Below are 115,343 nucleotides of genomic sequence, written 5' to 3'. Positions count from 1 at the left end.
TCGGTTGAACTTTTTGCTAGGACCCCATTGACTTTGATTCGCCCCTTATCGGCTACTTCTTTAGCTACAGGGCGTCTTTTGATAATGCGGGAAACTTTTAAATATTTATCTAATCTCATCGTATCACCTCTAATGTATTATTGTACCATTTTTTTAGAAAGAGCCTAGTAAAATCTTTCTTCCTAGTCTTGATTTTCCAATTTTTCCTGCTTGATGGCCAGTAATTTCTCCCCAAATTGTCGCAAGCCTTCTAAAATTTCGAAGTCTTTTTTATTTCGCACATCAAAGATTAATTCAATCAATCCTTGGCTTTCTGCAATACGAGCTTTTAAATTAGTTACTGATAAGGCAGCAAAATAATCTTGAGTCAAGAAAAGTTGCTTGGTAATTGGCTCAAATTTCACCGTTAGTTGATTATCTTTTCGATCAACCACTTTAACAAAGACCTGATCCAGATAAGATTTGATAAACCCTATTTCTAGGAGATAGGCTACCACATCAGGATATTCTCCGAAACGATCAATCAATTCATCTTGCAGCAGTTCATAATCTTCTTGGACTTGAATTTCTCGAATACGTTTGTAAATTTCAATTTTTTGACGTTCATCGGAGATATAATCACTTGGAATGTAGGCATCAATTTGGAGATTGAGCTCCGCATTTCCTTTTTGGCGTTTTTTCTCTTTTCCTTGTTTCTTCTCAATAGCAGCTTCGAGTAACTGTGAATACATTTCAAATCCGACGGAATCGATAAAACCAGATTGAGAAGCCCCTAAAATATTCCCGGCACCTCGAATAGACAAATCTCGCATAGCAATCTTAAAACCAGATCCCAATTCAGTGAATCCTTTAATAGCTTCAAGACGCTTTTCAGAAACTTCTGTCAAGGTTTTGTCCGGCCGGTACATCAAATAAGCATAGGCAATGCGATTGCTTCGTCCGACCCGGCCTCGCAATTGGTAAAGGGTAGACAAGCCCATATGGTCGGCATTTTCAATAAAGAGGGTATTGGCATTGGGAATATCCACTCCTGTTTCAATAATGGTGGTTGTGACTAAAATATCATACTCACCTTCAATGAAGTCCATCAAGGTGTTTTCCAACCGTACTTCACTCATCTGTCCATGAACAAACCCAATAGAGGCTTCCGGTACCAATTCTTGTAACTCTGAAACCTTTTGCTCAATGGTATCTACCTTGTTGTAGAGATAATAAACCTGACCTCCCCGATCCATCTCCCGACGAATAGCATCTCGGATAATGGTTGGATTGGTTTCTAAGACATAGGTTTGAACAGGATAACGATTGGTCGGCGGGGTTTCAATAACAGACAAATCCCGAATCCCCAACATAGACATATGAAGGGTCCGAGGAATGGGCGTTGCCGTTAAGGTTAAGACATCGACCTTTTTCTTTAACTCCTTGAGGGTTTCCTTGTGTTTTACACCGAACCGTTGCTCCTCATCAATCACGATGAGGCCAAGATCCGCAAATTCCACATCTTTAGATAAGAGACGGTGGGTTCCAATCAAAATATCGACTTGGCCTTTTTTAAGTTTTTCCAAAGTTTCTTTTTGCTCAGCACGACTCCGGAAACGACTCAAGACATCAACTTCTACTGGAAAGGCCTCGAAGCGTTCTTTGAAATTGGCATAATGCTGTTGAGCTAGGACCGTTGTCGGAACTAAGACAGCCACTTGTTTATGGTCTTTGATAGCTTTAAAGGCCGCTCGCATAGCAACTTCTGTCTTCCCAAAGCCCACGTCTCCGACCAAGAGGCGATCCATAGGGCTTGAAGATTCCATATCCTTCTTGATTTCTTGGATAGAGCGAATCTGATCATCTGTTTCAACATAGGGAAAAGCCTGATCAAAAGCTTCTTGGTTCTCATCGTCTGGAGTAAAGGCAAAGCCTTTCAATTGGCTTCGCTCTGCATAAAGTTGAATCAGATCATCTGCAATATCCTCTACTTCCTGACGGACCTTTTGTTTGGCCTTTTGGAAGCGACCATCATTGAGTTTGTTGATTTTAGGAGGTTTGCCATCACTCGCAACATACTTGGACAGCATCTGGATTTGATCCACAGGGATGGAAATCCGATCTCCATTTTGATATTGGATGGAGACATAGTCTCGGTGGACACCAGAAATTTCGATGGTTTCTAGTCCCAAATACTGACCAATTCCATGAACCTGGTGAACAACGTAGTCTCCCTTTTCCAACTCATTGTAGTTTTTTAACCGCTCCGCGTTAGAAATAGTTTGCCGACGGATCTTTCGTTTAACCTTTTTCTGGAAGATTTCTGTCTCTGTAATCAAGACAATCTTCTCATCCACAAAGTGGAAGCCACGCGCCAACCCACCGATGATCAACTGGCTCTGCCCTGGATGAAGCTGATCAGGTGCAAGATAATCCAGGTCAATCCCATAATCTCTCAAGTGCTCTTGTAACTGGTGGAGTCCTTGTTTACTCGTCACCTGAAGAATGACTGTGTAGTCTTGTTTACGGAAACGGTCAATTTCATCTTTTAAAAGAGAGAACTGACTGAAGAATTCCTGCATGGGGTATTGGTTAAAAGAATAGAGGGCATCAAATCGCAGATTTCCCAAGCCTTTTTGAAAATTTGAAAAATAAGAAGCTGGTTTATAAGTGCGTAAGAGTGCGCTATTGTCCGCAAAATACTGGGCTTCAGCGAAAGAGCGACTCTTTTGTAGGTCCTCTGTCAAAAGGTTAGCAACTTCTACATCAAACCGCGCCTCCTGATCCATGATTTTATGGTAATCATCCAAAAAAAGAGGAGCATGTTTGGGGAGGTAATCAAAGAGAGTATAGGTTTGCTGATAAAAAAGAGAGAGAAATTTTCGACTATCTGCATGGAGACGCTGGTGATGCGCTTCTGTGAGTATCTCAGTCAAATAGGATTTGAACTCTGGATGAGGACTTTTTTGAATCAGATTTTCTAGATTCTTCTGTCCTCTTAGAAAATCATCTTTAGTTAGTAACATATCACTAACTGGATGAACTATTACCGCATCTAGATTTTCTAGTGAACGTTGAGTCTCTGGAGAAAAGGTCCGAATGCCATCAATCTCATCTCCAAAAAATTCCAGGCGATAAGGGAAATCTTGACTGGCTTCAAAAAGATCTACAATATCCCCTCGAAGACTAAACTCTCCCTGTTGGCTTACCTGTGAAACCTTTTGATAGCCCATAGCCAGTAGGGTATCTTTCAATTCTGTCAGATTTCTTTCTTCTCCAACAGAGAAAGACTGAATCATAGAGCTGACAGTCTTTGGATTAGGTAAGAGCAAACGACTACCACTTACATTGGCAATGACGATTCCTTCTTTTTCTGGAGCTAAAAGAAAGTCCAGAGCTTCCAGACGAGAAAAGATCCGTTCCTGGGAAGCAAAGACAAACTCTGCCAAAGGATTGTCATCTCCGAGGAAAAGATAGACCTTTTCTTCGCCTAATAAACCCAATAAATCACTGGCGAGCCGTTCTGCTTCATTTTGGGAAGAGGTCAAGACCAAGACCTTGTGTCCGTCTTCGACAGCTGTCGCCATGGTAATAGCTTTTGTAGACGAAGACAGTCCTAGTAGAAGAGAGCGACTTCTTTTTTGTTGGTCTTGTTGCCATTTTCTGATATTTTTATTTTGTTGAAATAGATCAACCAGTGTCTTATATTTATCCATTGTATTGTTGCATTTTTTTTTCAAACTGCCCTTCTTTTAAATAAACACGAAGGGCTTCTTCTGACTTGTCGATAGCAAGGAGGATGGTAGCATAATCATCCTGATCGAATTTCCCTAAGACATGGTGGACTACTGACATGCCATGCTTGGGTCTTCCGATTCCAATCTTGATGCGATTAAAGGTCTGAGTTCCAATATGGTTGATAATTGATTTGATTCCGTTGTGGCCTCCAGCTGATCCTTTGGCACGAAGACGAATCTTGCCGACTTCCATATCCAAGTCGTCATAAATAACGACCAAATCTTCCACCTCTAAACCATAATAGGTCAAAAGCGCGTGTACGGCCTTGCCACTCTCATTCATAAAAGTGGTTGGCTTGACTAAAAGTACCTTTTCTCCATCTATAAAGGTGGAGGTCACATCTGCTTGAAAAATCTTATCATGTAAAAAAGTGAGGTTGAGAGACTTCGCCAGCTGATCCACTAACATAAAGCCAACATTGTGTTTGGTTTCCACATATTTATCTCCCGGATTTCCCAATCCGACGATTAATTTTGTCATTTACTTTCCCTTTCAAAAGCCAAAAGGGCTGGAATTTTTTTCCAACCTTTTGGTTATTTACTTATTTTCTTTATACATTGAAGCGGAATTCCATGATGTCGCCATCTTGAACGACATATTCTTTTCCTTCTTCTCGCAAGCGTCCTGCTTCTTTTACAGCCTTTTCAGATCCATATTTGACCAAATCATCATAAGACATGGTTACAGCACGGATAAATCCTTTTTCAAAGTCTGAGTGGATAATTCCAGCTGCTTGAGGAGCTTTCATACCACGTTTGAAAGTCCAAGCGCGAACTTCTTTTTCACCAGCTGTGAAGTAAGTTCCAAGTCCAAGTAAATGGTAAGCTGCACGCGTCAACTTATCCACACCTGATTCTGTCAAACCAATGGCTTCAAGAAACTCTTTTTTATCTTCATCGTCTAATTCAGAAATTTCTTCTTCAGCACGCGCAGAAATCACTACTACTTCTGCATTTTCTGTTTCTGCGAATTCACGAATTTGCTTCACATAATCGATCGAATCTGGGTCTCCAACGACATCCTCATCCACATTCGCTACATACAGAACTGGTTTAGTGGTCAAGAGGAAGAGACCTTTGACAACTTTTTGTTCTTCGTCTGTGAATTCAATGGTACGAGCTGACTTCCCATCCTCAAGAACAGGTTTAATCTTTTGAAGAACGTTAAATTCTGCAACGGAATCCTTGTCTTTTTGCGTACGAGCCATCTTTTCCACACGCGCATAGCGTTTATTCACAGATTCTAAGTCAGCCAAAATCAACTCTAGGTTAATAGTATCAATGTCTGCTAGTGGATCAACAAAAGCATCTTCACGACCTTGCTCCCGCATGACATTTTCATCATCAAAAGCACGTACCACATGGACAATGGCATCCACTTCACGAATGTTGGCCAAGAATTTATTACCAAGTCCTTCCCCTTTAGAAGCACCTTTTACAATCCCTGCTATATCTGTAAATTCAAAGGTTGTCGGAACTGTCTTCTTAGGAGTGATCATTTCCGTTAATTTTTGGAGGCGTTCATCTGGAACTTCTACCATTCCAACGTTTGGATCAATGGTCGCAAAGGGATAGTTTGCAGCCTCTGCTCCTGCTTTGGTAATTGCGTTGAATAGGGTTGATTTACCAACGTTTGGCAAACCAACGATACCTGCTGTTAAAGCCATTTATCTTCTTCTCCGTTCACATTTCAATCCCTTTTATTATAACATAATTCAAAGCACAAGATAATGAAAAAATACTCTCTCTTAAAACTAAAAGTCACCTATCCAATCCTGTAAGAATATGGTATAATCAAACCAACAATAATAAAGGAGTTTTCGTCATGAAAAAACTATCAATTAAATCGATCCTTCTGCCTCTTTTAGCAGTCTTTACCCTATTTCTTCTGGGAGCTTGTGGACAAAGTACAAAAAAAGGGTACCTTCAATTAATTAACCAAGATAAGAAAACTGATATTCGTTTGATTGTTGAATATCAGGGGGATAAAATTCTAAGTACAGATTCTACAAGTGTTATTTACTACGAAGGAGCAGGATTGCCAAAAGAACAATTAAAAAAAGTTATTGATGAATACGATAAAAAATTCAAAGATGTCAAAGGATTCTCACACTCTGCAGAATACAAAGATGACTATGTTGTTGAGAAAACAAAGATCGATTATACCAAGGCAGATTTAAAAGAATTACAAGAAAATCAGTTAATTGCTACACAAGAAAATCAAAATGTTGATTACATTGGCTACAAGACAACACTTAAAACATTTAAATCTAATGGCTTCAAAGAAGTAAAAGATGGAAAATTTGAAGAATTAAAATAATACAAAAGGTTCAGTCACATAGATGACTGAACCTTTTACAATACTTTTTTCATTTTTCGATCAAAATCATGACGGCTCATCATGACTATATGATCACAATTGCTACAACGAATTTTAATATCTGCCCCTACTCGCCGAATTTCCCAACGATTGGCTTTTTTCCCTGTTGCTTTAATAATACAAGCATGGGGTTTTTTCATTTCTACAAAATCACCGACCTGATACATGGATTTTCCTTTCATCAACATAGAAGACGAAAAGCTAGCCTGTTCAATGCTAGCTTTTGACCCTTAATTGGTCCGAACTGGTGTAATTAATTGAATGAAGCGTTCAGACTCCTCTGCTGGTACCAAAGTAAAGGGACGAACTGCAGAGATGAAGCGAATGACGACTTTTTCACTTTCAATGGCTTTCAAAGCGTCAATCAAATAAGTTGGGTTAAAGCTGATGTTTAAATCATCTCCCGAAACTGCTTCTGTATCAATTTCTTCATTCACGCGCCCTACTTCAGGAGAATTTACGTGGGCAGAAACGACCCCACTAGTGATTTCTAATTTAACAGTACCGTTTTGAGTAGCATTAGACAACAGGCGGGCCCGTTCCATGGCTTGGCGAAGATGAGCAACTTTAAAGGTTACTTCCGAACTAAACTCTGTTGGAATCAAGCGATCCGTATCTGGATAGTTTCCTTCCAACAGGCGTGTATAGAAACTGATATTGTCACTTCTAAATAAAATCTGGTTATTGGCAAAGAAGACTTCAACCTGTTCAATCTCATCTGAAAAGACAGACGTTAATTCGCGTAAAGAACGGCTTGGAATCACAACATCAAAGTTATCCCCATTTTTTTCAAGGGTAATATTTTTTTGACTCATTCGATGAGAATCCGTTGCCACCGTTTTTAATTCCTTGTGATCAGAAAGAACAAAATGAACTCCTGTCAAAATCGGACGACTTTCTTGGGTACTTGCTGCAAAAGCTGTCTCAGAAATGATTTTCTTCAAAGTTTGAATTGGGAGCGTTAGAGGGTTGCTGGCTGAAATTTCTTGAATGCGAGGATATTGTTCTGCATCTTTTCCTTTAAGGGTAATTTCTGATTTTCCACTAACTAATACAATTTGTTTTTGTTCGATTTCTTTCACATCTAAAACGACATCTGGTAGACTGGACACAACATTGATAAAGAAAGTTGCTTCTAAAAGAATAGCACCTGGTGTCGTTACAAGAAGGCCTGCATTTTCATCTTTAACAGAAATAAAGTACTCGATTGAAATTTGTCCATTTGATCCAATGAGAGTAATCCCTTCAGAAGTGACATCAATCTTAATAGTGGATAAGATAGGAATGGCATTTTTTGAACTAATGGCTCTTTTTGTCGTATTTAAAGCTTGCAGGAAATAAGCCTTGTTAATAGAAAAATTGATCATGAGATCTCCTTTTATTATTTTAGTATTAGTAAGTTAATAGTAATAGTAGAGTGTGTGGAACATGTGGAAAACTCTTCTAAAGCCAGACAGGAATTGAAAAGTGCCTTGTTCACAACATGTGGAAAAAGAAGCAAGTTTTTCTAGGATTGTCCACATGGGATTACTTTAATTTTTTCTTGATGGTTTGAATCTCAAGTCTGAGATTGTCATCAATTTCGATCATCCCTTTGATTTTTTCATAAGCATGCATGACCGTTGTGTGGTCTTTTCCTCCAAATTCACGACCGATACGAGGAAGACTATTGTCGGTCATCTCGCGGGCGAGGTACATAGCTACTTGTCGAGCTAGGACAATATTTTGAACTCGTCGAGAGCCTTTCATTTCATTGACACTGACATTGTAAAATTTTCCAACTTCCGTTTGAATCTTTTCAATAGGAATCACCGTAATTTGTAAGGCTTCATTCTTACGAGCTCGAATGGCTTCAGCTGCGACATCTATTGTAATATCTTTGATTTTTTTAACTCTTGCTACAAGAGAGATATCATTCAACGCACCCTCTAAGTCTCGGACGTTAGAATCAAATTGACCTGCTAGGTATTCGAGTGTATCATCCGGGAAAGTAAAGTCCAGGTCTTCGATTTTATTTCTCAAAATAGCGATTCGAGTTTCAAAATCTGGCGGTGTAATATTTTGCGTCAAGCCCCACTTAAAGCGCGTGACTAAACGTTCTTCTAAGCTATCTAAATGATCAGGACTACGATCGCTAGTTAGGACAATCTGCTTATTATCCCCATAAAGAGCATTAAAGGTATTAAAGAACTCTTCTTGAGTTGTAACCTTTTTTCCTCCAAGCGATTGAATATCATCAATTAAGAGCAGATCCAAGTTTCGATAGGTTTTTTTAAAGGTATCCATATCATTGAGGCGAAGACGCTCTAAAAATTCATTGATAAAGGATTCTGCTGGGATGTATTTTACTCGAGCATTTGGGTAGTTTTCCATAATCTGATTCCCAATTGCGTTGAGCAAATGCGTTTTACCTAAACCAGGTCCTCCATAGATAAATAAAGGATTATAAGTGGTAGCTAGGTTTTCAGAAACTGCTAAAGCGGCAGCCAAAGCCCATTGATTTCCATCTCCACTTACAAAATTATCAAAGGTGTATTTCTTTCTTAATCCTGTTTGGATAGGAGGCAAATCTACTATTGGAGCATGGCTCACTGCATAGTCTCTGGTTGTTTCTGAAAGGGGAATAAACTCCTTTTCTTCTTCCTCTTCTTCAAGATTGAATTGATAGGAAATGGTTAATTCTACTGCATAAATTTCAAATCCAGCAGTCAGAATCACCTTTGTCATATTCTCTTCCCAGAATAATTTCTTTACTTCTGCATCTAAATAAATAACGGCTTCTTGTTGATCGACTTTGATGAGTCTTGAAGTAAGGACAAAATAGTCAAAGATTTCTTTTTTAAATGTCTTTTTACTTAATTCAATCACACGATTCCAGAATGTTTCTTCTCTTGACACTTATCGCCCTCCTATTCATTTTTACTTGCTATGTTTTTCTTATTTTATCATAAAAGGAGGGAGTTTTCCACAACTTGTTCTAAGGGAATAAAAAAGAGTTTTTTCCACAATATGTGAATAGTTATCCCCAATGTGTGTAGAAGTTTTCCACAAGTTGGGGATAAGAGAGGAAAAAATAGGAATATCAAGTAAGGAGGAGTTTTAAAGAAGTGGATAAATCTGTTAATTGTGTTATAAAAAATAACAGCCTCATTTGAGACTGTTAATAATTCGTTGGTATTCATCAAGGTTGTTAAATGAAATATGAATACTACCTTTTTCTTGTTTTGTCAGACGGATTTCTACTTCGGTCCCTAGAATCTTTTTTAATCTGTTTTCTTCCTGTGCTAAAAAGAGTTCTTTCTCTTTTTTACTAGGTGTTTTCTTTTTTTGACAAACCTTTTCTTCCAAACTACGAACGCTTAGCCCTTCTTTCAGAGTTCGTTCCAACCAATAGATTTGTAGATCTTCTTTTAAAGGAACTAAAATGCGGGCATGTCCTTGTGAAATTTGATCATTTTTGATGGCTTCTTTGACAGCTGGTGAGAGATGAAGTAAACGGACCATGTTGCTGATGTAAGGACGAGATTTTCCCATAAATTGTGCAATTTCTTCATGGGTAGCTCCTTTATCAATAAGATGTTGGTAGGATTCGGCCTCTTCAATTGGATTCAAATCTTCTCTTTGTAAATTTTCGATAATGGCTTGTTTGATCATGTCATCATCTGATAAGTCTCTTATAATCGCAGGGATTTCTTTGAAACCAGCCATTTGAGCTGCTCGGTAGCGTCTTTCTCCAGCAAGTAGTTCATAACCAACAATAGGAGATTTTCGAACAATAATGGGCTGGATTAATCCATTTTCTTTGATTGAAGCTGCGAGTTCTTCTAATTTCTCTTGTACAAAGGTTTGACGAGGTTGAAAAGGATTGGTTCGTATTTGCTTTACGTCAATAATATCAATTTTTTCCATGATGTATATAGCATAACACACCTTTACAATTTCGTAAAGGTGTGTTGACACTGTTGTAAATTTACTTAATTTCCAAGATTTTCTGTAGATTTTGTCAGCTCAATGGTCGCTGTTTTTTGCTTACCATCTCTATAGAAAATGACTTTAATTTTATCACCAATTTGATGAGAATAGAGGGCAGATTGTAAATCTGCAGTTGATTCAATGGTTGTGTCATCGATTTTTGTAATGATATCTAATCGACGCAAATATTTGGATGCCGGCATATCATTTTCAACTGAGCGGACAAGAACCCCACCTTTGAGTTTGCTTGGAATGTCTAATTGGCTAAGATCAGAAGAGGATAGGTTAGCCAGGTCCATCATGGTAATTCCAAGAGCTGGACGAATGACTTTACCATCTTTTTCTAAATGTTCAATAATATTTTGTACATCATTTACAGGAATTGCAAACCCCATTCCTTCAACCGCAGTTTGGCCATTTGAAGAGATTTTACTTGAGGTGATTCCGATGACTTGTCCCTGAATATTGATAAGAGGACCGCCAGAATTCCCTGGGTTGATTGCAGCATCCGTTTGCAACGCTTTTGTAGATACATTTTGGCCGTCTTCTGATTTGAGCTTCACAGTACGTCCGAGACTAGAGACAATCCCTTGGGTAACGGAATTGGCAAATTTTGTTCCTAAAGGACTACCAATAGCGATTGCGGTCTCTCCAACAGTCAACTTAGATGAATCCCCAAATTCAGCCACGGTCGTAACATTATCTGAACTGATTTTAACAACCGCAATATCTGAGAAAGTATCAGAACCAACAACTTCTCCAGAAACTTTATTTCCATCTGCAAAGAGAATATCGGCTTTTGTTGCTCCCATTAATACGTGGGCATTGGTTACTACATAAGCGTCTTTACCATCTTTTTTATAGATAACACCTGAACCTTCACTAGCTACTTCTGGATCAGAATCTGTTTCTCCATTGATGAAACCTTTTTCAGAGGTTTCAGCGTAGGTAATAACAGAAACAACAGCATTTTTAACCTTATCAACGGCTTCACTAGTTGATGTTGTATTCTTATAAGCACGATTGACTTTGGTAGATTTTATTTCTTGACTAGAATTTGTAGAATTCCCCTTGGTAAACTGGAAAGAGGTTAAGGTTCCTAAGATTCCTCCAGTAAAACCAATGATAAGAACAAGTAAAAGTTGCAAAGCTTTTTTTAGAAAATTTGATGATTGTTTCATAGTTTTCTCCTATTGTTCCAATTATGGAAAAGTATAGACCTAGTTTCTTAATTATAACTTAAAATGGAATTTTTTTCCACAAGTTGTGGAAAACTGTGTATAAGTGTGAAAAACGTGAGTATAGAGCCATTTTTTGAAAGATAGATGCTGGTCTATTTGTTGAAGACTTGTGTATAAGTTCATTTGTGTTAGAATATGAATATGAAAATTAAGATTGTAACAGTTGGAAAATTAAAAGAAAAGTATTTAAAAGATGGGATTGCCGAATATACTAAACGCTTGAGTCGATTTACGAAGGTAGAAATGGTAGAATTGCTGGATGAGAAAACTCCAGATCGGGCCAGTGATTTAGAAAACCAGCAAATCCTGGAAAAAGAAGGAAATCGCATATTAGCTAAAATTGGAGATCGTGAGTATGTGATTGCCTTAGCGATTGAAGGGCAACAATTTCCATCTGAGAAGTTTAGTCAAGCCTTAGAAGAGGTGACTGTACGAGGGTATTCTGAAATTACCTTCGTGATTGGAGGAAGTCTAGGTTTGTCTTCAGCAGTTAAAAAACGAGCGAATTTACTTATGAGTTTTGGAAAGTTAACCCTTCCCCATCAATTGATGAAGCTTGTTTTAATCGAACAAATCTACCGGGCATTTATGATTCAACAAGGAAGTCCTTACCATAAATGAATCTTGACGCTCCTCCTATTTTCTGATAGAATAAAAAGAAATCTGGTCTCATAGCTCAGCTGGATAGAGCATTCGCCTTCTAAGCGAACGGTCGCAGGTTCGAATCCTGCTGGGATCAAAATAAAAAAACGTGATTTTTATACAAATCACGTTTTTTTTTATTACTTAGTTTTTAAAAAACTAGAATTTTTCTAAACATATGGGATAAAAAAATTGCAAAAACTAGATTTTTCGTTCCAAATAGCTGTAAAAATGAACCAAATAGCGGAAATATTAAAAAAGTCTTTGATTTTTTACTAAAATTTATGTATATTAAATTTAATAATTTAATAATCAAATAAATTATAAGGAGATTTTTTTATGAAAAACAATCCATCAACAGTTTCTAAAGAATTTAAGGTTCTTACAGAAAAAGAATTGCAGCAAATCTGTGGAGGGGATAAACATACAAAAATTTTAATTAGAGATTTGTTTAAAAAAGGTAAAAAATAATGTCGATGAATTATGTGTATTTTATTCTCATTGGATTACCCTTGATTTTATCTTATCCATTAATTGATAGACAGTTAAAACATAAGCATTCAAAATTCTATTTAATTTTAATTATTTCTACTTTACTTCATGTGATATCTTTTATTTTAGGATATTTTGACTTAGATTTCTTATATGCTTTCTTTATTTTAGCTTATCCTCTATTTTTTTACGCGTACTATAGATTCTTCTGTAGATATGACCATTTTTTTGCAATTTTATATTCTCTGTTTATTTATCTAGCTTTTGAGACAACAGATACTTTTTTATCAGTAATTTTATCGTCTATAACTGGAGATTACATAGTAACTTATTATTCTATATTTTTTGTTACTCTTATTTCAGTTTTATCGATTGTTATTATTACGAGAATTATTGCCATTCTCGAAGTGAATCTTCTCTATTTTAAAGAGCGGGTTTTTAAGAAATTTGTCAAACAATTGATCGTTAGTTATCTTATTTTAACCTTAGTATTGAATGCTTCTCATTGGATAAGTGATATTGCTCATTTCAATAGTTTTGGTAGCATGGTAGCAACGATTTGTTTCTTGATGTTTATCGGAACCATGGTTCAAATGAAGACGGTTCGAGATCGTTATGAAAAGAAAATGGAGTTGAAGCAAAAGAGGTTTGAACAGCGCCAAATGGAACAGTATATGAATAAAATTCAAGGCCTCTATTTAGAATTAAAAGGTTTTCGTCATGATTTTGGAAATATTATCACTTCCTTAAATTTAGCGATTGAGGAAGAAAATATTGAGGATATTAAACGAATTCAAAGAGATGTTCTTGAGGAATGCTATGGCCAACTCCAAAAAGAAGAATATACAGGATTTGACCTAGGTAATATTCGAGATTCTGCTTTGAGAAGTATCCTAAGTAGGGGATGGATCTATGCGGAGGAAATGGGTGTCAAACTAACCTTTGAAACAGAAGATATTATTGAAAAGGTTCCAATGAGATTGTTGGATCTCGTACGAACTGTTGGAATTTTAGTCAATAATGCTATTGAAGCTGCTAAAATGAGTCAAGAAAAAGAAGTTCAAATAGCTGTTTTTAATATGCCGAATGGAGTGCATCTGATCATAAAGAACTCTATTTCTGATGAGCCGATTAATTGGAATAAACTCTATGAAAAGGGATTTTCAACTAAAGGGGATCGTAGAGGAATGGGGCTTGCGATTGTAAAAGATCTTATTGGAGAATATGCTGCTATTTTTCTAGAGACAGAGTTGATCAATGGAAGATTTACGCAGAGCTTAGTTATTGGAGAGAAAGGAAGATAGATGAATATTGTATTGCTAGAGGACGAAATTTCTCAACAAGTTCGAGTAGAGAAACATGTAAAAGCTATCGCTGAGGAGGAAGGCCTACGATTAAATATTGTTTCCACCAGTAAAATAGCTGAACTAAAGGAATATCTAACCAATGGTGATTTTCATCAGCTTTTCTTCCTGGACATTGATATCAAAGGGGATGAAAAAGCTGGTATCAAGGCAGCTCAAATGATTCGTGAGGTCAATCCTTTTGCCATTATTGCCTTTATCACTACGAAATCGGAATTTGCAACCATTACCTATCGTTACAAGGTATCAGCTCTCGAATTTATTGAAAAAACCTTGAATGAAAACTTATTTAAGGAAAAAATTCGAGAATGCATTCTCTACTTGAAGAAGAATGTGATTGAAAATAAAAATATCATTGATTTCTTTGAGTATAGTTTCAAAAATATGGAAATTCGAGTTCCATATCGAGATATATTGTACATTGAAACAACTGGAGTTTCCCACAAATTGCGACTTGTTGGAAAGAATTTTCAAAAGGAATTTTTAGGGACTATCAAGGATATACTTGAAAAAGATGTGGACAATCATTTCTTCAGTCCTAATCAGTCTTATCTAGTCAATAAAAGAATGATTGTCAATTTTGATCGTCGCAAGAGACTTTTGATGTTAGAAGAGGAGACAACTTGCCCTGTTTCTCGTACACAGGTGAAAAGGGTCGAAGAATTATTAAATAAAATACAGAAAAAGGCTTGACAATTTTTGAATCGATGGTATAATGGGATATGTTCTGTTAATGACATGGTCCGTTGGTCAAGGGGTTAAGACACCGCCTTTTCACGGCGGTAACACGGGTTCGAATCCCGTACGGACTATATCTCATTCCGCCATAGCTCAGTTGGTAGTAGCGCATGACTGTTAATCATGATGTCGTAGGTTCGAGTCCTACTGGCGGAGCTAAACTAGCATCCTAAGGGATGCTTTTTTTTGTATAAAATAAGAGCCCCTTCCAACTTAAGGGGCTCTTTATGATGCAAATTTACTGATTTTTTGAGGATTGAGATTTATTTCGAATAGCATTGTAGCAAGCGAAGGAAATAATTCCGAGTAGGAAAGCGATGGTTCCTTCTTTTAACCCATGTGGAACGAAATGTAGAACAACTTGTCCTTTTCCTTTAGGGACATCAACAGCCATAAATCCTTTTTGAGCCCTTCGAATAGGGACAGGTTGATTATTGATCGTCGCTGTCCACCCTTTATCATAAGGAAGGGTGAAAAAGAGACTTGTATGGTGGTCTGCTGAAAAATCTGCAGTAACGGTATTTCCTTTGGTTTGCACATGAACTTCTTGTTGGTGCAACCTTTCAAAGGCTTCCTGGTAGGCTTGAAGGTTCAAAGCAAAAAATTCTGGAGTTTGGAAGGTTACTGTAGAATTTTCAGGGAAGGCAATTCGAACCTTAACAGTTTCTCCTGCTGTAAAGTGACCAATGGTGAAGAATGGAAATACATTGTCTGTTGTATAGCGGTTGACTTGGCCATTCGTAATGATCTCCACATCGGTATAATCTTCATTCTCAAATTCTAAAGAAGGAAGGTTTACATAAAGTTGACTATCGTTTTGAACATAGAGCTCATATTCGATACTGGCATAAGTCAGAAAACTATCTGCTTCAACTTTGGCCTTTTGAGGTCCTTGAGAAGGATCGTCTGCACCAGTTTTCAGTGGATGTAATCGCTGATAGTAAGTCAACGATTGACCCGTTAGATGATTGAGAAAGTTCTTTTGGTTATCTAAGGTTAGATTAGAAAATGGGATATCCTTGTAGGGACTTGCGGTTAGAAATGCTAGTGAAAGAGCTTTTTCATTTTGATACAAGGTCTGATTTCCTTGCGTTTCCAATTTATGAAAAGCAAACTTTTGGGGATTCCTATCTGAAATATTGTATTTGATCCCGAACAGACTATCCATTAGTAATGTATTGTTTTGATAGCGCAAGTTCAAGTTGGTTCCATCTGATTTAAAACCGAGTTTGTCTAGGGTCGAACTGGTATCTGTATTTCTGACAGATGAAAACTGGGAGATCCCTCTAAAATTATATTTCATACTATCATTACCTGTTTGAGATTGGAGAATCTCTGTTCGGTAAAAATTTTGATCATCCTGTAAACTTGATGTCAATTTATCAATTGCTGGAATCTTTCCTTGGTAAGAAGAACGAGCTGCAAATACCCATTCATTTGCAATCCCATCGATCTGATAATAGCTGTTTATACTAATTTCAAACAAACAGAAGAAGAGAATAACAGCAGAAAAAATTGGATAAGAAAGTTTACGAACTGTAAAGGCAAGTGTCACAGTAAAGAATACAAGAAGGAATTCTAGTGTCAAGACAAAATGACTGCTTGTTAAGAAAGAATAATGCTTGCGATAGAGAAAGGTGAGGATAAATCCAATGCTAACTAAACTGAAAGTTAGGCAGAGTCGTTGCCAATTGATTTCTTTTAACCGATTTAGTGCTTCTGCCGCCATGAACAAAATAGTCAATGAAAAAAGCCAGGCATAACGGTGAAGAAACATATTAGGAGCATGCATACCTTGCCAGAATAAATCCAGAGCTTGTAAATAGAAACTTGCAATAAGAATGACTAATAAAGTCAAATAAGCTAGTTTCACGTGAAACCGAATCGATTTGACAAAGAAAAATAGAAAGGCAAGTAAGAATGGAAATAGACCAACATAGATCATAGGGATAGCCCCATATTTTGTTGTATCAAAACTACCAATTAAATTCTTTGCAAAAACGTCTAAGTACCAACTATTTTCTGTAAAGGTTCTTGTAATCTTTGTAAAGTTTTCCCCATGAGTTCGTAAATCCAATATGGTGGGGTAAATCATGATCAAGCTAGTGACCCCTGCTAAAATTGACACAATTGTAAAGTCAAAGAAAGAAGATCTTCTTTCTTTAAAGTCCCAGGAAAGCTGAGTAAAAAACCATAAAGTCAAGAAGAGAGCCATCATAAATCCAAAATAATAATTTTGGATAAAGAGGATGGTCAGACTTGTAAAGTAGAGAACGCGCTTCTTTTGAGTCATTAAACGGTGTAAACCTAAGAGAATGAGCGGAGCCAAAATGAAGACATCGAGCCAGGTTTTGATTTCAATCTGACTGATGGAGAAGCTCATTAACGCAAACAAAGTTGACAGTGAAAGAATCAATAATTGTTGCAGTTTAGGATAGATTTCCTTAATGGAATAATAAGTTGACAACCCAATCAAGCCTATTTTTATTAGTGTAAAGAGATAGACGGAATCAACCATGGATAAACTGTCAAAGAAGAAGACAAAGGGAGATAGAAAACTTCCTAAGTAATAGCTGGAAAGAGCGTAGAAATTTAAGCCGAGCCCACTTGTAAAGCTGTAAAGGAGGCTGTCGGTCCCGTGCAAAATATTTCGTAAAGTAACGTCGAAAATAACGTATTGATGAAAGCCATCACCTAATAAAGGAGAAGTTTCACTCCCCCAATAAATACCCTGACTGAGGTAGACGAAAAATAAGATTGTAAAGGGAAGTAAAAAAGCTGTAAAGTAAACAATGATGGGGTGTGATAGATATTTTTTAAATTTCATATAGTCTATTGAAATACCCTGAAACAAAGGTTCCAGGGTTTTTGATTTTTTGGAGCGATTTCTTAGTCTTTCCAAAGTTCTTTAACTTTTGCTTGAACTTCTTGGTTTTCTAAGAATTCATCATAGGTTTCATCAATCCGGTCAATGACACCATTTTTTGAAAGAACAATGATATGGTTGGCAAGAGTTTGAATAAACTCATGGTCGTGACTGGCAAAGATGATTGATTCTTTGAAGTTTTTCAATCCATCGTTCAAGCTTGAAATAGATTCCAAATCCAAGTGATTTGTAGGATCGTCAAGTACAAGAACATTTGATTTCAAAAGCATGAGTTTTGAAAGCATCACGCGCACTTTTTCTCCCCCTGACAAGACGTTGACAGGCTTGTTAACCTCGTCTCCAGAAAAGAGCATGCGTCCGAGGAAACCACGAAGGAAGGTATTATCATCTTCTTCTTTACTTGCGAATTGACGGAGCCAGTCAAGAATTGACTCGCCACCTGCAAAGTCAGCTGAATTGTCTTTTGGTAAGTAAGAGCGACTCGTTGTGACGCCCCACTTGACAGTTCCTTCATATTCGATTTCACCCATAATAGCGCGGATCAAGGCAGTTGTTTGGATGTCGTTTTGTCCGATAAGAGCTGTCTTGTCACCTGGACGTAAGATGAAGCTGATGTTGTCAAGAATAGTTTCACCGTCAATCTTTACAGATAAGTTCTCTACTGTCAACAGATCATTCCCAATTTCTCGCTCCGCTTTAAAGCTGATAAATGGGTATTTTCGGCTAGATGGGACAATTTCTTCTAACTGAATCTTGTCAAGCATCTTTTTACGTGAAGTTGCCTGTTTTGATTTTGACGCATTGGCAGAGAAACGAGCCACAAATTCTTGTAGTTGTTTGATTTTTTCTTCTGCTTTGGCATTCCGGTCTGCTAACAATTTGGCAGCCAGTTCAGATGATTCTTTCCAGAAATCATAGTTACCAACATAGAGTTTGATTTTTCCAAAGTCTAGGTCGGCCATGTGGGTACATACTTTATTCAAGAAGTGACGGTCGTGGGATACAACGATAACGGTATTCTCGAAATCAATCAAGAAATCTTCTAACCAGGTAATAGATTGAATATCAAGACCGTTGGTCGGCTCGTCCAAAAGAAGGACGTCTGGTTTACCAAAGAGAGCTTTGGCTAGGAGGACTTTCACTTTATCTCCATTTGCTAGTTCACTCATATTTTGGTAGTGGAGCTCTTCTGGAATATTCAGATTTTGGAGGAGTTGTGAAGCTTCACTTTCCGCTTCCCAACCACCTAGTTCAGCAAATTCTCCTTCGAGTTCTGCTGCACGGACACCGTCTTCATCTGAAAAATCTTCCTTCATATAGATAGCATCTTTTTCCTTCATGATGCTATAAAGTTTTTCATTTCCCATGATAACGACATCAATGGCACGCTCATCTTCGTAGTCAAAGTGATTTTGACGAAGAACAGAAAGACGTTCGTCTGGTCCAAGAGAAATATGACCAGTTGTCGGTTCAATATCCCCAGCTAAGATTTTTAAAAAGGTTGATTTTCCAGCACCATTGGCTCCAATCAAACCATAGGTATTTCCTTCTGTAAATTTGATGTTGACATCATCAAAAAGTTTACGATCACTAAAACGTAGTGAGACGTCTGTAACTGTTAGCACGTATAGTTCTCCTCTTTTTCTGTCTATATAAGCCTATTTTACTAGAAAACGCTTGATTTTTCAATGAATACCCTTATGCGTTGGAGGAAGTCATTTAGTCTGTAGAAAAGGGTGAAGAACTTGACTTTCCTTTGATGTCATTATATAATGAAAAGCAATCAGAAGAGTAATCTGTATTCGTTTTTTAGAGAGCTTATGGTTGCTGAAAATAAGCAACGAAACAGAATGAAATGGACTGATGTTCAAATAGAATCTTAACCAATAGAGATTCGGCTAGCAGGCCTTATGTGCAACTCATTTGTGATGAGTCAGAGAGAACAGCATATGCTGTTCTAAGTGAGGTGGCACCGTGTCTCAGACGCCCTCGCATAGTTTTTGCTATGCGTGGGCTTTTATTTTGTACTTCAGGGAGGAAGAAAAATGACCAAGCCGATTATTTTAACTGGAGATCGCCCAACTGGGAAACTCCATATTGGACACTATGTCGGTTCGTTGAAGAATCGAGTTCTTATGCAAAATGAAGACAAGTACCAGATGTTTGTCTTTTTAGCCGATCAGCAAGCCCTAACGGATCATGCTAAAGATCCACAAACCATTGTTGAGTCTATTGGAAATGTTGCTCTAGATTATTTAGCAGCTGGTTTAGATCCAAAGAAATCAACTATTTTTATTCAAAGTCAAATCCCTGAGCTAGCGGAATTGACCATGTATTACATGAATTTGGTCTCTGTTTCACGTTTGGAACGAAACCCAACCGTTAAGACAGAAATTGCCCAAAAAGGATTCGGAGAGTCTATTCCATCTGGTTTCTTGGTTTATCCTGTTTCCCAAGCTGCAGATATTACCGCTTTTAAAGCCAATCTCGTGCCTGTTGGAACTGATCAAAAGCCCATGATTGAGCAAACTCGTGAAATTGTTCGTTCTTTTAATCATGCGTATCATTGCGATGTTTTGGTTGAACCGGAAGGAATTTTCCCAGAAAATGAGGCCGCGGGTCGTTTGCCTGGCTTGGATGGGAATGCTAAGATGTCTAAATCTCTTGGAAATGGTATTTATTTAGCCGATGATATGGACACCTTGAAGAAAAAGGTCATGAGTATGTATACAGATCCTGAGCATATTCGTGTCGAAGATCCAGGAAAAATTGAAGGAAATATGGTTTTCCATTATTTAGATGTGTTTGGAAAAGAAGAAGATCAAGCGACCATTCAAGAAATGAAAGACCATTACCAACGGGGTGGTTTAGGAGATGTTAAAACCAAACGCTATTTGTTAGAGATTCTTGAAAGAGAGTTGGGCCCTATTCGCGAACGTCGGATTGAATTTGCTAAAGATATGGGTCAAGTTTATGATATGCTTCAAAAAGGTAGTGAAGTAGCCCGTTCGGTTGCAGCAGAAACGCTTGATCAAGTCAAATCTGCTATGGGATTAAACTATTTCAAGTAAGCTCTTGATATTGAGATGATTCAATAAAAAAATGATTCAAAAGAGGTTTTAATACCTCTTTTTGAAATATTGTACAAATGATTGACAAATTATCGTAGAATGGTATGATATTATCAATCAAAAAAGACGAGCTTGGCTCAAAAAGAAAGAAAAGAGGAAAATGGGAATGTCAAATTGGGACACTAAATTTTTGAAAAAAGGTTATACCTTCGATGATGTATTGCTCATTCCAGCTGAAAGTCATGTATTACCAAACGATGCAGATCTTCGTACAAAATTGGCGGATAACCTTGTGTTGAATATCCCAATCATCACAGCTGCGATGGATACAGTCACTGAAAGCCAAATGGCTATTGCCATTGCCCGTGCTGGAGGACTTGGGGTTATTCACAAAAATATGTCCATTGCCCAACAAGCAGATGAAGTTCGTAAAGTAAAACGCTCTGAAAACGGCGTTATCATTGACCCATTTTTCTTAACACCTGAACATACCATTGCTGAGGCAGACGAACTTATGGGACGGTACCGTATCAGTGGTGTTCCTGTGGTTGAAACCTTGGAAAATCGTAAACTAGTTGGGATTTTGACCAACCGTGATTTACGTTTTATTTCTGATTATGATCAACCAATTTCAAATCATATGACTAGTGAAAATCTAGTAACTGCACCAGTCGGTACTGATTTAGAGACCGCTGAACGGATTCTCCAAGAACACCGTATTGAAAAATTACCATTGGTGGATGAAAATGGTCGTTTGTCAGGTTTGATTACCATTAAGGATATTGAAAAAGTTATTGAGTTTCCAAATGCAGCGAAAGACGAATTTGGTCGTCTTTTAGTAGCAGGTGCTGTCGGAGTTACATCTGACACTTTTGAGCGTGCGGAAGCATTGTTTGAAGCTGGTGCGGATGCTATTGTCATCGATACAGCCCATGGTCATTCTGCAGGTGTTCTTCGTAAAATCGCTGAAATTCGCGCTCATTTCCCAGATCGCACCTTGATTGCAGGTAATATTGCTACAGCTGAGGGAGCGCGTGCTCTCTATGATGCAGGTGTTGACGTGGTTAAGGTAGGGATTGGGCCTGGTTCAATCTGTACAACTCGTGTGATTGCTGGTGTCGGAGTTCCTCAAGTTACAGCGATTTATGATGCAGCTGCTGTTGCGCGTGAATATGGAAAAACAATCATTGCTGACGGTGGGATCAAGTATTCTGGAGATATTGTAAAAGCCCTTGCAGCTGGTGGTCACGCAGTCATGCTTGGATCAATGTTTGCAGGAACAGATGAAGCACCAGGTGAAACTGAAATCTTCCAAGGACGTAAGTTCAAGACTTATCGTGGTATGGGATCTATTGCAGCAATGAAGAAAGGTTCAAGCGACCGCTACTTCCAAGGTTCTGTTAATGAAGCCAACAAATTGGTTCCAGAAGGAATCGAAGGTCGGGTTGCTTATAAGGGTTCAGCAGCCGATATCGTCTTCCAAATGATTGGTGGTATCCGTTCTGGTATGGGCTATGTTGGAGCTGCCAACCTTCAAGAATTGCATGAAAATGCACAATTTGTTGAAATGTCTGGGGCAGGGTTGAAAGAAAGCCACCCACACGATGTCCAAATTACCAATGAAGCACCAAACTACTCTGTTCAATAAAAAAATAAAAGTGTGAAATCATAAGATTTCACACTTTTATTATGTCAAAAAGTTGTCAATCAAAATTGACAACCTCGTTAATTATTCGTCAACGTGACCTGAGTGAATATTAAAGATTTTTAAGTCTTCAGGCAAGTCTTTTAGGTGATCTAAGGTAGTAGTTGTGATAAATGTTTGGATGTCACGAGAGATAACTTCTAGTAAATGTAGTTGACGATTGTTGTCAAGTTCACTCATAACATCGTCTAAGAGTAAAATCGGCTTTTCATTCGTCAGTGATTCAATTAATGAAATCTCTGCCAATTTTAAGGAAAGAACAACACTGCGGTGCTGCCCTTGGCTACCAAAAGTCGCATTCATATCATTGATGTAAAAGCTAATGTCATCTCGGTGAGGACCAACACTGGTTGTTTTTTTGATGAGATCTTTTGTCCGATTTTCTCGAAGCAAGGTGATAAAGGTTTGGCGAAGTGTCTCCTCATCTTGAAAAGGAATGGAGGAATCATACCGAATAGATAGTTTTTCAGTTTGATTGGAAATTTCAAAATGTTTCTCTTGCCCAAAGTCTTCTAATTTTTTAAGAAAATCTTTCCGATGGATGCAGACTCGGCTACCATAATCTGCTAATTGCTCATCCAAAACATCTAAAAAGGTTGGGTCTACTGTGTTGGCTGTTTTTAAGTAACTGTTTCGCTGCTTTAAAACATGATGGTAAGCTGTTAAATCCGATAGATAGACAGGTTTCATCTGGCCTAAATCAATATCAATAAACTTGCGGCGAAGAGCGGGTGAGCCTTTAACAAGTTGTAAATCCTCTGGAGCAAAGAGAACCACATTCATGTTACCGATATAGGTTGATAACTTGCTTTGTTTTAAGTGGTTTACTTTAGTGACTCGTCCTTTTGAGGATAAGGAAATTTCTAAAGGGATTGAGCCGGTCTTTTTTTCTAGGACCCCTGAAACAGTAAATTGTTCCTCTTGAAAATGAATTAGATCTTTATCGGAACGGGTCCGATGGCTGCGGGTCAAGGCTAAAAAGTAGATGGATTCGAGGAGATTGGTTTTTCCTTGAGCATTTTGGCCTAAGAAAATATTCAAACCAGAGTGGAATTGAAGATCTACTTCTTTATAATTTCGAAATTTCTGAATGTGTATGGATTTAAGCCACATATTATGTTCCTGGGAAACGAACAGGCTTCCGCTTATTCTCTTCTTTTTTAGGTTTAGAATCTTTTTTTTGTTTTTGTTCTTTGTTTAATTTCTTCACTAATTGAGCAACGCGTTCTTTTTCCAGCTTGTCCGCTTGATAGTCTTCAATCTCTTCTGGACTAGGTTCTGTCAGTGTTATGACTTCCTTCTCACCAATTACTTCGATTGTATCTCCGACTCGTAACTTACGTCCTCTTCTGGTTTCCACTTCTCCATTGACCTCTACTTGATTTTCGTGTAAAAAGGCTTTGATAGCTCCACCGCTTTGAATGATTCCCAGTTCTTTAAATAGGGCTTGTAGTGTGATAAATTCATCAAAAAGTTTATAGTTCATAGTTCACCTCAATGATAGTTATTATACCACAAAAGGATGAAAAACCTAAAATAGGGCGAGTCAGTGTAAACGTTTTTTAATCTGTCTGGGAAAGATTTTACTGGGATTTCATGATATAATGAAGAGTAATATTTGTTAGAACGAGGATGACGATGGAATTAGTTACTGGTGTTCGAATCCATTTTATGAAATCAGAAAAATTTAAGACCAATGAGATAAAAGTGCGGTTCTCGGCCCCTCTTTCTGAAGAAACAATAGCAGGACGAGTTCTAGCCTCACGCATGATCGAAACAGCCAATCAACTTTACCCAACTTCACAGCAATTTAGAGAGCAGTTGGCGAACTTGTATGGAGCAAATTTTTCTACTTCTGTTTCAAAACGCGGTCAAATGCACTACATTGATATTAATTTATCTTATGTCCGTGATGCTTTTTTGAGCAAGAAAAATGTCTTGACAGATCAGATGTTGGATTTATTAAAGGTATCTCTGAATGCTCCTCTTGCAGAAGATGGCTCTTTTCATTCAGAAACTTTTTCAGTAGAGAAAAAAAATCTCATTACAGAGCTAGAAGCAGAAATTGAAAATCATTATTATTATGCCCACCAACAATTGAATCGGTTGTTTTATGATCAAGCTGATATGAAACTAAGTAAGTATGGAAGTGTCCAGCAGATTCAGAATGAGGATGAAGGGTCAGCTTATCAAGCATTTCAAGAAATGCTTCAAACAAATCTGATTGACTTTTTCTTTATGGGTGATTTCAATGAACTAGCGGTCATTGAAAAGATTAGTGAATTTGGTTTACAACCTCGTAAATCTTATGTCAATCTTTTTTATGCCCAATCTTTTTCAAATGTTGTCAGAGAAGGACTCGAGCAAAGAGATACTCATCAATCTATTTTAGAGTTAGGTTATCATTTTCCTGTTCAGTATGGAGAGAAAGAGCATTTTGCTTTGATTGTTTTAAATGGTTTACTGGGGGCTTTCTCTCATTCAAAATTGTTTACAGTCATTCGAGAAAAAGAAGGGTTGGCTTATACCATCTCTAGCCATTTTGATATTTTTTCTCATTTTATGCGGATCTATGCAGGGATTGATCGAAAAAATAGAACCCGGACCATGACCCTGATGAGCCGTCAAGTGAGTGACTTGAAGAGAGGGAAGTTTACAAGTGAAGAGCTGCGCTTGACAAAAGAAATGATTATAAATGCTGCAAAATTAACGCAGGATCGACCTGGCACCTTGATTGAAAGAGCTTATTTACACTCTATTTTAGGAAAACAGTTCTTGTCAATTGATGATTGGATCCAAGCTATTCAACTGGTGACGAAAGAAGAAATTATGGCTGTTGCCAAATCACTCAAATTACAAGCGGTCTATTTTATGGAAGGAAGAGAATGATAAAGAAAGATTTGGAGAAAATAGATTATCCAGCTGTTGGAGAATGTGTTTATCAGACAAGTCTCCAAAATGGATTGAAGTTATATTTAATTCCAAAAGCGGATTTTAATGAAAGCTATGCAATCATTTCTACTAAATTCGGTTCTGTTGACACAAGATTTACAGTAGAAGGAGTAGAGGGAATAAAAGAATTTCCAGCAGGGATTGCACATTTTCTTGAACATAAATTATTTGAAGATCAAGACGGTCAAGATTATTTACAGCATTTTGTAAAGCTGGGAGCTGAAAGTAATGCCTTTACTAGCTTTACACAAACTAGCTATCTCTTTTCGACCACCTCGAATGTCAATGAAAATCTGAGATTGTTACTGGAGATGACACAATCTCTTCATCTCTCAAAGGATTCTCTAAAGAAGGAACAATTGATTATTCAACAAGAGATCGAAATGTACCAAGATAGTCCTGACTACCAATTATTCTTTAGGGCGTTGGCAAATCTTTATCCAGATACACCCTTGGCCCAAGATATTGCAGGTACTGTATCTTCTCTCTCTCAAATTGATGAAAAAAGTTTACAGGATAATTTCGATTATTTCTACCAACCATCCAATATGCAGCTAGTGGTTGTCGGAAACTTTGATCTTGACAGTCTGGTTAATCTTGTTTCTGAATTTGAGATGAAGACCTCTTCAAGTCCTCTTCCTCATATTTCACCCGTGGACTTGAATCCAGTTGTCCAAAATGAGACCAGTCGGATGGAAGTTGCTTCACCGAAACTAGCAATTGGAATTCGTGGAAGAAATCAGATTCCTCCTCTTTACCAGTATCGCTATAAGATTATCCTTAAATTATTATTTGCAATGATGTTTGGGTGGACATCCAAACGATTTCAGTCGCTTTATGAAGTTGGTAAACTTGACAACTCCTTGACACTAGAAATTGAAGTAGAGTCTTCGTTTCACTTTGTGATGTTAACGATGGACACCTCGGAACCTGTTAGTATATCCCATCAGTTCAGAACGGCCATTAAGAATTTTGAGAAAGATCCTGATGTGACTCAAGAGCATTTGGATACGATTAAAAGTGAAATGTTTGGAGATTTTCTACACGGTTTGAATTCCTTGGATTATATAGCGACTCAATTTAATCCAATTGAGACAGGTGAAAATCTATTTGATCTTCCAAAAATTTTACAGAGTATTTCTTTACAAGATGTTGTAAAGGTTGGGCGAGATTTTGTCAACGCTTGTGATATGACGGACTTTATCATTTTCCCTAAATAGCGGGATAATAGTGGAATGATGTTTTTGTCGAATTAAATCGACGTTTATTTTGTCAATTAGATGTAAATGATCATGTAAACTAGTAAGGAGACTAGAATGAAAAAAGAAAATATCCCAAATGCCTTAACACTGATTCGAATTGTGTTTATTCCTATTTTTATTTTGATGCTAATATTTGGTAAAGGTTATGGTTGGCATGTAGCAGCAGCTATTGTCTTTGCTGTTGCTAGTATCACCGATTATTTGGACGGTTATTTAGCTCGTAAATGGAAAGTTGTTAGTAACTTTGGAAAATTTGCTGATCCTATGGCTGACAAGCTTCTTGTCATGTCTGCCTTTATCATGATGATTGAATTAAAGATGGTTCCGGCTTGGATTACTGCAGTTATAATTTGCCGTGAATTAGCCGTAACTGGCCTCCGTCTGTTATTGGTTGAAACAGGAGGAGTTGTTTTGCCAGCAGCTATGCCTGGAAAAATTAAAACCTTCTCACAAATGTTTGCCATTATTTTCCTTCTCTTCCATTGGGACTTATTGGGTCAAATTACGCTTTATGTTGCGCTAATCTTTACAGTCTACTCTGGATACGAATACTTTAAAGGCAGTGCCTACCTCTTTAAAGATACCTTTAGATAAATGAATAATATTATAGAAGTTCGAAATCTTACATTTAAATACCAAAAAACAGATGAGAACCATCAGTTAAATGATATTTCGTTTCACGTGAAACATGGTGAATGGTTATCCATTATTGGACATAACGGAAGTGGTAAATCAACAGTGGTCCGCTTGATTGATGGCTTGTTGGAACCGGAATCTGGTCAAATCTATATTTCCGGAGATTTGTTAACTCCTGAAAATGTTTGGGATAAACGTAGTGAGATTGGGATGGTTTTCCAGAATCCAGATAACCAGTTTGTTGGGGCTACAGTTGAAGATGATGTGGCGTTTGGGTTGGAGAACCAAGGAATTCCAAGAGATGAAATGGTGCAACGAGTAGACGAAGCTTTGAAGATGGTCCGCATGGATGAGTTCAAAGATCGAGAACCCGCTAGGTTATCCGGTGGACAAAAGCAACGAGTGGCCATTGCCGGGATTATCGCTTTACGACCTAAAATCATCATTTTAGATGAAGCAACCAGTATGTTGGATCCTGAAGGGCGTCTAGAACTAATTCGGACAGTTCGAGAAGTCAAAGAACGATATGGGTTAACCGTTATTTCTATTACCCATGATTTAGAGGAAGTTTCCCTAAGTGATCGGGTTATTCTTTTTGAAAAAGGAAAAGCGACCTTGGATCTGACTCCAAGAGAACTCTTTTCTCGAGATGATCTGGATGAAATAGGACTAGAAGAACCTTTCGCCAATCGATTGCGGAGCATGTTACATCAAAAAGGTTTTCCAGTTGGAGAAACCTATCAGACTGAAGGAGAGCTAGAGAAACTATTATGGGAATTGCTTTAAAACAGCTTAGTTACACCTATCAAGAAGGTACTCCTTTTGAAGGAGCGGCTCTTTTTGATGTAAATATAGAAATCCCAAGCGGTTCTTATACAGCTCTAATTGGGCATACTGGAAGTGGAAAATCAACCATCCTTCAATTATTAAATGGTTTGCTTTTGCCCAGTCGAGGGGAAGTGCAAATGAATGATATGCGCATTAGTTCTGAGTCTTCTCAAAAAGAGCTAAAGAATCTTCGAAAAAAAGTGGGTCTCGTCTTTCAATTTCCAGAAAGTCAACTCTTTGCTGAGACTGTTGTAAAAGATGTCGCATTTGGGCCTCAAAATTTTGGAGTAGACCAAGAGTCAGCTGAGAGCATTGCTAAGGAAAAATTACGCTTAGTCGGTCTTTCTGAAGAGTTGTTTGAACGGAGTCCCTTTGAATTGTCTGGAGGGCAAATGAGACGGGTCGCTATTGCAGGCATTTTAGCGATGGAACCTGAAATTTTGGTCTTGGACGAGCCGACAGCTGGTTTGGATCCGTCAGGTAGACGGGAATTAATGAAGCTATTTGCGTCACTTCATCAAGCTGGGATGACCATCGTTCTTGTTAGTCATTCTATGGAAGATGTGGCAGAATACGCAAATCTTGTTTATGTTTTGGAAAAAGGACGAATTGTGAGGTCTGGGCATCCAAGGGATGTATTTCAGGATGTAGAAGGATTAGAAAACATACAATTAGGTGTACCGAAAGTGACGAAATTTGCTTGGCGCTTACGTCAAAAAGGACTATCTTTGCCAACTTTACCAATCACTTTACAAGAGTTTAAGGAGTTAATTGGACATGAATAGTATGATTTTAGGACGATATGTACCAGGTAATTCCATTCTCCATCGTATGGATCCAAGGGCAAAGTTACTAGGACTTTTCTTGTTAATTGTTATTTTGTTTTGGGCCAATAATGTGTTGACGAATGCCCTGTTGTTTTTATTGGCCTTTGCGTTGATTTTGAGTGCCAAGATCCCCTTCCGTTTTTTTATTAATGGCCTGAAATCGATGGTCTTTATCATTGCTTTCACCACACTCTTTCAGTTGTTTGCGACGACTGGCGGTAAGACCTTATTTCAATTTTATTTTTTGACTGTAACGGATAAAGGACTTGCTCAAGCGGGTGTGATCTTTTGTCGTTTTATTCTCATTGTTGTATTTTCAACGATTTTAACACTGACAACAACGCCCTTAAGCTTAGCAGATGCCGTAGAAAAGTTGTTAACTCCATTTAAAATCATCAAAGTTCCTGCTCATGAAATTGGACTCATGTTGTCTATGAGCCTTCGTTTCGTTCCCACTCTAATGGATGATACGATTCGCATTATGAATGCACAGAGAGCCCGAGGGGTTGATTTTGGAGAAGGGAATCTCCTTCAGAAGATTCGCTCATTTATACCGATTTTAATTCCCTTGTTTGCATCAAGTTTTAAACGTGCAGATGCTCTTGCAATTGCCATGGAGGCAAGAGGTTATAAAAGTGGAGAGGGAAGAAGCCGATATAGGCAGTTAAAATGGCAAGTTTTAGATAGTGTAGCTATTCTGTCTATAGCGGCAGTTGGTGCTATCATTTTTTGGTTGAAATATTAGAATACCACCACTACATATAGGGGATTTTTTCTAAAAAAATGAAGAAAAACGCTATTTATAGCGTTTTTTGCATGAAAAATACATGATTTTGTAACCTTTGTAACATAAATTATAACTAACTGTAACATTTAATGTGTAAGATAGTATTATGTTCGAAAGGAGAATGTATTGATGAACACAAAAAAAGTCCAATGGACATTAACTTCTATTATCTCAGCTCTTTCACTTTTTGTTTCTGGTGTGGTAGTGAATGCTGAAACATATGAAGTAAAATATGGTGATACTCTATCAGAAATTGCGATTAAGAATAACACTACTATCGAAAAGCTTGTTGAATTGAATCAAATCAGCAACCAAGATTTGATCCATGCAGGTCAAATTATTGAGTTGGGTGAACGTTCAAAATCATTGATCAACAAAGTAAATACTGCCACAGTAAGTCAAGAACCAGCAGCCGAAGCTTCTACAAATCAAGTAGTGGCAGAAACAACAACTACTGCCACTTATAATGCAGCACCTGTTGTTACGAATTCTGGAAATGGTATTGTACTTGCAAATGGGAATACTGCTGGAGAAGTTGGATCCTATGCAGCGGCTCGTATGGCTGAAATGACAGGAGTTCCTGCATCAACTTGGGAAGCCATTATTGCACGTGAATCAAATGGTCAAGTGAACGCAGCAAATCCATCTGGAGCTAGTGGTCTTTTCCAAACAATGCCAGGTTGGGGTTCAACTGCTACAGTTGATGATCAAATCCAAGCAGCTTATAATGCCTATTCAAACCAAGGGCTTTCAGCTTGGGGATACTAAAAAAGAGGTTAAACCCTCTTTTTATTTTGTTTCTTATCTTGACAAGTATTGGAAAGAGCTGTAAAGAAAATGACTTTGTTAGTCAACCTTAGTGAACCATGGATGCTCTTACCCAAACGTGATTTTATACATAAAAGAGGTTTACAAATTTGTAAACCTCTTTTATTAACTTAAATGAGTGAGTAAAGCTAGGGGGGAATCTACGATGGTATCGGGAGTTTCCTCTTTTAATTGCTCTAGAGGTGCAAATCCCCAACTGACTGCAATTGTGTGAATACCAATGGTTTTTCCCCCAATGATATCAAATTTAGTATCCCCAACGATGCAAGCTTCCTCTTTTGGAATCTGATGGTCCACCAGTACACGCTGAATGATATCAGCTTTGTGCATAGATCCTGGGATAGAACCATAAATCCCTTCAAAGCAATCACTAATTCCTAGTGAATGGGCTATTTCGAGACTCACTTCCTGATTCTTAGAGGTGGTGATGAATAAGTGATAACCCAATTCCTTCAATTGTTGAAGGAGTTCTTTGATACCTGGGTAGAGATAGGTTTGTTGTTGGCCAGTTTCTTTGTAATAGGTACGATAGATTTCTACAGCTTTTGCGACCAGTTCTTTTGGGACATGTTTAGTAAACGTAACCTCGAGTGGAGGACCCATAAAGGTTCGAATAGTTTCTTTATCAGGTGCAGGAACTCCCAGCATCTTAAAAGTGTGTAGAAAGGTGGTTTCAATTCCTTCGGAACTATCGACTAAAGTCCCATCCAAGTCGAAAAATATGTACTTCATAGGTTAGTCTCCAAATATTTCTTGCTGTAGGCGTTTCCCAGTTGGAGTTGTTGCTAGACCACCTTCAGCCGTTTCTCTAAAGGCAGTTGGTAGGCTAGATCCAACTTGATACATGGCGTCAATGACCTCATCGACAGGGATTTTGGATTCAATTCCTGCTAGAGCCATATCCGCTGCAATATAGGCATAGCTTGCACCCATAGCATTTCGTTTGACACAAGGAACCTCTACCAGTCCTGCAACGGGATCACAAATTAAGCCTAGCATATTTTTGATGACGAAACAAATGGCTTGGCTAGCTTGGTAAGGACTTCCCCCAGCAGCCAACGTCAAGGCAGCTGCACTCATGGCTGCCGCGGAACCCACTTCGGCTTGACAGCCTCCCTCGGCTCCTGAAATCGATGCATTGTTGGCAATAACCAGGCCAAAGGCTCCTGCTGCTAATAAGAACTCCAATTGTTGGTGCTCATCTAAATGGAGTTTCTCGATAGCTGAAGTAAGAACAGCAGGTAAGCAACCGGCTGATCCAGCAGTGGGAGTAGCACAGACTAAGCCCATTTTTGCATTGTGTTCGTTGACAGCGATAGCATTTTTGGCTGCGGTTAGGACAGTATAGTCGGAGAGGGCTTTTCCAGATCGAATATAGCGATCCAATTTTGCAGCATCTCCTCCGGTCAAGCCACTTCTAGAAAGTTGGTCATTGAGTCCAAGATGAACGGATTCTTTCATGACCTCAAGGTTTCGTGTCATAAGAGTCAGAACTTCTTCGCGCTCGCGACCAGTTAGTTCAAACTCAGTTGCAATCATTAATTCTGCGACATTTCCTTCATAGTGGAGGGTCGCTTGCTCAACTAATTCGGTAATGGAATAAAACATGGGGTCTCCTTATTGAAAGAAATTCACATTGTGTAAATGGGGAATTTGACGGATTAACTCAATAGCTTCATCACAATTACGAGAATCCACTTCAATAATCATAATAGCCTTTTCACCGGCTTTTTCGCGGGTTACGTTCATTTGGGCGATATTGATATCATAGCGGGAAAGGGCTTCTGTCACATGGGCAATCATCCCAGGAACGTCTTGGTGAACGATAATAATTGTTGGGGTGTTCATGTTTAGAGAAATTGCAAAGCCATTTAACTCGGTAACTTGTATGTTTCCCCCACCAATGGAAATTCCTGTGACGGAGATGGTTTTGTGCTCATTTTTCACCGTGATGGTCGTCGTATTTGGATGAGGTGCATTGCTCTCCTTTTGAATAGACCAGACGATTCGAATTCCTCTTTCATGAGCAATTTCAAGACTATTGGGGATTCTTGGATCATCTGTGTCCATACCCAAAATACCAGCAACAAGGGCCAAGTCTGTCCCGTGACCGCGATAGGTTTTGGCAAAGGAATTAAACAACTGAAATTCAACTTCTGTAGGATCCTCTCCAAAAATAGAAGAGACAATTTTTCCAATACGAACAGCTCCAGCAGTGTGGCTACTAGAAGGTCCAATCATAACCGGTCCAATAATATCAAATACGGATTGGAATTTAAGCGAATTCATCAGTCAGCTCCTTAGGGTTTCTTTTCTTTCATTATAACAAATCTAGGGCATGTTTTCTTCTATTTAAGAGGGAAATTTTGTTTTAACCTTAAAAGATACTTAAAACTAGTTCATTTGAGGTGTTTTTTATTCTTGCTAACATATTGTTGAAACATTTGACGTGATTTCATAAAGTTTCTGAAACATTTCTTCTGTAAGATAAAGAACATACAGAAAAGGAGTGTAAAACCATGAATAAAAAAATCTTTGTAAAACGTGTAATCGGACTGAGCTTATTATCAGGAATGTTTATTCCCGTCCTTGCCAGTGCAGAATCTTACACTGTAAAGTCAGGTGATACCTTATCAGCTATTGCTAGAGAGAAGAATACAACGGTTGATGCGATTGCTCAGAAAAATAAGATTAGCAATGTCAACCTCATTACAGTTGGTCAAGTTCTAGAGATTGAAGATGACAAGGCAACAACTAATACTACAGAGCAAGCTACCACTAGTAAAGCAACAACTACGGTATCTGCCTCAGATGGCTTGAGTGCCGAAGATGCAGCGGCTAAAGAATGGATTGCCCAGAAGGAATCAAGTGGCAGTTACAAAGCACAAAATGGCCAATACTATGGTCGTTACCAGTTATCCCTTTCTTATTTAAACGGCGACTTGTCACCAGAAAACCAGGAAAAAGTAGCCAATCAATATGTTGTCAACCGATATGGATCATGGTCGGCGGCTAAAAACTTCTGGTTGGCCAATGGCTGGTATTAAAGTAGATGAAAGAGTTCAGCAATTGGACTCTTTTTTGATTTACAGACTTGTAAACATATAGATACAATAGCCAATAAGAAGAATGGCAAGATGCTTGTTTTCTACTATAAAGCGTGTTACAATTGATAATGCTCAAAACGACCTTCAATCGTTGAAGCAAACCACGACCTTCAATCGTGAGAAACGAAAAGATGGGAGAAATCTATGAGTGATAACTCGAAAACACGTGTTGTTGTTGGTATGAGTGGCGGTGTCGATTCATCTGTAACGGCGTTGTTGTTAAAACAACAGGGTTACGATGTCATCGGCATCTTCATGAAAAACTGGGACGACACAGACGAAAATGGCGTCTGTACAGCTACAGAAGATTACAAAGATGTAGCAGCGGTTGCAGATCAAATTGGCATACCTTACTATTCTGTCAACTTTGAGAAAGAATACTGGGATCGTGTCTTTGAATATTTCCTTGCAGAATATCGTGCAGGCCGGACACCAAATCCGGATGTCATGTGTAATAAGGAAATCAAATTTAAGGCCTTCTTAGATTATGCCATGACACTTGGTGCCGATTATGTAGCCACAGGTCACTATGCACGCGTGGCGCGTGATGAAGATGGCATTGTCCATATGCTACGCGGTGTTGACAATGGGAAGGATCAAACTTATTTCCTAAGCCAGTTGTCACAAGAACAGCTTCAAAAAACCATGTTCCCATTGGGACATTTAGAAAAACCTGAGGTTCGCCGGTTGGCAGAAGAGGCTGGATTGGCAACAGCTAAAAAGAAAGACTCCACTGGGATATGCTTTATCGGAGAAAAGAACTTCAAAGAGTTTCTAGGGAACTACCTTCCTGCCCAACCAGGCCGAATGATGACCGTAGATGGACGGGATATGGGCGAACATGCTGGTTTGATGTATTATACAATCGGTCAGCGGGGTGGACTTGGAATCGGTGGCCAACAAGGTGGGGACAATGCTCCTTGGTTTGTCGTTGGTAAAGATCTGAGTCAAAATATTCTGTATGTCGGTCAAGGATTCTATCATGAAGCACTGATGTCAACAAGTTTACAAGCTAGTCAAGTTCACTTTACACGAGAGATGCCAGAAGAGTTTACATTGGAGTGTACAGCCAAGTTCCGTTATCGCCAGCCAGATTCCAAAGTGACTGTGCATGTCAAGGGTGACAAGGCAGAGGTAATTTTTGCAGAACCTCAACGGGCCATTACACCAGGTCAGGCTGTTGTCTTTTACGATGGTGAAGAGTGTCTCGGTGGTGGACTAATTGACAATGCTTATCGAGATGGTAAAGTTTGTCAGTATATTTAGGATTTTCTGGGAGGAACGAGGATGTTTCAGTTCTTTAAGAAAAGAACAGATAAAAAAGAGAGTGAAATGCCTCTCTCTGACTATAAGAAACAGTATTTGAGCGAGAAAACGACAGAGTCGATTGAAGCCTTATTCAAGCAATTGAAGCGATCTAAAGTTTGGGTTCCCTTTAATACTTCTTTAATGGATGAGAGTGATGGACAAGGAGGTGCTCGCCTAACACCAGATGTTCTGCGAAAGGGAGACGAATTCTTTTATCCTTGTTTCTTGACTGTACAGGATATTCCTAAAGATTATTACGATCGTTTTTCTTGGCTGCAAATACCTTTTACGGATTGTTTATTTACTGCAGAAAGTATAGGAAAGTTTCCAGTGAGAGGGATTGTTTTAGATGCATTCTCTGATCCAGTTGAGATTGACAAAGGAGCTTTTGAAGCAATCCGTCAATCTTAGGAAATTTAAATTGACAAATTTTCTCAATTTGCTACAATAATAAAAGCAATAGAAGTGATGGTCAAAGCTCATGGATGTTGCAGGCTTTTTTGTCCTGCACTTCTCAGAGTTTTGACTATTTTTGTGTCGTTTCGAAAGGAAGTTACATGCAAGAACAGGATTTTCGGACCAAGTTAAACCAGATGGTTTTTGGTGTGAGAGCGACTGCTTTGATTGTAAAAGACAATCGCTTGTTAGTCGTAGAAGATGAGGACAGTTTTTATACAATCGGAGGTGCCATTCAAGTGGATGAAGCTACTGAAGATGCTGTGGTTCGAGAAATAAAAGAGGAACTTGGGGTCGCATCTAGAGCTGTTCAGTTAGCTTTCATTGTTGAAAATCGCTTTGAACAAACTGGGGTCCACTATCATAATATCGAGTTCCATTATATAGTGGACTTGTTGGAAGATGCACCGTTAACCATGCAAGAAGATGCGAAGCCATTACCTTGCCGGTGGCTTGCTTTAGAAGACTTATCTACTGTTGATCTGAAACCGGCATTTTTAAAAACCGCTTTATCAGATTGGGACGGACAATTACGACACATCCATCTTAAAGAATAGGAGAAAAAATGACTTATAATTTTATAGAAGAATACGATATTGTTGTAATCGGAGCAGGGCATGCAGGTGTAGAAGCCTCCCTTGCTGCGAGCCGAATGGGCTGTAAAGTTTTACTTGCAACCATCAATATCGAAATGTTGGCGTTTTTGCCATGTAATCCTTCGATTGGTGGTTCTGCAAAAGGGATTGTGGTCCGTGAGGTAGATGCTCTCGGTGGAGAGATGGCCAAGAATATTGACAAATCCTATATTCAGATGAAGATGTTGAATACAGGAAAGGGACCAGCTGTTCGTGCGCTTCGTGCTCAAGCAGATAAAGAGCTCTATTCTAAGGAAATGCGTAAGACAGTTGAGAACCAAGAAAGCTTGACCCTTCGCCAAACCATGATTGATGAAATTTTGGTAGAAGATGGGAAGGTTATTGGTGTTCGAACTGCGACCCACCAAGAATATGGGGCCAAGGCTGTCATTGTCACGACTGGAACAGCTTTACGTGGAGAAATCATCATTGGGGATCTCAAGTATTCATCAGGACCTAACCATAGCCTTGCTTCTATTAATTTAGCTGACAATCTCAAAAATCTTGGACTAGAAATTGGACGGTTCAAAACAGGTACGCCACCACGTGTAAAGGCATCGTCAATCAATTATGAAGAAACGGAAATTCAACCAGGTGATGAGAATCCAAATCACTTTTCTTACAATTCGCGTGACGAGGATTATTTAAAGGATCAAATCCCTTGTTGGTTAACCTATACCAATAGTCACAGCCACGAGATTATCAACAGCAATTTACACCGGGCTCCAATGTTTACAGGTGTTGTAAAGGGAGTTGGACCTCGCTATTGTCCATCTATTGAAGATAAAATTGTTCGCTTTGCGGATAAGGAACGCCACCAGCTATTCCTGGAACCAGAAGGACGCAATACAGAAGAAGTCTATGTCCAAGGCTTGTCAACCAGTTTACCAGAGGATGTGCAAAGAGATCTTGTCCATTCTATTAAGGGATTGGAAAATGCTGAAATGATGAGAACGGGTTATGCGATTGAGTATGATATGGTCCTTCCACATCAATTGCGAGCAACACTAGAAACTAAGAAAATCTCAGGTCTCTTTACCGCAGGCCAAACCAATGGAACGTCTGGCTATGAAGAGGCCGCTGGCCAAGGAATTGTGGCAGGGATTAATGCTGCGCTGAAAATCCAAGGAAAACCCGAACTCATTTTGAAACGGAGTGACGGTTATATTGGGGTCATGATCGATGACTTGGTAACCAAAGGAACAGTTGAGCCCTATCGACTGTTAACCAGTCGTGCTGAGTATCGTTTGATTCTTCGTCATGATAATGCAGATATGCGCTTAACAGAAATCGGTCGCGAGGTTGGTTTGGTTGACGATGAACGTTGGGCACGTTTTGAAACCAAGAAGTATCAGTTTGAAAATGAAATGAAGCGCCTTGACAGTATCAAGTTAAAACCTGTAAAGGAAACGAACGAGAAGGTTGCAGCGCTAGGTTTTAAACCATTGACAGATGCTGTCACAGCCAAAGAATTCTTGAGAAGACCAGAAGTATCGTATCAAGATGTTGTCAACTTTATCGGACCAGCAGCTGAAGAACTAGATGATAAGATTATCGAGCTGATTGAAACTGAAATTAAGTACGAGGGTTATATCTCAAAAGCTTTAGATCAGGTTGAAAAAATGAAGCGGATGGAAGAAAAACGAATTCCTGCCAATATTGACTGGGACGATATTGACTCCATCGCAACAGAAGCTCGTCAAAAATTCAAGTTGATTAATCCAGAAACGATTGGTCAAGCTAGCCGGATTTCAGGTGTCAACCCAGCTGATATTTCTATCTTGATGGTGTATCTTGAAGGCAAGAGTCGAAGCATTTCTAAGAATCAAGAAAAAGAATCCTAACTTATTATGATGTAAATATGTGGAAGAAGTAGCCAAATAGCTACTTCTTTTCTCGTTTTACTGTATATTTACAACAGTGTAAATATACTTTACACTGTTTAACAAATGAGCGACCGGGCCTTGATCCCTGTCAGCTTTTTCTTTGGTGGAAAGGCTTGACTGGCCTCGCTTTTTCTTATGTTTTATGGTATAATGGCCCAACAGAGGTTTATGATGAAAAAATTTCGTATGACGCCTATCCATTATTGTATGGTAGGTTTGTTAGCATTTATTATATTAGCCATCAGTTCCAGATTATTGGGTGGCACAATTGCAAATTTATTCGTGATTCTGTTGATTCTTTCCGGTGTCATCTATCTCTTTCTTCATCAATTAAAGCAAGTAGAATTGGATGAGCTAGAACAAATTCAATATGTCAATCATCAGGCTGAAAATGGATTGGCCTCGCTACTGGATAAAATGCCAGTTGGTGTAATCAAGGTAAACGGTGAAACCAATGAAGTTGAGTGGTTCAATCCTTATGCGGAGTTGATTTTCTCTACTGAGGATGGGCAATTCGATGTGGAATACCTGCAACAAGTGTTGGCGATCCCTTTTGAAGGGAAAGGCCATTATGCAACCATTGGAGATAAGAAATATTCTGTTTATCTAGATTCCCAGGCCAGTGTCGTTTATTTTTTTGATGCGTCTAGTGAGTATGAGGCCAACGTTGGTCTTGTAACGACTAGGCCGGTCATCGGGATTATGTCCGTAGATAACTATGATGATTTAGAAGATGTTGTGTCTGATTCGGATATCAGTAGCATCAATGGCTTTATTGCAAACTTTGTTGAAGAATTCTCGGAAAAATACCATATGTTTTACCGAAGAGTCGGGATGGATCGCTTTTATCTTTTTACAGACTATACCGTTCTCGAACAATTAATCGAATCCAAATTTTCTATTATTGACCAATTCCGTGAGGAAGCGAAAAATCGTGAATTACCCATTACGGTAAGTATGGGATTCTCATACGGAGATGGCAATCATGATGAAATTGGTAGAGTTGCTTTATCGAATCTAAACTTAGCTGAAGTCCGAGGGGGCGACCAAGCGGTTGTGAAAGAAAAAGAAGAAGGTAAGGATCCTATTTTCTTTGGAGGTGGGACAGCCTCTGCTATCAAGCGCACCCGTACACGAACTCGTGCGATGATGACAGCTATTTCCGAAAAAATTAAATCGGTTGATCAGGTATTTGTTGTTGGCCACAAAAAATTAGACATGGATGCTTTGGGGGCATCGATTGGGATGCAATTATTTGCAAACAATATCAACGAACGCTCTTATGCAGTTTATGATGATACGTCTATGGCTCAGGATATCGAACGAGCGGTTGGAAAAATTCAATCAGATGGAGCGACTAAACTCGTAACGGTTTCAGATGCTCTACGGATGGTAACCGATCAATCCCTTTTGATTATGGTAGACCATTCGAAGACAGCTCTCACGCTTTCAAATGATTTGTATGAGAAGTTTCACCAAGTCATTGTCATTGATCACCATAGACGGGATGAAGACTTCCCTGAAAATGCCATGATCACTTATATTGAAAGTGGCGCAAGTAGTGCCAGTGAGTTGGTTACGGAATTGCTTCAGTTCCAGAATTCTAAGAAGAACCGCTTGAATAAGATACAAGCCAGTGTTTTGATGGCTGGAATTATGTTGGATACCAAGAATTTCTCTGTTCGCGTAACGAGCCGTACCTTTGATGTAGCTAGTTATTTACGAAGCCGAGGCAGTGATAGTGTCCTCATTCAGGAAATTTCAGCTATTAACTTCGATGAGTACCGCGAAGTTAATGAGTTGATCCTAAATGGTCAAATGGTATTCCCACATATTATTGTGGCAACAGGAGCAGCAGATGTTCCTTATGGAACGGTTACCATTAGTAAAGCAGCCGATAGTATGTTGGCCATGTCTAAAATTGAGGCGACCTTTGTCATTGCTCTGAATGAACAAGGAAGCATTTCCATTTCAGCTCGAAGCAGAAGCAAAGTCAACGTTCAAAAAATTATGGAGCAAATGGGAGGCGGAGGCCACTTTAATTCGGCGGCTTCTCAATTGGCAGATGTAACCATCGATCAGGTTCGTGCCCAGTTGATTGACTGTATTCAAGAAGAGGTCCAAAAGGATAAGGAGGAAGAAGAATGAAAGTTATCTTTTTAGCAGATGTAAAAGGAAAAGGAAAAAAAGGGGAAATTAAAGAAGTCCCAACAGGTTATGCTCAAAACTTTTTGATTAAAAAGAATTTAGCCAAAGAAGCTAACGCCCAAGCGATTGGGGAACTTCGCGGTAAGCAAAAATCTGAAGAAAAAGCCCATGCGGAACTAGTTGCAGAAGCGAAAGATATTCAAGCGAAATTAGCAGAAGAAACGACCGTTGTCCAATTTACAGAAAAAATTGGTCCTGATGGACGTACATTTGGTTCGATTACCAATAAAAAAATTGCAGAAGAACTACAAAAACAATTTGGGATCAAAATCGACAAGCGTCACATTCAAGTGGCTTCTCCAATTCGCTCTGTCGGCTTGATTGATGTGCCTGTTAAAATTTATCAGGATATTACAGGTATTATCCAAATTCGAGTAAACGAAGGTTAAGTAAATCGTTAGAAAGGAATGACTATGGCTGAGATAGAAGAATTAAGAACCCAGCCTCAAGATATCCAAGCAGAGCAATCTGTCTTAGGAGCCATCTTTATTGATGAGGGAAAACTGGTTTTTGTTCGTGAGTTTATTGAGCCAGCAGATTTCTTTAAATATGCCCATCGGTTAATTTTTAAGGCGATGATTGACCTTGCAGATAAGGGAGATGCTATCGATGCGACGACCGTTCGCAATATTTTAGATAGCCAAGGGGACTTGCAAAATATCGGTGGTCTCTCTTATCTAGCTGAAGTTATCAACTCTGTTCCGACCTCAGCTAATGCGGAATATTACGCAAAGATTGTTTCCGAAAAAGCGGTTCTAAGACGCTTGATTGCTCGTTTAACGGAGAGCATTAATCAAGCATACGATGGAGCGAGTCCGTCGGATGAGATTATTGCAGGCGCAGAAAAAGCCCTGATTGATGTTAGTGAAAATGCCAATCGAAGTGGTTTTAAGAATATCAAGGATATCCTAAATATCAACTTTGGAAGTCTTGAAACTCGCTCATTGCAGACAACGGATATTACGGGGATTGCAACAGGTTATCGAGATCTTGATCATATGACAACAGGTCTTCATGAAGAAGAGTTGATTATTCTTGCGGCTCGTCCAGCGGTTGGTAAGACTGCCTTCGCTCTAAACATTGCCCAAAATATCGGAACCAAGTTGGATAAAACAGTTGCTATTTTCTCACTGGAAATGGGGGCTGAAAGTTTGGTGGACCGGATGTTGGCAGCAGAGGGCTTGATTGAGTCTCATTCTATTCGTACCGGTCAGTTGACAGATGATGAGTGGCGGAAATATGCCATTGCCCAAGGAAATCTAGCCAATGCCAGCATTTATATAGATGATACTCCTGGTATTCGGATTACAGAAATTCGATCTCGTTCTAGAAAGTTAGCACAAGAAACTGGTAATCTTGGCTTGATCCTTATCGACTACTTGCAGTTGATTACAGGGACTGGACGAGAAAACCGGCAACAGGAAGTTTCAGAAATCTCTCGTCAATTAAAAATTTTGGCGAAAGAATTGAAGGTTCCTGTGATTGCCCTTAGTCAGCTATCTCGGGGAGTCGAACAACGACAAGATAAGCGGCCGGTTCTATCTGATATCCGTGAATCAGGATCCATCGAGCAGGATGCAGATATTGTTGCCTTCCTATACCGTGATGACTATTATGAACGTGCAGGTGAGGAAGAAGAAGGCTTGCCGAATAACAAGGTTGAAGTCATCATTGAAAAAAACCGTTCAGGAGCGCGTGGAACAGTGGAGTTAATCTTCCAGAAAGAATATAATAAGTTCTCCAGCATATCAAAGAGAATAGAGGAATAATGGATGAGTGATGCATTTACAGATGTAGCAAAAATGAAAAAAATCAAAGAAGAAATCAAGGCTCATGAAGGCCAAATTGTGGAAATGACCTTGGAAAATGGTCGTAAACGTCAAAAAAATAAGTTTGGTCGATTAATTGAAGTCTATCCTTCTTTGTTTATTATTGAATACACTAATGAAAACAGTTTACCTGGTGAACCAGCAACAACCTATGTTGAATCGTATACTTACTCAGATATTTTGACTGAGAAAAATCTGATTCATTACTTAGACTAATCTGGCTAGGGTGAGCTACAACTTCCAACCGTCTCTTCTTGGAGATGGTTTTTTTGATGTCCTTAACATATCATAAAGATTTGTTGTGTAAATTTATTGACAAAGATGTCAATTTCACAATCATATCTGTCAATATTAGACAGGGGGATCTTTTGAAGAGAAATCTCATCTATATTCTTCATATCACTAAAATAGAGGGACTTAGGAGGTTATTAGAACAATCATGATTGACAGGTTGTAAATAAGGGTGTAAAGATTCCTGTAAACAGATAGGATAGGGAAGTGGATACATGTATATCCAAGTCAAAATATGGGATTTAGAAAGCCCCTAGCTAGAAAACCTCATTTTGCTTTTCATTTATAGAAAGAAACCAAAAAAATGAGAAAGCAACTTTACAAGGGCTGGTATTAGTGGTATAATAGAATTTGTGCGAAATGACAGCAGGACAAAATGAAGCTCGTCAACAGGAAGCCAGCTAGAAAAGTAACCTTTGCTGTTTGGGCGAAGGCTTTCTGAACGAATCAGGTTTGTCTAAAACGTTATTTCCTACAAAAAATTATTTTTATAGGAGGACATTTCAAATGTCACGTTATACAGGACCATCTTGGAAACAATCTCGCCGTCTTGGCTTGTCACTTACAGGTACAGGTAAAGAATTGGCACGTCGTAACTACGTACCAGGTCAACACGGACCAAACAACCGTTCAAAATTGTCAGAATACGGTTTGCAATTAGCTGAAAAACAAAAACTTCGTTTCTCTTACGGACTTGGTGAAAAACAATTCCGTAACTTGTTCGTACAAGCTACTAAGATCAAAGAAGGAACTGTCGGTTTTAACTTCATGCTTCTTTTGGAACGTCGTTTGGATAACGTTGTTTACCGTCTTGGACTTGCGACTACTCGTCGTCAAGCTCGTCAATTCGTTAACCACGGTCACATCCTTGTTGACGGAAAACGCGTTGATATCCCTTCATACCGCGTAACTCCAGGTCAAGTGATCTCAGTTCGTGAGAAATCAGCTAAAGTTCCAGCTATCCTTGAAGCTGTTGAAGCAACTCTTGGACGTCCAGCATTCGTATCATTCGATGCTGAAAAATTGGAAGGTTCATTGACTCGTTTGCCAGAACGCGATGAAATCAACCCAGAAATCAACGAAGCACTTGTCGTTGAATTCTACAACAAAATGCTTTAATTTTAAGAAAAAACTTGCAGAAAGCCTACAACAGTGGGCTTTTTGTTTTGTCTTCAATCCTCGATTTCTGGGTTTGTTCAGTTATTTGCTCCCTAAGTTTACTTCATAGAAAGAAATGTCCGCCTGTAAAAATAGGCGGTTTTTCTTTTACAAAATAAATAACAACTCTCCTGATTTGGAGATTTTTGTGACCAAATACCTAAAATAATAAACAAAATAGCGATTTTTTCTTCTCAGATTGTCCATTTTGTTAAGATGAAACAAACGATTGGAAAGGGTTCTTATGGGATTTAAGAAAAAACATTATCGCCAACAAGTTGATATGAGAGACTGCGGTGTTGCTGCTTTGGCCATGGTCTTTGGCTACTATGGCTCATACTATTCTTTGGCCAGTCTGCGGGAGAAGGCAAAAACGACTGCAGATGGAACGACCGCCTTAGGTCTGGTCAAGGTGGCTGAGGAGTTGGGATTTGAGACACGCGCCTTCCGAGCAGATCGCACACTTTTTGACTTGGAAGGAGTGACCTATCCATTGATTGTCCACGTGATCAAGGATGGGCGTCTCCCTCATTATTACGTAGTCTATAAGAAAGATAAAAAGCATCTTTACATAGCCGATCCAGATCCAAAGGTAAAGATGACCAAATTGACGATCGAGGAGTTTGAAAAGGAATGGACAGGGATTGTCATTGCCTTGGCCCCGACTCCAGCCTATCAACCAAGTAAAGAAAAGAAAAATGGGCTTTTAGATTTTGTCCCTCTTTTGTTTAAACAGCGGCAATTGGTTCTGCATATTGTTCTTGCAACGTTATTGGTGACCCTCATCAATATTGTGGGTTCTTACTACCTACAATCGATTATTGATACCTATGTGCCTGATCAGATGAAGCAGACGCTGAGTGTGATTTCACTAGGGTTGATCGTGGTTTACATCTTACAGCAAGTCCTGACCTATGCGCAAGATTACTTGCTTCTTGTTTTAGGCCAACGCTTGTCTATTGATGTCATTCTATCCTATATTAAGCATGTTTTTCAGTTGCCTATGAGTTTCTTTGCGACTCGACGGACAGGAGAAGTGGTGTCACGTTTTACAGATGCCAACCGCATTATCGATGCTCTGGCTAGTACGCTGCTCTCAATCTTTTTGGATCTGTCTATTGTTTTGATTTTATCAGTAGTCCTGTTTAGCCAAAATGCTCACCTCTTTTTCTTGACTATTCTCTTGCTACCGATTTATGCGGTCATTATTTTTGCCTTTATGAAGCCTTTTGAGCGCTTAAATAATGAAACCATGGAAGCTAATAGTGTTTTGTCTTCTTCCATCATCGAAGATATCAATGGGATCGAAACCATCAAGTCTCTTACCAGTGAGCGGAGCCGCTATCAAAAGATTGACTCAGAATTTGTGGACTATCTCAAGAAGTCCTTTGCCATGAGCAAGGCGGAGAGTCTACAAAAGGGGCTCAAGCACTTGGCCCAGTTGATTTTGAATGTCTTGGTCTTGTGGTTGGGAGCTCATTTGGTCATGAAGCAAGAATTGAGCTTGGGGCAGTTGATCACCTACAACACTCTCCTTGTTTATTTCACAGGCCCTTTAGAGAACTTGATCAACCTCCAAACCAAACTTCAAGCAGCCCGAGTGGCCAATACCCGTCTGAATGAAGTCTATTTGATAGACTCTGAGTTCGCAGAGAAGAAGCCTCTTCAAGATCGTGAGGCTCTCGATGGTGATCTGGTTTTTGAGGGAGTGGACTACAAGTACGGTTTTGGAGCTAACGTTCTTACCGATATCAGTCTCACGATCAAAAAAGGGAGCAAGGTAAGTTTTGTTGGTATTTCAGGTTCTGGAAAAACCACGCTAGCTAAGATGATGGTGAATTTCTACCAACCCAATAAAGGGACGATTCGTCTGGGAGGAACGGATATCCAGCAAGTGGATAAGACCTTGCTTCGCCAGCAAATCAATTATTTACCCCAGCAGCCCTATGTCTTTAATGGTACGATTTTAGAGAACTTGTTACTGGGAGCGCGGGAAGGAACTAGTCAGGAAGATATCTTGCGCGCTGTTGAAATCGCAGGAATTCGAGAAGACATTGAGCGTATGCCTCTCAATTACCAAACGGAATTGACTACGGATGGCATGGGAATCTCTGGTGGTCAACGGCAACGGATTGCCTTGGCGCGTGCCTTATTAACGGACGCTCCGATTTTGATTTTGGATGAAGCGACCAGCAGCCTGGATATCTTGACGGAGAAGAAAATTGTGGACCGCTTGATGGCCTTAGACAAAACGATTATCTTTATCGCCCATCGGTTAACGATTGCAGAACGGTCTGAAAAAGTCTTCCTCATGGACCAAGGTCGTCTGAAAGAAGAAGGGAGCCATGAAGAACTGCTGAAAAAGAATGGCTATTACAGCCATTTGGTTACTTGTTAAGAGAGGACTAGGAGAAAAAAGAAAGTATGATGAACGAAAAATATTTTGAAAGTGCAGAATTCTATCAGAAACGTTTCCATAATTTTGCTAGTTTATGGGTAGTCCCTTGTTTTCTTTTACTATTGTTTGTTGTAGGCTTCTCTGTCTTTGCCAAGAAGGAAGTGACCTTGTCTAGTCGTGGGACGATTGAAGCTACGCGCGTGGTGGACCAAATCCAGTCAACGAGTAATTCTCCCATTCAAGTCAACCATTTGAAGGAAAATAAAGAGATTAAGAAGGGAGAAATCTTGGTAGAATACCAAGGGGATCAGGAAAAGCAACAAGGGATGAGCTTAACGCAACAGCTCGACCTCTTAAAGAAACAGGAGGAACAATTAAAATTGTTGAAAACGAGCATTGAGACCGGGGAGAGCCAATTTACAGGAAATGAGCATTTTGGGTATGACCAGCTGTTTAAGGATTACCAGCAACAAATAGCGATTCTCCAAGCGCAAGCCCATCAACAAAATGCAACCATTGCTTCTCAAAATGCCAGTGCAAGTTCCAGTCAAGCAGAAATTGGCCAAGCTATCCAAGACCAAGAGAAGCGATTAACTGATTACCATAGTCTAAAATCAGCTCTACTAGAGGGAAGAAGTCTGGATGCGACTCATCCACTTTACTCTCTCTACCAGAGTTACGCTCAGCAACCACATGGAGAAGAAAACGCTCAAGCACAAGCTTCTTTTATCAGTCAGCTAGATAGTCAAATCCAGCAGTTAGAGGCGAGTATTTCTAATTATCGCATCCAATATGCGGGATCTGGAAGCCAACAAGCTTTTTCGACCAGCTTAGATAGTCAAATAGCCTCTCTGAAAGCTCAACAGCTGAGTAAAGTTGGACAAGATTTACTGCTTCTTTCTCAGCAAATTGCAGATTTAGACAGTAAGTTAAAAACACAAGAAAATCTTCTTCAGAAGACTCGGATTCTAGCCAAGAATGAAGGGGTGATTCATTTGAATGATGAAACAAAAGGAGCAAGTATTGTAGCGGAAGGTACTCCTTTGGCTCAAGTTTATCCTCTCATTCAGAAAGAAAAAGAAGTCAAGATTGTCACCTATATTCCTTCAAAAGATATAGCAACGATTCATGTAGGTGATCGGATTCGCTTTAGCACACAGGGAAGTAAACAAAAACCAATTACGCTAGAGGCCCGTATTAGCTCAATTGCTTCGAGTGCCACTCGAACAGAACAGGGGAACTTTTTCAAAATAGAGGGAGTTCTTCGTCTCAAGGATCAGGAGGCCAAACTCCTACGATACGGTTTGGAAGGGAAGTGTGTCCTGATCACAGGAGAAAAATCTTACTTCAGTTTCTTTGTGGATCAATTTTTAGGAGCAGGGAACTAAAGAAACATAACATAAAAGAGGCTGGGACAAAAGTCCTAGCCTCTCAATTGTCTTTGGATTATCGAGCAAGACGCAGTGGTTGACTGGGCTCTACCACGCTGATTTCATCAGCTTTTACAGCCCTACTCAACTGTGCGGAGGTGGGACGACGAAATCGAATTCTAACGAATTACCGATTTCTGTCCCACTCTCTTTTATTCCAGCATTTTTAATAGAAAGTCCGCCATTTGTTGGGGGCTTTCTTTTTGCCCACGCGCCACCCACATTTGACAGACTCCAAAGAAGGCATTGGTGAGGTAGACAGAACTATAGTCTCTTTCGATTTCGGTCAAAGATCGATGGCCATAACGTTCTTGCAAGCTATCGACTAGTAGAACTTGTAGCTTGTGTCGCAAGAAGGATTGAATTTCTTTTGTCCCATTCTCAGTTAAAAGGACAGCAAAGAGGGGCTCCTTGGTGAGAAATTCGAAAACTTCGGTAACAGCTTGGTGTTTATCATCTTGTTGTTTGTCGAAGATGTATTCCACTTTGTGGAAAAATTCCTGTTGGTAGCGCTCGATCATATCGTACTTATCGCGGTAGTGGGTATAGAAGCTACTCCGGCTGATACCAGCTTCTTTTGCCAACTGTACGGTTGAGATCTCATCAAAGGACTCCCTATGAAGCAGGTCAACCATGGCTTCCTGGATGATCCGTTTTGTTTTTATTCGCTTGTTGCTTTCGGTAACCATTCTAGTCTCCCTCTTTTATACACAAAATTATACACAGTGTCCAAAAATGATTTTTTTAACTTGCGGTTTTTAAAAAGAACTGTATAATCAATTATATCAAAAAAATAGACAATGTGTATAAAAAGGAGACAAAAAATGTTTAAGGAATGGAAAGCGATTTTTAGGAAACCGACCTTTATCGTTGTGATGATCGGGGTTGCCTTGATACCAGCTCTCTACAATGTGATCTTTCTATCCTCTATGTGGGATCCTTATGGCAAGGTTTCTGACCTGCCAGTAGCAGTTGTCAATCAAGACCAGCCGGCTCGTTATCAGGAAGAAGAATTGACAATCGGAAAAGACATGGTGTCCAATTTTGAGAAAAGTGACGCCCTGGATTTTCATATTGTCGATGAAAGAGCAGCTAAAGAGGGGCTGGAAAAGGGTGATTACTATATGGTGGTGACCTTGCCCAAAGATCTATCTGCTAAAGCTGCTTCTATCTTAACCAATCATCCGGAACAGATGACCATTGCCTACCAAACATCTAGTGGGCATAGCTTTATTGCTGGTAAGATGAGTGATTCAGCCATGATAAAAATCCAGCAAACCGTTGCTAGTAATGTCACTCAAACCTATACCAGCGCTCTTTTCGAAAAGATGGGAAGCTTGAAGACAGGGATGGGAACAGCAGCGGAAGGAAGCCAGAAATTAGCGACCGGTGCTGGTCAGCTAAAAGAGGGTGGACAGACCCTGACAGACCATTTGACCACCTTGTCCAATTCGAGTCTGTCTTTTTCAAATGGGGCACAGACTCTTAGCACTGGTCTCTTGGCCTACACCAATGGAGTTGGCCAATTAGGAACGGGTCTTCATCAAATGCAGGAGAAAGTTCCCACCCTCGTATCGGGAGTTGGACAACTTCATGATGGTTTTACTACCTTTAGTAGTGGACTGACGACCTATACATCTGGTGTTGGACAGCTGGGAGATGGTTTAAACCAAATGGCTAGTCAAACGCCACAGTTAGCCTCTGGGATTGGCCAATTGCATACAGGGATGACGACTCTCTCAACGGGACTGGATACCTACACAAAGGGAGTTAGTCAGTTGAATGTTGGTGCTAGTAACTTGACGGCTGGCCTCACCAGCTATAGCTCAGGGCTTGCTACTCTCAGTGGTGGAGCTAGTCAATTAAGCGGCCAATCGGAAGCATTAAGAAATGGAGTGTCTCAGTTAGAGACAGGCATTCAAACCTTATCCACCCAACTCACTCCGCAACCAAATCAACAAGAGCAACTTGCCCAATTAACAGCAGGCCTCACCCAATTAAATGAAGCTATTCAGAACACGAGCGGGGATACCAGTCAACTCAGCACAGCTTTGGCAAGCATCGCCACCTCTGCTCAAGGGATTTCAGCAGCGGCACAGGCTGACCGTAATTCAGTACTAGCAAATCTTCAAGCTACTGCTGCCTATCAATCGATGACAGCTGAGCAACAGGCAGAAATGACGGCTGCTGTCTCTGCTACTTCAAGTACCACAGAGACTGCTGCTCAAGCGATTTTAACCACTGTTCAAGGCTTGCAAGAAAGCTTAACAACCGAGAGTTCCTTGGCCACAGTAAAAGAAAGTGCCAACCAGATCTTGCCAACAGCTTCGTCTACCTTGAATACTCTTTCAACTAGCTTGAGCTCCCTACAGACCGCAGTAACAGAGCAACTTCTACCAGCAAGCCAAACCCTTAGCCAGGGCATTCAACTCTATACGACAGGGGTGGATCAGTTAGCCAGTGGAGCTAGTCAGCTTACGGATAATAGCAGTAGCTTGATTGCAGGAGCTACTCAATTGAGTGCGGGGACAAGTCAGCTGGATCAGAAATCTGGTGACTTGGTAATGGGAAGTAATCAACTAGCAGCAGGATTGGGAGACCTAAATGGGAAAATGCCAACTCTGACTGCTGGAATGAATCAATTAGCTTCAGGAGCCAACCAATTGACTAGTAAGTCTAGCGAATTAACAACAGGCGCTGGATTGCTAGCTAGTGGGATCGGTCAACTAAATGGTCAAACACCGGTTTTGGCTAGCGGTGTTGATCAACTGGTATCAGGAGTTGATCAGTTATCGGATAAATCAGGTCAGTTACTATCAGGTTCTCAGCAATTGGCGGATGGTGCAACTAAGATAGCTGATGGCTCTGGTCAATTAGCGGCAGGGGGTCAGGTTCTTGTCGGAGGTTTGGCTGATCTCCAAACAGGTAGTCAAAATCTTAGTCAAGGCTTGAGTTCAGCTAAGGACCAACTAAATAGCGCTAGCACTGAAAAAGAAAATGCAAGCGTATTGTCAGATCCAATCACTCTTTCGAAGACAGACCATGACAATGTTTCAGTGAACGGAGTAGGAATGGCGCCTTATATGATATCTGTTGCCCTTTTCGTCGCGGCTCTCTCTACCAATATGATTTTTGCCAAATTGCCATCTGGGCGTCATCCAGAAAGTCGTTGGGCTTGGCTTAAATCGAGATTGGAAGTGAACGGGATGATTGCGGTCTTGGCTGGTGTCCTGGTCTACGGAGCTGTCCACCTGCTCGGAATGGCGGCAAACCATGAAAGCTTGACTCTCTTCCTCTGTGTGTTAGGAAGTGTGACCTTCATGTCCGTGGTAACCGCCTTAACGACATGGAACAACAAGGTCGGAGCATTTATCTCTTTGATTCTCTTGCTCCTTCAACTGGCTTCTAGTGCAGGGACTTATCCGCTTGCCCTCACCAATCGTTTCTTCCAAACTATTCATCCACTGTTGCCAATGAGTTATACCGTATCGGGATTAAGGGAAACCATTTCCTTATCTGGTCAGATAGGTGGGCAAGTCACCTTCCTTACCCTAGTTTTGGGCTTGTGTATTGGTCTAGGAATGATGGCCTATCAACCTCAAAAGATGGAAGAAGACTAAGCTTCCTCTATCTAAAGTTTCATGTGAAACAAAGCCCTCTTCTCAATAGAGAAGAGGGCTTTTTCTTAGTTAAAATAAAGCACTTCTGGATTTGGAGTGATGTAGATAAGGTTATCTTCTTTGAAGACCAGCTGTACTTGGCCCTGTTTGTAGATATAAACCGTGTACGTTTGACCGAACCTAGTGGCTTGAGCGATATCGATCGCACCAGCCCAAAAAGCACGAAGCTGTTCATCTGTTAAGTGTCCCTCTTGATAGAGTTTCACGAGGTTTTCCCGTTCCTTTTCTGAGAAGGTTTCGACCAGATACTTTGGGTCGTTAAGGACATTTTCAGGTTCCCCAAGAATTTTTTGAACAAATTTTTTAGTATAGCCTTCGTAATCCGGTGTTGCGGCTTCTAATGTATCGCCATCTTTTCTATAGTAAACGACAGAATCGCCTGTTGCATAGATCTTGTCTGTTGGAGCTTCGCTAGCATTGGCAGGGAGCTCCTCCATTTTTTTGCTAGAGCTAGTTTCCGTCTTAGACTCTTTCTTTTCTTTGTTCGAAGAGCTAGTTTTAGATGATTTTTTAGACGATGAGGCTTCTTTTTCACTTTTCTCTTGTTTTTTAGAAGAGGCACGAGAGCTCGTTTCTTCCGGTTTGAAATATGATTGAAAATCAGACATACAGGCTGTCAAGAAGAAAAGACTCAAAAAGAGCGTTGCAAGGAGAGTGATTTTTTTAGACATCATATAAAACCCTTTCTAATCATAGAGCGCTACTTCTTCTATTGTACACTATAAAAGCTTGGAAAGCACGAAAAAACAGAAGAGAGCTTGTACGAAGTAGGTATTCATACAAACTTTCTCTCCTGTAAGGGTCAGCTCCTTGTGATCTCATTTGAAGCGAGGGAGTCATCTTTTAATAACTCTCGTGTGCTTCAGTTAGTGGCCTTGGAAGAAGGGTTTAGCGTCCACCAGGCCCACCAGGTCCACCGCCTTGAGGTCCGCCACCTCCGGGAGCCCCACCACCTCCAGGCATGGAGTTGACAATTTCCGTTTGTTTTTCACCGTTGATATAGATGTCTCCGCCTGTGTAGGTAGCTGTTCCATCAAAGTCAAAGCCGGATTGCCCCGTCAAATTGATGGTTCCTCCAGTAACAGTGATATTTCCATTCGAATCAATTGGATCGGTATCGCCTTGGCCAACTTCAACGTTGAGTGTTCCACCATTCATGGTGAAGAAAATTTCATCTTGGTTGGCATTAGTATTGGCAGCATTGACACCGTCATCGGTTGCATAGATGGTGATATCTCCACCGTTGATGGTGATCGATTTTCCTTCGAGACCTTCGACAGACTCTGTTACCTCATAGGTTCCGCTATCGATGATCAGATCACCAGAAGCATGGATGCCATCGTCTCCTGCAGTGATGGTCATTTTGTTATCTGAAAGATACATGGTTCCGACCGAAGTATCTTCATCATTATCCACCTTGACTGCATCTTCATCTGCATCGATGGTCATGGTCGTACCAGTGATATTGAGTTCGTCATTGACGTTGAAGGCATCTCCTACAGCCGTGATCTTATAGGTTCCACCTGTGATGTGGAGGGTATCATTGGCCTTAATCCCGTTGTTCTTCTTGGCATCAATGTTGAGCGTACCTGAACCATTGATGGTGAGGTCGCCTTTAGAGAAGATGACCGCATCGGCATCTTCATCATTATTTGAACTGGAATCAGATAGGGTATTGGTAGTGCCATCTGCTAGAGTCAAGTAGACATGTCCTGCTTTCGTAGCAGAGATTGGCGCGTTGGTGTTAGTCATGGTAACCCCTTTTAAGACGATATGAACATCATCTGAATCATCTGCTTCGACCTTGATTTGAACCCCATTAGATTCACCAGAGATGACATAGGTTCCGGCCTTAGAGATGGTCACAGTGGATCCAGAAACAGCTACGCCGTCACCCGATACACTTGCAGAAGATCCAGATAGTTTTACAGTAGAGGCTTTACTTTCATCATAAGAGGTGTCCTTGTCCTTATCTGTAAAATAGTTGGAATTGTTTGTTTTATTTTTTGAAGTAGAAGTAGCGGTTGTTTGTGCAGTATTGCTTTTTGTAGCTGATTGTGATGACGCCTGGGTACAAGCTGTCAGTAAGGTGAGGGTTGCGGCCCCCGTTAATAAGAATTTCCATTTGTTTGATTTCATGAGCTTTTCCTCTCGTTCCCTTGATATGCTCCTAGTCTAAAGTTGCTAGCTGAAAGTTTCCTGAAGTTTTTCTGAAAGGAACCTTAACTTTAGTTTTCTTTAAGTTTGGCTTAATGAAAGCTTAAGAAAAGGCAACTAAACTAAGGAACAAGTAAAGCGACTTGTGGCTTTGCAACAAAAACGATAAAGAAAATGATAACTTTTTATTGAACAAAAGGAGAAAAACATGAAAAAAACGGTAGAGACAAGCTTCAAGCGGATTGAAACCAAATATGTGGTGAATAAAGAAGACTTGGATGATTTATTGAAAGATTTGAAGAAATATGTTGTTGAAGACGATTATCCCATCTCCACGATTTCGAATATCTATTTTGATACCGAAGACTTTGATGTGATCCAAGATGCTCTTGCTAAACAGAACCGTCGTGAAAAGATCCGGATGCGGACCTATGTGGAGCATCCAACAGTGGAGAGTCCGGCTTTTCTAGAAGTAAAATCAAAGGATGCAGAAGGAATTGGTCATAAGTTCCGCCTGGTCTCGAACCCTTCCTCCATCACCCGCCTCATGACGGATGGACTAGTGGATCAGACCATTCAGGATCTGGATTTGGTGCAAGAAATCCAAGCTCTGTGCCAGCGCTATGATAACCGACTACAGCCCCAGATGTACATCTATTATGATCGTTTGTCCTTAAAAGAAAAGAAGAGCATCCAAGGCTATCCTTACAATAAGATTCGGGTCACTCTGGATCAAAACTTGGTCTATCGTGATCAGCAAGTCAGTCTCCTTTGTGGGAAAGCTGGTGAGCCTTTATTAGAAGAAAATACCATCGTTATGGAAATCAAGGCCCCAGGTGAAGAACCTCAGTGGCTGAAGGACATTCTGGATAAGTACGGACTGGTCAAACAGAAATTTTCGAAATACAGTTGTGCCTACCATAAGTCACAAGGCTTAGACTATGCACCAACGCCAATTCAAGAAAGGACAGGTGCTGCCTATGTCTAATCTATTTGATTCTATTTTTAATAACGCTACGGCAACCGTAGATCCGGTGCGCCTGATGCTAGCCTTGCTGGTCAGCCTGGTGCTCGGGATGGCCTTGTCTTGGACCTACAAATACCGTACTCTCTATACGCGTGAATTTATCGTCAGTCTCACCTTGCTTCCCTGCATGATGACCCTGGTGATTTTCCTGGTGAATGGGAGTCTGGGGACCTCGATTGCAGTAGCAGGGACCTTTAGCTTGATTCGATTTCGTTCCGCTACCAGCGGCTCGAGAGAATTGATCGCGATTTTCCTAGCCATGATTATTGGTTTAGCAGCGGGGTCGGGCTACCTCTTATTGGCAGTTTTGTTTACGGCCTTTCTGTTAGCTATCTGGCTCTTGCTCGAAACCAAGCAAAGTAAGACCGACCACCAACGGCGCCGCCATCTGACGATTGAGCTAGGAAATCAGGCTAGGATTGCGGAGAAAATCAGCCGTCTGCTGGATCGCAATTGTACAGAAGTCGACTTGATTTCGGTCAATACAAGCCAAAATGGGGAACAGCTTACCTTGGATTATGAAGTAGATCTGAGACCAGAAGTTGACGATTTTGCAATAACGACCTTCCTAACAGAAGAAATTTATCATTGCGATGTCTCCTTGACCAAGAAGGCTAAGAAAAGAAAGAATTTATAGAAGAGAGTGGGACAGAAATCGGTAATTCGTTAGAATTCGATTTCGTCGTCCCACCTCCGCACAGTTGAGTAGGGCTGTAATAGCTGATGAAATCAGCGTAGTAGAGCCCACTCAACCACTGCGTCTTGCTCGACAATTCAAAGACAATTGAAAGGCTAGAACTTTTGTCCCAGCCTCTTTTTAGGCTTTTAAGAACTTTTTAAGGAAAAGTGGTATACTGTTTCTAAAAAATTGAAGGAGTCCTGCATGAGAAAAAGAGCTATTTTTGAAGATGTCGTCTCCATTATGACTCACGATTCATCTACCATCAAAGACCGAAAAGGATGCGATCCAGAGCCTTTTCGAGAAAAAATTACAGATGAAATGACGGATGATGCCTTTCTTTATCAAGTCAGGTCCTACCTAGCTAGTTTTGGGGTGATCGGGCATGTTTCTTTTGGAAAGAAAAAGTCCCCCAACAAAGGTTTTTTATTGCGCTCGACAGACGACGGTCTCTTTGTAGAAGGGGCAAATGAAGATACAGGACTTCAAGTAGGAGATCAGATCTTAGCTTTGGATGGAAGTGACTTGGAGCAGGTAGCCTCTCTCCATAAGGACTATTTTATCAGTAAGACCCCTGAAAGACACTACCGAGAATGGGCAGATTTGATCTCTCAGTCCACAAGGGTCACCCTGCTTCGGGAGGGGGTAGAAAAGACCATTGAAGTAGTGCCCAGTCGAGAACCAATCCAAGATCAGATTTTTTGGAAACGATTAGACGATGAGATTCTTTATCTTCGTCTGGATAATTTTATGGATGAAGGAGCTATTAGTCGGGTATATCAAGAGTGTTTACCCATGATGACGGAGGTCAAGTTTCTTCTCATTGATGTCCGACAGAACGGCGGAGGGACAGATTCTCTATATCTTACTCTGTTACATCTAGGCTTAGAGAAGGATCAGGGCTATGATTCGCTTGACTGGGACGATGATGGCATGGAAATTCTATACACGGAACGCAATGTCGACTTACGCTTGAAAGACTTTGAGGACTGGATGCAACAGGAAGAAATTAGTCCTGAAACAACTAAACTACTTGAAGATATGAAAGAGGAGTTGATCCACCATCGGGGGAAAGGCTATGTACCGTATCAGCAAGAAAGCGAGGAATTCTTCCCAGAGGTTAGAGGTGGCCAATATCCCGAACAGATCTTTATCTTATCAGATATTTATTGTGGATCATCTGGTGATAATTTTGTCCAGATGATGAAGCAGTTTAAGAAGGTAACAGTGGTAGGTAGACCAACTCTAGGAATTTTAGACTATTCCAATTGTTGTACTGTTGATTATGGGGATTATCGATTGATGTTTCCTACTTCTCGCTGTCTAAGCTTGGATCAAGGAAAAGGAATGACGGATCAAGGTGTGGAGCCGGATATAGAGGTTCCCTGGAGTCCCGACCATTTTGAAAGAGATGTAGATCTAGACAAGTGTTTGGAGTTGATTCGTCAGAGTTGCGAAACGGCAAGATAAGGCTTAGATAGCGGTTGGCTTAAATTAGGATAGTAATCGTCTCGTATGGTAACGTTTTCTAGTATTATTTCTTTGTGTTTGGATTGCTATGACTGAACAAAAAATGGTAAAATAGTCAGTGAAAATCAAAATGAAGAGTGAAAAAGATGAAACATAAAACACTTTATAAATTTATAGGGCAAACAATTTTGTATTTCGCTATTTTCTTAGCCTTACTCTATTTCTTTAGTTACCTTGGTCAAGGTCAGGGTGGCTTTATCTATAATGAATTTTAAAGGAGATCCCTACCGTGTCAAACCAACCAATTACTGATATGATCGAGGCGATTGAGCGCTTCGCCCAACTGCAACCAGACTATCCTGTCTACAATGTCCTTGGAGAAGAGCATACCTATGGCCAATTGAAGGCAGACTCAGATAGCTTAGCAGCCCACATTGACCAAATGGGACTTCCTGAAAAGTCACCTGTTGTGGTCTTTGGTGGTCAAGAATATGAAATGTTGGCAACCTTTGTGGCCTTGACCAAATCTGGCCATGCTTATATCCCAATTGATAGCCATTCTGCCTTGGAGCGCGTGTCTGCCATTCTTGAAGTGGCTGAGCCAAGCCTGATCATTGCCATCAATGAGTTTCCAATCGAAAACCCAGCTGCTCCGATCATGTCCTTGGAGCAAGTGCGTGAAGCTTATGCGGCTCAGAATGCTTATGATTTGCAACATCCTGTCAAAGGGGATGATAACTACTACATCATCTTTACCTCTGGAACAACTGGAAAACCAAAAGGGGTGCAAATTTCGCATGATAACTTGCTCAGCTTTACTAACTGGATGATCACAGACAAGGAATTTGCGACGCCAGAGCGTCCGCAAATGTTGGCGCAACCGCCCTATTCTTTTGACTTGTCTGTCATGTATTGGGCACCAACCTTGGCTCTTGGTGGAACCCTTTTTGCTCTTCCATCAGCCATCACTCAAGACTTCAAACAACTCTTTGCGACCATTTTTTCTCTTCCGATTGCGATCTGGACTTCGACGCCATCTTTTGCAGATATGGCCATGCTGTCTGAAGATTTCAATGCTGAAAAGATGCCAGGTATTACCCATTTCTACTTTGATGGGGAGGAGTTGACCGTGAAAACGGCTCAGAAATTGCGCGAGCGTTTCCCAAATGCACGCATCATCAATGCTTATGGGCCAACGGAAGCAACCGTTGCTTTGTCGGCAGTGGCTATCACAGATGAGATGCTAGCGACTCTTAAACGCTTGCCAATCGGCTATACCAAAGAAGATTCTCCAACCTTTATCATTGATGAGGAAGGGAACAAATTGCCAAATGGAGAGCAAGGGGAAATCATCGTATCTGGACCAGCTGTTTCAAAAGGTTATATGAATAATCCAGAGAAAACAGCAGAAGCCTTCTTCGAATTCGAAGGTCTTCCAGCCTACCATACGGGAGATGTCGGAACCATGACAGATGAAGGCCTCCTTCTCTATGGTGGACGGATGGATTTCCAAATCAAGTTTAACGGCTACCGTATTGAGCTAGAAGATGTTTCTCAAAACTTGAACAAGTCTCAGTACATCGACTCGGCTGTTGCAGTACCGCGCTACAACAAAGATCACAAGGTGCAAAATCTCTTGGCCTATGTCATCTTAAAAGATGGGGTCAAAGAACAATTTGAGCGCGAAATTGATATCACGAAAGCCATTAAGGAAGATTTGGAACACATCATGATGTCTTATATGATGCCTTCAAAATTCCTCTACCGTGACAGCTTGCCGCTAACTCCAAATGGGAAAATCGACATCAAAGGGTTGATTAGCGAGGTTAACAACCGATGATCGAGTTTTTGAAACAGCTCCCTCATTTAGAACCCTATGGCACCCCGGTCTACTTTATTTATTTGATTGGGGCCTTATTGCCCATCTTTGTTGGCCTCTTCTTTAAGAAGCGTTTCCCAGTCTATGAGGCCTTGGTTAGTCTAGCCTTTATTGTTTTGATGTTGACAGGGACGGATTTGAAACAAATCTATGCGGTTCTTTTCTACCTCTTTTGGCAAATCCTTTGGGTCTACTCCTATAAATTCTATCGAAGCCAGCGTGATAACAAGTGGGTCTTTTATGTTCACTCTTTCTTGGTCGTTTTGCCCTTGGTTTTTGTGAAGGTGCAACCAGCCATTGATGGGACCCAGTCTTGGATGGGCTTCCTTGGGATTTCCTATCTGACCTTCCGAGCGGTAGGGATGATTATCGAGATGCGAGATGGGACCCTCAAAGAATTTAGTCTCTGGGAATTCTTGCGTTTCTTGCTCTTTATGCCGACTTTTTCAAGTGGGCCGATCGACCGCTTCAAACGCTTCAATGAAGATTACCTAACGATTCCAGATCGGGATGAGCTCCTCGATATGCTGGAGCAGAGCGTCAAGTATATCATGCTTGGCTTCCTCTATAAGTTCATTCTAGCTCATATCTTTGGTCATCTCTTGTTAGGTTATGTCAAGACTTATGCCCTTCTTCAAGGGGGCGTCTTTAACCTAGGAACCTTAGGGGTGATGTATGTCTTTGGTTTGGACCTCTTCTTTGACTTTGCAGGCTATTCCATGTTTGCCCTTGCGGCATCCAACCTGATGGGGATTAAGAGTCCAATCAACTTTAACCTCCCTTTCAAATCACATGATTTAAAGGAATTTTGGAATCGTTGGCACATGAGCCTATCTTTCTGGTTCCGTGACTTTGTCTTTATGCGTCTGGTTATGGTCTTGATGCGCAACAAGGTCTTTCAGAGTCGGATTACAACGTCAAACGTTGCCTATATCATCAATATGTTGGTCATGGGCTTCTGGCATGGAGTGACCTGGTATTATGTTGCTTATGGCCTCTTCCACGGTCTAGGTCTCGTGATCAATGATGCCTGGCTTCGGAAGAAGAAGACACTGAATAAAGAGCGCAAAGCAAAAGGACTTGAGCCCCTGCCAGATAATCGCTGGACTCAGGCTCTTGGAATCTTTATTACCTTCAACACCGTTATGCTGTCCTTCCTGATCTTCTCAGGTTTCTTGGATCAGCAATGGTTTCCAAAAATGAAATAAGAAAAGGAAAAATGAAAAATGGATGTAAAATCACAAGTAATTGAAATTATTGACGAATTGTTTATGGAAGATGTCTCAGATATGATGGATGAGGATCTCTTTGATGCCGGTGTTCTTGATAGCATGGGAACTGTTGAGTTGATTGTTGAATTGGAAAACCGCTTCGATATTCGGGTTCCAGTATCTGAATTTGGTCGTGATGACTGGAATACTGCCAACAAAATCGTAGAAGGTGTCATGGAGCTTCAGAATGCTTAAACGATTGTGGCTGATTCTGGGTCCAGTCTTTTGCGCCATGGCTCTTGTCGCTGCTCTTCTCTTTTTCTATCCGATTAACCACAAACATAATCTGACAGAGGAGAAAAAGGCCGCAGTGAGCTTGACGGCAGAAGGCTTTAAAAGTCGTGCCCGTAAGGAAGAAGCGCTCGGGGATCCCAACTATCGTTTTGTACCCTTCTTTGGTTCCAGCGAATGGTTGCGATTTGACATCGTCCACCCAGCAGTACTAGCTGAGAAGTATGATCGCTCTTATCGTCCATATTTTCTAGGACAACGAGGGGCAGCATCCTTGAACCAATATTTTGGGATGCAGCAAATTCTTCCTCAACTAGAAGGGAAAACGGCTGTCTATGTGGTATCGCCTCAGTGGTTTACGAAGGATGGTTATGATTCATCGGCCTTTCAGCAATACTTTAACAGTGATCAATTAACGAGCTTTTTGGCCAACCAAGAAGCTGGACCAGCAAGCCAGTATGCGGCATCTCGTCTCTTGCAGCAGTACCCTAATGTTGCTATGCAGGGAGAAGTTCAGAAGCTAGCCAAAGGTCAAAATCTATCTAGTTTTGAAAAAGGTCTCAATCAGACCCTCATGCGCTTTGTTCGTCGGGAGGATGCCTTCTTTAGCACCTTTACGGCAATGAACAATAGCAACTATGAGAAGAAAGTTCTCTCTCGCTTAAATGATTTGCCAGACACATTTTCTTACGAAGCCTTGGAAGAGGTGGCGACGGCGGAAGCTAAAAAGAAAACCAATAATAATAAACTAGGCATTAGTAATAGTTTTTATACTCATCGTCTTGCGAGTAAGCTCAAGAAACTCAAAGGATTCCAAAAGAATGAATCCTATGAACAATCCCCAGAATACAATGATTTACAACTGGTCTTGGATCAGTTTGCTCAATCTAAAACCAATGTCATCTTTGTCATCCCTCCAGTGAACTCGAAATGGATGGCTTATACAGGCTTGAGTAAAGAAATGTATCAACGGACAGTTGAAAAAATCCGTTACCAACTAGAAAGTCAAGGCTTTACCCATATTGCTGATTTTTCTAAAGATGGTGATAAACCCTACTTTATGCAGGACACCATTCATATGGGCTGGAATGGATGGTTGGCATTTGACAAGGCAGTTGATCCTTTTGTCTCCAACCCTCAACCGGCTCCTGAATACAAGATTAACAATCGTTTCTTAAGTCAGGACTGGGCTAACTATAAAGGTCAGCCGGATCAATTTAAGTAAGATGCGAAGAGGTTGAGAATACCCAGTCTCAACCTTTTTTCCTATAGTTTTGAAGAAACTTATCCCCATATTCACAGACTTATCCACAGACTTGTGGATAAGTCTATCTACTAGAAAGAGAGAAACTGGTAAACCATGAAAACAATGAAGAAAATAGCTGTTTATGCGATTCTTCAAGGAATCGTGATCTTTCTCATTACGGGCCTCATCACCCAATTCATCAGAGGAGACTTCTTTTTCCGTAACTTGGCTCCAATATTTGGAGTCTTGGCAGCTATCATGCGTTTTGGAACAGCTAGTCTGATGAAAATCTTGGCCCCAACCCTATACGATGAAGAGGCCAAACAAGAGAAAACTCCTACCGGGAAAGAAGCTGAATAAAAGAACTGTTTTTTCTGGAAAAATCTCTGGAAAAGCACTTATCTGACAGGCTTTATGGTAAAATAGAAGGAAGAATATTAGTTTGGAGAGTAAAAATACAATGAAACGTTCCATGTATGCTGGACGTGTTCGCGAGGAACACATTGGACAAGAACTAACCCTCAAAGGATGGGTGAGTCGACGCCGTGATTTGGGTGGCTTGATCTTTATTGATTTGCGAGATCGTGAAGGGATTATGCAATTGGTCATCAATCCAGAGACGGTCAATTCGGAAGTAATGGCAACGGCTGAGAGTCTTCGTAGCGAGTATGTGATCGAAGTGACAGGTCAAGTTGCTGCCAGACAGCAAGCGAATGATAAAATTGCAACAGGTCAGGTTGAAATGCATGTTTCTTCATTGACTGTCCTTAATACGGCAAAAACCACACCATTTGAGATCAAGGATGGCATTGAAGCTAACGACGATACCCGTCTACGCTATCGATATTTGGACTTGCGTCGCCCAGAGATGTTGGAAAACTTGAAATTGCGTGCTAAAGTAACCCACTCTATTCGGAATTACTTGGATGAGTTGGAATTTATTGATGTGGAAACACCTTTCCTTTCTAAGTCAACTCCAGAAGGGGCGCGTGACTATCTCGTTCCATCTCGTGTCAACAAGGGGCACTTCTATGCCTTGCCTCAAAGCCCTCAAATCACGAAACAATTGTTGATGAATGCAGGCTTTGACCGCTATTATCAAATCGTCAAATGTTTCCGTGACGAAGATTTACGTGGAGACCGTCAACCTGAGTTTACACAGGTCGATTTAGAAACCTCCTTCTTGACAGAGCAAGAAATTCAAGACATTACCGAAGGTTTAATCGCGCGTGTCATGAAAGAAACCAAGGGAATTGAAGTCACCCTTCCTTTCCCGCGGATGAAGTACGATGATGCGATGGCTCTTTACGGTTCGGACAAACCAGATACTCGTTTTGAGATGCTCTTGACAGACTTGACAGAAGTTGTAAAGGGTGTAGACTTCAAGGTCTTCTCAGAAGCTCCAGCAGTGAAAGCCATTGTGGTCAAAGGAGCAGCAGACAACTACTCACGTAAAGATATCGATAAGATGACCGAAGTAGCCAAACAATATGGGGCCAAAGGTCTTGCATGGGTCAAGGTAGCTGATGGTGCTTTAAACGGCCCAGTTGCTAAGTTCTTGACAGACGTGACAACAGAGTTGACAAGTGCTTTACAGTTGGAAGAAAAAGATTTGGTCCTCTTTGTAGCGGATACACTAGAAGTAGCCAATGCAACCCTAGGTGCCCTTCGTTGCAGAATTGCCAAGGAATTAGACCTCATCGACAACAATCAATTCAACTTCCTTTGGGTGGTAGATTGGCCAATGTTTGAGTGGTCTGAAGAAGAAGGCCGTTACATGAGTGCCCACCATCCCTTTACACTTCCACAAGCAGATACAGCTCATGAATTAGAGGGCGATCTCGCTAAGGTACGTGCTATTGCCTATGACATTGTGCTCAATGGTTACGAACTTGGAGGAGGAAGTCTCCGGATCAACCAAAAAGAATTGCAAGAACGGATGTTTACGGCTCTCGGTTTCTCAAAAGAAGATGCGACAGAGCAATTTGGTTTCTTGCTAGAAGCTATGGATTATGGTTTCCCTCCACATGGTGGATTGGCTCTTGGTTTGGACCGTTTTGTCATGTTGTTAGCTGGTGAGGAGAATATCCGTGAAGTGATTGCCTTCCCTAAGAACAACAAGGCAACAGATCCAATGACCCAAGCCCCTTCTGCAGTATCTACCAAACAACTGGAAGAGTTGAGTCTACAAGTAGAAGTCAAAACTGAGGAGTAAGAATAAAAGCGGAAAATCCGCAGAAGTAGCTTCTGAGATTTTCCCTTTATTTATAAATTAAGAGATAGTCATGAAAAAAACTCGCTTAGGTAAAATCTTACGTTATTATGTGAGAAGAATTGCTTATAATTTTAAATTATTACGGGTCTTGAAAAGCATTTCCCGCGAAAAATATGATGAAAAGATTTCAGCCTCATTGGTCTATGGATTTTTATCTGCGATTGCTGTGAACTTCTTTTTCCAGCCGGGACGTGTCTATTCGAGTGGCGCGACAGGGTTAGCACAGATTGTTTCTGCTCTTAGTGATCGATTTTTGGGCTTTACCATTCCTGTTTCCTTGTCATTTTATGCCATCAATCTACCCTTAATGATCATCGCCTGGTATCAAATTGGCCATAAGTTTACCATTTTCACCTTTATAACGGTGTCCATGAGTTCCTTTTTTATCCAATTTGTTCCAGTAGTTACGCTCACCAATGACCCTATCATGAACGCCTTGTTTGGGGGTGTGGTTATGGGGACAGGGATTGGTTTTGCCCTTCGGAATAATATCTCCAGTGGGGGAACCGATATTGTCAGTTTGACCATTCGAAAGCGAACGGGCAAGAACGTCGGCAAAATTTCTCTCATCGTTAATGGGACCATCATGTTGATAGCAGGGATGACCTTTGGTTGGAAGTATGCCCTCTATTCGATGATTACCATTTTTGTTTCCAGTCGAGTGACAGATGCTGTCTTTACCAAGCAGAAGCGGATGCAAGCCATGATTGTCACTAGCCAACCGGATAAGATTATTGAAAAAATCCATAAGCGATTGCACCGTGGGGCAACCATTATTCACAATGCCGAAGGGACCTATAATCATCAGGAAAAAGCCGTCTTACTCACGGTTATTACCCGAGCAGAGTTTAATGAGTTTAAATTTTTAATGAAAAAAGCAGACCCTCAAGCTTTTATAACAATTTCAGACAATGTTCATATTATTGGACGCTTTGTCGAAGTAGAAGACTAAAAAATTCCTGCAAGAACTTCTTGCAGGAATTTTTTATGCTTGTTCTACCAAGATCCAACCATGGGCTGGAACGGTAAATTCTTCTTGAGAAAGTCCTTGCTCTCTTCCAAACACATGAGGGTAGGCAATCGCTAATCTTGCAGATTTTTTGAGTCGATAAGTCCATTCTTGATCTCCCAGGTTGACCAAGATAAGCAACTTACGACCGTCTTTCTCAATGCTGTAAGAGAAGGTCCTCTCTGAGATCCAAGTGACTTGGCAGTAATCCCGTATATCTTGAGCCTTATCAAAGCGAAGGAGCTCTTCCTTTTTACGATAGGCAATCAATTCGCGTAGGAACTGGATATCTGTTTCATAAGCTGTAGAAGAAAACCAGTCCAGTTGATTTAGAGCATCTGGAAGATTGTAAGTATTCTCTTCTAACCCTTTGCTGCGATAGAATTCTTGACCAGCATGTAGGAAGGGAACTCCTTGAGCCAAGAGGACGAGGTGCAAGCCAAGACGGGCTTTAGCCTGACGCACCTCCTCTGAAATGTTTGGGTCTTCAACCTTGAGATAGTCAAAGAAGGTTGCATTATCATGGCATTCCACATAGTTAATTGCCTGTTGAGGACGCACAAAGTGTGGGGCTCCTTTAAGTCCGACGTTACCAGTCAAAATATTGGCCAGATCATTGGCCTGATAGCGGCTGTCTATACGTCCTTCGTTGAGGATGCTTCGTTTAATGGTATCACGGAAGTTGTCACTGAAGAAGCCATACGGACGAAGTTGACTGGCATTGTATTGATGGGCCAGGAGTTCAGGATCCAGTCCAGTATCCATCTTCCAGCCTTCTCCATAAAGGTAAATGTTGGGGTAAATGGCTGCTAATTCTTCTTGAATTTCCATCATGGTTTGGCGGTCAAGAATGCCCATCAAGTCAAAGCGAAAACCATCAAAGCCGTAGAGTTGAACCCACTGCTTGACTGACTGCTTGATGTAGTTGCGCACCATGGCTCTCTCGCTGGCTACATCGTTGCCGCAGAAGGTTCCGTTGGTTCGTTGGCGGTCTTGGTCATAGCGATAGAAATAGCCTGGGACAATCCGCTCAAAGGCAAACTCGTCAGAGAGGTAAACATGGTTATAAACCACATCCATAATAAGACTGAGATCGGCCTTATGATAGGCATCAATCACTTGTTGCAACTCAAGGATCCGTTGGTAAGGATCATTTGGCTGGCTACTAAAACTTCCTTCCGGAACATTGTATTGCACAGGGTCATAGCCCCAATTGTAGGAAGCAGTAGGATTTGTTTCGTCTACGCTTCCGAAATCATAGAGGGGCATGAGCTGAACATGAGTAATACCCAGGGATTTCAAATAGTTAAAGCCAAAGGTCTGGTCTCCATGCTTAGGAGATTCTAAGAGGGCTGGGAAGGTGCCAGGATGTTGGAAACCAGCTTCTTTTTGCATGGAGAAGTCCCGGACGCTCAATTCATAAATAATGGCCTGAGTCGGCTCTAGTTGGGTTGCGGCTCTCTGGATAGGGCGCTCAATCTTATGCCGGTCGATGACATAGCTAGCTCCGGAATTGGCTTCAGAAGAAAGAGCATAAGGATCATGGACGATATGGGTTACACCGTTGACTTGATGCTGGTAGTAATAAGAGGCTTTTTCCCAGTCTCCTTCGAGTTCTAAACGCCATACACCTTTTTCTGTCCGCTCCATCGGGTAGGCAGTTTGGTTGATCAAGAGCTGAACCTCTTGAGAAATGGGAGCCCAGAAGGCAAAGGTCGTTTTTTCTTTTGAGTAGCGAGCCCCTAAATCCTCTCCATCATAAGCATATAGCTGATCAAAGATGGGTTGGCGGACAATCTCCCGGTAGTGGAGGAGGCAAGATTCTCCTTTAGCGTTGGAGAGAGTATAGCTTTGACTTATGTCGATGGGAAGGGGGCTTCGAAGAGTCTTTTCTTCCTCTGTCGGCAAGAGTTCAATCGTTTTCGAACCAGACGTCAATGTAAAAGGAAGAAAGGCCGTTACGCTCTCTCCTCCTTCCATGCGAATCAAGTCTTGATCATCTAAATAAGCAGAAAAGTGTGTGGTCATGGGTTCTCCTAAAGTTCAATAATCGAGTGTTCAATGAGTTGTCTGTAGCAAACAGTTTTGTTTTCCTTGTTGTCCTTAATAATTTGGAGTAAGGTTCTGACAGATTCACGTCCTAATTCAACCGTATTGATGTCAATATAGGCGTCAATTGGAATTCGTGGTTTGATGGAGTCGAAGGAAATAATCGGGAGGTCGACTTGTTTATCGCTCAGGTATCTCCGGACCCCTTCGGCAACTAGAATATCCGTTGTCATGAGTGCTTCGAGTTCTTCAAAAGGCAGGGTATCCATGATTTGGTAAGAATTTTCTTCGAGCAAGAAACCAAAGGAGAATTTGACCAATTCCTTACGAAGAGGGATCTGGTGACTGGCAAGAGCTTCTTGGTAGCCCTTGTATCGGTCTTGAGAAACGGCCAATTCCTTATTTCCTCCAACAAAGGCGATGTGTTGGTATCCCTTATTGATAAAATATTCGGTCGCGTCAAAGGCTGCCTTAACATTGTCGTTATCGACTAAGGATACAAAAGGTGAAGTTGCTTTCCCTAAAATCAAGAAAGGAAATTTATCTTGAATACAGAAGTCAACCAGAGGATCATTCAATTTGGAATAGAGGAAGATGAGTCCATCTACCCGCTTACCATAAATCATTTGTTTGAGTTGCTCGAGACGGTGGGTCTCATTGGCTCCTGTACAAATCTGAATGGCATAGCCATGGTCAGAAGCTACCTGACTAATCCCACGGAGGACCGTAGGGAAGAAGGGGTTTTGGAAGAACACATCACTCTCATCAGGCAAGACAAGGGCAATCACCTGACTGGACTGGCTCACTAAGCTACGAGCATTGAGGTTTGGATGGTAATCCAGTTCTTTCATGGCAGAACGAACCCGTTTTTTAGTGGCTTCACTGATGGTAGATTTATTTTGAATCACTCGTGTAACGGTAGATGGTGCAACGCCGGCAAGTTTGGCGACATCTTTGATGGTGACACGCATAAAGGACCTCCCTAAGGTTTGTAATCTGGATCCCGGAAATGAGTCTTATAGAAGGCAAGCGCGAGGAACAAGACAAATAGGATATTTTGGATCAAGATGGTTGTCGTAAAGACTTGGTGGAATACTAAACTGATCAGGACGCTTGCAAGAATAGGCAATCCAAGACAGTTGAGGGTGAAATTGAAGCATTCTTTGAAGGTCTTGAGAGAGAAGAGACGTGACTTCCGTGTCAAGAAGAGGAAGAAGGAAGCTCCAAATACTAAAATGGCAAAATTCACAGCAGATAAGAAACCTGAGAAGAGGACGAGAAAGAGGCTAACAGCCAATCGATTGGCCTGAAACCAATCTTTGGAAATGGCCTTAGTGAGTTCCTTTTTGTCCTGGATGCTCTCTTGATTGATGGCTTGGTAAGGAATCGTAGCTAGTTCTTTCTTTTCTTTACTTACAATCAATTGGTTTTTATCGAAATAAAGAGTTAATTTTTCTCCTAATTGAGTTCCTTCGTGATGGCCTAAGATAACATGACCAGCTTCATTTTTATGAACTCCAAAATGACTGTTATAGATTAGTTCTTGCTGATTTATCTGTATGTTTTCTTTAAAATCCTTCATAACATCGTCTGTTAAGGGATCAAAGATATCACTAACGAAGGTGGTTAAAGGGTAGGTCTGTAGTTCTGCATTTTGAATGGCAACAGGAATGAGGGTCAAGGATAGAAGAAAGAGTGAGGTAAAGATCATTTGGAACCAGTTGAGTTGTTTGCGGTTGGCAAATGCTTTTCTTACCTGAAAAAGGCTGGAAAAATAATTAAATGGATAGGGCATGAAGAGACCTTTCTAATCTCCGGGATGGATTTCCCTTGTATGGAGAGCCTAACAAGATTTTATCCTTAACCAAAGATGGGAGAGAGACCAGTAGCAAATCAATCAACTTGCTATCCTTGTCCCACTCCCATCCTTTCCTTAAAGATAAAATTTATGTGACTGGGAGAAAAGCACGAGAGGAAATCTCGTCCTTTTCATCATTGCTGGAAGGTTATAGAAAAGTTTATTTTATCCTTTATCCCCACCAGCTGTCAAGCCTGAAACAAAGTTCTTTTGAAGGAAGAAGAACAGCACACAGATTGGGACTGCAATCAGAATCGCACCTGCCGCAAAGAAGGCAATCTTTTGATTTTTTTGGTCGCTGATAAAGGTCTGAAGACCAACAGCTACCGTGTAATTGATTTCATCGCGAAGCAAGAATTTAGATAAGATGTAGTCTCCAAAAGGTCCCATGAAGGCCCAAAGAGCTTGGACCGCAATCATTGGGCGAACCAATGGAAGGACGATTTGCCAGAAGCGACGGAAGTGTCCAGCACCATCCAATTTTGCAGATTCATCAAGTGAAATTGGGACTGTATCGAAGTAACCCTTCATCAACCATGCGTTCATTGGGATTCCCCCACCGACATAGAGGAAGATGAGGAACCAACTGTGGTTCAAGGCATTCAACATAAGAGCCATAACGAAGAAGGCAGTCAAAGCAGCCATGGTAGGGACCATTTGGATAATCAAGAAGAAGACCAAACTTTGCTTACGAGCCAAGAAGTTATAGCGGCTGTAAGCATACCCTGCCAAGGTAATGATGGATGTTTGAGCAACCATGGTAATAATGGCGATAATCAAGGTGTTGAGGTACCAAGTACCATATAGGGTATCCGTAAAGAGTTTTTGGAAGTTATCAAAGCTGAGACTGCCACTGAAATCAAGCGTAAAGGCACTGACGTTACCAGTTTTGAAGGCTGAAAGAACCGTGATCAACAAGGGATAGATGATGATGATGGAAAGGACAACCAAGTAGAGGTAAGTCAAGAAATGATTCAGGCGGCGTTTAAATTGAACTGAATTTTTCATTTTACACATCCTCCATATCAAATGCGTGCAGTTTCTTGAAGGCAATCATCGAGATCGAGATCACAATCAGAGAGATAATCAACGTAACCGCAGCAGCCATTGAGTATTGAGGTGATGAGTTCGTTGTCAATTTATAGATCCAAGAAATCAAGATATCTGTCGAACCAGCATTTCCTCCAACAGATCCAGGTCCACCATCGTTAAAGAGATAGATGATAGAGAAGTTGTTAAAGTTGAAGGTGTATTGGCTGATGAGCGTTGGTGCCGCAACCGCCAAAATCATTGGGAAGGTAATGTTGCGGAATTTTTGCCAAGCGTTCGCTCCATCAATATAGGCTGCTTCATAAAGATCGTTTGGAATAGATTGCAAGATTCCGAGTGTCAAGACGTAAATGTAAGGGAAGCCGAGCCAACCTTGCATCATAATCAAAGCAATTTTCGTCCAAGTAGGATCTGTTTTCCAAGGAATAAGAACCCCATCCAAGAATGGGAAAATCTTCGCAAAGAGCGGAAGGACTTGCGCATTAATGGCCCCGATACTATCATTGAACATGTTTGAGAAGGTCAAGATCGTGATGAAGGCAGGAACCGCCCAAGGAAGAAGGAAGATAACACCGAAGATGCGTTTTCCTTTAATGAATGGTTGGTTGGAAATAATGGCTGTCAAGATACCAAGGACGATTTGAAGTGTTGAAGCTGCCAAGGCCCAGATCAAGGTCCAGCCCAATACAGATGTAAAGGCAGAACGGAAGGTACTCAAAGTCCACATGTTGGTGAAGTTTTGAAGTCCAATCCAATCGAGGAGCGTAAAGCGAGCTGTATGCTTAAAGTCGTAGTTGGTAAAGGCAATCATCAAGGTAACCAAAACAGGGAAGATGATTGCAAAGGTCATGGCAATATAAGAAGGGATGATCAAGAGATAGGGGAAGCCATTTTCATAGATAGCATTCACCATCTCTTTTAGGGTCATCGGCACTCGAATACCGTTATTAATCCGCTTAGCTACAGTACCCGCATCTTTGATATTTAGGGCGTAGAACATCAAATAAACGACAGTGATAATTAAGTGGAAGGCACCACGAATCAAGATAAAAAGAGAATTATCTTTTCCACGGACAGTACCGAGGGTGATGAGTTTGGACAATTCCTCCAAACCAATACCGAAAAAGTAAGCTAGAAAGACAAGTGTTACACCGAGGAAGATGTATCCTTTTGCTTTCTGTTTGTTATAGATTTGTCCCAAACCAGGAATGAGGGATAACCACATTGCCTTTTTTGGGTTTTGTTGTGTTTCCATATCGACTCCTTATAAGTGAGCGACCAGAGGCCACATCACAATGAAAGGCTGGGAAACTTTCCCAGCCCCTTGGGAACTGTATTACTTGCCACCGAATTTTTGTTCGATAGTTTCTTTGATTAATTTAACAGCATCGTCAGCAGCATCTTTAGCAGATTTCTTACCACTTACAGCGTCGAAGAGCATAGTTGCAGCTGGGTCCCAAACAGTACTCATTTCAGAGATGTTTGGCATTGGTTGTGCATTTTCAAACTGTTTAACAACGGCAGCAGTCAACTCATCGTTTTTACCAACAGCGTATTCACGAGCTTCTGTGTTAGCTGGCACTTCGTTAGTCTTATCGTATAAGGCTTTTTGTTGATCAGTTGTAGTCAAGAAGTCAACGAATTTTTGGGCTGCTTCAGGGTGGTTAGCACCTGCAGGGATAACCCAAGCTTTACCACCACCGAAGGCAGAGTAAGCTTTTCCGTTTGGAAGAGTAGGGATAGTTGCTACACCGTAGTTTACTTTTGCTTCTTTCAATGAAGCTGCTTTCCATGGACCATCGATGATGGCAGCTGTCTTACCTTCTTGGAATTGAGTTTGGATGAAGTTTGCAGCACCTTTAGTGTCTTGCAATCCTTTAGGCCATTTAGCATACCAAGTTTTCGCGTATTCGATACCATCGATAGCACCTTGGTTGTTCAAACCAATGTCTTTTGGATCTGTACCACCTTTACCGAAGACATATCCACCGTTACCTGAAAGGAGTCCGTATGCATAGTAGAAGTTAGTCCAGTCGGCAAGGAAGGCAGTATTTTTACCAGCTTCACCAGAGAAGTCATACTTGCTGTCTTTTGCTAATTCTTCAAGTTCACCAAATGTTTTTGGAGCTTCTTGGATGAGGTCTTTGTTGTAGTAAAGAACCAATGTTTCGATAACTGCTGGTGCACCATATACTTTACCACCGTTTGTTACAAGTGATTCAGTTGTTTTGTCAGTCTTGCTGTCTTTGTTCAATGTCACTTCAGCCAATTGACCGTCGTTACCAAGGCCACCTACGCGGTCGTATGGTGCCATCATAACGTCTGGAGCTTTACCTGATTGGTTGTCAAGAGACAACTTGTCCAATCCACCAAGAGCGTCACCTGTCTTGATAGTTACTTTTGTTCCACTTTCTTTTTCAAAAGCTTTCGCAGCTTCTTCCATGTAAGCTTTGTAACCATTGTCAACGTATACTGTCAACTCGTTTTCAGAAGCAGAAGTGTCGTCTTTTTTGCCTCCACAAGCTACCAAAAGAAGTGATGCGAATCCAACTGTACCAAGTACAGCAGCGCTTCGAAGAATTGTGCGTTTCATGATTTATTCCTCCTAAAGAATAAAAATAAGATTATTAGTTGAAAACGTTTTAGACAAACGTTTTCCTTAATACGAATAGTATATCACAGGGAGAAAACGTTTGCAAGCTCTTTGTGCAAAAATTTTTAAAATTTTTTTATCTTCTATATATATACACACAAATAGTTGACAAGAGAATAAGAAAGGGTTAAACTAGGCATGGGATGAACCTGCAGAAAAAATCATAAAAGTTTAGGAAATCTCTTGCATAAACTGCAGGAATACTTTATAATGGACACGTAACGCAAACGTTTTCCTTGGACGTTGCATAAAGATGACCTAGGGTCATTTATAAATAGGTTAAATTCCGTTCTATGTCTGATGGCTGGGCTTCTTCTATTCTTTCTGAGAGTCGGAGTTGGATCAGAAACAGTGTAGAAGTCTAGTCTATTTTTTCTTTGAAACAAAAAATATTAAACTAAAGGTGGTACCCTCAATGAAAAAACGCCAAAGTGGTGTCTTGATGCACATTTCATCCTTGCCTGGGAAGTATGGAATCGGTTCGTTTGGTCAAGTAGCTTACGATTTTGTGGATTTCCTGGTTCGGACTAAGCAACGGTATTGGCAAATTTTGCCTCTCGGAACAACCAGTTATGGAGATTCTCCATATCAATCTTTCTCAGCTTTTGCAGGGAATACCCACTTTATTGACTTCGATCTCTTGATCGAGCAAGGGCTCTTGGATGCATCTGATGTTGAAGGTGTTGATTTTGGTCAAGACCCAACAGAAGTAGACTATGAGAAGATCTTCGAACAACGTCGTCCTCTTCTAGAAAAAGCGGTTAAAGCTTTTATTGAAAACGGTGATTGGGATGACTTCAGCCGTTTTGCTGAAGAAAATGCAGCTTGGTTGGAATTATTTGCTGAATACATGGCTATTAAAGAGCACTTTGAATTAAAAGCATGGACAGAATGGCCAGACGCTGCGATTCGTGCACGCCAACCAGAAGCCCTTACTTCATATCGCGCTCAATTGGAAGACAAATTGACTTACCATCGAGTAACACAGTATTTCTTCTTCAAACAATGGTTGAAATTGAAAGCATACGCTAACGACAACCATATTGAGATCGTAGGTGATATGCCAATCTACGTAGCGGAAGATTCAAGCGATATGTGGGCAAATCCTCATCTCTTTAAAACAGATGAAAATGGAAAAGCAACCTGCATCGCAGGATGCCCACCAGATGAGTTCTCAGCAACTGGTCAGCTTTGGGGCAACCCAATCTATGACTGGGAAGCAATGGACAAAGATGGTTACAAATGGTGGATTGAACGCTTGCGTGAGAGCTTCAAGATCTACGACATCGTGCGGATTGACCACTTCCGTGGCTTCGAGTCTTACTGGGAAATCCCAGCTGGTTCTGATACAGCAGCACCAGGTAAATGGGTTAAAGGTCCTGGCTACAAACTCTTTGCCGCAGTGAAAGAAGAACTTGGTGATTTGAACATCATCGCAGAAGACCTTGGCTTCATGACTGACGAAGTCATTGAGCTTCGTGAGCGCACAGGCTTCCCAGGCATGAAGATCCTTCAATTTGCCTTCAATCCTGACGATGAAAGTATCGACAGCCCTCACTTGGCACCAAACAACTCAGTTATGTATACAGGAACACACGATAATAACACTGTTCTTGGGTGGTATCGCAATGAAATTGACGATCCAACTCGTGAGTACCTTGCTCGTTACACCAACCGTAAAGAATACGAATCTGTTCCACATGCGATGCTTCGTACCGTCTTTGCTTCAGTCAGCTTTATGGCCATCGCTACCATGCAAGATTTGTTAGAGTTGGATGGCTCAGCTCGTATGAACTTCCCATCTACCCTTGGTGGCAACTGGGCATGGCGGATGACAGCGGATCAATTGACTCCTGCTGTCGAGCAAGAATTGCTTGATTTCACAACCATCTATCGTCGTGAAAATACTGACTTGGTGAAAGAAGAAGCGAAAAAAGCAGAAAAATAATCTTTCCCCCTATCTAATCAAAACACAAGGAGACACTTAACCATGGAATCATTACAAAAATATGTGATTGATCATTATCAAAAAACAATTGCAGAATGTTCAAACGAAGAATTGTACATTGCTTTGCTTAATTACACCAAGCAAGCAAGTGCCCAAAAGAAATTAAATACTGGTAAGAAAAAAGTTTACTATATCTCAGCTGAGTTCTTGATTGGTAAACTCTTGTCAAACAACTTGATCAACTTGGGTCTGTACGATGATGTCAAAAAAGAATTGGCTGATGCTGGCAAAGACTTGATCGAAGTTGAAGAAGTGGAATTGGAACCATCACTTGGTAACGGTGGTTTGGGACGCTTGGCAGCCTGCTTTATCGACTCTATCTCAAGCCTTGGTTTGACAGGGGATGGGGTTGGTTTGAACTACCACTTTGGTTTGTTCCAACAAGTTCTTAAAAACAACCAACAAGAAACGATTCCAAATGCGTGGTTGACTGACCAAAGCTGGCTCGTTCGTTCAAGCCGTAGCTACCAAGTGCCATTTGCACACTTTACATTGACTTCTACGCTTTATGATATCGATGTACCTGGTTACAAGATCGAAACCAAGAACCGCTTGCGCTTGTTTGACTTGGATTCAGTTGATTCATCCATCATTGAAGATGGTATCAACTTTGACAAGACAGATATCGCTCGCAACTTGACTCTTTTCCTTTACCCAGATGATAGTAACCGTCAAGGGGAATTGCTCCGTATTTTCCAACAATACTTCATGGTTTCAAACGGTGCACAATTGATCCTCGACGAAGCGATCGAAAAAGGAAGCAACTTGCATGACCTTGCTGACTACGCAGTTGTACAAATCAATGATACTCACCCATCTATGGTCATTCCTGAGTTGATCCGTCTCTTGACTGAACGCGGTATCGAAATGGATGAAGCTATCTCTATCGTTCGTAGCATGACCGCTTACACTAACCACACAATCCTTGCAGAAGCCCTTGAAAAATGGCCACTTGAATTCTTGCAAGAAGTGGTTCCTCACTTGGTACCAATCATTGAAGAATTGGACCGTCGTGTTCGTGCTGAACACAAAGATCCAGCTGTTCAAATCATTGATGAACACGATCGTGTCCACATGGCCCACATGGATATCCACTATGGATACAGTGTAAACGGGGTTGCAGCTCTTCACACTGAAATCTTGAAGAACTCAGAGTTGAAGGCCTTCTACGACCTTTACCCAGAAAAATTCAACAACAAAACAAACGGAATTACCTTCCGTCGTTGGCTTATGCATGCCAACCCAAGCTTGTCTCACTACTTGGATGAGATCCTTGGACGTGACTGGCACCATGATGCTTCTAAGTTGGAAGACCTTCTCTCATACGAAGATAAAGCTGCTGTCAAAGAAAAATTGGAAAACATCAAAGCCCACAACAAACGTAAATTGGCTCGTCACTTGAAAGATCACCAAGGTGTGGAAATCAATCCAAATTCTATCTTTGATATCCAAATCAAACGTCTTCACGAGTACAAACGTCAACAAATGAACGCTTTGTATGTCATCCACAAATACTTGGACATCAAGGCTGGTAATATCCCTGCTCGTCCAATCACAGTCTTCTTTGGTGGTAAAGCAGCTCCTGCCTACACCATCGCTCAAGATATCATCCACTTGATCCTTTGCTTGTCAGAAGTCATTGCAAACGACCCAGCAGTAGCTCCACACTTGCAAGTAGTGATGGTTGAAAACTACAACGTGACTGCAGCAAGCTTCTTGATCCCAGCATGTGATATCTCAGAACAAATCTCATTGGCTTCTAAAGAAGCTTCAGGTACTGGTAACATGAAATTCATGTTGAACGGCGCTTTGACGCTTGGTACTATGGACGGAGCTAACGTGGAAATCGCTGAGTTGGTTGGAGACGAAAACATCTATATCTTCGGTGAAGATTCAGAAACTGTTATCGACCTTTACGCAAAATCAGCATACAAATCAAGCGAATTCTACGCTCGTGAAGCGATCAAACCATTGGTTGACTTTATCATCAGCGACGCTGTTCTTGCAGTTGGTAACCAAGAACGTTTGTCTCGTCTTCACAATGAGTTGATCAACAAAGACTGGTTCATGACCCTTCTTGACTTGGAAGACTACATCAAAGTCAAAGAGCAAATGTTGGCTGACTACGAAGACCGTGACGCATGGTTGGATAAAGTCATCGTCAACATTGCCAAAGCAGGATTCTTCTCATCTGACCGTACCATCGCTCAGTACAACGAAGATATCTGGCACTTGAACTAATTTGTTTTCGACATTCTAGAAGCAATATACTTAGAAAGAAGAGCTCCTTTTGAATCATATCCTGATTTAGAGGGAGCTTTTTTAGAACAGGATCGCTGGGAAAATCTAAACTTGCGCTTCCCTAAGGTTCACGTTATAATAAATACTATGGATATTAGAAACGAGGAAATACAATGAAGAAAAATCCAATTTATATGTATGTCTTGCTAGCTCTATCAGCGATGGGAACTCTATTAACTGCTCAGTCCTTCTTTGGATTGGCTAAAGTGGAGCTCACAGATGAAATGGCAGCTTCTTTGAACTTAACCACTGCTCTTGAACGGGAAGAATACAAAGCCTTCCTTGAGAAATTAATCGTAGCCTTACGCGGACCGATTGCTTGGTTGTTGCTATCTCTTTTGATTGGGGGCTTGATTGCAGTTGCCTATTTCTTCCTGTCTAAAAAGGATATTGTTAAGGCGACCTATGCCTATATGGGACAGATTGGTGCCTTTGTCTTAATGAGCTTGCATAATTTCTTGTCTTATCGTTCTTCTATGTCTGTGATCACGTCAGACAAATTGCGGACCTTGTTGCAGGCTTCTAGCTTATATGCACTTGTCTTGAGTGTGGTTGTAGCCCTTGTTTACTTGGGAATCCTCCTCTACAAATTGAAAAATAGACCAGCTAGCGACCTTCAAGCTTAGATCATAGCATTAAAAAACTCCTCAAGTCTGGAACAAAGAAGAGGAGCTGGTCTGATTGGAGAAGAAAATGAAAGTATGTTTTGTCTATATCAGTTTAAGTGGCAATACTGAAAGTTTTGTTCGTCGTCTCAGTGATTATCTATGGGAGCAGTACCCTGACTTGGTCATTGAAAAAATCCATGTCAAAGACCTAGTCAAAGAAGGGAAGCCCTTCTTTGAAGTTGATACACCTTTTATCGCCTTTTTGCCGACCTACCTAGAAGGAGGAAATGGTGTTGATAATGGAGATGTGGAAATTTTAACGACCGATGTAGCAGACTTTATCGCCTATGGAGACAATGCCACTAAATGCTTGGGAGTTGTAGGATCAGGAAATCGCAACTTCAACAATCAATATTGCCTAACGGCCAAGCAGTACAGCCAACGCTTTGGTTTCCCTATGCTAGCAGACTTTGAGATGAGAGGAATGCTAGGGGATATCAAAAAAGTAGCGGCCATTGTAGAAGATTTGTATCGTCTTTAAAACAAAAGAGGCTGGGACAAAAGTCCTAGCCTCTCAATTGTCTTTGGATTATCGAGCAAGACGCAGTGGTTGAGTGGGCTCTACCACGCTGATTTCATCAGCTTTTACAGCCCTACTCAACTGTGCGGAGGTGGGACGACGAAATCGAATTCTAACGAATTACCGATTTCTGTCCCACTCTCTTATTTGTTGCGGTTGAAGAGAGTGGGGTCATATTTTGTATGACTCCTCTTTTAGGGCTTATTTTAATTGATCTGTGATTTCTTTTGAGAGCAAGAGGCCGAGGCGATAGTCCTTATTGATGGCGTGGATGACATCGTTGATGTTTTCCGTCGTTTGGATTTGTTCCTTGATGCTTGCTTTGAAGGCTTCATCTTTTAAGAGTTGCTCTTGTAAAATCTTTTGCAGTTTTTCTCTCTCGTATTTATTGATTAAAAAGAGAATAAGCAGACTAACTAAAATAAGAATATAAACAGTTTGATTCATGGGGTTCTCCAGAGGGTAAGATAATGGATAAAGGGAAGCGATAATCCCTAAAAATATAGGTGTGTTTAACATAAGAAAAGGAGTGAGATGGAACTAAATAAGATTTATTTAGCGATTCCTCTCACTCCTAAAAGAGATGGTTTCCTATCAAAAAGTAAGGAAGATATTACATTTTCTCAGGTGCTTCGACACCCAATAGACGAAGCGCTTCTTTCAAGACTACTGCTGTTGAGTAGCTAAGAGCAAGGCGGCTATCGCGTTCTGGGCTTTCATCCAAGATACGAGTGTGAGCATAGTACTTGTTGAAGGCTTGAGCCAAGTTGATGGCATATTTTGCAATCAAGGATGGATCATAGTTTTCAGCAGCACGTTTCACGACACGAGCAAAGTCTTGGAGAAGTTTGATGATTTCCCAGCTTTCAGGATCGCTCAAGCTGTATGTTGCATCTGCAGATGGTGTGAAGTTGGCTTTGCGAAGGATGGATTGGATACGTGCGTATGCGTATTGAACGTACGGTCCAGTTTCTCCTTCGAAGGATACCATGGCTTCAAGGTCAAAGTCATACCCGTTGCGACGGTCTGTCTTCAAGTCGTAGAACTTAACGGCACCAACACCGACTGCATGTGCCACTTCTTCCTTGTTTTCAAGTTCAGGGTTCTTTTCTTCGATCTGCGCTTTGGCACGAGAGATCGCTTCTTGAAGGGTTGGTTCGAGCAGGATGATATTTCCTTTACGAGTTGACAATTTTTGGCGATTCTTTGTGACCAAACCAAAGTCAACGTGGATCATATCGTCGCTCCAGTCAAATCCCATTTTCTTCAAAACAGCTTTCAACTGACGGAAGTGGTTGGATTGTTCTTGACCGACAGCATAGATGTTTTTCACAAAGTTGTAAGTCCGTGCACGGTAGATAGCGGTTGCGATATCACGCGTGATGTAAAGAGTGGCACCGTCTGATTTCTTAATCATAGCTGGTGGAAGGTTGACATCATCCAACTCAACGATGCTAGCTCCCTTAGACTCTTTCAATAAGCCTTTTTCTTCAAGGATTTGGACAGCTTCATCCATCTTGTCATTGTAGAAAGCTTCTCCGTTTAAGCTGTCAAATTCAACACCGAGGAGTTTGTAGATACGGTTGAATTCTACCAAGCTCTCGTCACGGAACCATTGCCACAATTCAGTTGCTTCTGGATCTCCATCTTCCAATTTCTTGAACCAGAGACGTCCTTCCTCATCCAAAGCAGGATCGTTTTCAATTTCGGCATTGATGCGGACATAGAGTTTCAACAATTCATCGATTGGATTGGCTTCGACAGCTTCCTTGCTACCCCATTTTTTATAAGCGACCATCAAGAGACCAAATTGTTTACCCCAGTCTCCCAAGTGGTTGATTTTAATGGTGTTGTAGCCCATTTTGCGGAAGATATTTGAAAGAGCATCTCCGATAACGGTTGAGCGCAAATGACCAACTGAGAAAGGTTTTGCAATATTTGGACTAGAAAGGTCGATGGTAATATTTCCTCCATGTCCTTCATCTTGCTGACCGTAGTCTGCACCTGCTTGGATAACCGCTTTGATGACTTGATCAGAGATTTGTGATTTATCTAAGAAGAAGTTTACGTAAGGACCAGTAGCAACGACTTTTTCAAAGTGAGAAGCATCGATTTTTTCCGCAATATCAGCAGCAATCGCTTGAGGAGCTTTGCGTTCGATTTTAGCCAAAGAAAAGGCAGGAAAGGCGATGTCTCCAAGGTCTGAAGATTTTGGTTGTTCTAGTAAATTTAAGATAGTTTCTTGGTCTAAGCCTTCAATGACTTTTGCCAATTCACTTGCAATAAGTTCTTTATGATTCATAGTAGCTCCTTTGGTCTTTTGTTACTATTCTATCACAAAATTCGGCCTTTCTTCAAACTTTTTGGTATAATCAAAGTATAATTATTCAAAAGTGGAGCAAAAATGAAAAAAGATGAACGTCAGCTTTTGATTCGAGAAATTATCCAAAATGAGAAGTTATCGACGCAAAAAGAAATTCAAGACCGTTTAGATCAGAGAGGGGCGGGAGTAACCCAGACAACCTTATCTAGAGATCTGCGAGAAATTGGTCTGATCAAGGTAAAAGAAAAGGGTGGCCTCTATTATAAATTAGCAGACGAACCAGATCGAACAGATATTTTTAGACTGATTGCTCAATATGCACAAGTGGTCTCGAGAGCAGAGTTCACACTGGTTGTTCGGACGGAGCTTGGAGAGGCAGCCATTTTAGCCAACGCAGTCGATGAGATTTTGGATGATCATATCCTTGGAACCGTCGCAGGGGCCAATACCCTCTTAATTGTTTGCAAGGACCAAGAAGTAGCACAAACGGTCCAGCAGACTATTCTCCAACATTCTAGTCACTAGTCAAGGGCGAGGGACCAGTCCAGAAAGGGATCGGCCCTCCTTTTATGTCAGTTTAGAGTTGGAGCAAGCTCTCAGAATGAATGCAATGATATAGAAAAGGAGCAATATGGCAGCAGAAAAACTATCACCTGGCATGCAGCAATACCTAGATATCAAAAAAGACTATCCGGATGCTTTTTTGCTCTTTCGGATGGGGGATTTTTACGAGCTCTTTTATGAAGATGCCGTCAATGCCGCTCAGATTTTAGAGATTTCTTTGACCTCTCGGAATAAAAATGCAGAAAATCCGATTCCCATGGCTGGAGTTCCCTATCATTCAGCCCAACAGTACATCGATGTTTTGATCGAAAAAGGTTATAAAGTGGCTATTGCAGAGCAGATGGAAGATCCCAAGCAAGCCGTCGGTGTGGTCAAACGGGAAGTGGTCCAAGTCATTACTCCGGGGACCGTTGTCGATTCGACCAAGCCAGACAGCGCCAACAACTTCCTAGTAGCCTTGTCTCATGATGAGACGGACTATGGCCTTGCCTATATGGACCTAGTGACTGGGGAGTTTCAGGTCACCAGTCTGAATGATTTTGCCATGGTATGTGGGGAGATCCGCAACCTACGGGCGCGGGAGATTGTCCTGACCTACTCCTTGTCAGAAGGTGAAGAAAGAGTCCTTCTTGGCCAAATGAACCTCTTGCTCTCCCCTATCTCAGAAGTGGCGGAGGATGTCCACCTTTTAGGGGCTGACTTGACTCATTTGGAGAGAATAGCGGCAGGAGGCCTGCTCCAATACGTCCAGGAAACCCAGAAGCGGGAACTCCACCATATCAAGCCTGCCCATCACTATGAAGTTCGTGATTTCTTGCAGATGGATTATGCGACCAAGGCGAGTTTGGACTTGACAGAAAATGCTCGGACTGGCAAAAAACATGGCAGCCTCTACTGGCTCCTAGATGAAAGCAAGACAGCCATGGGAGGCCGTCTCTTGCGGACTTGGATCCAGAAGCCTTTGATGGACCGCCATCGGATTGAAGAGCGCCAAGAGATTATCCAGGTCTTCTTGGATCACTTCTTTGAGCGAAGCGATTTAGCAGATCGTCTTAAGGGTGTCTATGACATCGAGCGTTTGGCCAGTCGGGTTTCCTTTGGTAAGACCACTCCCAAGGACCTCTTGCAGTTGGGTGAAACCCTGCGCCATGTTCCCTTGATCAAATCGCTTCTGGTCGAGATGGGAGAGCCCGTGCTAGACCTCCTCATCGCCCAGTTAGATGAGCTACCAGAGCTTTGCCGTCTCATCGAAGCTGCGATTGATCCGGATGCCCCGATTGTTCTGACAGAAGGCAATATCATCCGTACCGGCTTTGACCCAACTCTGGATCAGTACCGTGTTGTCCTCAGAGAAGGGACCGGCTGGATTGCAGAGATTGAAGCTAAAGAACGGGAGGCCAGTGGCATCACCGGACTTAAAATTGACTACAACAAAAAAGATGGCTATTATTTCCATGTGACCAATTCCCAATTATCCCGTGTACCAGCTCATTTCTTCCGCAAGGCGACCTTGAAAAATTCTGAGCGCTTTGGGACAGAGGAACTGGCTCGGATTGAAGGGGAGATGCTAGAAGCTCGAGAACAGTCGACTAGCCTAGAGTATGCGATTTTCCTACGGATCAGAGAGGAAGTCGGCAAGTACATTCAGCGCTTGCAGTCCCTAGCCCAAGCCCTAGCAACGGTGGACGTCTTGCAAGGGTTGGCCTGTGTAGCTGAAAGACAACAACTGACCCGGCCAGTCTTTCAAGAGGCGCGCGATATCCGGATTGAAAAGGGGCGTCACCCAGTTGTTGAGAAGGTGATGGGGGCTCAAAGCTACATCCCCAACAGCATTTCCATGGATGAGACCTGTGATATCCAGTTGATTACGGGGCCCAATATGAGCGGGAAGTCCACCTATATGCGCCAGTTAGCCATCATTGTCATTATGGCTCAGATTGGTTCTTTTGTACCGGCTCAGGCGGCGACCCTCCCTCTCTTTGATGCCATTTATACCCGGATTGGGGCTGCAGATGACTTGGTATCCGGCCAATCGACCTTTATGGTTGAGATGATGGAGGCCAACAATGCCATTCGCCAAGCGACTCCGGCTTCTCTCATCTTGTTTGATGAGTTGGGACGGGGGACGGCGACCTATGATGGGATGGCCTTGGCTCAAGCCATTATCGAATACATCCATGATCGGACAGGGGCCAAGACGCTCTTTGCCACCCACTACCATGAGTTGACCGACCTGGAGCAGACCCTATCTCGCTTGCGCAATGTCCACGTCGCAACCTTGGAGAAGGATGGCCAAGTGACCTTCTTGCACCGGATTGAAGAGGGACCGGCTGACAAATCCTATGGGATCCATGTGGCCAAGATTGCAGGCCTGCCAAGCGATCTCTTGAAGCGGGCAGATACTATCTTGAGTCAACTAGAAGGCCAAAGCCACGAAGTGTCGATGGCGACTCCAACACAGCAATCCTCTCCAGAGCTTGGAGAACAGTTATCTCTGTTTGCAGCAGATGCCACTCATCCAGTACTAGAAGAATTAAAAACTCTCGATATCTACAACATGACCCCGATGGAAGTCATGATGGCAGTTGCCGAGATGAAAAAGAGAATTTAAAAAACAGTTCATTCGAACTGTTTCAGATTGAAGACAAAGTAATTTTAAAAACTTTCCTTAGGTGAGTACGGACGTCAGCGAACTTCGTAGAAGTTCCATGACTAATCATTGAGCCTAAGGTCTCAATGATTCCGAGTGCCTGAAACACAGTTGTTTCAGGCACTTTTCTCACAGCGGAAAGTTTTTCATCTTCTTGAATGACTAAAAAATAAAAGTCATTTTTTTGAATTCCTCAGGCTTTTCCTTGCAACTGTTGGTTGATCTCTTCTACTTTTTTCTTGTAAATGCGATAAGAAACCGCCCAGATAACCAAGTACACAAGGCTAAATTCTATAATGACGGAGATGTAGAAGCTGATTTGGATTGGGAACCAGCCTCCCAAGGTTGCCAAAGGTAGAAAACCAAAGAGCATCAAAAGGTAGTGGCTGAGGGTCGCACGGAGGAGGCTCCAGTCTTTGTTGAACAGGTTTTTTCCTAAGCTGAAGAGCAAGCCGATGCCAGCCCATATAAGGATACAATAGAGCATGACAAGGGATCCATGCACGTCGTGGGCTTGCATCCATTGTCCAACGCCTGAACTTGGACTGAGAGGCATGTAAGTGGAAGGTGAGTTTAGGAAAGAAAAGACGATAGAGAGGGTAAGGCCAATAAAGATGCCTTTAGATGCATTCGATAGATGAGTCTTTAACATGATAATTTCTCCTTAATAGCTTTTAAATAGCGACGGGACGAATAGGTGATGGTCCCGTTTTTCAGATTGATTTGGACCGATCCGCTGCTGGTAAAATACAGCTGATCGATTTCTTTGGTATTGATAATTTCAGATTGGGAAATTTTTAAAAAGTAGATGGGTAAGTCTTCAGAGAGTTGGTAGAGGGGGCCGGTGAGGATGAAGTGGTCATCCTTTGTTTCCCCAACGACTTGACGGTTTTCAATATAGAACCGATGAAACAAGTGAGTCTCTACAAGATAGGTTTCCCCCTCCTTCTTCGCTCTCAAGCGTTCCTTCTGGTCCAATTCCTCAATGAATTGTTGGACTTTCTGGATGCGTTCGCTAGGTTGTGGCGCTGTGATGGCTACGCCTTCTTCTTGAAAATGGGGGTCAATGGTAACTGTTACTTTCATACAAATCCCTTCTAACATATTGACGTCAAGTAAGCGATCCGCTAGCAGGACTTCTTGCTTACAAGTCTATTAAACACTTTTTCAGGCATCAAGACAAGGCTTTTCGCATATTCGGTCAGTTTGTCTGTTTATCTGGTAGAAGACGGTATCTTTAATGGAGCTGGAGCACAAGGTTTTATAAAGGGAGGGCTTCCTTGTAGATATGGTATAATAGTTCTACCTATGCGCGTATAAAACATAAGAGGGGAAGCTATGTCACAGATTATCGAATTACCAGAAATTCTAGCCAATCAGATTGCTGCCGGTGAGGTCATTGAGCGCCCTGCTAGTGTGGTCAAGGAACTGGTTGAAAACTCCATCGATGCGGGAGCTAGTCAGATTGTCGTAGAGATCGAAGAAGCTGGCTTAAAGAGCATTCAAATCACGGATAATGGACAAGGGATTGCCCATGAGGAAGTGGAATTAGCCCTTCGTCGCCATGCGACTAGTAAGATCAAGAGTCAAGCCGACCTCTTTCGCATCCGGACCCTAGGCTTCCGTGGTGAGGCCTTGCCATCTATTGCCTCTGTCAGTGCTATGACCATCCTGACAGCTCAGGAAGGAGCTAATCATGGGACCAAGCTAGAGGCTAAAGGGGGCGAAATCACTTCTCTTGAGCCGGCGACTAGCCCTGTAGGGACTAAAATCACAGTTGAGGACCTCTTTTTCAATACACCAGCCCGCCTCAAATATATGAAGAGCCAACAGGCAGAGTTGTCCCATATCGTCGACATTCTCAACCGCTTGAGTCTAGCCCATCCAGAAATCGCCTTTACCTTGATCAATGACGGCCATGAAATGACACGGACGGCAGGGACGGGAAATCTCCGCCAATCCATTGCAGGAGTCTACGGGCTCGCTACCGCTAAGAAAATGGTTGCCATCGAGACAGGTAATTTGGACTTTGAAGTGTCGGGCTTCGTCTCTTTGCCAGAACTGACCAGGGCCAATCGCAACTACATCAGCCTCTTTATCAATGGTCGTTACATCAAGAATTTCTTGCTCAATCGGGCCATCTTAGACGGCTACGGCAGTAAACTTATGGTCGGACGCTTCCCGATAGCAGTGATTAATATCCAGATTGACCCCTATTTAGCCGATGTCAATGTCCACCCGACCAAGCAAGAGGTGCGTATTTCTAAAGAACGAGAACTAATGGCCTTGATCTCCCAGGCTATTGTCTCCGCATTGAAAGAGCAGGATTTGATTCCAGATGCTCTAGAAAATCTAGCTAAGTCAACGCTTCGTCGAACAGAAAAGCCAGCCCAGACCAGCCTCCCTCTAAAAGAAAATAGCCTCTATTACGACCGAGACAAAGGAGACTTCTTTGTCCGTCCAGAGGTCGGGGAATCCCAGCCAAGTGGTGAATTGACCCCAGAGCAAACGGTTCTCTTTGCCCCAGAAGAGGGAAATCAGGAGGCTAAATCACCAGCCATCAAATTCGCGGAGCGAAAGGCGCCTCAGTATGATCAACTGGACCACCCAGAGTTGGATCTAGCTAGTCTAGACAAGGCTTATGACAAGTTGGAAGGAGAAGAACATTCGACCTTCCCAGAGTTGGAATATTTCGGTCAGATGCATGGAACCTATCTCTTTGCCCAAGGAAATGGGGGCCTCTACATCATTGACCAGCACGCGGCCCAAGAGCGGGTCAAATACGAAGAATACCGGGAGAGCATCGGGGACGTAGACGGCAGTCAGCAACAACTGCTGGTTCCTTATATCTTTGAGTTCCCTGCAGACGATCTGATCCGCTTGCAACAGCGCAAACACCTCCTAGAAGAAGTGGGAGTTTATCTTGAAGAGTACGGAGCCAACCAGTTGATCTTACGGGAGCATCCGATCTGGATGAAGGAAGAAGAGATCGAGTCGGGCATCTATGAGATGTGTGACATGCTCCTTTTGACTAAGGAAGTGTCCATCAAGAAATACCGGGCTGAGTTGGCCATCATGATGTCTTGTAAACGCTCCATCAAGGCCAATCACACACTGGACGATTACTCCGCTCGCGATCTGATCTACCAACTGTCCCAATGTGACAATCCTTATAACTGCCCCCACGGCCGTCCCGTCTTGGTTAACTTTACCAAGTCGGATATGGAAAAGATGTTCCGACGCATTCAGGAAAATCACACCAGTTTGCGGGAATTGGGCAAGTATTAAATAAAGAATAAAGGAAGATTATGTACGAATACATTAAAGGAATTTTAACGAAAATCACTGCCAAATACATCGTGGTAGAAACAGCTGGGATCGGCTATCTCTTGCATGTGGCCAATCCCTATGCCTACTCTGGCAAAATGAACCAAGAGGTGCAAGTCTACCTGCACCAAGTGGTTCGGGAAGACGCCCATCTTCTCTATGGTTTTGCGACCGAAGAAGAGAAACAGCTCTTTTTAAACTTGATCTCAGTCTCTGGGATTGGACCTGTCTCAGCTCTGGCTATTATCGCTGCAGATGACAATGCAGGCCTTGTCCAAGCCATCGAAAGCAAGAATATTACCTACTTGACCAAGTTTCCGAAGATCGGCAAGAAAACAGCCCAACAGATGGTCTTGGATCTGGAAGGTAAGATCAATCTTGATCTAGAAGATGCACCGGCTCAGTCCAAAGCCAAAGTTGCAGAAGAAAACCAAGCCCTTGAAGAAGCTATGGAAGCCATGTTGGCATTGGGCTACAAGGCAACGGAGCTTAAGAAAATCAAGAAATTCTTTGAAGGCACGACCGATACAGCAGAGAACTATATCAAGTCTGCCCTGAAGATGTTGGTCAAATAGGAGGTTCCTATGCCAAAACGTTGTGGCTGGGTTAAAATGAACAATCCTCTCTATGTGGCCTATCATGATGAAGAATGGGGACGACCCCTCCACGATGACCAGGCGCTTTTTGAGTTGCTTTGCTTAGAAACTTATCAGGCTGGTCTATCTTGGGAGACGGTGCTCAATAAACGACAGGCTTTCCGAGAATCTTTTCATGGTTACCATCTTCAACGCGTCGCAGAGATGACAGATGAAGAACTGGAAGCTTTGTTAGACAATCCAGCCATCATCCGCAATCGTGCCAAGATCTTTGCGACACGTGCTAATGCCCAGGCCTTTTTGCAAGTCCAGGCAGAGTTCGGCTCCTTTGATGCCTATCTCTGGTCTTTTGTTGAGGGGAAGACCATCAACAATGATGTTCCGGATTACCGGCTGGCTCCTGCGAAGACAGCCCTTTCCGAACAGTTGGCCAAAGACCTCAAAAAGCGTGGTTTTAAGTTTACAGGTCCCGTCGCGGTTTTATCCTTTCTACAAGCTGCAGGTCTGGTCAATGATCATGAGAATGATTGTGAATGGAAGGGAAAATCCATAAAAGAAAAATGATTTTTCGTGTAATTCCAAATTTAATTAGAAATTGAATTATACTGTATTACAGAGAAAAATATTTATTGCAAAACTATAACAAATAATTTATAATATGATATGTAAAGCTACTGGATTAATCAAAGTATCTATAGCTACTATCAAAACAACTAACCAGGGGAAAATTATGAAGACCTTATTAATGTTAATCAAATGGACTATACTGTATGTTTTTTTCGGAATTATCACCATTCCTGTTATGATTATTCGTGAACTTAAAAAATGAAAGAAGAGCTGAGAGGCTCTCTTTTTTCTACGATTTTTCTGTTTTTGTGTTACAATGAAGAAAAATTACGAATAGTATAAGTGGAGGCGTTATGAAAGCAGAGATCATTGCAGTGGGAACCGAAATTCTCACAGGACAGATTGTCAATACCAATGCGCAATTCTTATCAGAAAAGTTGGCCGGCCTAGGGATCGACGTTTATTTCCAAACTGCAGTTGGAGATAATGCTGATCGCCTCTTGTCTGTTCTTGGGATTGCGCGTGATCGAAGTGATCTCGTCATCCTCACAGGAGGTCTCGGACCGACCGAAGACGATCTGACCAAGCAGACCCTAGCCCAGTTCTTGGATAGAGACTTGACCTTTGATCCCGAAGCCATGGCCAAGTTGGATCGCTTCTTTGCCAGTCGGCCAGACCATGTCCGAACGCCCAATAATCTAAGACAAGCGCAAATAGTAACGGGTTCTAAGCCCCTCCAAAACCTAACCGGTTTGGCAGTGGGAGGTCTGGTCGAAGTAGAGGGCATTAGCTATGTGGTCTTGCCTGGCCCTCCGAGTGAATTGAAACCCATGGTTACGGATGAGTTGGTGCCCCTGTTAGCGACAGGAGAGAAGCTCTACTCACGCGTCTTGCGCTTCTTTGGAATCGGGGAAAGCCAGCTGGTAACCGTCCTAGCGGATGTGATTGATAGCCAAACAGACCCGACGGTGGCTCCTTATGCCAAGACCGGAGAAGTGACCTTGCGCTTGTCGACCAAGGCTTCGTCACAAGAGCTGGCAGATCAGAAATTGGATCAGTTGGAGCAAGTGATTCTCCGTCATGAGACCTTAGATGGCCAACCCTTGAGCCAGCTCTTCTATGGCTATGGAGATGACAATTCCCTAGCTAAGATGGCTTTTGAACTCTTGCGTGAGCGAGGCTTGACCCTGACCGCAGCGGAGAGCTTGACGGCAGGGATGTTCCAGTCGACTCTGGCTAATTTCTCAGGAGCTTCAGCGGTCTTGCCAGGAGGTTTCGTCACTTACAGCATAGAGGAAAAGAGCAAAATGCTCCAAATCCCCCTAGCTGAGTTACGAGAACATGGAGTGGTCTCTGCCCATACAGCTGAGCGGATGGCGTCACAGGCCCGCCTCTTAACAGGGGCTGACTATGGAGTCAGTCTGACGGGTGTTGCCGGTCCAGACAGTCTAGAAGGCCACCCGGCAGGGACTGTCTTTATTGGAGTGGCAGGTCCAAAAGGAGTCCAATCAATCAAGGTCAATATCGCTGGCCGGAGTCGTATGGATGTTCGTAAAGTTGCAGTCCTACATGCCTTTAATCTGGTACGCAAGACTGTATTATTAGATGAAAATTTGCTATAATAAAAAGAAGGTGTAAAACATTACGCTTTGAACATAGGAGAAAAGAATGGCGAAAAAACAGAAAAAATTAGATGATATCTCGAAGAAATTTGGAGACGAGCGTGAAAAAGCTCTCAATGATGCCCTAAAGTTGATCGAAAAAGACTTTGGTAAAGGATCGATCATGCGTCTGGGCGAACGCGCAGAGCAAAAAGTTCAAGTTATGAGCTCTGGTTCCTTGGCTCTTGACATTGCCTTGGGTGCTGGTGGTTATCCAAAAGGTCGGATCATCGAAATCTATGGTCCAGAATCATCTGGTAAAACAACCGTTGCCCTCCATGCAGTAGCGCAAGCACAGAAAGAAGGAGGCATTGCTGCCTTTATCGATGCCGAGCACGCTTTGGATCCATCTTATGCAGCAGCTCTTGGGGTTAATATTGATGAACTCCTCTTGTCTCAACCAGACTCAGGGGAACAAGGACTTGAAATTGCTGGTAAATTGATCGACTCTGGTGCCGTTGACTTGGTCGTTATCGACTCTGTTGCTGCCTTGGTTCCACGCGCAGAAATCGATGGAGATATCGGTGACAGCCACGTTGGTTTACAAGCGCGGATGATGAGCCAGGCTATGCGTAAGCTTGGAGCTTCAATCAACAAGACCAAGACCATTGCTATCTTTATCAACCAATTGCGTGAAAAAGTTGGGGTCATGTTTGGGAATCCAGAAACCACACCTGGTGGTCGTGCCCTGAAATTCTACGCTTCTGTTCGTCTAGATGTTCGTGGAAATACTCAAATCAAAGGTACTGGGGACCAAAAAGATACCAACGTTGGTAAAGAAACCAAGATCAAGGTTGTGAAGAACAAGGTGGCTCCACCGTTCAAAGAAGCCATGGTTGAAATCATGTATGGAGAAGGAATTTCACGTACAGGCGAATTGCTAAAAATTGCAACAGACCTTGATTTGATCCAAAAAGCAGGGGCTTGGTATTCTTATAACGGTGAGAAGATTGGCCAAGGTTCTGAAAATGCTAAGAAATACTTGGCAGACCATCCAGAAATTTTTGATGAGATTGATCACCAAGTGCGAGTGCGCTTCGGTTTGATCGATGATGGCACTGCTGTAGTTTCACAAGATGAAGTAGCTGAAAGCCCACTTCTTGAAGAAGTAACACTAGATCTTGATGATGCCATTGAGATTGAAGAGTAATTTTTTTCAAAATAGGTCGAAAGACTGATGGTTTTTATGGTATAATATACTACAATGTTATTATCGTGTGGCGAAAGGAGTGCATACATGATTAAAATTTACACAGTTTCAAGTTGCACGAGTTGTAAAAAAGCCAAAACTTGGCTAAATGCTCATCAGTTGATCTATAAAGAACAAAACCTTGGTAAAGAAGGAATTACAAAAGAAGAATTACTCGATATTTTGACCAAAACAGAAAATGGCATTGCAAGTATCGTTTCTTCAAAAAATCGATACGCTAAAAATCTAGGTGTCGATATTGAAGACCTCAGCATGAATGAAGTCATCGATATCATCTTAGAAACACCACGAATCTTGAAAAGTCCTATCCTAGTGGATAACAAGCGGCTTCAAGTTGGTTATAAGGAAGATGATATTCGGGCCTTTTTACCACGTTCTGTACGAAATGTTGAAAATGCGGAGGCTCGCTTAAGAGCAGCCCTATAAGAAACAAGTAGCCAATCGTTTAGCTACTGAGAAGAGTCGAGATGTCAGGATCTCGACTTTTCTTTTGTATCCGGCCAAAGAATCCACGAAAAAATGCTTGTAAGAATGTTTTTGAGGAGGATTCTATGGTACAATACTTCTGTGGGGGAAATCCCTTTATAGAAGCTTATCAAAGGAGAGAACATGAAAAAGAAGCTTATTTGTTTGGGTGTCTTGCTCCTGACGCTGACAGCTTGTGGACAGAAGAAACATGGGAAAACTGATTCTTCCAATGTCCAAAAATCCAACAGTGCTAAAATTGAATCGTTCAATAAAGAAAATCGAAATCTGTTAGAGAAGGCGGAAGAACAGCAAGTTTTCACTAAACACTTTGTCCTTCCAAAAGATGAAAGTGGTATTCGCCAGGAGCAGACCATCACTTATCAAGGGGAACAATTTCAAAAATTGGTCATGACCAATACCACTCCTGTCAGTGATGAATTGAAAAATGCTATTCAAGAAGTTGGTCTTGAAGAGGCCCAACGATTGATGGTAGAGTCGATGGGTAAGGATGAAAAACTTCAACAGGCGCGGACTCTTCCAGGATTTACCATTGAACTGACTTTGCCAAATGAAAATGAATACCAAACGGTCATCACTTATGATTTCACCCAGTTGGATACTAAAAAAGCGGTCGAGTTAGAGTACTTCAAATCAGCCAATATTGCAGATTTATTGAAACTGACACCAACAGAATATATGAATAATCTACTCCGTAATGGAGCAAAAGAAGAATAAGGAGAAAAAACATGAAAAAATTTCTATTACTAGTCGTTGCTGGATTGCTTATCTTGGTAGGTTGTGGGAATTCTCAATCAAAAGGGGGCAAGTCCTTATCGAAAGATAGCGTCGTTACTCGGACCTTTAAGCTTGACAGGGATGTCAATGAAGCTGACGAGGTAGCCAAACAGGAAATTACAGTGACCGTATCCTACCAAGGAAAGAAATACAAAAAAGTTTCCATCAAACTAGCGACTCATGTATCGGATGAATTCAAAGATGAAGTCAAGAAATTGATCGATGCTGAGGATGATAAAGAAGGTGCCAAACAAGCCTTGATCGAAGGTTACGAAGGTGAAGGTGGCATTGATGAATTGAGAGACTACGATGGAATCACCGTGACATCAGATTGGACAGGTGAAGCAATGATCTCTGAGATTGAGATTGATCCTGATAAAGTAGACTTCGATGATATTAAAAACAGCGAAGACTTGGGAGAAATTTGCAAAATGATCAAGACTTACTCTCCAACACTCTTCATCAAAAACATGGAAAAGAATGGCTTTAAAGAAGTCAAATAAAACCATTGAAAATACAGTAGATCGCTTTCAAAAATAAGTGATAAAAAGTCCAAGAAAGCCCGTAAAATCAATATTTTTCGTTTGAGAAAGTATGGAAATTATGGTATAATAGTATGAATATAAAGAAAGAGGGTGGTATTGTGGGATTTACAGACGAAACAGTACGTTTTAATCTTGACGATTCAAACCGTAAAGAAATTAGTGATACATTAAAGGATGTCTACTTATCTTTGGATGAGAAGGGCTACAATCCAATCAATCAAATCGTAGGTTATGTACTCAGTGGTGATCCTGCTTATGTACCTCGTTATAACAACGCTCGCAACCAAATTCGTAAGTACGAACGAGATGAAATTGTTGAAGAATTGGTTCGTTACTACTTGAAAGGGCAAGGGATCGATCTCTAATGAGAATTATGGGACTAGACGTTGGCTCGAAAACAGTCGGAGTAGCCATCAGTGATCCATTAGGTTTTACTGCTCAAGGTCTGGAGATTATTCAGATTGATGAGGAGAAAGGAGAGTTTGGTTTTGACCGTCTCTCTGAACTGGTGAAGGAATACCGGGTTGATCGCTTTGTCGTTGGTTTGCCGAAAAACATGAACAACACAAGCGGTCCTCGAGTGGAAGCGAGTCAAGCTTATGGAAAGCGCCTTGAAGAGTTATTCAACTTGCCGGTTGAGTATCAGGACGAGCGTTTGACGACCGTTGCCGCAGAGCGGATGCTGATTGAGCAAGCGGATATCAGCCGAAATAAGCGAAAAAAAGTAATTGATAAATTGGCTGCCCAGTTGATTTTGCAAAATTATTTAGATCGAAAATTTTAGAAAAAAGAGGAAATAAGATGGCACACAATCATGATCATGACCACAACCATGACGAACGCGAATTGATTACATTGGTAGATGAGCAAGGAAACGAAACCTTGTTTGAAATCCTTTTGACCATTGATGGAAAAGAAGAATTTGGTAAAAACTATGTTCTTTTGATTCCTGCAAATGCAGAAGAAGATGAAAACGGTGAAGTAGAAATCCAAGCTTACTCATTTACTGAAAACGAAGACGGAACAGAAGGCGACCTTCAACCAATCCCAGAAGATTCAGATGATGAATGGAACATGATTGAAGAAGTCTTCAACAGCTTTATGGAGGAGTAAAAACATCCAGTGGATGTTTTTAGCCCTGCTTTTAAAAATATTGGAAGTGAAATAAGAAACCAAAGAAATAGCAGAGCGTGAGCCAGCAAGAAGGCTTGATCGCTCTTTTCTTTTAGGAGAAAGAAATGAATCAAATTGAAGAATGGATGAATAGCCGAATTGGACTCAATTTTCGTTCAGGCTTGGGGCGGATGCAACAGGCTGTAAAGCTCTTAGGGGATCCTCATGAAGCTGTTCCGATGATCCATGTGACGGGGACTAACGGGAAGGGCTCAACCATTGCGTTTATGCGCCAACTATTCCAACAGCATGGTCTGAAAGTAGGGACCTTTACTTCTCCACATATCGTTAGTATGCATGATCGGATTTGTATCAATGGGCAACCAATTTCGGATCAAGATCTGATTCGCTTGGGTCAGAGCATCCAAGCGATGGAGTCTCAGCTTCTCGAGACCCACGACCAACTCTCTTACTTTGAGATCATCACCCTCTTGGCCTTTTTGTATTTCCATGAACAAAAAGTAGACCTGGCCTTGATCGAGGTTGGGATCGGAGGCCTCCTTGATACGACCAATGTCATCACAGGAGAGGTAGCAGTGATCACCTCAGTAGGGCTGGATCATCAGGAGACCTTGGGAGGAAGCCTAGAGGCCATTGCTAGGCAAAAAGCTGGAATCTTTAAAGCCGGGAAGCCGGCTGTTATCGGTCCACTGGCTAAAGAGGCTGAGCAAGTCTGCATAGAAAAGGTCCAGGCAATAGGCTGTCCACTGGCTCGCTATGGAGAAGATTTCCAACTGATAAAGGGCGTCTTTCAAGATGCGCACCATCGGTTTGACTCACTGAAAATTGGGCTCAATGGAGCTTATCAGGAAGAGAATGCTGCGGTGGCTCTTGAAGCCTTTCTCCTCTTCATGGAGCAGAGAGGTCTGGCGGTCGATGAAAACGGTGTTCGGGAGGCTTTGCAAGCGACTAGCTGGCCGGGACGTCTGGAGAATTTTGACCAGGGCGTCTATCTAGATGGCGCTCATAACCCCCATGCCATCCATCGCTTGGTCGAATATGCCCGTACCTTTTCAGATAAGCGCGTGAAGATCCTTTTTGGTGCTTTAAAACGCAAGGATTACCAAGGGATGTTGGAGATCTTTGCAAGCGACTTGCCGGAGGCGGACTTGACGGTGACGACCTTTGCTTATGGGGAAGTGGTCCAAGAGGCGGATGGCTTAGGTTATCCTTATGTAGCAGATTTCAGAAATTATTTGCAAGATTTTTATAGCCGACAAGATGGTCAAGAGGTGCTCTTTGTCACCGGTTCTCTTTACTTTATTTCGGAAGTTCGCGCTTATCTATTGGAGCAAGGAAAGAACCCTTTATAGGCGATGGTATTCAACGCTCAATCATAAAGATTGACCAAAAACAGACTCTATCGTATACTAAAGGTGAGCCACAAATAAACGGGGAAGTCCCTTAAAAGGTTGGCGCGAAAGGAGACCATCAATGGCAAAGAAAGTGACTGCTTTATTGGCAACAGCTACAGTCCTCCTACTTGGAGCGTGTTCGAATCAGCAAACACCATCTTCTTCACAGTCTAATATTCAGGTGACTGATTCCGAAGCAAAGACAACAAATACACAAGGAAGTTCTTCTGATGGAAGCTCAAATTTATCTAGTTTAAATACTACAAACACTCAAGTGACTCAAGGTAATATTGATGGAACCTACAAAGGGGTAGATGAAGCGGACCAGATTACCTTAGTTGTCACAGGAAATACAGGAACTTGGACAGCTGTGGAGCCTGACGGAGAACAAGAAATCAAGCCAGTGAAACTAGATGCTGCCAACCAGTCGATTATCATTGGAGATGATGCCTACCGCTATCGACTAGAGGGGCAACAATTGACTCTGGAAGACTTTGACCAAGAGCTCTATGATGATGATACGATTGTTTTGACCAAGCAATAAAATAGCAGAAGTGAGAGTGGGACAGAAATTGGTAATTCGTTAGAATTCGATTTCGTCGTCCCACCTCCGCATAGTTGGGTAGGGCTGTGAAAGCTGATGAAATCAGCGTGGTAGAGCCCACTCAACCACTGCGTCTTGCTCGATAATCCAAAGACAATTGAGAGGCTAGGACTTTTGTCCCAGCCTTTTTTTTCATTTTATCGGGTTTGCGCTCCCTTCTTAGAACTGGTATACTAGTAGGGATTAGAAAAGAAGGAGAACGAGGGTGAGTTTTCGAAAAATTCGATTGTTAATGTCCAAATATGGGTTCAGTATCCTCTTTATGGGGTTTGAACTCTGGTTGTCCTTTGCAGCCTTCTTTTGGCTAAATGAATGGTTCCCCAATTGGATGTCTGTCACCATCATGGTCCTCTTGTATATCTCGACCATTTTGGCGATTGTTAACCGGAATATGCCTCCAGAGAGCAAGGTGACCTGGCTCTTAATTGCCGTCATCCCCGTTTTTGGTTCCCTTCTTTACCTCATGTTTGGGGAGCGGCGTCTGTCCAAAAAAGAAATGGTCCAGTTGGAAAATATGGAATCCATGAATTTCCGTGAGGATAATAGCCACGAGCTTCGCCTCCAGTTGAAAGAAGAGAGTAAGAGCGTCTATGGGATGGTCAACTCTATTCTATCCATGGACCACAATGCAGACCTGTACAACGGGACGGCTTCGACTTTCTTCCCGCTAGGGGATCAGATGCTCCCGCAATTGTTGGAGGATTTGCGCTCAGCTAAGAAATTTATCTTTCTCGAATTCTACATCATCGAGGAAGGCCTGATGTGGAATAGTATCCTAGATATCCTACTTGAAAAGGTTAAAGAAGGGGTAGAGGTGAAATTGCTCTACGATGATATCGGCTGTATGGCGACCCTGAAGGGGAACTACACCAGACGCTTGCGAAAATTAGGCATTGACGCCCATAAGTTCAACAAGGTGGTGCCACGATTGACGGTGGCTTATAACAATCGAGACCACCGCAAGATCTTGGTCATTGATGGTCAGATTGGCTATACAGGTGGGGTTAACCTAGCGGATGAGTATATCAATCAGATAGAGCGCTTCGGTCATTGGAAGGATAGTGCAGTGCGCTTAGATGGTCGAGCGGTTAAGGCCTTGACGCGGCTCTTTCTCATGAACTGGTACATCAACCAGGGGGAAATTGAAGATTTTGATAAATACCATATGGAAAACCAAGCGGTAGAGGGTGAAGGCTTCTATATTCCCTTTGGTAGCGGCCCTAAACCCATCTACAAGTCCCAAGTTGGTAAGTCTGTTTATCAGAATATCATCAATCAGGCGACGGATTATGTCTACATTACGACCCCTTATCTAATCATTGATTATGATTTGACAGAAGATATTCGAAATGCGGCTCTACGAGGGGTCGATGTACGCATCGTGACTCCTTTCATTCCAGATAAAAAACTGATCCAAATCGTTACACGAGGGGCTTATCCAGACCTCATGGAAGCAGGGGTGAAAATCTATGAATACACTCCAGGCTTTATCCATAGCAAGCAAGTATTGGCCGACGATGAAGTCGCAGTAGTCGGGACCATCAACTTTGACTATCGGAGCCTAGTACACCACTATGAGAATGCTGTCTGGATGTATCGAAGTCCAGAATTGACCAAGATCCGAGCGGACTTTGGAGAGATTTTCTCTGTATCTCAGCAAATCAAGCTAGACACTTTCCGGATTACCTGGTACCAGCATTTGATCAAAGAGATTATGCAGTTGTTTGCACCAATGTTATAGGCGAATTGAGCCCTTCTTAGGGGAAGGAGGGCTTGTTAGTGTGAAGTGTGTAATGAAATATTACAATTTGTTTACATACACTTATCTGAGAATTCTCAAAGGGTAATTTTTGATATAATGAACATAATCTATAAAAAATAAGGAGAACTTATGAAAAAGCTTGTAAAATATGGTGTTTTACCAGCCTGTTTATTGATGTTAGTAGCTTGTTCATCAAAACCAGTTGTTGAAAAACCTCAAACTAAAGAGGATAAAGTAGAACAATCTAGTGAATCAAAAGAAGAAAAGACAAAAAAACAAATTGAAAAAGATGGGGATATTATTCTTCGTGCCATCTTTACAGATCATTCTTCTGGTTTCACAACTTTGATGGGTACATCAGTTGACAAGTGGAAAAAACAAATCACCGAAAAATTTGTCGATGAAAATGCATCAAAATATTTACCAGCAGAAAACTACACACTTGAACTCACAACTGAAACATTCACTCCAGAAAAAATCTTGGAATTGTTTGACCAAGCTCGTTTCAAAGTGTTAGCAACGATCGGTGATGACTATGAAATCACCAAGGTTGAAGACGAAGGAGATATTGCGACGGTTACCTTCAAATCTCGTGCAATTGCAACACGTGACTTGGCTAACTTGATCAACCGCGCAAAATCTAGTCTGTTTGAAAACGGAATTGAAGATGTTAAAAAATTAGAAGACAACACAGATCCAGATCTGGAAAAACGTTTGTCTTTATTGAACAACTTCTTGTTCTACTATGCCTTTGATCGTTTGAACGAAGATTTTGGGTACATCGAACCACGTGAGTACACTTTGGAATTGACAAAAACCAAAGAAGGGCGTTATATCCTTAGTGATGAAAGCTTCCTTGAACTACGTAAGGAAATCTTTGTAAACGAATACTCTGCTGATGGAGCTGAAACTCGTAAAGGAAGCAATTCTTCAAAGAGTGATTCTTCGACTAGCAAGGATTCAGATACAAGTTCAACCTCAAAAGATAAAGTATAAACCTATAAAAAAGGTGAGGAAACTCACCTTTTTTATTTGCTCATTTTTTCTTATGTTACTGTACAGAAAGTTAGGAATAGTATAAAATTAATAGTGGAGAAATGGGCATAGATTCTGATCTGTAGGCCAATTTTATGTTATAATATTTAAGAAAATAGTATGGGGGATAAAATGAATCGAAGTAGAAAAAACAAACATTCAAATAGAACAAGCGGTTGGGATCAGCTACGCATTGTAAATAGTGGTCTCTGGGTTTTAACGCTACTTGTAGCTGGGCTCTTTCTTTATAATGTCTTTAGCTACAATATCCTAGCTTTCCGTTATTTGAATATTCTTGTGACGGTATTGTTAATTGGCGGACTTTTTTTAACCTTGGGTTTGATCCTTGCAGGCAAGGCTAAAAAGACGACGCTATTTTTATTGGTTTTAGGCTTGCTAGGGACCTCCGTGGGGACATTTGTTACCCAGCAATTGGTCGATGTCGCTGGAAATGTGAACCGAAATGCCAACTATACGGAATTTGAAATGGCTGTCTATGTCAAAGCAGATAGTCCAATCCAAGATATCAAAGAAATCAGCAGTGTAGCAGCGCCTACGGGGAATAATAATGCAGATGATCTTCTAGCCTTGGTAGAGGAAGTGAAGAAAACGCGCCAGCATGACTTGACCATCGAAGATGTGGAATCTTACGTGGCAGCCTACCAGGCCCTACAAGAAGATAAGACACAAGCCATTGCTTTGAATAGTACCTTTGAAGATACCATTGCCAGTGTGGATGCTGACTACGCGAAAAAATTAAAGAAAATCTATTCTTACAAGATCCGTCGCCAAGTGGAAACCAAGGCAAAGGCGGATGCCAATGCGGATACCTTTAACATCTATGTCAGTGGGATTGACACCTATGGCCCAGTCACTTCGGTTTCTCGATCTGATGTCAATATTATCATGACGGTCAATCGAAAGACCAAGCAAGTCTTGCTGACCACGACTCCGCGTGACGCCTATGTACCGATCGCAGATGGTGGGAACAACCAAGGGGATAAATTGACCCACGCTGGGATTTACGGAGTAGATGCGTCTATTCATACCTTAGAAAATCTGTACGACATCAAGATTGACTACTATGTCCGCTTGAATTTCACTTCTTTCTTAAAGCTTGTCGACCTCGTCGGAGGGATTGATGTAGAAAATGATCAAGAGTTTACAAGTCTACACGGGAACTACCACTTCCCTGTAGGAAAAGTCCACTTGGATTCGGAACAAGCTCTTGGCTTTGTCCGTGAACGCTACTCTCTCGAAGGTGGAGACAACGACCGTGGGAAGAACCAAGAAAAAGTCATCGCAGCCATTATCCATAAATTAACATCGACCAAAGCATTGAGCAATTACAACGAAATCGTTTCTGGTTTACAAGATTCCTTGCAAACCAATATGCCCTTGCCAACCATTATGAATTTGGTCAATACACAGTTGGAGACTGGTGGAAGCTACAAGGTGACTTCACAAGCTGTCACTGGACAAGGACGAAATGACTTGCCTTCATATGCGATGCCAGGATCTGCTCTTTACATGATGGAGTTGAATGCTGATAGCGTGGCACAAGCCAAAGAAAAGATAAACCAAACCATGGAAGGAAAAAACAATGATTGATATTCATTCACACATTGTCTTTGATGTGGATGATGGACCAAAGACGATTGAGGATAGCAAACTCCTCATCGAGGAAAGCTACCGTCAAGGGGTCCGAACCATCGTTTCGACGTCCCATCGTCGGAAAGGGATGTTTGAAACCCCAGAAGAAAAGATCTATCAAAACTACTTAGCAGTAAAAGAGATGGTGGCGACCTATCTACCGGAAATGACCTTGCATTTTGGAGCAGAAATCTATTATACGCGAGATATTCTTGAAAAACTGGAAGCTGGGACTATTCCAACGCTTGCTGAAACCAGCTTTGCCTTGATCGAGTTTAGTATGGCGACCCCCTACAAGGAGATTCACCAGGCCTTAAGTGCAGTTTTGCGCTTAGGAGTGACTCCGGTGGTTGCCCACATTGAACGCTACCACTGTTTGGAAAAAAATGAAAAACGGGTGCGGGAATTAATCCGAATGGGATGCTATACCCAGATCAATAGTTCGAGTGTCCTCAAGCCGAAGTTGTTTGGTGATCGCTATAAGTTCATGAAACATCGTGCCCAATATTTCTTGGACAAGGACTTGGTCCATTTTGTTGCCAGCGATATGCACAATGTTGATCAGCGCCCTCCATACATGGACCAGGCTTATCAGTTGATTGAAAAACGCTACGGCAGTGACCGGGCGCGTGCCCTTTTTGTTGAAAATCAGCAAACATTATTGGATGACGAATTGTTTTAATCATCAAGTTCCATCACGGAGATTGAAAAGGAGAAAGTGAATATGAAAAACCAAGAGAGCAAAGAGATCGAATTGGATGTGGTCTCCCTCTTTAAAACCTTATGGCGTCGTAAATTCTCAATTATCATTACGGCCTTGTTGTTTGCGATTGGAGCCCTAGGCTACAGCGCTTTTGTAGCGAAAAAGATCTACCAAAGTACCAGCCGTATCTACGTAGTCAGCCGTCAGAATCAAGAAAACAATGCCTTGACCAACCAAGATCTTCAAGCGGGATCCTACTTGGTTAAAGACTATCGCGAGATCATCCTTTCTCAAAATGTCTTGAACCAAGCCATCGAAGAGTTGAAGTTGGAAATGACTCCAGCAGAGCTTGCTAAGAAAGTCTCAGTGGCAGTTCCAGCGGATACTCGGATTTTGTCCATCACAGCATCAGACCCAGATCCACAAGAAGCAGCTCGGATCGCGAATGGATTGAAAGATGTAGCGGCCGAAAAAATTATCGCTGTAACCAAGGTATCTGACGTGACGACTTTGGATGAGGCTGTCGTACCGCAAAACCCTTCTTCACCAAATATTAAGCGAAATGTCGTTATTGGCTTTGTCCTTGGGGGTGTCTTGATTTCCATCCTGGTGATCTTGTCAGAGGTATTGGATGACCGTGTGAAGAAACCAGAAGATGTCGAAGAAGTGATGGGCATCACTCTATTAGGTGTGATCCCTAGTGTGAAGAAACTGTAAGAGGGAGAATTCATGGCAACCTTAGAAATTGTAAAAAGCAAATTAGCAGCGATGACTCAGGCTGAAGAGTATTTTAATGCCTTGAGTACCAATATTCAGTTGAGTGGGACCAATATTAAGGTTGTTGCCATCTCATCTGTGCAACCAAACGAAGGAAAATCAACCATTTCTACGAATTTGGCGACAGCCTTTGCGCGTGCGGGCTATCGTACCTTGTTGATCGATGCGGATATCCGTAACTCGGTCATGACAGGTGTCTTCAAGAGCCAAGGTCGTGTTGCTGGTTTGACAGAAGTACTTTCTGGGAAGAGTGAGATTTCGCAAGCAATTGCGACGACAGATTATCCAAAACTGGATGTGCTCCTGTCAGGGCAGGTTTCTCCAAATCCAACGGGTCTCTTGCAAAGTAAAAACTTCGAGGTCATCATTGAGGCGCTCCGCAATCACTATGACTATATCGTTGTCGACACCCCACCAATTGGGATGGTGATTGATGCGGCGATTATTGCTCAACGCTGTGATGGTAGCTTGATTGTGACAGCAGCAGGAGCTGTTAGTCGCAAGGCTGTTCAAAAGGCCAAAGAGCAACTAGAGCAGACGGGGACACCATTCCTAGGAGTGGTCCTCAATAAATTTGATATTCAATTAGAAAAATATGGTTCTTATGGTAATTACGGGAACTATGGCAATTACGGGAAAAAAAGATAAAGAATAGGATCGGGATATTATGACAGAAGGAAGGGGATTTCACAAATTTGCTTTGGCCTTTGTCCAAAGCTTACCAGTCTTAGTTGTGGCTTATTTGTTTAGTTTTGTGACAGAGACAGAAATCCACTCTAATACAATTTTCTATCTGTATTTATTGCATTTCGTAGCCTTCTACGTCAGTGATTACAACCAAGATTACTTCAAACGTGGGCATCTAGTTGAATTCTTACAAACTTTGAAATACAGCTTGTGCTTCGCGTTAGCCATCAGTTTTTCGAGCTTCTTTTTGGAGGAGAAGTTCTCCCTCTCCCGCCGGGGGATGATTTATTTTCTGTTTCTTCTGACTCTTGTCCTTTATTTAATGAATTACTTCATTAAACGGTATTGGCGTCGCTTCTATTACAGTCTCAAAGGAAGTCACAAGATTCTCTTGATTACAGCGAATTCTCGTCTGGATAAAGTCCTGGATCGACTTCTTTCGTCCAATGATAGCGGAGGGGAAGTGGTTGCGGTCACTGTATTAGACCGGCCAGACTTTCAACACCCCTTTGTTCAGGTTGTTCCAAAGGAAGACCTGTTGGCCTATGCGACCTATGAAGTGGTAGATGAAGTATTTCTCAATCTTCCAAGTGAAGAGTATGAAATTGGGGAGTATGTTTCACAATTTGAGACCATGGGGATCGACGTTACCGTCAACCTCAATGCTTTTGATTTAAACTTTGCCGGCAACAAACGAATTCGCGAAGTAGCTGGCCTCAATGTTGTCACCTTCTCGACCAACTTCTACAAACCTAGCCATGTGACCGCGAAACGTGTAATTGATATATGTGGTTCTTTGGTGGGCTTGCTCCTATGCGGCTTGGTGGCGATTGTATTGGTGCCCTTGATTCGCAAGGATGGAGGACCGGCTATTTTCGCCCAAAAGCGGGTCGGGAAAAATGGCCGCTATTTCAAGTTTTATAAGTTCCGTTCCATGTATGTCGATGCAGAAGAACGGAAAAAAGAATTGATGGATCAAAACACCATGACCGGTGGTATGTTCAAGATGGATAATGATCCTCGGATTACGCCGATTGGTCGCTTTATCCGCAAGACCAGTCTGGATGAGCTGCCACAATTCTTTAATGTCCTAAAAGGTGATATGAGCCTAGTTGGAACCCGTCCTCCAACAGTGGATGAGTATGAGAAGTATACTCCAGAACAAAAACGTCGTTTGAGTTTCAAACCTGGAATTACAGGGCTTTGGCAAGTGAGTGGACGTAGCGAAATTACAGACTTTGATGAAGTGGTTCGCTTAGATGTGTCCTATATCGATGACTGGACCATCTGGTCAGATATTAAAATCTTGCTGAAAACGATCAAAGTTGTATTTAAACGAGATGGAGCGAAGTAGGAAATTCCTGCTTCGTCCTTTCCATGTAAGGAGAAAAATGAAACAGTCAGTTTATATCGTTGGTTCTAAGGGAATTCCAGCGAAATATGGTGGTTTTGAAACTTTTGTCGAAAAGCTGACAGAGTGCCAACAAGATCGAGAGATTCAGTACTATGTGGCATGTATGCGGGAGAATTCTGCAAAATCAGGGATTACTGCAGATACTTTTGAACATAACGGCGCAATTTGCTACAACATTGATGTCCCTAATATCGGTCCTGCACGTGCTATTGCTTATGATATTGCAGCTCTCAATAAAGCTATTGAAATCGCAAAAGAAAACAAGGATCAAGCCCCTATCTTCTATGTTTTGGCATGTCGGATCGGCCCTTTTATCGCTGGTATCAAGAAGAAAATCAAGGCGATCGGAGGGACTCTGATGGTCAATCCGGATGGACATGAATGGCTTCGTGCGAAATGGAGTCTTCCAGTCCGTAAATACTGGAAGTTTTCTGAACAACTCATGGTTAAAAACGCCGATCTTTTGATCTGCGATAGCAAGAATATCGAGGCTTATATTCAAAAGGCTTACACTAAGTATCAGCCACAGACGACCTATATCGCTTATGGAACGGATACAAGCAAGTCTATCCTGAACAAAGAGGACGAGAAGGTACGGACGTGGTTTGCAGATAAGCAAGTCTCCGAAGGAAACTACTATCTTGTCGTGGGGCGTTTTGTACCGGAAAACAACTATGAAGCCATGATTCGTGGCTTTATGCAGTCAAACTCCCAAAAAGATTTTGTTCTGATTACCAATGTAGAACAAAACAAGTTCTATGAACAGTTGCGTAAGGATACAGGATTTGATCAAGATTCTCGAGTGAAGTTTGTTGGGACGGTCTATGATCAAGAATTGCTCAAATACATTCGTGAGAATGCCTTCGCTTACTTCCATGGTCATGAGGTAGGTGGTACTAATCCATCCCTTCTTGAGGCTCTTGAGTCTACTAAACTCAACCTCTTGTTAGATGTTGGCTTTAACCGTGAAGTCGGTGAAGACGGTGCACTCTATTGGAAGAAAGAACAATTGGCAAGTGTTATTGATCAGACTGAACAATTGGATGCTCAAGCAATCGAAGATCTCAATCAAAAATCAAGTCAACGGATTGCGGAAGCCTTTACTTGGGAAAAGATTGTCACAGACTACGAGAAAGTATTTAAAGGTTAGAAATGCAGAAAATATTATATCTCCATGCTGGTGCCGAAATGTACGGTGCTGATAAAGTGTTGATGGAGCTCATTAAAGGATTGGATAAAGATGCTTTTGAAGCTCATGTCATCTTACCTAATGACGGTGTCTTAGTGGGTGCTTTAGAAGAGGTCGGTGCTAAGGTTAAAGTCATTGATTACCCAATATTACGCCGAAAATATTTTAATCCAAAAGGAATCCTTGAGTACTTTGGCTCTTATAACCGTTACTCCAAACAAATTGCTCAATATGCCAAGGAGAATGGGATTACCCTTGTTCACAACAACACCACAGCGGTTCTTGAAGGAATTTACCTCAAGCGGAAGTTGAAACTTCCTTTGATTTGGCATGTGCATGAAATTATCGTCAAACCAAAAGCCATTTCAGATTTTATCAACTTTTTGATGGGGCGCTATGCCGATACGATTGTGACAGTTTCAAATGCTGTAGCCAACCACGTCAAGCAGTCTCGTTTTGTAAAAGATGATCAAGTTCAAGTCATCTATAATGGTGTTGACAATGCTGTCTATCAGATGATGGATGCCAGTGCTGTCCGTGACCAATTTGGGATCGTGCAGGATGCTTTGGTCATCGGAATGGTTGGTCGAGTGAATGCCTGGAAAGGGCAAGGGGACTTCCTGGAAGCTGTTACTCCAATCTTACAAGCCAATCCCAAATCAGTAGCCTTTTTAGCAGGTAGTGCATTTGAGGGGGAAGAGTGGCGCGTGGATGAGCTGGAAAAAGCTATTTCAGACTCACCAGTAGCTGGGCAAATCAAACGAATTGGCTATTATAGCAAGACGACAGAACTCTATAATATGTTTGATATCTTTGTCTTGCCAAGTACCAATCCAGATCCATTACCAACAGTCGTGCTAGAAGCCATGGCTTGTGGCAAACCAGTAGTCGGTTACCGTCATGGTGGTGTCTGTGAGATGGTCAAGGAAGGCGAAAACGGTCTTCTTGCTACACCGAATCAGCCTGGAGAATTGTCTAAGGCTATTCAAGAATTAGATGACAATACTGAGAAGAGAAAACAATTTGGTGAAGCATCTGTCAAACGCCAAAAAGAGTTATTTTCGTTGGAGAGTTATATCAAGAATTTCTCAGATTTGTATAAGATATAGAAAATTAAGATTATGAATAAAATAGATTTTGTTGTTATTTGGGTAGACGGTGGGGATCCTGTTTGGCAAGCTAAAAAGGCTGAATACTCTAAGTCAATAGATACTTCAAAAAAAAGTATGAATTCGATCAAGGCTTATCGTGATTGGGGAACCTTTAAATACTGGTTTAGAGGGGTAGAAAAGTTTGCTCCTTGGGTCAATAAGGTCTATCTCGTTACTGACCAACAAAAACCGTCTTGGTTAAATATTACTAGCGAAAAATTGGTTTTAGTCGATCATTCAGATATCATCCGTAAGGAATATCTACCTGTTTTTTCTGCGAATCCTATCGAGAGCAATATCCATCGAATTCCTGGACTCTCTGAACATTTTGTGTTTTTTAATGATGATGTTTATCTAACAGCTCCAGTTGAACCAACGGATTTCTTCTCAGAAGACGGTTTGCCAAAGTATAATACAGCCTTATCACCGATTGTCCCAGAACGTTACGGTACGGGGCATTTCCAAGTAAACGATATGGAAATTGTAACCAGTTATTTTAGTAGGGACGAGATTCTTAAAAATGGCAAATTTTTATCTTTCAAGCAAGGCTTAAAAAATATCGTTAAGAGCCTACTCTATAGAAATAGTAAATTTATATGTGGTTTTTGGGAAAATCATTTGACGCATCCCCTCTTAAAGTCGACCATGGAGTTGGTATGGGAGAAAGAAACTGCCATCTTGGAGAAAACATCGGCTAGTCGGTTTAGAAATCCATCTGATACAAACGTTTGGCTTTTTAAATACTGGCAGATTGCAAGTGGAGAATATGAAGTCGCAGATCCTGACTTGGGAGGTTTGTTCTCTCTAGATAATGCGGATTCTGATTTTTGGAAACTATTGAATTCTGGAAAATATAAAATTATGTGTATCAATGATGGTTTCAATGTTCAGGACGAAGAGAAAGTAATGGTGGACTTTATAAAAGCCATGAATCAACTTTTCCCAGAAAAAAGTTCATTTGAGATTTAAATATCTAACTGAGTAAGAGAAAGAAAAGAAAATATGATTTCGGTAATTGTACCCATTTACAATGTGGAGGCCTATCTTCGCTATGCTATGGAAAGCTTGTTCAATCAAACCTATAAAGATTTTGAAGTTATCTTAGTTGATGATGGTTCCACGGATGATTCTGGGAAACTATGCGATCAATATGCAAGTGAGTATGACTGGGTATCGGCATATCATAAAGAAAATGGTGGTCTGTCAGATGCTAGAAACTATGGTGTAGCCAAAGCCAAAGGAGAGTGGATCGTTTTCCTAGATCCAGATGACTATTTCGAACCTTGTGCCCTTGAGCTTTTGATGGAACTTCAGAAACAAACAGGCGCTCGTATTGTCGCAGGGAAAGGCAATGATACTTACGATCATGAATCCTACCAAAATTATCAATTAAATGAGGAAATATTATCGAAAGCTATCCTTCTTTCTTCTGAAGAAACATTAATAGAAATGCTATATGGTAAAATGGCTACAGTCTCTGCCTGGGCTAAACTCTTTCCCAAAGATATTGTAGAAAAATATCCTTATCCAAAAGGGAAAATCTACGAAGATTTATATGTAATTAGTGACTACTTGAAAGAAGTGGAATCAGTTTGCATTATTGATTTAGGTATCTACCATTATTATCGTAGACCGAATAGTATTACTCTATCGAACTTTAACAGTAAGCACTACGATTTTTATCATTCTATGAATCATTTGGAGGATGTTGTCAAGAAGGACTATTCAGATAATATAAACCTTGACGATGCTGTCATCGCTCGTTTGTTCATTGGTAGTCTTCACATTTTCATTTTAATAACTGATTCTTCTAAAGAGGAAATAACTCGAATTCAAAGAAAAATTCGTCCATACCTAGGTAGAGTTATGAAAAATAAGCGGATTAGCCTGAAAAACAAGGCAATTTACATGATGTTATCTTTGACTCCGGGTTTGTATTATCGTTTTAAAAAATTAAAAAAGTTTCAGTAAAATATGAGATGCTTGAGATTAGAAAAGGAAAAAAATGTCAAAGATAGAACGCGATAAACTGTTAGTGGCAGTGGTTCTAATATTAGTTGTATCTATGGACATGCTTAACACTTCGATGTTAGCATCTCTCTTGCCTCGTATCCCTAATGTTATTCCCTTTTTAGGAGTTCGTTTTCTTTATTTTAAAGAGTACTCTTTGACTTTTCTCATCTTTGCGCCTCTCTTGTTTCTGGTAGGATGTATGATTTACTTTAAGACTGGAACCCTGAATGCTTCGATGTTTATTTTTCTAATTATTGTTCTTTACAAGGTCGAATATGAGAGTGTTCTTAAATTATATGCAGGATTAGGTTTATTCTTTGTTCTGTTGATTGTTTTTCTTTCTGCTATTGATATTATTCCTAATTTACAATTTGTTCAATACAGATCTACTGGTATCGTGGTTCGGAATTCTTTTGGTTTTATTTATCCTACAGACTTTGCCTCTCATTGTTTTTATATCTATATGGTTATTTCCTATCTTTATAGAAACAAGTTTATCTTTCAAAGAACTTTTTCGGGTTTAGCCTTAGCAGGATTTGTTACTCATTTTTGTGATGCACGTTTGAATGCAGGTTCTATACTAGCAGCAACAGGAATTTTTCTATACTTTTATTATCGTAAACACATCAAATTGTTTTTGAAACCTATGAATTGGGAGAAGATGTTCGTTTCAATCGAACTGTATACGAATGTCTCAATAAAATCGTATTCTCACAAACTTGTTAATATGTCTATATTTCGGGCAGGGGGCTCTTCTGCTATGGGATAGTATAATCCTAATCGAATGAAATATCAACTGGAAAAATTAGAGAAAGTTAACCAGCTGATGTCAATATGGGGCATTCATGATGAACAATTTGTTGATCAAATAAATCTCTTATTCTAATGAGTAATATTCAAAATATTTCAGTTCAAAAAAACACCTCTTCTTTTGAAACGGCAATATTTTGAAGAATTGTGTGTAAACAAAGAGATGGTTATTTTGACAAAAAAATACTCCTTTTATCAATCTTTTCGTTAGATTCTCACTTAATTATAGAATGCATCGTACGGTGATTTTTCTAAAAAAATACAGATTTTAATCAAAAGGGTAAGTTCAATTCTTTGATATTTGATAAAAGAGAGTTGTAAAGTTTTAAATATTTTTAATTATATGATTGAAAGGGTTGGATGACTATTGTGATGAACAATCGTACTATATCAGAAAAAATTTATTTAATCACCTTATTTATATGGGTTGTTGTCACGTCATTAGTCACAACTACTTATTTTATTAGATTAGAGGGCTCCTTATCATTGTATAGGATCGTCCTCTATTTCACAATTGCTATGATTCTGATAAAAGAGTTGGTGAATCTTCCAAGAAGCTTGTATCACTTTAGATTTCATTGGGAACAACTGTTAATAGCAGTATTGTTCATTATTTCTATGTTTATAGTTGCAAAAAATCGAGAGGGGTTACTTGATTTAAATGTTCTTTTACTTGTTTTTTCTGCTAGAGATATAGATTTCAGAAAGTTATTAGGAACTTTCTCTTTTGCCACATTTCTAGTCCTTGTTTTGACGATTTTTGCTAGCAACATGGGCGTGATTTCGAATATGTTCATGAGGGCAGATGGTGGCTATCGTTTTAGTCTAGGGTTTAATTATGTTTCGTTTGCTTCACAAAGATTATTTTTTGCATTGTGTAGTTATCTGATGTTTCGTGGGAAAAAAATTTCTTACATGGAATTACTTTCCTTGCTTTTTGCCACGATTTATATGTACCAACAAACTTCGACAACTAGTCCATTTTACTTAAGTATTTTAATACTTACATATGCGTTGTTTAGTCTGAAAATCATAAAAAAAGACTTTATTATTGGACACTTCTGGATGAAAACAATAGCAAAATATGGTTTTATTTTGGCTTTAATCATTACCTTATATTTCTGTTTTTATTCATCTGGGAATTTATTCCATTTTGTAGATCAATTTACACATAATCGGCTACGGTTAAGTGTAGAGGGCTTCCGCAATTTTGGAGTATCTTGGTTAGGACAACATATTAAGTTCACACTCTTAGATATTTTCGGGAATTTTACTAGTAATTATAATTTCATAGATAGCTCGTTTGTGCAGTTGTTGGTTATTGATGGCTTAATCGTAAGTGCCTTCATGTTGTTGACTCTTACTAAAGTTATGAAATATTTTGTAACCATTCGAAAAGATATCGTACTTGCCTGTTTAGGAGTAATGATTATCCATGGCATGTTTGACCCTCAAATGTTAGTTCTTCGATATTCTCCATTGATCTTATTTATCAGTCGTTTATTTATCATGAATTCAGATAATGAAATTGAATAAAGAAGATTAAACGATAATTTAACAGGAAGGCAAAGTTTTCTATATTTATGAAAGTGCTTAAAAACTACCTCTACAATCTATCCTACCAACTCTTAGTCATCGTCCTACCAGTCATTACAACCCCCTACATCACTCGGGTCTTCTCGTCGGATGCTTTAGGAACTTATGGCTACTATAATTCCATTGTGACTTATTTTATCTTGCTAGCAACGCTGGGTGTGGCCAACTATGGGACCAAGGAAATTTCGGGGAACCGTAAGGAAGTAGCTAAGACCTTCTGGGGGATCTATAGTTTGCAGGTACTGGCTACTTGCTTAGCAATTAGTCTCTATATCATAGTATGTCTCTTGGTTCCTTCCATGAACAATCCAATTGCTTATATTTTAGGCTTTGGTTTGTTATCTCGTGGTTTAGATATTTCTTGGCTCTTTCAAGGACTTGAAGACTTCAAAAAGATTACCGCTCGAAACACCATGGTCAAACTTCTAGGGGTTGTTTCAATCTTTCTTTTTGTAAAGAAACCATCTGATTTATATTTGTATATAACTCTTATAGCTGTCTATGATTTATTGGGTCAACTGAGTATGTGGCTTCCTGCTCGTGAACACATTCGCAAACCTCATCTGGATTTGGTCTATGCCAAGCAACATATCAAACCGGTAGTCCTCTTGTTTTTACCTCAAATAGCAATTTCACTTTATATCACGCTAGATCGTACTATGCTAGGAGCCTTGTCTTCTACTAAGGATGTAGGGATTTACGATCAAGCTCTTAAACTGATAAATATTTTGTTGACTTTGGTAACTTCACTGGGAAGTGTCATGCTTCCACGAGTTTCTAATCTTCTTTCATCTGGAAATAAAAAAGCAGTTAACAAATTACATGAAATGTCTTTCTTGGTTTATAACCTTGTTATTTTTCCAATGATTGCAGGGATTTTGATTGTCAACAACGACTTTGTTCAATTTTTCTTGGGACAAGATTTCCAAGATGCTCGTTATGCGATTGCCATCATGGTCTTTCGGATGTTTTTTATCGGATGGACTAATATTATGGGAATCCAGATTTTGATACCTCATAATCGAAATCGTGAATTTATGCTATCAACAACCATTCCAGCTATTTTTAGTGTAGGCTTAAATCTCATCTTGATACCGCCTTTAGGCTATATTGGAGCTTCAATCGTTTCTGTTGTAACAGAAGGTTTAGTCTGGCTTATCCAACTATACTTTACAAGTGACTATCTAAAAGAAGTCAAGATTCTTCCATCCATGCTAAAAATACTCCTAGCAGCATTCCTGATGTATGGTGCTTTGTATTTTATAAAAACTTTTATCAACTTCTCATCTGTTGTAAATGTATTGATATGTTCTGTACTTGGCTTCCTAGTCTACGGAGGCTTGGTTTTAATCTTAAGAATCTTGGATTTTCAAGAACTAAAAAGTATCATAAAAAAATAAGGAGAGATTATGTACGATTATCTTATCGTCGGAGCTGGTTTGTCTGGCGCAATCTTTGCACACGAAGCTACAAAACGTGGTAAAAAAGTAAAAGTGATTGACAAGCGCGATCACGTCGGTGGGAATATCTACTGTGAAGAAGTTGAAGGGATCAATGTTCACAAGTATGGTGCCCATATTTTCCATACGTCCAACAAAAAGGTGTGGGACTATGTCAACCAGTTCGCTGAGTTTAACAACTATATCAACTCACCGGTGGCTAACTACAAGGGCAGTCTTTACAACCTTCCTTTCAACATGAATACCTTCTACGCTATGTGGGGCACTAAGACTCCTCAAGAAGTCAAGGATAAGATTGCCGAGCAAACGGCTGACATGAAAGATGTTGAACCGAAAAACTTGGAAGAACAAGCCATCAAGTTAATTGGTCCAGATATCTATGAAAAGTTGATCAAGGGCTATACAGAAAAACAATGGGGACGCTCTGCAACAGACCTTCCACCATTTATCATCAAACGCCTCCCAGTTCGTTTGACCTTTGATAATAACTACTTTAATGATCGTTGCCAAGGGATTCCAATCGGTGGATACAACGTCATCATTGAAAACATGCTGGGCGATGTAGAAGTAGAGCTTGGGGTTGACTTCTTTGCCAATCGTGAAGAGCTGGAAGCATCAGCGGAAAAAGTAGTCTTTACAGGGATGATTGACCAGTACTTTGACTACAAACATGGGGAGTTGGAATACCGCAGCCTGCGATTTGAACATGAAATCTTGGATGAGGAAAACTATCAAGGCAATGCCGTGGTCAACTATACCGAGCGTGAAATTCCTTATACTCGGATTATCGAGCACAAGCATTTCGAATATGGAACCCAACCGAAGACAGTCATCACCCGTGAATATCCAGCTGACTGGAAACGTGGAGATGAGCCCTACTACCCAATCAATGATGAAAAGAACAACGCCATGTTTGCCAAGTACCAAGAAGAAGCTGCTAAAAATGACAAGGTTATCTTCTGTGGCCGCCTAGCAGACTATAAATACTACGACATGCACGTGGTCATTGAGCGTGCTTTGGAAGTCGTTGAGAAAGAACTTGGAAGCATATAGAGATAGGTCTAGTGAAGGGGAGAAAAGTGAGATATTATCTGAAAGATTCATTTCTGCATAATCAACATGAAAAGAATGCAGGAAGTAAGGCGCGAAATGACGTGGAAGCCATTCTGATTTCAGAAGGGTATAAGGGATTAGAGATTAAGGTTGACAACTGGTATCAGATGAATTTCTTTAAGGCCCAACAACACAAATATAGTGCAACTAAATCTGTGTTTGATCAACTAGGTTTAGGGGATGAATTGGTCATTCAGTTTCCAATTATCCATCATACATTTTTGATTGCACAGCTCATCAAGCAGGCACAAAAAAGGGGAGCGAAATTCTATCTCTTGATTCACGATATTGAAACCTTGCGCCATGCAGCAGGCTCTGAAGTGAAATTGAGACATAAATTGAGAAACTATTTCCAAGAGAAGAAAGCTATGATGTCTGTGGATGGGATTATTGTTCATAATGACATCATGAAGGGCGTTTTAGCTAATCAAGGATTTCCAGTTGATAAAATGGTTAGTTTAGAGATTTTTGATTATTTGATTCCAAATTTTCAAGAAAAGTCTCTTCCTCAAAAAGAACAAGCAATCATTGTTGCTGGGAATTTAAACCCAACAAAATCAGGCTATCTATATAGTTTGCCAGAGAATCCTGCCTATAACCTCTATGGGGTTGGGTACGATGAAAGTCGTGCTTTGAATAACATCACTTACTTTGGTGCCTTTATGCCTGATGATCTACCGGCAGCTCTAGAAGGTAGTTTTGGCTTAGTGTGGGATGGGGATAGTTCGGAAACATGTCAGGGTACTTACGGCAACTATCTGCGTTTTAACAATTCTCATAAAGCTTCTCTTTACCTAGCAGCAGGTTTTCCTCTGGTTGTTTGGAAACAATCTGCCCTCTCACATTTTGTCTTAGAGAATGGCTGTGGGATTGCAGTAGAGTCTCTCCATGATTTGAAGGAGACAATCGACAATCTTTCAGATACTGATTACCAAGACTTGGTGGACAATGCCAAGCGTGTTGGCCAGGAAATTCGAGATGGTCACTACCTAAAGACAGCCTTAACCCATTTAAAATGAGAGTAAAAGAAGTTCGTTTGAACTTCTTTTATATTCTCCAAAAAAATAAAACTAATTTTAAAAAAGCCATCATAGAACTTTTCATCAATGATGCCGTATGGTAAAATGGTAAAAGTATAAAATTTATATACAAGAGAAGGTTAAATGAAAAAGAAAGATCTTATTTTTTATGCGGGAGCAGCAATATTGATGGCTGCATCTACTCAAGGAGTAAGTGCAGATGAGCTGGTTTCCAAAGAAACTGCTATTACTGAAGGCAAGCAAGTGCAAACTGAAAAAGCACCAGAAGTAGCCGTTTCTGAAAAGACCGCAGCACCTATCGTAAGCAACTACGTTGCACCAGCAAATGTGACCGAACAGTCTGTGGCTTCTACGAGTACTACTACTGTTTCGGAAAGTAGTACACCATCTGTAGAAAAATCTACAGAAGTAGCGCCTACTGAGAAGACAGAAGAAACTCCTCTTCAGTCTGATGCAGGAAGCACCACTTTTTTCAATACGGGTTCAAACGCTCCAGCTAGTCGCTCTACGGATGTGGCAGTTCAGCCAAAATCATTCGTTGATGTGAGTAGCCACAACGGAGAGATTAGTATTGGCGACTACCGTACCTTAGCTAATAAGGGCGTAGGCGGTGTCGTTGTCAAATTGACAGAAGACACTTGGTACAAGAACCCGAATGCGGAGAACCAAATTCGCAATGCACAAGCTGCGGGTCTGCAAGTATCGACCTACCACTTCTCTCGCTATACTTCTGAAGAAGCGGCGCGTGCAGAAGCACGATTCTATATTGCGGCAGCACAACGTTTGAATCTTCCAAAGAATACTCTTATGGTCAATGACTTTGAAGATGCTAAGATGCAGTCAAATATCAACCGCAATACTCAAGCTTGGGTGGATGAAATGCGTAAAAATGGCTACACCAACTTGATGTTCTACACTAGTGCCAGCTGGTTGGATGAAAACAACCTTCGCAAGAAAGGTCCTGTCAACACTGCTCACTTTGGTCTTCAGAATTTCTGGGTTGCCCAATATCCTTCTCCGAAACTATCTGTAAATGATGCGAAAAGTTTGCGTTACAATGGAAAAGCTGGCGCATGGCAGTTCACTTCTCAGGCGGAATTGCTTCCAGGAAAGCACTTCTTTGACCACAGTGTAGACTATACCGGTCGCTTTACAGCGAATGCAAAACCTGCAGCTGATCCGACAGAAGGTACCTTAAGCGGTAAGATCAGCATTGTCAATAATGATACAATGGCGGGTCGCTTTAATGTTGTAGTCTCAAATGTTAAGGCGCCAAATGGAGTTCGAACAGTGTCTGTACCAATCTGGTCAGAAATAGGTGGTCAAGATGATCTTGTTTGGTATACAGCCAACCGTCAAGCAAATGGGATCTATACCGTCAATGTAAAAGCGTCGGACCATAAAAACTCAACCGGTCTTTACAATATCCACCTTTACTATGTTCAGAACAATGGACAGATGACGGGTGTTGGTGGAACCGTGACAAATGTTTTTATTGGAAAACGACCAGAGGATTTAAAACCAAGTGGCACCGTAACAATTGAGAACAACAACTCAAGTACAGGCACCTTTGATGCAGTAGTTCGTAATGTAGTATCACCGACTGGCTTGAAAGAAGTTTTAATTCCATCATGGAGTGTAGCAGGAGGTCAGGATGATTTAATCTGGCATAAGGCCACTCGTCAAGCTGATGGTTCCTATCGAGCAACGATCAAGGCAAGTGACCACAAGAACTCAGTTGGACAGTACCAAGTTCACGTTCATTATATTGATCAAGAAAATAAGCGCCGTTATGTTACAGAGACTGTTGTAGAAGTTCGTCAATCTAAGCCGCAAGGGATGCTTTCGATTGAGAACAACAACTCAAGTACAGGCACCTTTGATGCAGTAGTTCGTAATGTAGTATCACCGACTGGCTTGAAAGAAGTTTTAATTCCATCATGGAGTGTAGCAGGAGGTCAGGATGATTTAATCTGG

Annotated in this window: 103 protein-coding genes, 3 tRNA genes and 1 other annotated feature (1 of these 107 cut by a window edge); of the genes, 77 read left to right on the top strand and 29 right to left on the bottom strand. The window is 41.1% G+C overall.

The window, feature by feature from the left end:
* The 4 genes from H8S88_RS08600 to ychF form a co-directional block, all read right to left on the bottom strand.
* Positions 1–119: the 5' end (the start) of an RNA-binding S4 domain-containing protein gene (locus H8S88_RS08600; RefSeq protein ID WP_023024830.1), read on the bottom strand. Its footprint begins 148 nt before the window's first position; 119 of the gene's 267 nt are visible here — the first part of the coding sequence; it begins with the start codon at positions 117–119; its stop codon lies off the left edge, out of view.
* Positions 120–182: 63 nt separating this feature from the next.
* Entirely contained in the window at positions 183–3,695 is a 3,513-nt protein-coding gene (mfd, locus tag H8S88_RS08595; RefSeq protein ID WP_048789290.1) for a transcription-repair coupling factor, read from the bottom strand.
* Positions 3,688–4,257 carry an aminoacyl-tRNA hydrolase gene (gene pth, locus H8S88_RS08590; protein WP_048789289.1) on the bottom strand — a complete coding sequence of 190 codons (570 nt, stop codon included), beginning with the start codon at positions 4,255–4,257 and terminating at the stop codon, positions 3,688–3,690. The genes mfd and pth overlap by 8 nt, the downstream gene beginning before the upstream one ends.
* Before the next feature lie 70 nt (positions 4,258–4,327).
* A complete protein-coding gene (gene ychF, locus H8S88_RS08585; RefSeq protein ID WP_048690434.1) occupies positions 4,328–5,443 on the bottom strand; it encodes a redox-regulated ATPase YchF in 1,116 nt (371 codons plus the stop codon).
* 158 nt (positions 5,444–5,601) lie between these two features.
* Here ychF and H8S88_RS08580 point away from each other — a divergent pair, with 158 nt between their 5' ends.
* Positions 5,602–6,096: a DUF1307 domain-containing protein gene (locus H8S88_RS08580; RefSeq protein WP_048789288.1), complete on the top strand. Its 495-nt coding sequence runs from the start codon at positions 5,602–5,604 to the stop codon at positions 6,094–6,096.
* Between the two features lie 35 nt (positions 6,097–6,131).
* Here H8S88_RS08580 and H8S88_RS08575 read toward each other — a convergent pair whose 3' ends face one another.
* From H8S88_RS08575 to H8S88_RS08555, 5 genes are all read right to left on the bottom strand, one after another.
* A complete protein-coding gene (locus H8S88_RS08575; protein WP_048789287.1) occupies positions 6,132–6,323 on the bottom strand; it encodes a DUF951 domain-containing protein in 192 nt (63 codons plus the stop codon).
* Positions 6,324–6,386: 63 nt separating this feature from the next.
* Complete coding sequence (gene dnaN, locus H8S88_RS08570; RefSeq protein WP_048789286.1) at positions 6,387–7,523, bottom strand: DNA polymerase III subunit beta; 1,137 nt, start codon at positions 7,521–7,523, stop codon at positions 6,387–6,389.
* 160 nt (positions 7,524–7,683) lie between these two features.
* Complete coding sequence (gene dnaA, locus H8S88_RS08565) at positions 7,684–9,024, bottom strand: chromosomal replication initiator protein DnaA (protein ID WP_376739471.1); 1,341 nt, start codon at positions 9,022–9,024, stop codon at positions 7,684–7,686.
* Between the two features lie 279 nt (positions 9,025–9,303).
* On the bottom strand, positions 9,304–10,065 hold the full coding sequence (locus H8S88_RS08560; RefSeq protein ID WP_048789285.1) for a ParB/RepB/Spo0J family partition protein: 762 nt from the start codon (positions 10,063–10,065) through the stop codon (positions 9,304–9,306).
* A 65-nt stretch (positions 10,066–10,130) separates the two neighbouring features.
* Complete coding sequence (locus tag H8S88_RS08555; protein ID WP_048789284.1) at positions 10,131–11,309, bottom strand: S1C family serine protease; 1,179 nt, start codon at positions 11,307–11,309, stop codon at positions 10,131–10,133.
* A 201-nt stretch (positions 11,310–11,510) separates the two neighbouring features.
* Between H8S88_RS08555 and rlmH the strand changes: the two genes are divergently transcribed.
* From rlmH to H8S88_RS08520, 7 genes are all read left to right on the top strand, one after another.
* Positions 11,511–11,990, top strand: coding sequence for a 23S rRNA (pseudouridine(1915)-N(3))-methyltransferase RlmH (gene rlmH / locus H8S88_RS08550; protein ID WP_048789283.1), 480 nt, complete (start codon positions 11,511–11,513; stop codon positions 11,988–11,990).
* Positions 11,991–12,034: 44 nt separating this feature from the next.
* A tRNA-Arg gene (locus H8S88_RS08545) sits at positions 12,035–12,108 on the top strand.
* Positions 12,109–12,350: 242 nt separating this feature from the next.
* Positions 12,351–12,482, top strand: coding sequence for a bacteriocin (locus H8S88_RS08540; protein ID WP_082162654.1), 132 nt, complete (start codon positions 12,351–12,353; stop codon positions 12,480–12,482).
* On the top strand, positions 12,482–13,807 hold the full coding sequence (locus H8S88_RS08535) for a sensor histidine kinase (RefSeq protein ID WP_236128256.1): 1,326 nt from the start codon (positions 12,482–12,484) through the stop codon (positions 13,805–13,807). The genes H8S88_RS08540 and H8S88_RS08535 overlap by 1 nt, the downstream gene beginning before the upstream one ends.
* Positions 13,808–14,560 (top strand): response regulator transcription factor, encoded by a 753-nt coding sequence (locus H8S88_RS08530; protein WP_236128255.1) that lies wholly within the window; start codon positions 13,808–13,810, stop codon positions 14,558–14,560. It begins immediately after the preceding gene.
* 47 nt (positions 14,561–14,607) lie between these two features.
* Positions 14,608–14,679: transfer RNA gene (locus H8S88_RS08525), tRNA-Glu, on the top strand.
* An 8-nt stretch (positions 14,680–14,687) separates the two neighbouring features.
* A tRNA-Asn gene (locus H8S88_RS08520) sits at positions 14,688–14,761 on the top strand.
* A gap of 82 nt (positions 14,762–14,843) precedes the next feature.
* Here H8S88_RS08520 and H8S88_RS08515 read toward each other — a convergent pair.
* The gene (locus H8S88_RS08515) at positions 14,844–17,432 is read right to left on the bottom strand and encodes a YfhO family protein (protein ID WP_048691009.1); all 2,589 of its coding nucleotides are present in this window, start codon (positions 17,430–17,432) and stop codon (positions 14,844–14,846) included.
* A 62-nt stretch (positions 17,433–17,494) separates the two neighbouring features.
* Positions 17,495–19,117 carry an ATP-binding cassette domain-containing protein gene (locus H8S88_RS08510; RefSeq protein ID WP_006595336.1) on the bottom strand — a complete coding sequence of 541 codons (1,623 nt, stop codon included), beginning with the start codon at positions 19,115–19,117 and terminating at the stop codon, positions 17,495–17,497.
* 143 nt (positions 19,118–19,260) lie between these two features.
* Positions 19,261–19,486, top strand: a binding site (T-box leader).
* Between the two features lie 51 nt (positions 19,487–19,537).
* Between H8S88_RS08510 and trpS the strand changes: the two genes are divergently transcribed.
* On the top strand, positions 19,538–20,563 hold the full coding sequence (trpS, locus tag H8S88_RS08505; protein ID WP_048691007.1) for a tryptophan--tRNA ligase: 1,026 nt from the start codon (positions 19,538–19,540) through the stop codon (positions 20,561–20,563).
* A gap of 166 nt (positions 20,564–20,729) precedes the next feature.
* Positions 20,730–22,211, top strand: a complete 1,482-nt coding sequence (guaB, locus tag H8S88_RS08500; protein WP_048691005.1) for an IMP dehydrogenase — start codon at positions 20,730–20,732, stop codon at positions 22,209–22,211.
* A gap of 81 nt (positions 22,212–22,292) precedes the next feature.
* Here the strand turns inward: guaB and recF are convergent, their stop codons facing one another.
* Positions 22,293–23,381, bottom strand: a complete 1,089-nt coding sequence (gene recF, locus H8S88_RS08495) for a DNA replication/repair protein RecF (RefSeq protein WP_048691003.1) — start codon at positions 23,379–23,381, stop codon at positions 22,293–22,295.
* Position 23,382: 1 nt separating this feature from the next.
* Complete coding sequence (gene yaaA, locus H8S88_RS08490; protein ID WP_048691002.1) at positions 23,383–23,754, bottom strand: S4 domain-containing protein YaaA; 372 nt, start codon at positions 23,752–23,754, stop codon at positions 23,383–23,385.
* Positions 23,755–23,906: 152 nt separating this feature from the next.
* Here yaaA and yfmF point away from each other — a divergent pair, with 152 nt between their 5' ends.
* The 7 genes from yfmF (at position 23,907) to H8S88_RS08455 (ending at position 30,328) form a co-directional block, all read left to right on the top strand.
* Positions 23,907–25,157 carry an EF-P 5-aminopentanol modification-associated protein YfmF gene (gene yfmF / locus H8S88_RS08485; RefSeq protein ID WP_223363965.1) on the top strand — a complete coding sequence of 417 codons (1,251 nt, stop codon included), beginning with the start codon at positions 23,907–23,909 and terminating at the stop codon, positions 25,155–25,157.
* Positions 25,154–26,440: an EF-P 5-aminopentanol modification-associated protein YfmH gene (yfmH, locus tag H8S88_RS08480; RefSeq protein WP_236128259.1), complete on the top strand. Its 1,287-nt coding sequence runs from the start codon at positions 25,154–25,156 to the stop codon at positions 26,438–26,440. Before yfmF ends, yfmH begins: the two co-directional genes overlap by 4 nt.
* A gap of 96 nt (positions 26,441–26,536) precedes the next feature.
* Positions 26,537–27,076, top strand: coding sequence for a CDP-diacylglycerol--glycerol-3-phosphate 3-phosphatidyltransferase (gene pgsA, locus H8S88_RS08475; RefSeq protein WP_006595343.1), 540 nt, complete (start codon positions 26,537–26,539; stop codon positions 27,074–27,076).
* Positions 27,077–27,904 (top strand): energy-coupling factor ABC transporter ATP-binding protein, encoded by an 828-nt coding sequence (locus H8S88_RS08470; RefSeq protein WP_006595344.1) that lies wholly within the window; start codon positions 27,077–27,079, stop codon positions 27,902–27,904. It abuts the gene before it with no gap.
* Entirely contained in the window at positions 27,889–28,731 is an 843-nt protein-coding gene (locus tag H8S88_RS08465) for an energy-coupling factor ABC transporter ATP-binding protein (RefSeq protein ID WP_223363963.1), read from the top strand. Before H8S88_RS08470 ends, H8S88_RS08465 begins: the two co-directional genes overlap by 16 nt.
* Entirely contained in the window at positions 28,724–29,518 is a 795-nt protein-coding gene (locus tag H8S88_RS08460; protein ID WP_156677016.1) for an energy-coupling factor transporter transmembrane component T family protein, read from the top strand. Before H8S88_RS08465 ends, H8S88_RS08460 begins: the two co-directional genes overlap by 8 nt.
* A 171-nt stretch (positions 29,519–29,689) precedes the next feature.
* A complete protein-coding gene (locus H8S88_RS08455; protein WP_048789936.1) occupies positions 29,690–30,328 on the top strand; it encodes a LysM peptidoglycan-binding domain-containing protein in 639 nt (212 codons plus the stop codon).
* Positions 30,329–30,493: 165 nt separating this feature from the next.
* Here H8S88_RS08455 and H8S88_RS08450 read toward each other — a convergent pair whose 3' ends face one another.
* From H8S88_RS08450 to sdaAB, 3 genes are read right to left on the bottom strand one after another with little or no spacing between them, the layout of a single operon-like run.
* The gene (locus H8S88_RS08450) at positions 30,494–31,120 is read right to left on the bottom strand and encodes an HAD hydrolase-like protein (RefSeq protein WP_156677017.1); all 627 of its coding nucleotides are present in this window, start codon (positions 31,118–31,120) and stop codon (positions 30,494–30,496) included.
* 3 nt (positions 31,121–31,123) lie between these two features.
* Positions 31,124–31,996, bottom strand: a complete 873-nt coding sequence (sdaAA, locus tag H8S88_RS08445) for an L-serine ammonia-lyase, iron-sulfur-dependent, subunit alpha (protein ID WP_236128254.1) — start codon at positions 31,994–31,996, stop codon at positions 31,124–31,126.
* 9 nt (positions 31,997–32,005) lie between these two features.
* Positions 32,006–32,677 carry an L-serine ammonia-lyase, iron-sulfur-dependent subunit beta gene (gene sdaAB, locus H8S88_RS08440; protein ID WP_023024775.1) on the bottom strand — a complete coding sequence of 224 codons (672 nt, stop codon included), beginning with the start codon at positions 32,675–32,677 and terminating at the stop codon, positions 32,006–32,008.
* A gap of 230 nt (positions 32,678–32,907) precedes the next feature.
* On the opposite strand from sdaAB, the gene H8S88_RS08435 reads away from it, so the two are divergent.
* The 12 genes from H8S88_RS08435 (at position 32,908) to H8S88_RS08380 (ending at position 47,052) form a co-directional block, all read left to right on the top strand.
* On the top strand, positions 32,908–33,435 hold the full coding sequence (locus H8S88_RS08435; protein ID WP_156677018.1) for a LysM peptidoglycan-binding domain-containing protein: 528 nt from the start codon (positions 32,908–32,910) through the stop codon (positions 33,433–33,435).
* A 204-nt stretch (positions 33,436–33,639) separates the two neighbouring features.
* Complete coding sequence (mnmA, locus tag H8S88_RS08430) at positions 33,640–34,761, top strand: tRNA 2-thiouridine(34) synthase MnmA (RefSeq protein ID WP_048715081.1); 1,122 nt, start codon at positions 33,640–33,642, stop codon at positions 34,759–34,761.
* Positions 34,762–34,782: 21 nt separating this feature from the next.
* On the top strand, positions 34,783–35,214 hold the full coding sequence (locus tag H8S88_RS08425) for an SseB family protein (protein WP_061564525.1): 432 nt from the start codon (positions 34,783–34,785) through the stop codon (positions 35,212–35,214).
* Positions 35,215–35,360: 146 nt separating this feature from the next.
* Positions 35,361–35,816 carry an NUDIX hydrolase gene (locus H8S88_RS08420; protein WP_061564524.1) on the top strand — a complete coding sequence of 152 codons (456 nt, stop codon included), beginning with the start codon at positions 35,361–35,363 and terminating at the stop codon, positions 35,814–35,816.
* A gap of 8 nt (positions 35,817–35,824) precedes the next feature.
* Positions 35,825–37,738, top strand: a complete 1,914-nt coding sequence (gene mnmG / locus H8S88_RS08415) for a tRNA uridine-5-carboxymethylaminomethyl(34) synthesis enzyme MnmG (protein ID WP_223363386.1) — start codon at positions 35,825–35,827, stop codon at positions 37,736–37,738.
* 210 nt (positions 37,739–37,948) lie between these two features.
* Positions 37,949–39,928: a DHH family phosphoesterase gene (locus tag H8S88_RS08410; protein WP_431978931.1), complete on the top strand. Its 1,980-nt coding sequence runs from the start codon at positions 37,949–37,951 to the stop codon at positions 39,926–39,928.
* Positions 39,925–40,377 (top strand): 50S ribosomal protein L9, encoded by a 453-nt coding sequence (gene rplI / locus H8S88_RS08405; RefSeq protein ID WP_048690977.1) that lies wholly within the window; start codon positions 39,925–39,927, stop codon positions 40,375–40,377. Before H8S88_RS08410 ends, rplI begins: the two co-directional genes overlap by 4 nt.
* A 24-nt stretch (positions 40,378–40,401) precedes the next feature.
* A complete protein-coding gene (gene dnaB, locus H8S88_RS08400) occupies positions 40,402–41,757 on the top strand; it encodes a replicative DNA helicase (protein WP_223363388.1) in 1,356 nt (451 codons plus the stop codon).
* Between the two features lie 3 nt (positions 41,758–41,760).
* Positions 41,761–42,033 (top strand): Veg family protein, encoded by a 273-nt coding sequence (locus tag H8S88_RS08395; protein WP_006595358.1) that lies wholly within the window; start codon positions 41,761–41,763, stop codon positions 42,031–42,033.
* Between the two features lie 582 nt (positions 42,034–42,615).
* Positions 42,616–43,227 carry a 30S ribosomal protein S4 gene (gene rpsD / locus H8S88_RS08390; RefSeq protein WP_003009175.1) on the top strand — a complete coding sequence of 204 codons (612 nt, stop codon included), beginning with the start codon at positions 42,616–42,618 and terminating at the stop codon, positions 43,225–43,227.
* Between the two features lie 283 nt (positions 43,228–43,510).
* Positions 43,511–45,664 (top strand): peptide cleavage/export ABC transporter ComA, encoded by a 2,154-nt coding sequence (gene comA, locus H8S88_RS08385; protein WP_048789913.1) that lies wholly within the window; start codon positions 43,511–43,513, stop codon positions 45,662–45,664.
* Between the two features lie 26 nt (positions 45,665–45,690).
* Positions 45,691–47,052, top strand: coding sequence for a bacteriocin secretion accessory protein (locus tag H8S88_RS08380; protein WP_048789912.1), 1,362 nt, complete (start codon positions 45,691–45,693; stop codon positions 47,050–47,052).
* Between the two features lie 194 nt (positions 47,053–47,246).
* On the opposite strand, the gene H8S88_RS08375 is transcribed toward H8S88_RS08380, so the two are convergent.
* Complete coding sequence (locus tag H8S88_RS08375) at positions 47,247–47,783, bottom strand: TetR/AcrR family transcriptional regulator (protein WP_006595361.1); 537 nt, start codon at positions 47,781–47,783, stop codon at positions 47,247–47,249.
* 135 nt (positions 47,784–47,918) lie between these two features.
* On the opposite strand from H8S88_RS08375, the gene H8S88_RS08370 reads away from it, so the two are divergent.
* Positions 47,919–50,714: a YhgE/Pip domain-containing protein gene (locus tag H8S88_RS08370; RefSeq protein ID WP_236128253.1), complete on the top strand. Its 2,796-nt coding sequence runs from the start codon at positions 47,919–47,921 to the stop codon at positions 50,712–50,714.
* Positions 50,715–50,779: 65 nt separating this feature from the next.
* Here H8S88_RS08370 and H8S88_RS08365 read toward each other — a convergent pair whose 3' ends face one another.
* On the bottom strand, positions 50,780–51,448 hold the full coding sequence (locus H8S88_RS08365) for a DUF4947 domain-containing protein (RefSeq protein ID WP_048789910.1): 669 nt from the start codon (positions 51,446–51,448) through the stop codon (positions 50,780–50,782).
* A gap of 214 nt (positions 51,449–51,662) precedes the next feature.
* Positions 51,663–52,913 carry a carbohydrate-binding domain-containing protein gene (locus tag H8S88_RS08360; RefSeq protein WP_236128252.1) on the bottom strand — a complete coding sequence of 417 codons (1,251 nt, stop codon included), beginning with the start codon at positions 52,911–52,913 and terminating at the stop codon, positions 51,663–51,665.
* A gap of 226 nt (positions 52,914–53,139) precedes the next feature.
* Between H8S88_RS08360 and H8S88_RS08355 the strand changes: the two genes are divergently transcribed.
* From H8S88_RS08355 to H8S88_RS08305, 11 genes are all read left to right on the top strand, one after another.
* Entirely contained in the window at positions 53,140–53,919 is a 780-nt protein-coding gene (locus H8S88_RS08355; protein ID WP_125335139.1) for a polyphosphate polymerase domain-containing protein, read from the top strand.
* Entirely contained in the window at positions 53,912–54,595 is a 684-nt protein-coding gene (locus H8S88_RS08350; protein WP_125335137.1) for a DUF4956 domain-containing protein, read from the top strand. The genes H8S88_RS08355 and H8S88_RS08350 overlap by 8 nt, the downstream gene beginning before the upstream one ends.
* Positions 54,596–54,841: 246 nt before the next feature.
* Positions 54,842–56,107, top strand: coding sequence for a S41 family peptidase (locus H8S88_RS08345; protein ID WP_125335135.1), 1,266 nt, complete (start codon positions 54,842–54,844; stop codon positions 56,105–56,107).
* Between the two features lie 146 nt (positions 56,108–56,253).
* A complete protein-coding gene (locus tag H8S88_RS08340; RefSeq protein ID WP_006595368.1) occupies positions 56,254–56,382 on the top strand; it encodes a teichoic acid D-Ala incorporation-associated protein DltX in 129 nt (42 codons plus the stop codon).
* A gap of 14 nt (positions 56,383–56,396) precedes the next feature.
* On the top strand, positions 56,397–57,947 hold the full coding sequence (dltA, locus tag H8S88_RS08335; RefSeq protein ID WP_048690311.1) for a D-alanine--poly(phosphoribitol) ligase subunit DltA: 1,551 nt from the start codon (positions 56,397–56,399) through the stop codon (positions 57,945–57,947).
* Positions 57,944–59,194 (top strand): D-alanyl-lipoteichoic acid biosynthesis protein DltB, encoded by a 1,251-nt coding sequence (gene dltB, locus H8S88_RS08330; RefSeq protein WP_236128251.1) that lies wholly within the window; start codon positions 57,944–57,946, stop codon positions 59,192–59,194. Before dltA ends, dltB begins: the two co-directional genes overlap by 4 nt.
* A gap of 18 nt (positions 59,195–59,212) precedes the next feature.
* Positions 59,213–59,452, top strand: a complete 240-nt coding sequence (dltC, locus tag H8S88_RS08325) for a D-alanine--poly(phosphoribitol) ligase subunit DltC (RefSeq protein WP_006595371.1) — start codon at positions 59,213–59,215, stop codon at positions 59,450–59,452.
* Positions 59,445–60,713, top strand: coding sequence for a D-alanyl-lipoteichoic acid biosynthesis protein DltD (dltD, locus tag H8S88_RS08320; protein ID WP_236128250.1), 1,269 nt, complete (start codon positions 59,445–59,447; stop codon positions 60,711–60,713). Before dltC ends, dltD begins: the two co-directional genes overlap by 8 nt.
* A gap of 144 nt (positions 60,714–60,857) precedes the next feature.
* Positions 60,858–61,094 (top strand): hypothetical protein, encoded by a 237-nt coding sequence (locus H8S88_RS08315; RefSeq protein ID WP_236128258.1) that lies wholly within the window; start codon positions 60,858–60,860, stop codon positions 61,092–61,094.
* A 100-nt stretch (positions 61,095–61,194) separates the two neighbouring features.
* Entirely contained in the window at positions 61,195–62,949 is a 1,755-nt protein-coding gene (aspS, locus tag H8S88_RS08310) for an aspartate--tRNA ligase (protein WP_236128249.1), read from the top strand.
* 70 nt (positions 62,950–63,019) lie between these two features.
* The gene (locus tag H8S88_RS08305) at positions 63,020–63,961 is read left to right on the top strand and encodes a YitT family protein (RefSeq protein WP_048690300.1); all 942 of its coding nucleotides are present in this window, start codon (positions 63,020–63,022) and stop codon (positions 63,959–63,961) included.
* Positions 63,962–63,994: 33 nt separating this feature from the next.
* On the opposite strand, the gene pulA is transcribed toward H8S88_RS08305, so the two are convergent.
* The 6 genes from pulA to H8S88_RS08275 all read right to left on the bottom strand — a co-directional run bounded on the left by pulA (position 63,995) and on the right by H8S88_RS08275 (position 71,568).
* Positions 63,995–66,046: a type I pullulanase gene (pulA, locus tag H8S88_RS08300; protein ID WP_236128248.1), complete on the bottom strand. Its 2,052-nt coding sequence runs from the start codon at positions 66,044–66,046 to the stop codon at positions 63,995–63,997.
* 8 nt (positions 66,047–66,054) lie between these two features.
* Complete coding sequence (locus tag H8S88_RS08295; protein ID WP_236128247.1) at positions 66,055–67,038, bottom strand: LacI family DNA-binding transcriptional regulator; 984 nt, start codon at positions 67,036–67,038, stop codon at positions 66,055–66,057.
* Positions 67,039–67,049: 11 nt separating this feature from the next.
* The gene (locus tag H8S88_RS08290) at positions 67,050–67,862 is read right to left on the bottom strand and encodes a DUF1189 domain-containing protein (protein WP_236128246.1); all 813 of its coding nucleotides are present in this window, start codon (positions 67,860–67,862) and stop codon (positions 67,050–67,052) included.
* Between the two features lie 228 nt (positions 67,863–68,090).
* Positions 68,091–68,933, bottom strand: coding sequence for a sugar ABC transporter permease (locus H8S88_RS08285; RefSeq protein ID WP_006596980.1), 843 nt, complete (start codon positions 68,931–68,933; stop codon positions 68,091–68,093).
* A gap of 1 nt (position 68,934) precedes the next feature.
* Positions 68,935–70,230, bottom strand: a complete 1,296-nt coding sequence (locus tag H8S88_RS08280; RefSeq protein ID WP_195563659.1) for a sugar ABC transporter permease — start codon at positions 70,228–70,230, stop codon at positions 68,935–68,937.
* Between the two features lie 81 nt (positions 70,231–70,311).
* Positions 70,312–71,568, bottom strand: a complete 1,257-nt coding sequence (locus H8S88_RS08275; protein ID WP_135783021.1) for an extracellular solute-binding protein — start codon at positions 71,566–71,568, stop codon at positions 70,312–70,314.
* A 451-nt stretch (positions 71,569–72,019) separates the two neighbouring features.
* On the opposite strand from H8S88_RS08275, the gene malQ reads away from it, so the two are divergent.
* The 4 genes from malQ to nrdI all read left to right on the top strand — a co-directional run bounded on the left by malQ (position 72,020) and on the right by nrdI (position 77,086).
* Positions 72,020–73,576 (top strand): 4-alpha-glucanotransferase, encoded by a 1,557-nt coding sequence (gene malQ / locus H8S88_RS08270; protein WP_329605528.1) that lies wholly within the window; start codon positions 72,020–72,022, stop codon positions 73,574–73,576.
* A 42-nt stretch (positions 73,577–73,618) separates the two neighbouring features.
* Positions 73,619–75,877 (top strand): glycogen/starch/alpha-glucan family phosphorylase, encoded by a 2,259-nt coding sequence (gene glgP, locus H8S88_RS08265; RefSeq protein WP_006595383.1) that lies wholly within the window; start codon positions 73,619–73,621, stop codon positions 75,875–75,877.
* A 173-nt stretch (positions 75,878–76,050) separates the two neighbouring features.
* Positions 76,051–76,563: an ABC transporter permease gene (locus H8S88_RS08260; RefSeq protein WP_006595384.1), complete on the top strand. Its 513-nt coding sequence runs from the start codon at positions 76,051–76,053 to the stop codon at positions 76,561–76,563.
* 55 nt (positions 76,564–76,618) lie between these two features.
* Complete coding sequence (gene nrdI / locus H8S88_RS08255; RefSeq protein ID WP_123160721.1) at positions 76,619–77,086, top strand: class Ib ribonucleoside-diphosphate reductase assembly flavoprotein NrdI; 468 nt, start codon at positions 76,619–76,621, stop codon at positions 77,084–77,086.
* Between the two features lie 240 nt (positions 77,087–77,326).
* Here nrdI and H8S88_RS08250 read toward each other — a convergent pair whose 3' ends face one another.
* Entirely contained in the window at positions 77,327–77,572 is a 246-nt protein-coding gene (locus tag H8S88_RS08250; RefSeq protein WP_006596982.1) for a hypothetical protein, read from the bottom strand.
* 166 nt (positions 77,573–77,738) lie between these two features.
* Positions 77,739–79,427: an arginine--tRNA ligase gene (gene argS, locus H8S88_RS08245; protein ID WP_006595387.1), complete on the bottom strand. Its 1,689-nt coding sequence runs from the start codon at positions 79,425–79,427 to the stop codon at positions 77,739–77,741.
* Positions 79,428–79,529: 102 nt separating this feature from the next.
* On the opposite strand from argS, the gene argR reads away from it, so the two are divergent.
* Together argR and mutS are read left to right on the top strand one after the other, a co-directional pair.
* On the top strand, positions 79,530–79,973 hold the full coding sequence (gene argR, locus H8S88_RS08240) for an arginine repressor (protein ID WP_236128244.1): 444 nt from the start codon (positions 79,530–79,532) through the stop codon (positions 79,971–79,973).
* Positions 79,974–80,079: 106 nt separating this feature from the next.
* Positions 80,080–82,623 carry a DNA mismatch repair protein MutS gene (gene mutS / locus H8S88_RS08235; protein WP_236128243.1) on the top strand — a complete coding sequence of 848 codons (2,544 nt, stop codon included), beginning with the start codon at positions 80,080–80,082 and terminating at the stop codon, positions 82,621–82,623.
* Between the two features lie 232 nt (positions 82,624–82,855).
* Here mutS and H8S88_RS08230 read toward each other — a convergent pair whose 3' ends face one another.
* Together H8S88_RS08230 and H8S88_RS08225 are read right to left on the bottom strand one after the other, a co-directional pair.
* Positions 82,856–83,314 carry a DUF3021 domain-containing protein gene (locus H8S88_RS08230; protein WP_061564496.1) on the bottom strand — a complete coding sequence of 153 codons (459 nt, stop codon included), beginning with the start codon at positions 83,312–83,314 and terminating at the stop codon, positions 82,856–82,858.
* Positions 83,308–83,748: a LytTR family DNA-binding domain-containing protein gene (locus tag H8S88_RS08225; protein WP_185776829.1), complete on the bottom strand. Its 441-nt coding sequence runs from the start codon at positions 83,746–83,748 to the stop codon at positions 83,308–83,310. Before H8S88_RS08225 ends, H8S88_RS08230 begins: the two co-directional genes overlap by 7 nt.
* Before the next feature lie 252 nt (positions 83,749–84,000).
* Here H8S88_RS08225 and mutL point away from each other — a divergent pair, with 252 nt between their 5' ends.
* The 30 genes from mutL to H8S88_RS08075 form a co-directional block, all read left to right on the top strand.
* A complete protein-coding gene (gene mutL, locus H8S88_RS08220; protein ID WP_125329287.1) occupies positions 84,001–85,950 on the top strand; it encodes a DNA mismatch repair endonuclease MutL in 1,950 nt (649 codons plus the stop codon).
* 20 nt (positions 85,951–85,970) lie between these two features.
* Positions 85,971–86,564: a Holliday junction branch migration protein RuvA gene (gene ruvA / locus H8S88_RS08215; protein WP_003009115.1), complete on the top strand. Its 594-nt coding sequence runs from the start codon at positions 85,971–85,973 to the stop codon at positions 86,562–86,564.
* Positions 86,565–86,573: 9 nt separating this feature from the next.
* Complete coding sequence (locus tag H8S88_RS08210; protein ID WP_125329285.1) at positions 86,574–87,149, top strand: DNA-3-methyladenine glycosylase I; 576 nt, start codon at positions 86,574–86,576, stop codon at positions 87,147–87,149.
* Positions 87,150–87,505: 356 nt separating this feature from the next.
* Complete coding sequence (locus H8S88_RS08205; RefSeq protein ID WP_125329284.1) at positions 87,506–88,774, top strand: competence/damage-inducible protein A; 1,269 nt, start codon at positions 87,506–87,508, stop codon at positions 88,772–88,774.
* Positions 88,775–88,820: 46 nt separating this feature from the next.
* Positions 88,821–89,963 carry a recombinase RecA gene (gene recA / locus H8S88_RS08200; protein WP_048789891.1) on the top strand — a complete coding sequence of 381 codons (1,143 nt, stop codon included), beginning with the start codon at positions 88,821–88,823 and terminating at the stop codon, positions 89,961–89,963.
* 87 nt (positions 89,964–90,050) lie between these two features.
* Positions 90,051–90,449, top strand: a complete 399-nt coding sequence (spx, locus tag H8S88_RS08195; protein ID WP_006595399.1) for a transcriptional regulator Spx — start codon at positions 90,051–90,053, stop codon at positions 90,447–90,449.
* A gap of 183 nt (positions 90,450–90,632) precedes the next feature.
* Complete coding sequence (locus tag H8S88_RS08190) at positions 90,633–91,226, top strand: SP0191 family lipoprotein (RefSeq protein ID WP_006595401.1); 594 nt, start codon at positions 90,633–90,635, stop codon at positions 91,224–91,226.
* Between the two features lie 11 nt (positions 91,227–91,237).
* On the top strand, positions 91,238–91,789 hold the full coding sequence (locus tag H8S88_RS08185; RefSeq protein ID WP_048691863.1) for a hypothetical protein: 552 nt from the start codon (positions 91,238–91,240) through the stop codon (positions 91,787–91,789).
* Between the two features lie 140 nt (positions 91,790–91,929).
* Positions 91,930–92,196, top strand: a complete 267-nt coding sequence (locus H8S88_RS08180; RefSeq protein WP_006597020.1) for an IreB family regulatory phosphoprotein — start codon at positions 91,930–91,932, stop codon at positions 92,194–92,196.
* The gene (ruvX, locus tag H8S88_RS08175) at positions 92,196–92,615 is read left to right on the top strand and encodes a Holliday junction resolvase RuvX (RefSeq protein ID WP_023027379.1); all 420 of its coding nucleotides are present in this window, start codon (positions 92,196–92,198) and stop codon (positions 92,613–92,615) included. The genes H8S88_RS08180 and ruvX overlap by 1 nt, the downstream gene beginning before the upstream one ends.
* A 17-nt stretch (positions 92,616–92,632) precedes the next feature.
* Positions 92,633–92,944, top strand: a complete 312-nt coding sequence (locus tag H8S88_RS08170; RefSeq protein WP_006595405.1) for a DUF1292 domain-containing protein — start codon at positions 92,633–92,635, stop codon at positions 92,942–92,944.
* 125 nt (positions 92,945–93,069) lie between these two features.
* Positions 93,070–94,317: a bifunctional folylpolyglutamate synthase/dihydrofolate synthase gene (locus tag H8S88_RS08165; RefSeq protein ID WP_048789889.1), complete on the top strand. Its 1,248-nt coding sequence runs from the start codon at positions 93,070–93,072 to the stop codon at positions 94,315–94,317.
* 121 nt (positions 94,318–94,438) lie between these two features.
* Positions 94,439–94,903: an SP_0198 family lipoprotein gene (locus tag H8S88_RS08160; protein WP_236128242.1), complete on the top strand. Its 465-nt coding sequence runs from the start codon at positions 94,439–94,441 to the stop codon at positions 94,901–94,903.
* A gap of 265 nt (positions 94,904–95,168) precedes the next feature.
* Positions 95,169–96,704 (top strand): cardiolipin synthase, encoded by a 1,536-nt coding sequence (cls, locus tag H8S88_RS08155; RefSeq protein WP_236128241.1) that lies wholly within the window; start codon positions 95,169–95,171, stop codon positions 96,702–96,704.
* Between the two features lie 150 nt (positions 96,705–96,854).
* Positions 96,855–97,721, top strand: coding sequence for a hypothetical protein (locus tag H8S88_RS08150; RefSeq protein WP_061564486.1), 867 nt, complete (start codon positions 96,855–96,857; stop codon positions 97,719–97,721).
* Between the two features lie 171 nt (positions 97,722–97,892).
* Positions 97,893–99,371: an LCP family glycopolymer transferase CpsA gene (gene cpsA / locus H8S88_RS08145; RefSeq protein WP_048690230.1), complete on the top strand. Its 1,479-nt coding sequence runs from the start codon at positions 97,893–97,895 to the stop codon at positions 99,369–99,371.
* The gene (gene cps4B, locus H8S88_RS08140) at positions 99,364–100,095 is read left to right on the top strand and encodes a capsular polysaccharide biosynthesis protein Cps4B (RefSeq protein ID WP_061564485.1); all 732 of its coding nucleotides are present in this window, start codon (positions 99,364–99,366) and stop codon (positions 100,093–100,095) included. Before cpsA ends, cps4B begins: the two co-directional genes overlap by 8 nt.
* A 42-nt stretch (positions 100,096–100,137) precedes the next feature.
* Positions 100,138–100,833, top strand: a complete 696-nt coding sequence (locus H8S88_RS08135) for a Wzz/FepE/Etk N-terminal domain-containing protein (RefSeq protein WP_061564484.1) — start codon at positions 100,138–100,140, stop codon at positions 100,831–100,833.
* Between the two features lie 12 nt (positions 100,834–100,845).
* Complete coding sequence (locus H8S88_RS08130; protein WP_223355699.1) at positions 100,846–101,541, top strand: tyrosine-protein kinase; 696 nt, start codon at positions 100,846–100,848, stop codon at positions 101,539–101,541.
* 19 nt (positions 101,542–101,560) lie between these two features.
* Positions 101,561–102,934, top strand: coding sequence for a sugar transferase (locus H8S88_RS08125; protein ID WP_048690217.1), 1,374 nt, complete (start codon positions 101,561–101,563; stop codon positions 102,932–102,934).
* A 37-nt stretch (positions 102,935–102,971) separates the two neighbouring features.
* Positions 102,972–104,144: a beta 1-4 rhamnosyltransferase Cps2T gene (gene cps2T / locus H8S88_RS08120; protein ID WP_061564482.1), complete on the top strand. Its 1,173-nt coding sequence runs from the start codon at positions 102,972–102,974 to the stop codon at positions 104,142–104,144.
* 2 nt (positions 104,145–104,146) lie between these two features.
* Positions 104,147–105,292, top strand: coding sequence for a glycosyltransferase family 4 protein (locus tag H8S88_RS08115; RefSeq protein ID WP_061564481.1), 1,146 nt, complete (start codon positions 104,147–104,149; stop codon positions 105,290–105,292).
* 12 nt (positions 105,293–105,304) lie between these two features.
* Positions 105,305–106,303 carry a Stealth CR1 domain-containing protein gene (locus tag H8S88_RS08110; protein WP_061564480.1) on the top strand — a complete coding sequence of 333 codons (999 nt, stop codon included), beginning with the start codon at positions 105,305–105,307 and terminating at the stop codon, positions 106,301–106,303.
* A 33-nt stretch (positions 106,304–106,336) separates the two neighbouring features.
* Positions 106,337–107,305: a glycosyltransferase family 2 protein gene (locus tag H8S88_RS08105; RefSeq protein ID WP_125329281.1), complete on the top strand. Its 969-nt coding sequence runs from the start codon at positions 106,337–106,339 to the stop codon at positions 107,303–107,305.
* A gap of 34 nt (positions 107,306–107,339) precedes the next feature.
* On the top strand, positions 107,340–108,116 hold the full coding sequence (locus tag H8S88_RS08100) for a hypothetical protein (RefSeq protein ID WP_061564478.1): 777 nt from the start codon (positions 107,340–107,342) through the stop codon (positions 108,114–108,116).
* A gap of 401 nt (positions 108,117–108,517) precedes the next feature.
* Complete coding sequence (locus tag H8S88_RS08095; protein WP_172605106.1) at positions 108,518–109,693, top strand: polymerase; 1,176 nt, start codon at positions 108,518–108,520, stop codon at positions 109,691–109,693.
* Positions 109,694–109,740: 47 nt separating this feature from the next.
* Positions 109,741–111,153: a flippase gene (locus tag H8S88_RS08090; RefSeq protein ID WP_236128240.1), complete on the top strand. Its 1,413-nt coding sequence runs from the start codon at positions 109,741–109,743 to the stop codon at positions 111,151–111,153.
* A 9-nt stretch (positions 111,154–111,162) separates the two neighbouring features.
* The gene (glf, locus tag H8S88_RS08085; protein ID WP_048690202.1) at positions 111,163–112,266 is read left to right on the top strand and encodes a UDP-galactopyranose mutase; all 1,104 of its coding nucleotides are present in this window, start codon (positions 111,163–111,165) and stop codon (positions 112,264–112,266) included.
* Between the two features lie 26 nt (positions 112,267–112,292).
* Positions 112,293–113,345, top strand: coding sequence for a sugar transferase (locus tag H8S88_RS08080; RefSeq protein ID WP_125335091.1), 1,053 nt, complete (start codon positions 112,293–112,295; stop codon positions 113,343–113,345).
* Positions 113,346–113,489: 144 nt separating this feature from the next.
* A partial coding sequence (locus H8S88_RS08075) for a GBS Bsp-like repeat-containing protein (protein WP_236128239.1) occupies positions 113,490–115,343 on the top strand: 1,854 nt, incomplete at its 3' end.

It is taken from the genome of Streptococcus sp. GS001 (genome assembly GCF_021595565.1).
Taxonomy (GTDB): Bacteria; Bacillota; Bacilli; order Lactobacillales; family Streptococcaceae; genus Streptococcus; species Streptococcus xiaochunlingii.
Note: the sequence above shows the minus strand (reverse complement) of the source record. Positions and strands in the feature narration are given on the sequence as shown.

Bases quoted from the DNA above. Each gene is read 5' to 3' on its own strand.
- mfd (WP_048789290.1), bottom strand. From the start codon at position 3,695: ATGGATAAATATAAGACACTGGTTGATCTATTTCAACAAAATAAAAAT.
- pth (WP_048789289.1), bottom strand. From the start codon at position 4,257: ATGACAAAATTAATCGTCGGATTGGGAAATCCGGGAGATAAATATGTG.
- ychF (WP_048690434.1), bottom strand. From the start codon at position 5,443: ATGGCTTTAACAGCAGGTATCGTTGGTTTGCCAAACGTTGGTAAATCA.
- H8S88_RS08580 (WP_048789288.1), top strand. From the start codon at position 5,602: ATGAAAAAACTATCAATTAAATCGATCCTTCTGCCTCTTTTAGCAGTC.
- H8S88_RS08575 (WP_048789287.1), bottom strand. From the start codon at position 6,323: ATGTATCAGGTCGGTGATTTTGTAGAAATGAAAAAACCCCATGCTTGT.
- dnaN (WP_048789286.1), bottom strand. From the start codon at position 7,523: ATGATCAATTTTTCTATTAACAAGGCTTATTTCCTGCAAGCTTTAAAT.
- H8S88_RS08560 (WP_048789285.1), bottom strand. From the start codon at position 10,065: ATGGAAAAAATTGATATTATTGACGTAAAGCAAATACGAACCAATCCT.
- H8S88_RS08555 (WP_048789284.1), bottom strand. From the start codon at position 11,309: ATGAAACAATCATCAAATTTTCTAAAAAAAGCTTTGCAACTTTTACTT.
- rlmH (WP_048789283.1), top strand. From the start codon at position 11,511: ATGAAAATTAAGATTGTAACAGTTGGAAAATTAAAAGAAAAGTATTTA.
- H8S88_RS08540 (WP_082162654.1), top strand. From the start codon at position 12,351: ATGAAAAACAATCCATCAACAGTTTCTAAAGAATTTAAGGTTCTTACA.
- H8S88_RS08535 (WP_236128256.1), top strand. From the start codon at position 12,482: ATGTCGATGAATTATGTGTATTTTATTCTCATTGGATTACCCTTGATT.
- H8S88_RS08530 (WP_236128255.1), top strand. From the start codon at position 13,808: ATGAATATTGTATTGCTAGAGGACGAAATTTCTCAACAAGTTCGAGTA.
- H8S88_RS08515 (WP_048691009.1), bottom strand. From the start codon at position 17,432: ATGAAATTTAAAAAATATCTATCACACCCCATCATTGTTTACTTTACA.
- trpS (WP_048691007.1), top strand. From the start codon at position 19,538: ATGACCAAGCCGATTATTTTAACTGGAGATCGCCCAACTGGGAAACTC.
- guaB (WP_048691005.1), top strand. From the start codon at position 20,730: ATGTCAAATTGGGACACTAAATTTTTGAAAAAAGGTTATACCTTCGAT.
- recF (WP_048691003.1), bottom strand. From the start codon at position 23,381: ATGTGGCTTAAATCCATACACATTCAGAAATTTCGAAATTATAAAGAA.
- yaaA (WP_048691002.1), bottom strand. From the start codon at position 23,754: ATGAACTATAAACTTTTTGATGAATTTATCACACTACAAGCCCTATTT.
- yfmF (WP_223363965.1), top strand. From the start codon at position 23,907: ATGGAATTAGTTACTGGTGTTCGAATCCATTTTATGAAATCAGAAAAA.
- yfmH (WP_236128259.1), top strand. From the start codon at position 25,154: ATGATAAAGAAAGATTTGGAGAAAATAGATTATCCAGCTGTTGGAGAA.
- pgsA (WP_006595343.1), top strand. From the start codon at position 26,537: ATGAAAAAAGAAAATATCCCAAATGCCTTAACACTGATTCGAATTGTG.
- H8S88_RS08470 (WP_006595344.1), top strand. From the start codon at position 27,077: ATGAATAATATTATAGAAGTTCGAAATCTTACATTTAAATACCAAAAA.
- H8S88_RS08465 (WP_223363963.1), top strand. From the start codon at position 27,889: ATGGGAATTGCTTTAAAACAGCTTAGTTACACCTATCAAGAAGGTACT.
- H8S88_RS08460 (WP_156677016.1), top strand. From the start codon at position 28,724: ATGAATAGTATGATTTTAGGACGATATGTACCAGGTAATTCCATTCTC.
- H8S88_RS08455 (WP_048789936.1), top strand. From the start codon at position 29,690: ATGAACACAAAAAAAGTCCAATGGACATTAACTTCTATTATCTCAGCT.
- H8S88_RS08450 (WP_156677017.1), bottom strand. From the start codon at position 31,120: ATGAAGTACATATTTTTCGACTTGGATGGGACTTTAGTCGATAGTTCC.
- sdaAA (WP_236128254.1), bottom strand. From the start codon at position 31,996: ATGTTTTATTCCATTACCGAATTAGTTGAGCAAGCGACCCTCCACTAT.
- sdaAB (WP_023024775.1), bottom strand. From the start codon at position 32,677: ATGAATTCGCTTAAATTCCAATCCGTATTTGATATTATTGGACCGGTT.
- H8S88_RS08435 (WP_156677018.1), top strand. From the start codon at position 32,908: ATGAATAAAAAAATCTTTGTAAAACGTGTAATCGGACTGAGCTTATTA.
- mnmA (WP_048715081.1), top strand. From the start codon at position 33,640: ATGAGTGATAACTCGAAAACACGTGTTGTTGTTGGTATGAGTGGCGGT.
- H8S88_RS08425 (WP_061564525.1), top strand. From the start codon at position 34,783: ATGTTTCAGTTCTTTAAGAAAAGAACAGATAAAAAAGAGAGTGAAATG.
- H8S88_RS08420 (WP_061564524.1), top strand. From the start codon at position 35,361: ATGCAAGAACAGGATTTTCGGACCAAGTTAAACCAGATGGTTTTTGGT.
- mnmG (WP_223363386.1), top strand. From the start codon at position 35,825: ATGACTTATAATTTTATAGAAGAATACGATATTGTTGTAATCGGAGCA.
- H8S88_RS08410 (WP_431978931.1), top strand. From the start codon at position 37,949: ATGATGAAAAAATTTCGTATGACGCCTATCCATTATTGTATGGTAGGT.
- rplI (WP_048690977.1), top strand. From the start codon at position 39,925: ATGAAAGTTATCTTTTTAGCAGATGTAAAAGGAAAAGGAAAAAAAGGG.
- dnaB (WP_223363388.1), top strand. From the start codon at position 40,402: ATGGCTGAGATAGAAGAATTAAGAACCCAGCCTCAAGATATCCAAGCA.
- H8S88_RS08395 (WP_006595358.1), top strand. From the start codon at position 41,761: ATGAGTGATGCATTTACAGATGTAGCAAAAATGAAAAAAATCAAAGAA.
- rpsD (WP_003009175.1), top strand. From the start codon at position 42,616: ATGTCACGTTATACAGGACCATCTTGGAAACAATCTCGCCGTCTTGGC.
- comA (WP_048789913.1), top strand. From the start codon at position 43,511: ATGGGATTTAAGAAAAAACATTATCGCCAACAAGTTGATATGAGAGAC.
- H8S88_RS08380 (WP_048789912.1), top strand. From the start codon at position 45,691: ATGATGAACGAAAAATATTTTGAAAGTGCAGAATTCTATCAGAAACGT.
- H8S88_RS08375 (WP_006595361.1), bottom strand. From the start codon at position 47,783: ATGGTTACCGAAAGCAACAAGCGAATAAAAACAAAACGGATCATCCAG.
- H8S88_RS08370 (WP_236128253.1), top strand. From the start codon at position 47,919: ATGTTTAAGGAATGGAAAGCGATTTTTAGGAAACCGACCTTTATCGTT.
- H8S88_RS08365 (WP_048789910.1), bottom strand. From the start codon at position 51,448: ATGATGTCTAAAAAAATCACTCTCCTTGCAACGCTCTTTTTGAGTCTT.
- H8S88_RS08360 (WP_236128252.1), bottom strand. From the start codon at position 52,913: ATGAAATCAAACAAATGGAAATTCTTATTAACGGGGGCCGCAACCCTC.
- H8S88_RS08355 (WP_125335139.1), top strand. From the start codon at position 53,140: ATGAAAAAAACGGTAGAGACAAGCTTCAAGCGGATTGAAACCAAATAT.
- H8S88_RS08350 (WP_125335137.1), top strand. From the start codon at position 53,912: ATGTCTAATCTATTTGATTCTATTTTTAATAACGCTACGGCAACCGTA.
- H8S88_RS08345 (WP_125335135.1), top strand. From the start codon at position 54,842: ATGAGAAAAAGAGCTATTTTTGAAGATGTCGTCTCCATTATGACTCAC.
- H8S88_RS08340 (WP_006595368.1), top strand. From the start codon at position 56,254: ATGAAACATAAAACACTTTATAAATTTATAGGGCAAACAATTTTGTAT.
- dltB (WP_236128251.1), top strand. From the start codon at position 57,944: ATGATCGAGTTTTTGAAACAGCTCCCTCATTTAGAACCCTATGGCACC.
- dltC (WP_006595371.1), top strand. From the start codon at position 59,213: ATGGATGTAAAATCACAAGTAATTGAAATTATTGACGAATTGTTTATG.
- dltD (WP_236128250.1), top strand. From the start codon at position 59,445: ATGCTTAAACGATTGTGGCTGATTCTGGGTCCAGTCTTTTGCGCCATG.
- H8S88_RS08315 (WP_236128258.1), top strand. From the start codon at position 60,858: ATGAAGAAAATAGCTGTTTATGCGATTCTTCAAGGAATCGTGATCTTT.
- aspS (WP_236128249.1), top strand. From the start codon at position 61,195: ATGAAACGTTCCATGTATGCTGGACGTGTTCGCGAGGAACACATTGGA.
- H8S88_RS08305 (WP_048690300.1), top strand. From the start codon at position 63,020: ATGAAAAAAACTCGCTTAGGTAAAATCTTACGTTATTATGTGAGAAGA.
- pulA (WP_236128248.1), bottom strand. From the start codon at position 66,046: ATGACCACACACTTTTCTGCTTATTTAGATGATCAAGACTTGATTCGC.
- H8S88_RS08295 (WP_236128247.1), bottom strand. From the start codon at position 67,038: ATGCGTGTCACCATCAAAGATGTCGCCAAACTTGCCGGCGTTGCACCA.
- H8S88_RS08290 (WP_236128246.1), bottom strand. From the start codon at position 67,862: ATGCCCTATCCATTTAATTATTTTTCCAGCCTTTTTCAGGTAAGAAAA.
- H8S88_RS08285 (WP_006596980.1), bottom strand. From the start codon at position 68,933: ATGAAAAATTCAGTTCAATTTAAACGCCGCCTGAATCATTTCTTGACT.
- H8S88_RS08280 (WP_195563659.1), bottom strand. From the start codon at position 70,230: ATGGAAACACAACAAAACCCAAAAAAGGCAATGTGGTTATCCCTCATT.
- H8S88_RS08275 (WP_135783021.1), bottom strand. From the start codon at position 71,568: ATGAAACGCACAATTCTTCGAAGCGCTGCTGTACTTGGTACAGTTGGA.
- glgP (WP_006595383.1), top strand. From the start codon at position 73,619: ATGGAATCATTACAAAAATATGTGATTGATCATTATCAAAAAACAATT.
- H8S88_RS08260 (WP_006595384.1), top strand. From the start codon at position 76,051: ATGAAGAAAAATCCAATTTATATGTATGTCTTGCTAGCTCTATCAGCG.
- H8S88_RS08250 (WP_006596982.1), bottom strand. From the start codon at position 77,572: ATGAATCAAACTGTTTATATTCTTATTTTAGTTAGTCTGCTTATTCTC.
- argS (WP_006595387.1), bottom strand. From the start codon at position 79,427: ATGAATCATAAAGAACTTATTGCAAGTGAATTGGCAAAAGTCATTGAA.
- argR (WP_236128244.1), top strand. From the start codon at position 79,530: ATGAAAAAAGATGAACGTCAGCTTTTGATTCGAGAAATTATCCAAAAT.
- mutS (WP_236128243.1), top strand. From the start codon at position 80,080: ATGGCAGCAGAAAAACTATCACCTGGCATGCAGCAATACCTAGATATC.
- H8S88_RS08230 (WP_061564496.1), bottom strand. From the start codon at position 83,314: ATGTTAAAGACTCATCTATCGAATGCATCTAAAGGCATCTTTATTGGC.
- H8S88_RS08225 (WP_185776829.1), bottom strand. From the start codon at position 83,748: ATGAAAGTAACAGTTACCATTGACCCCCATTTTCAAGAAGAAGGCGTA.
- mutL (WP_125329287.1), top strand. From the start codon at position 84,001: ATGTCACAGATTATCGAATTACCAGAAATTCTAGCCAATCAGATTGCT.
- ruvA (WP_003009115.1), top strand. From the start codon at position 85,971: ATGTACGAATACATTAAAGGAATTTTAACGAAAATCACTGCCAAATAC.
- H8S88_RS08210 (WP_125329285.1), top strand. From the start codon at position 86,574: ATGCCAAAACGTTGTGGCTGGGTTAAAATGAACAATCCTCTCTATGTG.
- H8S88_RS08205 (WP_125329284.1), top strand. From the start codon at position 87,506: ATGAAAGCAGAGATCATTGCAGTGGGAACCGAAATTCTCACAGGACAG.
- recA (WP_048789891.1), top strand. From the start codon at position 88,821: ATGGCGAAAAAACAGAAAAAATTAGATGATATCTCGAAGAAATTTGGA.
- spx (WP_006595399.1), top strand. From the start codon at position 90,051: ATGATTAAAATTTACACAGTTTCAAGTTGCACGAGTTGTAAAAAAGCC.
- H8S88_RS08190 (WP_006595401.1), top strand. From the start codon at position 90,633: ATGAAAAAGAAGCTTATTTGTTTGGGTGTCTTGCTCCTGACGCTGACA.
- H8S88_RS08185 (WP_048691863.1), top strand. From the start codon at position 91,238: ATGAAAAAATTTCTATTACTAGTCGTTGCTGGATTGCTTATCTTGGTA.
- ruvX (WP_023027379.1), top strand. From the start codon at position 92,196: ATGAGAATTATGGGACTAGACGTTGGCTCGAAAACAGTCGGAGTAGCC.
- H8S88_RS08170 (WP_006595405.1), top strand. From the start codon at position 92,633: ATGGCACACAATCATGATCATGACCACAACCATGACGAACGCGAATTG.
- H8S88_RS08165 (WP_048789889.1), top strand. From the start codon at position 93,070: ATGAATCAAATTGAAGAATGGATGAATAGCCGAATTGGACTCAATTTT.
- H8S88_RS08160 (WP_236128242.1), top strand. From the start codon at position 94,439: ATGGCAAAGAAAGTGACTGCTTTATTGGCAACAGCTACAGTCCTCCTA.
- H8S88_RS08150 (WP_061564486.1), top strand. From the start codon at position 96,855: ATGAAAAAGCTTGTAAAATATGGTGTTTTACCAGCCTGTTTATTGATG.
- cpsA (WP_048690230.1), top strand. From the start codon at position 97,893: ATGAATCGAAGTAGAAAAAACAAACATTCAAATAGAACAAGCGGTTGG.
- cps4B (WP_061564485.1), top strand. From the start codon at position 99,364: ATGATTGATATTCATTCACACATTGTCTTTGATGTGGATGATGGACCA.
- H8S88_RS08135 (WP_061564484.1), top strand. From the start codon at position 100,138: ATGAAAAACCAAGAGAGCAAAGAGATCGAATTGGATGTGGTCTCCCTC.
- H8S88_RS08130 (WP_223355699.1), top strand. From the start codon at position 100,846: ATGGCAACCTTAGAAATTGTAAAAAGCAAATTAGCAGCGATGACTCAG.
- H8S88_RS08125 (WP_048690217.1), top strand. From the start codon at position 101,561: ATGACAGAAGGAAGGGGATTTCACAAATTTGCTTTGGCCTTTGTCCAA.
- cps2T (WP_061564482.1), top strand. From the start codon at position 102,972: ATGAAACAGTCAGTTTATATCGTTGGTTCTAAGGGAATTCCAGCGAAA.
- H8S88_RS08115 (WP_061564481.1), top strand. From the start codon at position 104,147: ATGCAGAAAATATTATATCTCCATGCTGGTGCCGAAATGTACGGTGCT.
- H8S88_RS08110 (WP_061564480.1), top strand. From the start codon at position 105,305: ATGAATAAAATAGATTTTGTTGTTATTTGGGTAGACGGTGGGGATCCT.
- H8S88_RS08105 (WP_125329281.1), top strand. From the start codon at position 106,337: ATGATTTCGGTAATTGTACCCATTTACAATGTGGAGGCCTATCTTCGC.
- H8S88_RS08100 (WP_061564478.1), top strand. From the start codon at position 107,340: ATGTCAAAGATAGAACGCGATAAACTGTTAGTGGCAGTGGTTCTAATA.
- H8S88_RS08095 (WP_172605106.1), top strand. From the start codon at position 108,518: ATGACTATTGTGATGAACAATCGTACTATATCAGAAAAAATTTATTTA.
- H8S88_RS08090 (WP_236128240.1), top strand. From the start codon at position 109,741: ATGAAAGTGCTTAAAAACTACCTCTACAATCTATCCTACCAACTCTTA.
- glf (WP_048690202.1), top strand. From the start codon at position 111,163: ATGTACGATTATCTTATCGTCGGAGCTGGTTTGTCTGGCGCAATCTTT.